The 115,343-nt window shown below is 42.3% G+C and carries 107 protein-coding genes and 1 riboswitch (1 of these 108 running past the window's edge); of the genes, 57 read left to right on the top strand and 50 right to left on the bottom strand.

The window, feature by feature from the left end:
• Nucleotides 1-205, bottom strand: partial view of a DUF7379 domain-containing protein gene (locus ISP07_RS10025; RefSeq protein WP_054552312.1) — the beginning only. 401 nt of this gene lie to the left of the window's left edge; the window shows 205 of its 606 coding nt (coding positions 1-205); it begins with the start codon at nt 203-205; its stop codon lies beyond the left edge, outside the window.
• Between the two features lie 8 nt (nt 206-213).
• Entirely contained in the window at nt 214-750 is a 537-nt protein-coding gene (locus tag ISP07_RS10020) for a YaeQ family protein (protein ID WP_054552313.1), read from the bottom strand.
• 91 nt (nt 751-841) lie between these two features.
• On the opposite strand from ISP07_RS10020, the gene ylqF reads away from it, so the two are divergent.
• Both ylqF and ISP07_RS10010 read left to right on the top strand, forming a co-directional pair.
• Complete coding sequence (gene ylqF / locus ISP07_RS10015) at nt 842-1,786, top strand: ribosome biogenesis GTPase YlqF (RefSeq protein WP_209327539.1); 945 nt, start codon at nt 842-844, stop codon at nt 1,784-1,786.
• A gap of 733 nt (nt 1,787-2,519) precedes the next feature.
• Nucleotides 2,520-5,969, top strand: a complete 3,450-nt coding sequence (locus ISP07_RS10010; protein ID WP_166341237.1) for a PAS domain-containing hybrid sensor histidine kinase/response regulator — start codon at nt 2,520-2,522, stop codon at nt 5,967-5,969.
• Here ISP07_RS10010 and ISP07_RS10005 read toward each other — a convergent pair.
• The 8 genes from ISP07_RS10005 to ISP07_RS09970 all read right to left on the bottom strand — a co-directional run bounded on the left by ISP07_RS10005 (nt 5,966) and on the right by ISP07_RS09970 (nt 19,541).
• Entirely contained in the window at nt 5,966-8,938 is a 2,973-nt protein-coding gene (locus ISP07_RS10005; RefSeq protein WP_209327538.1) for a DUF3857 domain-containing transglutaminase family protein, read from the bottom strand. The two genes, ISP07_RS10010 and ISP07_RS10005, sit on opposite strands and share 4 nt — an antisense overlap.
• 185 nt (nt 8,939-9,123) lie before the next feature.
• On the bottom strand, nt 9,124-10,404 hold the full coding sequence (locus ISP07_RS10000; protein WP_209327537.1) for a sensor histidine kinase: 1,281 nt from the start codon (nt 10,402-10,404) through the stop codon (nt 9,124-9,126).
• On the bottom strand, nt 10,405-11,781 hold the full coding sequence (locus ISP07_RS09995; RefSeq protein ID WP_209327536.1) for a sigma-54-dependent transcriptional regulator: 1,377 nt from the start codon (nt 11,779-11,781) through the stop codon (nt 10,405-10,407).
• 63 nt (nt 11,782-11,844) lie between these two features.
• Nucleotides 11,845-14,295, bottom strand: coding sequence for an ABC transporter permease (locus tag ISP07_RS09990; RefSeq protein ID WP_209327535.1), 2,451 nt, complete (start codon nt 14,293-14,295; stop codon nt 11,845-11,847).
• Entirely contained in the window at nt 14,295-15,047 is a 753-nt protein-coding gene (locus ISP07_RS09985) for an ABC transporter ATP-binding protein (protein ID WP_209327534.1), read from the bottom strand. The genes ISP07_RS09990 and ISP07_RS09985 overlap by 1 nt, the downstream gene beginning before the upstream one ends.
• Nucleotides 15,044-16,321, bottom strand: a complete 1,278-nt coding sequence (locus tag ISP07_RS09980) for an HlyD family secretion protein (protein WP_209327533.1) — start codon at nt 16,319-16,321, stop codon at nt 15,044-15,046. The genes ISP07_RS09985 and ISP07_RS09980 overlap by 4 nt, the downstream gene beginning before the upstream one ends.
• A 153-nt stretch (nt 16,322-16,474) precedes the next feature.
• Complete coding sequence (locus tag ISP07_RS09975; RefSeq protein WP_054552322.1) at nt 16,475-17,137, bottom strand: response regulator transcription factor; 663 nt, start codon at nt 17,135-17,137, stop codon at nt 16,475-16,477.
• A gap of 112 nt (nt 17,138-17,249) precedes the next feature.
• Nucleotides 17,250-19,541, bottom strand: coding sequence for a TonB-dependent receptor (locus ISP07_RS09970; RefSeq protein ID WP_209327532.1), 2,292 nt, complete (start codon nt 19,539-19,541; stop codon nt 17,250-17,252).
• Nucleotides 19,542-19,836: 295 nt separating this feature from the next.
• On the opposite strand from ISP07_RS09970, the gene ISP07_RS09965 reads away from it, so the two are divergent.
• The 13 genes from ISP07_RS09965 (at nt 19,837) to ISP07_RS09905 (ending at nt 34,378) form a co-directional block, all read left to right on the top strand.
• The gene (locus ISP07_RS09965) at nt 19,837-21,138 is read left to right on the top strand and encodes a GntP family permease (RefSeq protein WP_209327531.1); all 1,302 of its coding nucleotides are present in this window, start codon (nt 19,837-19,839) and stop codon (nt 21,136-21,138) included.
• A gap of 9 nt (nt 21,139-21,147) precedes the next feature.
• The gene (locus tag ISP07_RS09960) at nt 21,148-22,335 is read left to right on the top strand and encodes an E22 family MetX-like putative esterase (RefSeq protein ID WP_063700956.1); all 1,188 of its coding nucleotides are present in this window, start codon (nt 21,148-21,150) and stop codon (nt 22,333-22,335) included.
• Nucleotides 22,336-22,339: 4 nt separating this feature from the next.
• Nucleotides 22,340-23,101: a 3-hydroxybutyrate dehydrogenase gene (locus ISP07_RS09955; protein WP_054552326.1), complete on the top strand. Its 762-nt coding sequence runs from the start codon at nt 22,340-22,342 to the stop codon at nt 23,099-23,101.
• 9 nt (nt 23,102-23,110) lie between these two features.
• The gene (locus tag ISP07_RS09950) at nt 23,111-23,818 is read left to right on the top strand and encodes a CoA transferase subunit A (RefSeq protein ID WP_209327530.1); all 708 of its coding nucleotides are present in this window, start codon (nt 23,111-23,113) and stop codon (nt 23,816-23,818) included.
• An 11-nt stretch (nt 23,819-23,829) separates the two neighbouring features.
• Nucleotides 23,830-24,489: a 3-oxoacid CoA-transferase subunit B gene (locus ISP07_RS09945; protein ID WP_209327529.1), complete on the top strand. Its 660-nt coding sequence runs from the start codon at nt 23,830-23,832 to the stop codon at nt 24,487-24,489.
• 227 nt (nt 24,490-24,716) lie between these two features.
• Nucleotides 24,717-25,958, top strand: coding sequence for an OprO/OprP family phosphate-selective porin (locus ISP07_RS09940; protein WP_209327528.1), 1,242 nt, complete (start codon nt 24,717-24,719; stop codon nt 25,956-25,958).
• Nucleotides 25,959-25,970: 12 nt separating this feature from the next.
• Complete coding sequence (locus ISP07_RS09935) at nt 25,971-26,936, top strand: Bug family tripartite tricarboxylate transporter substrate binding protein (RefSeq protein WP_370625277.1); 966 nt, start codon at nt 25,971-25,973, stop codon at nt 26,934-26,936.
• Between the two features lie 9 nt (nt 26,937-26,945).
• Nucleotides 26,946-27,410, top strand: a complete 465-nt coding sequence (locus tag ISP07_RS09930) for a tripartite tricarboxylate transporter TctB family protein (RefSeq protein ID WP_054562934.1) — start codon at nt 26,946-26,948, stop codon at nt 27,408-27,410.
• Between the two features lie 3 nt (nt 27,411-27,413).
• Nucleotides 27,414-28,952: a tripartite tricarboxylate transporter permease gene (locus ISP07_RS09925; RefSeq protein ID WP_054552331.1), complete on the top strand. Its 1,539-nt coding sequence runs from the start codon at nt 27,414-27,416 to the stop codon at nt 28,950-28,952.
• 14 nt (nt 28,953-28,966) lie between these two features.
• Nucleotides 28,967-30,589: an ATP-binding protein gene (locus ISP07_RS09920; protein WP_166341216.1), complete on the top strand. Its 1,623-nt coding sequence runs from the start codon at nt 28,967-28,969 to the stop codon at nt 30,587-30,589.
• 37 nt (nt 30,590-30,626) lie between these two features.
• Nucleotides 30,627-31,355 (top strand): response regulator, encoded by a 729-nt coding sequence (locus tag ISP07_RS09915; RefSeq protein WP_209327527.1) that lies wholly within the window; start codon nt 30,627-30,629, stop codon nt 31,353-31,355.
• Nucleotides 31,356-31,564: 209 nt separating this feature from the next.
• Nucleotides 31,565-33,652 (top strand): elongation factor G, encoded by a 2,088-nt coding sequence (gene fusA / locus ISP07_RS09910; protein WP_062566304.1) that lies wholly within the window; start codon nt 31,565-31,567, stop codon nt 33,650-33,652.
• Nucleotides 33,653-33,961: 309 nt separating this feature from the next.
• A complete protein-coding gene (locus ISP07_RS09905) occupies nt 33,962-34,378 on the top strand; it encodes a hypothetical protein (protein ID WP_209327526.1) in 417 nt (138 codons plus the stop codon).
• Nucleotides 34,379-34,421: 43 nt separating this feature from the next.
• Here ISP07_RS09905 and ISP07_RS09900 read toward each other — a convergent pair whose 3' ends face one another.
• From ISP07_RS09900 to ISP07_RS09845, 12 genes are all read right to left on the bottom strand, one after another.
• Nucleotides 34,422-37,199, bottom strand: coding sequence for an ExeM/NucH family extracellular endonuclease (locus ISP07_RS09900; protein WP_209327525.1), 2,778 nt, complete (start codon nt 37,197-37,199; stop codon nt 34,422-34,424).
• 131 nt (nt 37,200-37,330) lie between these two features.
• Nucleotides 37,331-38,341, bottom strand: coding sequence for a porphobilinogen synthase (gene hemB / locus ISP07_RS09895; protein WP_130167372.1), 1,011 nt, complete (start codon nt 38,339-38,341; stop codon nt 37,331-37,333).
• A gap of 13 nt (nt 38,342-38,354) precedes the next feature.
• Nucleotides 38,355-40,211, bottom strand: coding sequence for a sensor domain-containing diguanylate cyclase (locus tag ISP07_RS09890; RefSeq protein WP_209327524.1), 1,857 nt, complete (start codon nt 40,209-40,211; stop codon nt 38,355-38,357).
• Nucleotide 40,212: 1 nt separating this feature from the next.
• Complete coding sequence (locus ISP07_RS09885) at nt 40,213-40,995, bottom strand: TatD family hydrolase (RefSeq protein ID WP_054552339.1); 783 nt, start codon at nt 40,993-40,995, stop codon at nt 40,213-40,215.
• Nucleotides 40,995-41,519 (bottom strand): hypothetical protein, encoded by a 525-nt coding sequence (locus ISP07_RS09880; protein ID WP_054552340.1) that lies wholly within the window; start codon nt 41,517-41,519, stop codon nt 40,995-40,997. The genes ISP07_RS09885 and ISP07_RS09880 overlap by 1 nt, the downstream gene beginning before the upstream one ends.
• A gap of 1 nt (nt 41,520) precedes the next feature.
• Nucleotides 41,521-42,261, bottom strand: coding sequence for a twin-arginine translocase subunit TatC (tatC, locus tag ISP07_RS09875; RefSeq protein WP_054552341.1), 741 nt, complete (start codon nt 42,259-42,261; stop codon nt 41,521-41,523).
• Nucleotides 42,262-42,311: 50 nt separating this feature from the next.
• On the bottom strand, nt 42,312-42,644 hold the full coding sequence (gene tatB, locus ISP07_RS09870; protein WP_209327523.1) for a Sec-independent protein translocase protein TatB: 333 nt from the start codon (nt 42,642-42,644) through the stop codon (nt 42,312-42,314).
• Between the two features lie 5 nt (nt 42,645-42,649).
• Nucleotides 42,650-42,889, bottom strand: a complete 240-nt coding sequence (gene tatA, locus ISP07_RS09865; protein WP_209327522.1) for a Sec-independent protein translocase subunit TatA — start codon at nt 42,887-42,889, stop codon at nt 42,650-42,652.
• Nucleotides 42,890-42,966: 77 nt separating this feature from the next.
• Nucleotides 42,967-44,568 carry a ubiquinone biosynthesis regulatory protein kinase UbiB gene (ubiB, locus tag ISP07_RS09860; RefSeq protein ID WP_209327521.1) on the bottom strand — a complete coding sequence of 534 codons (1,602 nt, stop codon included), beginning with the start codon at nt 44,566-44,568 and terminating at the stop codon, nt 42,967-42,969.
• A gap of 17 nt (nt 44,569-44,585) precedes the next feature.
• On the bottom strand, nt 44,586-45,191 hold the full coding sequence (locus ISP07_RS09855; protein WP_209327520.1) for a ubiquinone biosynthesis accessory factor UbiJ: 606 nt from the start codon (nt 45,189-45,191) through the stop codon (nt 44,586-44,588).
• 28 nt (nt 45,192-45,219) lie between these two features.
• Nucleotides 45,220-45,975 (bottom strand): bifunctional demethylmenaquinone methyltransferase/2-methoxy-6-polyprenyl-1,4-benzoquinol methylase UbiE, encoded by a 756-nt coding sequence (gene ubiE, locus ISP07_RS09850; RefSeq protein WP_054552346.1) that lies wholly within the window; start codon nt 45,973-45,975, stop codon nt 45,220-45,222.
• Nucleotides 45,976-46,096: 121 nt separating this feature from the next.
• Nucleotides 46,097-47,083, bottom strand: a complete 987-nt coding sequence (locus ISP07_RS09845; RefSeq protein ID WP_054552347.1) for a GGDEF domain-containing protein — start codon at nt 47,081-47,083, stop codon at nt 46,097-46,099.
• 359 nt (nt 47,084-47,442) lie between these two features.
• On the opposite strand from ISP07_RS09845, the gene ISP07_RS09840 reads away from it, so the two are divergent.
• Both ISP07_RS09840 and ISP07_RS09835 read left to right on the top strand, forming a co-directional pair.
• On the top strand, nt 47,443-49,221 hold the full coding sequence (locus ISP07_RS09840; RefSeq protein ID WP_209327519.1) for a DUF885 domain-containing protein: 1,779 nt from the start codon (nt 47,443-47,445) through the stop codon (nt 49,219-49,221).
• Nucleotides 49,222-49,349: 128 nt separating this feature from the next.
• On the top strand, nt 49,350-49,766 hold the full coding sequence (locus ISP07_RS09835; RefSeq protein WP_209327518.1) for a nuclear transport factor 2 family protein: 417 nt from the start codon (nt 49,350-49,352) through the stop codon (nt 49,764-49,766).
• Nucleotides 49,767-49,774: 8 nt separating this feature from the next.
• On the opposite strand, the gene ISP07_RS09830 is transcribed toward ISP07_RS09835, so the two are convergent.
• A complete protein-coding gene (locus ISP07_RS09830; protein ID WP_209327517.1) occupies nt 49,775-50,716 on the bottom strand; it encodes a LysR family transcriptional regulator in 942 nt (313 codons plus the stop codon).
• A 117-nt stretch (nt 50,717-50,833) separates the two neighbouring features.
• Between ISP07_RS09830 and ISP07_RS09825 the strand changes: the two genes are divergently transcribed.
• Together ISP07_RS09825 and ISP07_RS09820 are read left to right on the top strand one after the other, a co-directional pair.
• Nucleotides 50,834-51,589 carry an SDR family oxidoreductase gene (locus ISP07_RS09825; protein ID WP_209327516.1) on the top strand — a complete coding sequence of 252 codons (756 nt, stop codon included), beginning with the start codon at nt 50,834-50,836 and terminating at the stop codon, nt 51,587-51,589.
• A 182-nt stretch (nt 51,590-51,771) separates the two neighbouring features.
• The gene (locus tag ISP07_RS09820) at nt 51,772-53,256 is read left to right on the top strand and encodes an FMN-binding glutamate synthase family protein (protein ID WP_209327515.1); all 1,485 of its coding nucleotides are present in this window, start codon (nt 51,772-51,774) and stop codon (nt 53,254-53,256) included.
• A 56-nt stretch (nt 53,257-53,312) separates the two neighbouring features.
• Here ISP07_RS09820 and mtnK read toward each other — a convergent pair whose 3' ends face one another.
• Nucleotides 53,313-54,530, bottom strand: a complete 1,218-nt coding sequence (mtnK, locus tag ISP07_RS09815; protein ID WP_209327514.1) for an S-methyl-5-thioribose kinase — start codon at nt 54,528-54,530, stop codon at nt 53,313-53,315.
• 145 nt (nt 54,531-54,675) lie between these two features.
• On the opposite strand from mtnK, the gene mtnA reads away from it, so the two are divergent.
• Entirely contained in the window at nt 54,676-55,704 is a 1,029-nt protein-coding gene (mtnA, locus tag ISP07_RS09810) for an S-methyl-5-thioribose-1-phosphate isomerase (RefSeq protein WP_209327513.1), read from the top strand.
• Nucleotide 55,705: 1 nt separating this feature from the next.
• On the opposite strand, the gene ISP07_RS09805 is transcribed toward mtnA, so the two are convergent.
• The 5 genes from ISP07_RS09805 to ISP07_RS09785 all read right to left on the bottom strand — a co-directional run bounded on the left by ISP07_RS09805 (nt 55,706) and on the right by ISP07_RS09785 (nt 60,157).
• Nucleotides 55,706-57,868: a winged helix-turn-helix domain-containing protein gene (locus ISP07_RS09805; protein WP_209327512.1), complete on the bottom strand. Its 2,163-nt coding sequence runs from the start codon at nt 57,866-57,868 to the stop codon at nt 55,706-55,708.
• Between the two features lie 94 nt (nt 57,869-57,962).
• A complete protein-coding gene (locus ISP07_RS09800; protein ID WP_054552356.1) occupies nt 57,963-58,304 on the bottom strand; it encodes a gamma-glutamylcyclotransferase family protein in 342 nt (113 codons plus the stop codon).
• A gap of 1 nt (nt 58,305) precedes the next feature.
• A complete protein-coding gene (locus tag ISP07_RS09795; RefSeq protein ID WP_138618490.1) occupies nt 58,306-58,848 on the bottom strand; it encodes a 1,2-dihydroxy-3-keto-5-methylthiopentene dioxygenase in 543 nt (180 codons plus the stop codon).
• Nucleotides 58,845-59,531, bottom strand: a complete 687-nt coding sequence (gene mtnC, locus ISP07_RS09790) for an acireductone synthase (protein WP_209327511.1) — start codon at nt 59,529-59,531, stop codon at nt 58,845-58,847. The genes ISP07_RS09795 and mtnC overlap by 4 nt, the downstream gene beginning before the upstream one ends.
• A complete protein-coding gene (locus ISP07_RS09785; RefSeq protein WP_166341190.1) occupies nt 59,528-60,157 on the bottom strand; it encodes a methylthioribulose 1-phosphate dehydratase in 630 nt (209 codons plus the stop codon). The genes mtnC and ISP07_RS09785 overlap by 4 nt, the downstream gene beginning before the upstream one ends.
• A 99-nt stretch (nt 60,158-60,256) precedes the next feature.
• Here ISP07_RS09785 and ISP07_RS09780 point away from each other — a divergent pair, with 99 nt between their 5' ends.
• The 3 genes from ISP07_RS09780 to ISP07_RS09770 all read left to right on the top strand — a co-directional run bounded on the left by ISP07_RS09780 (nt 60,257) and on the right by ISP07_RS09770 (nt 63,641).
• Nucleotides 60,257-61,399 (top strand): methionine aminotransferase, encoded by a 1,143-nt coding sequence (locus ISP07_RS09780; protein ID WP_209327510.1) that lies wholly within the window; start codon nt 60,257-60,259, stop codon nt 61,397-61,399.
• Nucleotides 61,387-62,160, top strand: a complete 774-nt coding sequence (locus ISP07_RS09775; protein ID WP_209327509.1) for an amidohydrolase — start codon at nt 61,387-61,389, stop codon at nt 62,158-62,160. The genes ISP07_RS09780 and ISP07_RS09775 overlap by 13 nt, the downstream gene beginning before the upstream one ends.
• 65 nt (nt 62,161-62,225) lie before the next feature.
• Nucleotides 62,226-63,641 carry a mannose-1-phosphate guanylyltransferase/mannose-6-phosphate isomerase gene (locus ISP07_RS09770; RefSeq protein ID WP_209327508.1) on the top strand — a complete coding sequence of 472 codons (1,416 nt, stop codon included), beginning with the start codon at nt 62,226-62,228 and terminating at the stop codon, nt 63,639-63,641.
• Between the two features lie 110 nt (nt 63,642-63,751).
• On the opposite strand, the gene ISP07_RS09765 is transcribed toward ISP07_RS09770, so the two are convergent.
• Both ISP07_RS09765 and ISP07_RS09760 read right to left on the bottom strand, forming a co-directional pair.
• Nucleotides 63,752-64,783: a cytosolic protein gene (locus tag ISP07_RS09765; RefSeq protein WP_209327507.1), complete on the bottom strand. Its 1,032-nt coding sequence runs from the start codon at nt 64,781-64,783 to the stop codon at nt 63,752-63,754.
• Between the two features lie 85 nt (nt 64,784-64,868).
• Complete coding sequence (locus ISP07_RS09760) at nt 64,869-65,330, bottom strand: EVE domain-containing protein (protein ID WP_130167780.1); 462 nt, start codon at nt 65,328-65,330, stop codon at nt 64,869-64,871.
• 79 nt (nt 65,331-65,409) lie between these two features.
• Between ISP07_RS09760 and tesB the strand changes: the two genes are divergently transcribed.
• Nucleotides 65,410-66,267 carry an acyl-CoA thioesterase II gene (gene tesB / locus ISP07_RS09755; RefSeq protein ID WP_054552365.1) on the top strand — a complete coding sequence of 286 codons (858 nt, stop codon included), beginning with the start codon at nt 65,410-65,412 and terminating at the stop codon, nt 66,265-66,267.
• Here tesB and plsB read toward each other — a convergent pair.
• On the bottom strand, nt 66,264-68,714 hold the full coding sequence (gene plsB, locus ISP07_RS09750) for a glycerol-3-phosphate 1-O-acyltransferase PlsB (protein ID WP_209327506.1): 2,451 nt from the start codon (nt 68,712-68,714) through the stop codon (nt 66,264-66,266). The genes tesB and plsB overlap by 4 nt on opposite strands.
• Nucleotides 68,715-69,145: 431 nt before the next feature.
• Between plsB and rpsJ the strand changes: the two genes are divergently transcribed.
• From rpsJ to ISP07_RS09680, 14 genes are all read left to right on the top strand, one after another.
• Nucleotides 69,146-69,457 (top strand): 30S ribosomal protein S10, encoded by a 312-nt coding sequence (gene rpsJ / locus ISP07_RS09745; RefSeq protein WP_002957900.1) that lies wholly within the window; start codon nt 69,146-69,148, stop codon nt 69,455-69,457.
• A gap of 27 nt (nt 69,458-69,484) precedes the next feature.
• A complete protein-coding gene (gene rplC / locus ISP07_RS09740; protein ID WP_036974218.1) occupies nt 69,485-70,120 on the top strand; it encodes a 50S ribosomal protein L3 in 636 nt (211 codons plus the stop codon).
• A gap of 17 nt (nt 70,121-70,137) precedes the next feature.
• On the top strand, nt 70,138-70,743 hold the full coding sequence (gene rplD, locus ISP07_RS09735; protein ID WP_062568199.1) for a 50S ribosomal protein L4: 606 nt from the start codon (nt 70,138-70,140) through the stop codon (nt 70,741-70,743).
• Nucleotides 70,740-71,042, top strand: a complete 303-nt coding sequence (gene rplW, locus ISP07_RS09730) for a 50S ribosomal protein L23 (protein WP_054552368.1) — start codon at nt 70,740-70,742, stop codon at nt 71,040-71,042. Before rplD ends, rplW begins: the two co-directional genes overlap by 4 nt.
• A 17-nt stretch (nt 71,043-71,059) precedes the next feature.
• Nucleotides 71,060-71,884 carry a 50S ribosomal protein L2 gene (gene rplB, locus ISP07_RS09725; protein ID WP_054552369.1) on the top strand — a complete coding sequence of 275 codons (825 nt, stop codon included), beginning with the start codon at nt 71,060-71,062 and terminating at the stop codon, nt 71,882-71,884.
• A 16-nt stretch (nt 71,885-71,900) separates the two neighbouring features.
• Nucleotides 71,901-72,179, top strand: a complete 279-nt coding sequence (rpsS, locus tag ISP07_RS09720; protein ID WP_010376377.1) for a 30S ribosomal protein S19 — start codon at nt 71,901-71,903, stop codon at nt 72,177-72,179.
• Nucleotides 72,180-72,193: 14 nt separating this feature from the next.
• Nucleotides 72,194-72,526, top strand: a complete 333-nt coding sequence (gene rplV, locus ISP07_RS09715) for a 50S ribosomal protein L22 (protein ID WP_004588690.1) — start codon at nt 72,194-72,196, stop codon at nt 72,524-72,526.
• Nucleotides 72,527-72,537: 11 nt separating this feature from the next.
• Nucleotides 72,538-73,239, top strand: coding sequence for a 30S ribosomal protein S3 (gene rpsC / locus ISP07_RS09710; protein WP_054552370.1), 702 nt, complete (start codon nt 72,538-72,540; stop codon nt 73,237-73,239).
• Nucleotides 73,240-73,251: 12 nt separating this feature from the next.
• Nucleotides 73,252-73,665: a 50S ribosomal protein L16 gene (gene rplP, locus ISP07_RS09705; RefSeq protein ID WP_036974208.1), complete on the top strand. Its 414-nt coding sequence runs from the start codon at nt 73,252-73,254 to the stop codon at nt 73,663-73,665.
• On the top strand, nt 73,665-73,856 hold the full coding sequence (gene rpmC, locus ISP07_RS09700; protein WP_054552371.1) for a 50S ribosomal protein L29: 192 nt from the start codon (nt 73,665-73,667) through the stop codon (nt 73,854-73,856). Before rplP ends, rpmC begins: the two co-directional genes overlap by 1 nt.
• On the top strand, nt 73,856-74,113 hold the full coding sequence (gene rpsQ, locus ISP07_RS09695; RefSeq protein ID WP_054552372.1) for a 30S ribosomal protein S17: 258 nt from the start codon (nt 73,856-73,858) through the stop codon (nt 74,111-74,113). The genes rpmC and rpsQ overlap by 1 nt, the downstream gene beginning before the upstream one ends.
• Nucleotides 74,114-74,250: 137 nt before the next feature.
• Nucleotides 74,251-74,973, top strand: coding sequence for a hypothetical protein (locus ISP07_RS09690; RefSeq protein WP_209327505.1), 723 nt, complete (start codon nt 74,251-74,253; stop codon nt 74,971-74,973).
• A gap of 65 nt (nt 74,974-75,038) precedes the next feature.
• The gene (locus tag ISP07_RS09685) at nt 75,039-75,329 is read left to right on the top strand and encodes a hypothetical protein (RefSeq protein WP_054552374.1); all 291 of its coding nucleotides are present in this window, start codon (nt 75,039-75,041) and stop codon (nt 75,327-75,329) included.
• Between the two features lie 72 nt (nt 75,330-75,401).
• Nucleotides 75,402-75,992, top strand: coding sequence for a hypothetical protein (locus ISP07_RS09680; protein WP_209327504.1), 591 nt, complete (start codon nt 75,402-75,404; stop codon nt 75,990-75,992).
• 43 nt (nt 75,993-76,035) lie between these two features.
• On the opposite strand, the gene ISP07_RS09675 is transcribed toward ISP07_RS09680, so the two are convergent.
• On the bottom strand, nt 76,036-77,676 hold the full coding sequence (locus tag ISP07_RS09675; RefSeq protein ID WP_209327503.1) for an endonuclease: 1,641 nt from the start codon (nt 77,674-77,676) through the stop codon (nt 76,036-76,038).
• A 349-nt stretch (nt 77,677-78,025) separates the two neighbouring features.
• Between ISP07_RS09675 and ISP07_RS09670 the strand changes: the two genes are divergently transcribed.
• The 5 genes from ISP07_RS09670 to ISP07_RS09650 all read left to right on the top strand — a co-directional run bounded on the left by ISP07_RS09670 (nt 78,026) and on the right by ISP07_RS09650 (nt 83,749).
• Nucleotides 78,026-79,840: an assimilatory sulfite reductase (NADPH) flavoprotein subunit gene (locus ISP07_RS09670; RefSeq protein ID WP_209327502.1), complete on the top strand. Its 1,815-nt coding sequence runs from the start codon at nt 78,026-78,028 to the stop codon at nt 79,838-79,840.
• A 48-nt stretch (nt 79,841-79,888) separates the two neighbouring features.
• A complete protein-coding gene (cysI, locus tag ISP07_RS09665) occupies nt 79,889-81,586 on the top strand; it encodes an assimilatory sulfite reductase (NADPH) hemoprotein subunit (protein ID WP_209327501.1) in 1,698 nt (565 codons plus the stop codon).
• Nucleotides 81,587-81,624: 38 nt separating this feature from the next.
• The gene (locus tag ISP07_RS09660; RefSeq protein WP_062566680.1) at nt 81,625-82,365 is read left to right on the top strand and encodes a phosphoadenylyl-sulfate reductase; all 741 of its coding nucleotides are present in this window, start codon (nt 81,625-81,627) and stop codon (nt 82,363-82,365) included.
• A gap of 100 nt (nt 82,366-82,465) precedes the next feature.
• Nucleotides 82,466-83,194: a substrate-binding periplasmic protein gene (locus tag ISP07_RS09655; RefSeq protein ID WP_062566679.1), complete on the top strand. Its 729-nt coding sequence runs from the start codon at nt 82,466-82,468 to the stop codon at nt 83,192-83,194.
• 12 nt (nt 83,195-83,206) lie between these two features.
• Nucleotides 83,207-83,749: a DUF4124 domain-containing protein gene (locus ISP07_RS09650; protein WP_209327500.1), complete on the top strand. Its 543-nt coding sequence runs from the start codon at nt 83,207-83,209 to the stop codon at nt 83,747-83,749.
• 2 nt (nt 83,750-83,751) lie between these two features.
• On the opposite strand, the gene ISP07_RS09645 is transcribed toward ISP07_RS09650, so the two are convergent.
• From ISP07_RS09645 to ISP07_RS09630, 4 genes are all read right to left on the bottom strand, one after another.
• A complete protein-coding gene (locus tag ISP07_RS09645) occupies nt 83,752-83,991 on the bottom strand; it encodes a hypothetical protein (protein WP_209327499.1) in 240 nt (79 codons plus the stop codon).
• A 385-nt stretch (nt 83,992-84,376) separates the two neighbouring features.
• On the bottom strand, nt 84,377-87,127 hold the full coding sequence (gene acnA / locus ISP07_RS09640) for an aconitate hydratase AcnA (RefSeq protein ID WP_209327498.1): 2,751 nt from the start codon (nt 87,125-87,127) through the stop codon (nt 84,377-84,379).
• A gap of 220 nt (nt 87,128-87,347) precedes the next feature.
• Nucleotides 87,348-87,767 (bottom strand): hypothetical protein, encoded by a 420-nt coding sequence (locus tag ISP07_RS09635; RefSeq protein WP_209327497.1) that lies wholly within the window; start codon nt 87,765-87,767, stop codon nt 87,348-87,350.
• 70 nt (nt 87,768-87,837) lie between these two features.
• Nucleotides 87,838-88,212, bottom strand: a complete 375-nt coding sequence (locus tag ISP07_RS09630) for an RNA-binding S4 domain-containing protein (protein ID WP_138599152.1) — start codon at nt 88,210-88,212, stop codon at nt 87,838-87,840.
• A 235-nt stretch (nt 88,213-88,447) separates the two neighbouring features.
• Between ISP07_RS09630 and ISP07_RS09625 the strand changes: the two genes are divergently transcribed.
• Genes ISP07_RS09625 through ISP07_RS09610 form a run of 4 tightly spaced genes read left to right on the top strand, consistent with a single transcriptional unit; the run spans nt 88,448 to nt 90,280 of the window.
• Nucleotides 88,448-88,735: a hypothetical protein gene (locus ISP07_RS09625; RefSeq protein WP_062566674.1), complete on the top strand. Its 288-nt coding sequence runs from the start codon at nt 88,448-88,450 to the stop codon at nt 88,733-88,735.
• A gap of 57 nt (nt 88,736-88,792) precedes the next feature.
• Nucleotides 88,793-89,455, top strand: coding sequence for a hypothetical protein (locus ISP07_RS09620; protein ID WP_209327496.1), 663 nt, complete (start codon nt 88,793-88,795; stop codon nt 89,453-89,455).
• 44 nt (nt 89,456-89,499) lie between these two features.
• The gene (locus tag ISP07_RS09615; protein WP_209327495.1) at nt 89,500-89,877 is read left to right on the top strand and encodes a hypothetical protein; all 378 of its coding nucleotides are present in this window, start codon (nt 89,500-89,502) and stop codon (nt 89,875-89,877) included.
• The gene (locus ISP07_RS09610; RefSeq protein ID WP_209327494.1) at nt 89,861-90,280 is read left to right on the top strand and encodes a hypothetical protein; all 420 of its coding nucleotides are present in this window, start codon (nt 89,861-89,863) and stop codon (nt 90,278-90,280) included. Before ISP07_RS09615 ends, ISP07_RS09610 begins: the two co-directional genes overlap by 17 nt.
• Before the next feature lie 7 nt (nt 90,281-90,287).
• Here the strand turns inward: ISP07_RS09610 and ISP07_RS09605 are convergent, their stop codons facing one another.
• The 5 genes from ISP07_RS09605 to glnA form a co-directional block, all read right to left on the bottom strand.
• Complete coding sequence (locus tag ISP07_RS09605) at nt 90,288-90,746, bottom strand: Crp/Fnr family transcriptional regulator (RefSeq protein WP_209327493.1); 459 nt, start codon at nt 90,744-90,746, stop codon at nt 90,288-90,290.
• A 24-nt stretch (nt 90,747-90,770) separates the two neighbouring features.
• Nucleotides 90,771-92,156 carry a nitrogen regulation protein NR(I) gene (gene ntrC / locus ISP07_RS09600; protein WP_054552388.1) on the bottom strand — a complete coding sequence of 462 codons (1,386 nt, stop codon included), beginning with the start codon at nt 92,154-92,156 and terminating at the stop codon, nt 90,771-90,773.
• An 18-nt stretch (nt 92,157-92,174) separates the two neighbouring features.
• Complete coding sequence (gene glnL, locus ISP07_RS09595; protein ID WP_054552389.1) at nt 92,175-93,245, bottom strand: nitrogen regulation protein NR(II); 1,071 nt, start codon at nt 93,243-93,245, stop codon at nt 92,175-92,177.
• An 80-nt stretch (nt 93,246-93,325) separates the two neighbouring features.
• Entirely contained in the window at nt 93,326-93,862 is a 537-nt protein-coding gene (locus ISP07_RS09590) for a DUF4124 domain-containing protein (RefSeq protein WP_054552390.1), read from the bottom strand.
• A gap of 118 nt (nt 93,863-93,980) precedes the next feature.
• The gene (gene glnA / locus ISP07_RS09585; protein WP_054552391.1) at nt 93,981-95,387 is read right to left on the bottom strand and encodes a glutamate--ammonia ligase; all 1,407 of its coding nucleotides are present in this window, start codon (nt 95,385-95,387) and stop codon (nt 93,981-93,983) included.
• A gap of 507 nt (nt 95,388-95,894) precedes the next feature.
• On the opposite strand from glnA, the gene typA reads away from it, so the two are divergent.
• Nucleotides 95,895-97,718 (top strand): translational GTPase TypA, encoded by a 1,824-nt coding sequence (typA, locus tag ISP07_RS09580; RefSeq protein ID WP_054552393.1) that lies wholly within the window; start codon nt 95,895-95,897, stop codon nt 97,716-97,718.
• 202 nt (nt 97,719-97,920) lie between these two features.
• Nucleotides 97,921-98,346: a BLUF domain-containing protein gene (locus ISP07_RS09575; protein ID WP_209327492.1), complete on the top strand. Its 426-nt coding sequence runs from the start codon at nt 97,921-97,923 to the stop codon at nt 98,344-98,346.
• Between the two features lie 15 nt (nt 98,347-98,361).
• Here the strand turns inward: ISP07_RS09575 and ISP07_RS09570 are convergent, their stop codons facing one another.
• Together ISP07_RS09570 and ISP07_RS09565 are read right to left on the bottom strand one after the other, a co-directional pair.
• The gene (locus ISP07_RS09570; RefSeq protein WP_209327491.1) at nt 98,362-99,453 is read right to left on the bottom strand and encodes an MBL fold metallo-hydrolase; all 1,092 of its coding nucleotides are present in this window, start codon (nt 99,451-99,453) and stop codon (nt 98,362-98,364) included.
• Between the two features lie 132 nt (nt 99,454-99,585).
• Nucleotides 99,586-100,242 carry a DUF2959 domain-containing protein gene (locus ISP07_RS09565; protein WP_209327490.1) on the bottom strand — a complete coding sequence of 219 codons (657 nt, stop codon included), beginning with the start codon at nt 100,240-100,242 and terminating at the stop codon, nt 99,586-99,588.
• Between the two features lie 86 nt (nt 100,243-100,328).
• On the opposite strand from ISP07_RS09565, the gene ISP07_RS09560 reads away from it, so the two are divergent.
• The 3 genes from ISP07_RS09560 to dtd are packed head-to-tail and all read left to right on the top strand — an operon-like array spanning nt 100,329 to nt 102,605.
• Nucleotides 100,329-101,201 (top strand): virulence factor BrkB family protein, encoded by an 873-nt coding sequence (locus ISP07_RS09560; RefSeq protein WP_054552397.1) that lies wholly within the window; start codon nt 100,329-100,331, stop codon nt 101,199-101,201.
• 25 nt (nt 101,202-101,226) lie between these two features.
• Nucleotides 101,227-102,180: an alpha/beta fold hydrolase gene (locus tag ISP07_RS09555; RefSeq protein WP_209327489.1), complete on the top strand. Its 954-nt coding sequence runs from the start codon at nt 101,227-101,229 to the stop codon at nt 102,178-102,180.
• Nucleotides 102,168-102,605 carry a D-aminoacyl-tRNA deacylase gene (gene dtd, locus ISP07_RS09550; protein WP_054552399.1) on the top strand — a complete coding sequence of 146 codons (438 nt, stop codon included), beginning with the start codon at nt 102,168-102,170 and terminating at the stop codon, nt 102,603-102,605. Before ISP07_RS09555 ends, dtd begins: the two co-directional genes overlap by 13 nt.
• 7 nt (nt 102,606-102,612) lie before the next feature.
• Here the strand turns inward: dtd and ISP07_RS09545 are convergent, their stop codons facing one another.
• On the bottom strand, nt 102,613-103,302 hold the full coding sequence (locus ISP07_RS09545; protein ID WP_138618022.1) for a spermidine synthase: 690 nt from the start codon (nt 103,300-103,302) through the stop codon (nt 102,613-102,615).
• Between the two features lie 228 nt (nt 103,303-103,530).
• Here ISP07_RS09545 and ISP07_RS09540 point away from each other — a divergent pair, with 228 nt between their 5' ends.
• Nucleotides 103,531-104,424, top strand: a complete 894-nt coding sequence (locus ISP07_RS09540) for a bifunctional GNAT family N-acetyltransferase/hotdog fold thioesterase (protein ID WP_054552401.1) — start codon at nt 103,531-103,533, stop codon at nt 104,422-104,424.
• A 66-nt stretch (nt 104,425-104,490) separates the two neighbouring features.
• Here the strand turns inward: ISP07_RS09540 and ISP07_RS09535 are convergent, their stop codons facing one another.
• The 5 genes from ISP07_RS09535 to dapA all read right to left on the bottom strand — a co-directional run bounded on the left by ISP07_RS09535 (nt 104,491) and on the right by dapA (nt 109,683).
• Nucleotides 104,491-105,528 (bottom strand): phospholipase A, encoded by a 1,038-nt coding sequence (locus ISP07_RS09535; protein ID WP_138602473.1) that lies wholly within the window; start codon nt 105,526-105,528, stop codon nt 104,491-104,493.
• A 186-nt stretch (nt 105,529-105,714) separates the two neighbouring features.
• A complete protein-coding gene (locus ISP07_RS09530) occupies nt 105,715-106,833 on the bottom strand; it encodes a succinylglutamate desuccinylase/aspartoacylase family protein (protein WP_209327488.1) in 1,119 nt (372 codons plus the stop codon).
• A 5-nt stretch (nt 106,834-106,838) separates the two neighbouring features.
• On the bottom strand, nt 106,839-108,044 hold the full coding sequence (locus tag ISP07_RS09525) for a PLP-dependent decarboxylase (RefSeq protein ID WP_209327487.1): 1,206 nt from the start codon (nt 108,042-108,044) through the stop codon (nt 106,839-106,841).
• Nucleotides 108,044-108,784 (bottom strand): 2,3,4,5-tetrahydropyridine-2,6-dicarboxylate N-succinyltransferase, encoded by a 741-nt coding sequence (locus ISP07_RS09520; protein ID WP_054552405.1) that lies wholly within the window; start codon nt 108,782-108,784, stop codon nt 108,044-108,046. Before ISP07_RS09520 ends, ISP07_RS09525 begins: the two co-directional genes overlap by 1 nt.
• Nucleotides 108,785-108,798: 14 nt before the next feature.
• Nucleotides 108,799-109,683: a 4-hydroxy-tetrahydrodipicolinate synthase gene (gene dapA, locus ISP07_RS09515; RefSeq protein WP_054552406.1), complete on the bottom strand. Its 885-nt coding sequence runs from the start codon at nt 109,681-109,683 to the stop codon at nt 108,799-108,801.
• A gap of 137 nt (nt 109,684-109,820) precedes the next feature.
• Nucleotides 109,821-110,017, bottom strand: a riboswitch (Lysine riboswitch).
• Nucleotides 110,018-110,200: 183 nt separating this feature from the next.
• Here dapA and ISP07_RS09510 point away from each other — a divergent pair.
• The 4 genes from ISP07_RS09510 (at nt 110,201) to ISP07_RS09495 (ending at nt 115,228) form a co-directional block, all read left to right on the top strand.
• Nucleotides 110,201-110,896, top strand: coding sequence for a DNA-3-methyladenine glycosylase I (locus ISP07_RS09510; protein ID WP_209327486.1), 696 nt, complete (start codon nt 110,201-110,203; stop codon nt 110,894-110,896).
• A gap of 8 nt (nt 110,897-110,904) precedes the next feature.
• On the top strand, nt 110,905-112,317 hold the full coding sequence (locus ISP07_RS09505; protein WP_209327485.1) for a protein adenylyltransferase SelO: 1,413 nt from the start codon (nt 110,905-110,907) through the stop codon (nt 112,315-112,317).
• A 329-nt stretch (nt 112,318-112,646) separates the two neighbouring features.
• Nucleotides 112,647-113,708 carry an OmpA family protein gene (locus tag ISP07_RS09500; RefSeq protein ID WP_209327484.1) on the top strand — a complete coding sequence of 354 codons (1,062 nt, stop codon included), beginning with the start codon at nt 112,647-112,649 and terminating at the stop codon, nt 113,706-113,708.
• Between the two features lie 449 nt (nt 113,709-114,157).
• Complete coding sequence (locus tag ISP07_RS09495; protein WP_054552410.1) at nt 114,158-115,228, top strand: OmpA family protein; 1,071 nt, start codon at nt 114,158-114,160, stop codon at nt 115,226-115,228.
• Nucleotides 115,229-115,343: the final 115 nt, after the last annotated feature.

Below are 115,343 nucleotides of genomic sequence, written 5' to 3'. Positions count from 1 at the left end.
CCATAGAATGGCAAACTAAGGCGGTAGGTTTACCACCAATAAAGCGATCAATCTTATCGAAAATCGCCGCTCTATCGGGAGAGAGCGTGTTATAGGTCAAATTGAGTATTTTTAGTCCTGACTTTTCAAGACGCGCGCACAAAGGGCGCATCACAAAGCCTGACATATATAGTCCGTGTAATACTACAACCTGCCTAATTGCCATCGCGTTCCTTACATTAACTGTTGCGGTTTAATTTCGATATTTGCAGTGTCTGAGCTAACCCATACTTCACCATCTTGAATGGTAATAGTGAGCTTAATATTACGATCAGCTAAGTCGGCTAATGCCTGAGTCGCAGCATAATCGAGACTAAAAATACTTAAGTTTTTAAAATCATACAACTTAGGTTGATGTTTTTGCCACCAAATCGCTTGGTTATTTTCACCATAGGTATATAAAACAACTTGCTTCGACTTATTGCAGGCTTTTTTCAGGCGTTTTTCATCAGGTAAACCAAGCTCAACCCATAATTCAATTTCTTCGCTATAGTTAATGTGCCAAAGCTCAGGTTCATCATCGGCGCATAAGCCTTTAGTAAACTCTAAGCCTTCACGGGCATTTAGTGCAAAAGCCAACAAGCGGATCATCAAGCGTTGTTCGGTTTCTGATGGGTGTTGTGCCAGAGTTAAATTGAAATCTTGATAAATGTGGCGGTCCATATCGCTTAACGATAATTGCGCTTTAATAATGGTTGATTTAAGAGCCATAACTGCTTACTTGAAAAAATTTGCGTCATTATAGCGCAATTCGTTGCCGAGCCAGTTAAAATACCGTGAAATTATCTTGTAGGAGTTAAAAATGGCCATCCAGTGGTTCCCGGGTCACATGAACAAAGCCCGAAACGAAATTAAAGAAATCATGCCACAGATGGATGTGATCATTGAGGTACTTGATGCCCGTATTCCTTACAGTAGTGAAAACCCAATGGTTACTGCGCTGCGTGGCGACAAGCCAGTAATTAAAATCATGAATAAGGCGGACTTGGCTGATCCTAAGTTAACGCAAGCTTGGAAAGACTACTTTGAGCAGCAAAGTGGTGTGAAAGCGATTGATTTTGGTAATGATAAAGCGGGTGAAGTGCACCGTATTAATGAGCTTTGTAAAAAATTAGTACCGCATAAAGTAGGTGCTGATAAACAAATTAAAGCCATGATCATGGGTATTCCAAACGTTGGTAAATCAACGCTTATTAATACATTGGCCGGCCGTATCGTAGCAAAAACAGGTAATGAACCTGCGGTAACCAAAGCGCAGCAACGTATTAAGCTTGACGATGGCATTATGCTTTACGACACGCCGGGTATGTTATGGCCTAAAGTAGAGAACGAAAACTCTGGTTATCGTTTAGGGGCAACTGGCGCTATTCGTGATACCGCTATCGACTACGAAGAAGTGGCAAGTTACACCGCTGAATATTTATTGCAAGCATACCCAGAGCTTTTAAAAAGTCGTTATAAAATTGATGAGCTACCAGAGTCTGACTGGGAGTTTGTTGAAATGGCAGGTAAAAAGCGTGGTTGTATCCGCGGTGGTAATCAAATCGATACTTACAAAATGTCTGAAATTCTTATCAACGAATTACGCGATGGCATTATTGGTCGTATTACCATGGAAACACCGGCTATGCGTGAAGAAGAAGAGCAAATGGTTGCACAGCTTCGCGCTGCTGCAGAGGCGAAAAAAGCCGCTAAAGAAGAAGAGAAAAAACAACGCCGTGCACGTGCACGTAAGAACCGTCGATAAAGTTAATGCATTAATTTTTAGACATAAAAAAAGCCCTGCAAGGGCTTTTTTAGTTTCATATCTACCGTCACCGATATGAGCAATGTAGCAAGTAAAATAAGTAGGGTCGCTTATATGTCGCCAATATCAAGGGGCGTTGCCATTAGTAACATATAAGCTAAAGCTTTAACGTGGCGACACGCGTTTCTGGGGAGAAACAAATTCAATCTGAACAAGTCATCATACTTCGCTTGGCTTGTTGAGATTAATTATCAATTAGGTTTGCGGTACTGTCAATATGTTTTTGAAAATAATTCTCATTTAGTTTGGTTGCAGGTTTGATACGAATTTTAGACATAAAAAAAGCCCTGTAAGGGCTTTTTGAGTTTCATATCTACCGTCACCGATATGAGCAATGTAGCAAGTAAAATAGTAGGGCGATCACCTGTTGCCAATATCAAGGGGCGTTGCGATTAGCAACAGGCGATCTTAGCTTTATCGTGGGCCACACGTGTTTCAGGGTCGAGAAACAAATCAGTTTATTCCGAACAAGTCATAACACTTTATTGCCTTGTTGATAGTGATTATCAATTAGATTTGCATATCTGTCAATACTCAATTGAAAATAATTCTCATTTCTTTGTGTTTGTTTTTTAAACTTCCGTAATTCAATGCATTAGCACTAAAGTTAGGCTGTAAATTACGTGCAATAAAAACTATGCTGGGGCTATAACAATTAAAATAATCACATGCGATGTTCTCAATTTGGTCAATAAGCCTTCTTGCAATTGTATACCTGGCAATTTTATTTGCGGTTGCAGGCTGGGCTGATAAAAGAAAAGTATTGCCTTTTAAAGGCTTAACCTATGGATTATCACTTGGGGTGTATTGCACCTCTTGGGCGTTTTTTGGTACCACAGCACAAGCTGCATACAACGGCTGGTGGTTGGCTCCGACCTATGCTGGCACTATTTTGTTATTCATTTTTGGCTGGCAAGTCTATTGCCGCATAGCGCATATTTGTCGGCAGCAAAAAATAACCTCAATGGCAGATTTTATTGCGACCCGGTATGGTCAATCGTCGAGTTTGTCTGGGCTCATTTCATTGATTTCAGTGATTGCCATTGTGCCCTATATTTCTTTACAGCTAAGTGCAACTGCACAAAGTATCAACTTACTTACCGATCGCGCTGCCACACAAAGCCATGAAGTATGGGCCGATAGTACTTTTTATATCACGATTGTATTGGCACTGTTTGCTATTTTATTCGGCGCGAGGCGGTTAAAACCCAGCGAACATAACCCAGGATTGATTGCCAGTATTGCCTTTGAATCTGTGGTTAAATTATTGGCGTTTTTAGCGGTGGGTTTGTATGTGTGCTTTGCTCTATTCGACAGCCCAGTGGCTCTGTTTGAAAAAGCGCATGACCTAAATATTGATCAGCAAGTGGCTGCAACGCAAAGTCCAACCTATGTGTATGTTGCTCATACTTTGCTTGGTATTTTGGCAACTTTATGTTTGCCAAGACAATTCCACATGAGCTTTATCGAAAAAAATAACGATAAAGAGCTGGCCTCGGCGCGTTGGCTATTTCCGATTTACCTCTTACTTATTAACCTGTTTATTCTACCGATTGCATATGCCGGATTAATTTACTTTCAAGGTCAAGAAGTCGGCTACGACACCTTTGTATTGGCTTTACCTATGGCGGCTGATGATGCTTTTGTGGCGTTATTAGCCTTTTTAGGTGGCTTTTCAGCGGCAACCAGTATGGTGATTGTGTCTTCAATTGTGCTTTCAGTGATGATCACTAATGACTTTATTAACCAGTTTATTTTACGCCGCTCGCAGCTTACATCGAGCAGTCGCGGGCTTGATAAAAATAACCTATTACATGCGCGAAAAATCGTTATCGTATTGATTTTATTGCTTAGCTATTTTACTCACCGAGTGCTGGGCGAAAGTACAACCCTTGCCAATGTGGGGTTGATGTCGTTCACCTTAGTCGCGCAATTTTCGCCGGCCATGATCATAGGCTTATGGTGGCGACAAGCATCGTGTCGGGGTGCGCAATTGGGGATTTTAAGCGGCTTTATTATTTGGGGATACACACTTTTACTACCGAATATCGCCGGAGGTTTAGGAAGCGATAGCTTATGGCTTGTGAATGGACCGTGGGGAATAAGCTGGTTAGCACCAACCGATTTATTCTCATTAGGCATGGAAAGCATTAGCCAAGCTCTATTGCTATCGTTAGGTGCGAACTGTTTAGTGTATTTCTTAGTGCCGTTATTTAGTCGTGCAACCTTGGCTGAACGCTTACAGAGTAATAAGTTTGTTTCGCAGCTGAATGATTCGAAGGTAAGCAATCATCTACAGCCTTTGAGCTACCATGACCTAGGTGCACTATTGCAACGATTTGCCGAAAAAGAAGCGGCACAGTCTTTGGTAAATCATTACTTTCCGGATGATAAAAGTAAGTGGAAACGCCCTGCCAATGTCGAGTTAGAGCTATTAGTTGAGCGCGAGATGTCTGCGGTGATCGGCGGCGCATCGGCACGACTTATTTTAGATGTGGCGAAAAATGAGCAGCGCCAGCCTCTAGAGCAGGTTGCCGAGTTTGTTGACGAAGCAAGCCAAGTGCTTAAATTTAATCGTGATTTACTGCAATCAACAATCGAAAATATTCAACAAGGGATCAGTGTAGTTGATAGTGAGCTGCGCTTGGTAGCTTGGAACCAAGGCTACAAAAACATGTTCGCCTACCCAGATGATGCGCTTTACATAGGCCGCCCGGTTGCCGACATTATTCGTTTTAATGCCGAGCGTGGTTTATTTAGCGGCGAGAGCATGACCAGCGAAGTTGAAAAACGCTTAGCCTATTTACGCCAAGGCAGCGCTTATAAATACCAGCGCTCGCACAATGATGGTCGCGTGTTTGAAATGCAAGGTAACCCACTGCCAGGTGGCGGCTTTGTAACAACCTATACCGACATTACCGAGTTCGTAAAACAACAAAAAGCGTTAACCGAAGCCAATGTTAGCCTTGAAGAAAAAGTCGCAGCCCGCACCTTGGCATTGACTCAAGCAAACCAAGAGTTGTCGATGGCAAAGCAAGTGGCGGAGCAAGCAACGGTCAGTAAAACACGCTTTTTTGCCGCTGCTAGCCATGATTTACTGCAACCTTTCAATGCTGCGAGTTTGTTTTGTTCTTTAATGAATGAAAAAGCCCAAGATACCGAACTTAAAGAATTGGCGATGAATATTAAGAATTCATTGGGCAGCGCCGAAGAGTTGTTATCGAGTATTTTAGAGTTAACCAAGCTCGATTCGGGCTCATTTAAAGTACAAATGAGCGAGTTTGCTGCCAGTTCGTTGGTTGAGCCTCTGCGTAATGACTACGAAGCCCTTGCCCGTGAAAAAGGCTTAAAGTTTATTATTGAAACCTGTGATGTGCGCTTGCATACCGACAAAGCGCTGTTACGTCGAGTACTACGTAACCTTTTGAGTAATGCGATTCGTTATACCGAGCAAGGTGAAGTGCGCTTAAAAATGCAGTACGACGATGACCATGTATCCTTTATTGTTGAAGACACAGGGATTGGTATTGCATCGAGCGATCAACAAACTATTTTCCAAGAGTTTAAACAGCTTGGTGCAAAGCCAAGCGCCGAGGGGTTAGGCTTAGGGTTGGCAATCACTAAACGTATATGTGACTTACTTAAAATACCCTTAGTGATGGGGTCTGAACTTGGTAAAGGCACGCAATTTACCCTTACCCTGCCTTGTAGAGTGAGTACTGCGCCTGCGCAAGCGAAAGGCGCTGAAGCATCACAAGAAACAGAGCTGGGGCAATTGCGTATTTGGTTGCTTGATAACGACCGCAACGTGTTAGAGGCATTAAAGCAGCTACTCGAAAATTGGGGCTGTGAAATTTCAATAGCCACTAACTTAGCGGAGCTTGAGCAGTTAAAGGCAAGTCAAGCCCTGCCGCAATTGTTGATTATTGATTATCAGCTTGATGATGGAGTAACGGGACTTGAAGTGATTGAGCAAGCGGCACTAACACGCTTACCAGCCATCGTTAATACCGCGAATCATGATGAAGGCATACGTGAGTTAGTGCTCGATGCGGGCTATCCATTGCTTTATAAGCCTCTGAAAGCGCCCGCCTTAAAACGCATGATTAAGCGACTGACTTAATCTGCGTTTTGCTCAGTTGCTAAGGTTGACTCTTTGAGGCGTTGCTTAACCTTGGCAACAAAGCGTCTATCTAGGTCGTCTTCATTGCTTAAGAATAAAAGCATCTCATTACCGTCATGATCAATAACGGTAAGTGAAGATGTTGTTAGAGGACTTTTTGCATAGTCTGCTTTCACTTCTTTTATTTCATTAAAGTAGAGCAGATCTTTTTCAATTACACCTTGTTCATTTTTCCAGTAACTAAAAAGCGTATTTTTCGTCATGCCATTGCCATCATCTCTGAAATCAAAAAATGCATCGCTATAAAAATACTCCACATTTTCATCACTAGGCATAATCTCTTGACGCTTTAAAAAGTTAACCTGATAAGACCAAAGTTTGTCACCTGTAACTATGGTTGAATTAGGCAATAAGTATAATTCAGCAATTAGCCCATAAAGTAGTAAAGGCGTCGCGAATACAGAAATTAGCAGCTGTCTTGCACGCCATTTTGAGTTGTACTCTAACGCATCTTTAGGTTGGTTCAGGTTTTGAATGTAGTTAACAATTGGTAGCCACAATAAAGGAATGATTAAGAATAGCCACATACCATAGTCACCTAGTGAACTTGCTATTTCACATACGATAATCATTAGCCAAATTACAAAAGCAACCGCAGTTGGTAATATTTTATTTTTGTTAAAGGTTTGTTCGCTATGTTTTATAAGTTGAAGAAACAGTGCAAAAAAGAATAAAGGCGCAAAAATACCTCGGGCAATGGGCATCATATGGCTGTTTTGTTGCTGCTTAATAAACTTCCAATTGCGATAACTCCAGTAATTAATAAATATGCCCAAGCTGAATAAACTATAAAGGTAAAATTTACTGTTGCTTACAGGGTAAAACTGCGCACCTTCAAATTCTGGACGTTTTCGAACTTCAAAACGCCAAGCCGCGATGAAAAAGATGATTGCCGCTAAGTAACTTAAAATAAAAACGCTATACCAGTTGGTTTCGTCATCTACTGGTGTGGTTGTGGCGCTATTTGTGCCGTATTTAATGATGCCGTAATGGGTCGCGTTATTGAGTTTTTTACGCTCGCTTAGGTAAAGGTCTATTTGATCGGCTGGAATATGATCCTGCTTAGCACTGTAATCAAAGTATAAGGTCAACACCGAGTCTTTAAATGTCACGCGCTTTTCGAGGTGAAAAAATGGGTTATCGATTGTGGCCTGCTCATCATCAAACTGCCAATTAGAGTCCGTAAACGTAACCTTTATGGTTGTTTCGATATTATTTGGGTAACGAAACCACATTGGTGCATTGTTACGCTCTCGCTGTTCCGGCTTATAAACTGAGTTTTGAATTTCACTGGCGTAAAAGTCATTTTGAAAATCATTACCCTCAGGTCGCCAAAAGTCATCAATAGTATAGTGCTCATTGGTAATTAGCTGACCGGTGTCCTCTGGAGATTCAACCAGCATAGGTTTGGCAGTTTTTAAGCCCTTGTAGGTATCTTGATAATATTCGCGGTAATCATCTTCTATGCTTTTTAAGCTGTTTTTAGCGATTGAACTGCGGCGGCTAATTGCTTCAAAGTCACCGTATTTATATTGAGTTGAGAAACTAACTGGCTCATCAATACCTTCTGGGATCTGATAATTATCAGAAACCTGTATGCGTTTTAGGGCAGGCTCAGTGAACATATCCGTAAAGCCTGTTTCACCTTGCTTTATTATTAACGCTACATCGTAGTTCGGTTGAGCTAAATTTTCTAAATCGCCGCGCTGATACGAAATGGTCGGATCAAGCCAATAACGTTTACCTTGGTGCTCTAAGGTGACAATGACATGGTCAAATAAGCTAGGAGATACCGGTAAGCTAGCAGTACGTTTTCTGTCTTCAGTGTTAACTAAAGCAGGGTGAGCCTCTACGCCGAGTGCTTTAAGTAAAGAAATGAGCAAGACGGTTTTGTCTTTACAGTCGCCATAGCGCAGTGCCAAGGTTTCTGATGCAGGAGTTGGCTGGTGCGAGTTGGTGCCCATTTCTAGGCCCAAATAACGTACTTCGTCTTGGCTAAAGCGCAGGGCAGCCACAATTTGAGACTCTAAGTCGGCATGTTGAAACTTAATTTGACGGGCAATTGTTTCAATTGCAGGGCTTACTTCGATGGCTGATTGGTACAAAGGTAACGACCAATTGACTACCTCTTGCCAATTATTTACTTCAGAAAAATACACTTCCTTGTAAGGTGAATACCAATGCGGTACTTCGCTTGCGGAGCGAATGGTCGGCTCATTGTGTTGGCTAATTTGGTAGTCAAAACCCGTATCGAGCTTGGTTTTAGTAACTGGTGACTCGCCATTCATAAAGTTGATATATAAGGGCGAAGGCTTTTGCCACTTTACCCGCATAAATTGCTGCACTATCGGCACCGACCAGTTCAGTGTACGCTTGGTGCTGAAGTGCTGATAAACCGGATTACTCCCCGAAACCGTATAGCTGTAATCTAAAATATCCATGACCCGCATATCATCAATAATGACATTTAGGCTTAAGGTGCCATTGTATATACGACTTGCTAAGTCAGTCTCGCGTTGTAACACCTGTAGCTCGGCACTATTTAGTTTATCTATATATTGGCCGTCACGAATAATGCCTAAACTATTGAGCGTAAGAGATTGATAATTTGGGTCAAAATCAATATTCAGCTGGCTAATATAATCAACCCCAGACTGATTGACCGCTTGCATTACAGTACGATTAAAGCGTTGCTGTGGGGCTTGCTCAGATACCTGAAGCTGAGTGTCGAGCATCAGGTAGAAAGTCCCGTCTCGTATTTGGTCTCGAGGAATCTCAGGGGTGAGTAACTTATGTTGTTTTACCCAGTTAGCTGCGGGCGCAACTTGATACTCTTCTGCGGCTGCAAAGCAGCTCACAAAGAATAAAAAAACAGCCAGTAGCTTAAGTTGTAAGTGCATCCATTTCATTGTTATTTTCTAATTACGTTTAGCTTTATATGACAAATTACTGAATTTCGCGGCTTGAGCCAAATAAAATTCACTATTTAGGGCTTTTTTAATTTGGCTCATATAAATGCCTAGAAAATGGCGCTGAAGTTTTGCTTTTTATTTAGGTTTATCTAAGCGTGTGAAAGCCACATTTGTAAAATAAGTTAGCTGGGCACCGTAATTGTAGCTTCTGTGCCTTGCAGGGGTTTTGAGTTTATTGATAACTCAAAGCCTTGGTTACGCACAAGTTCTCGGGTGATCACAAGTCCTATACCTGTGCCATTTGCTTTGGTTGAGTAAAATGGCACGAACAAGTTATCGGGGTTTTGAATACCGCAACCTTGGTCGCTAATTGCAATATTTAAGTTATCACCTTGCCTTGACCAAGTGAGGGTAGGGGCTGAATTGCTGTCTGCTTCAAAAGCATTTTTTATCAGGTTTATTAATGCTTGTTCTAGTTGGCCGAAGTCGGCATTAATAAGTAACTCTTCACTGCTATTTATTACGAGTTCAGGAAAGATAGCGCTTAAACGTGTGTTTAATTGCTCGCTACTGATTGCCTGCTTTTGTGCGGGTGGTAGCTTGGCAAACGCACTGTAACTGGCTACAAAATCAAGCAAGTGTTGAGCGCGTTTTTCTATTACTTGCAGCATATCTTGGGCGAGATCATCGTGACTGCTAATTTGCCCTTGGCGCTTAAGGGTTTGCAATGACTGACTCATTGAATAAATCGGCGTGAGTGAGTTACGCACTTCATGATTTAACACGCGAATTAAACGTTGCCAAACAAGTTGTTCGTTTTCGCGAAGCTGTTGCTCAATTGAAAAGAAGGTTAGTAATTCAAAGTTTCTGCCGGTCCGCCAAAAAGTCTGCGATGAGATTTGAAAGCGTTGTTTAAACAGCGAGTCACTGTTTTGTTGCCATTCGCCATCATGCAGTGCAATGCCTAAGTCGCTGGCTGATTTACCTTCAATCTGGCGATGACTAATACTGTTTTTAAACGCTTTATTACTAAAGTAAATCAAGCCATGGGGGTCTAGTATAACGATGGGTAAGTCCAGCATGCTGGCAAACTCAAAAACAAACTCTTCTGTTTGCATATAATGGCGTTTGTTCTTGGCTATTTTATTGCTGAGCTTGGCAAAATCTTGCTTAAGCGCTGCGACTCGTCCACTTTGATAAGACGCTAAATGCCAACTATTACTTTCGTCATTTGCCAATGCATCTAGTTGCAGGCCAAAGCGTTCAACCACATCGGTGATCGCACGGTAGCTTTTAATTAAAGCAAAAGCGCTTATCCCGATAAACGGTAATAATAGGCTGATACTGGCAAACCAATCTAGTTTTAAGCTGAGCGAAAGGGCAATACCAAGTGTTAATAGCACCGCTATAAGCATATAAAAATAGCGTCGAACACGCTGCTCTAACGACAACTTGCTACTCATTTAGCGTTCTACTTCTTTTAAATCGAGCTGATGTTTATCAATGCGACGATAAATCGCCGATTTGCTTAACCCTAAAAACTCTCCTGCGGCGATAACATTGCCATTAAATTGCAGCAGCGCTTTTTGAATCATTTGTTTTTCAAGCTCTTCAAGGGGCAATAGTGGCAAAGCCTGTTCGGCATTGCTATTTGTTTGCTCGCAACTTGGTTGATCTAAAATGAGGTCATTGGCTTGAATATTGTTGTTATCGCTCATGATCACCGCGCGTTCAATACAATGGCTTAGCTCACGAATATTACCAGGCCAACTGTAATCTTTTAGCGCCTTTAGGGCGTCATCACTGAGCGCCATATTCGCTCGTTGGTATTTTTTACCATGCACCAATAATAAGTGTTCTGCTAAGGGAGCAATGTCGTCTTTTCTGTCGCGAAGCGGTGGAATGTGTAGTTCAATAGTATTGAGTCTAAATAATAAGTCACGGCGGAACTCACCCTGCTCAATGGCCGTAGCTAATTCACTATTGGTGGCAGAAATAATGCGAACATCGGCGGTTTTGGTTTGGCTTGAGCCGAGCACTTCGAATTCTTTGCTTTCTAGCACACGAAGCATTTTACTTTGTAGCTCAAGGCTTAAAGTCGCAATTTCATCTAAAAATAAAGTACCGCCTTCGGCAATTTCAAAACGCCCTAGGCGGTCTTCTTTGGCATCAGTAAAAGAGCCTTTCTTATGGCCAAATAATTCGCTTTCGAATAGTGTTGGCGCAATGGCGCCAACATTCACGCTTACATAGCGTTTATCAGCTCTGAGTGAGTGCTGGTGGATATAATGTGCCAATAAGCTTTTGCCAGTGCCATTTTCGCCGGTAATTAAAATGCTGGCATCGGTTTTAGCTGCGCGCTCAGCTTTGGCAAGCAACAGCTGCATGATTTCTGATTGAGCTATGTAATGTGCTTGTGTGTCACTGGTAAGCGCCTTTAAGCACGCGTTGTCGTGATTACTTTGCTTGAGCTTGAGTTGTTGTTGCACAACGGCAGTTAAGCGTAAGTTATTCCATGGCTTTTCAACAAAGTCGACTGCCCCTAATTGCATGGCTTTAACGGCAACATCAATGCTGGCCCATGCGGTCATGACAATGACAGGTATGGTCGAACCTAATTGATTTAGTTGCTTTAAAAAGCGTAACCCTTCTTCACCTGAGGTGGTGTCGAGCTTGTAGTTCATATCAAGCAAAATCAGGCTAATGTGCTCCGATTTTAATAATTCAAGGGCATGTTCAGGGCCTTCGGCCTCAAGGCAATGTAAGCCCAGTTGTTGTAATGCAACAGTAGCAGCCAGACGCACATCAGCTTGATCGTCTATGACTAAGATTTTGTCCATGATGTTTTCTTATTATCCTGTTGAGGTAGCTTAAGCTAAAACTTAAGCCACCATTTTGTGCTGTTAATCGTTACGTAGTGCGGCCATAGGTTTTGCTTTGAGCAGTAAAACCAAAGGTCTAAAGCAAGCGAATAGCGCAATACATAAGGTAATACTCCAAGCGAGTAATTGCAGTCTTACATCAAGTATCAGCCAAGACATTAGCTGTCCTTGTAACATGTAAAAACCCACCATTACCGCGGCGAGAGCAACCGCAAAGCCAATGAGCACAGGGATAATCGCTTCAACACTCATCAGCTTAAATAAGCGCGCTTTTTTCGCACCTAATGCCATACGAATACCAAACTCATAGCGGCGCAGACCCAGGTTGTAGCTCAGTACCCCAAAAATACCTATTGCTGCTAATAATAGAGTAAATAGCGCTAAGGTACTACACAGAACCACAGTCAGACGGCTCATATAAAGTAAATTGTCGTACTCTTGTTGCAGGTCATTAAACTGCCACATGGTTAGGTCGCTGTTCTTTTCTTTTAGCGTATTAAGTATTTGTTTATTAGTCAGCTTAACGCCTTCAGAAGCTTTGATAGTAAACATGTAGCTATACGGTGTCGCAGGCCACCAAATGTGACGACCAAACGATTCATCGTAGTATTTAGGGTGATTAAAATCTTCGGTTACACCCACCACTTCATACATCTTTTCTTCTAAGCCTTGGTAGCTCTTGCCGATGATATTTCGATAGTCTTGGCCTGGTAATAAGTTTTCAGCCACGCTGACCGATACCAGTATCTCGTTAGTTTCACCGCGTATTGCTTGTTCAGTAAAGGTGCGGCCAGCGAGAATTTTGGTGTTAACTAACGCAAAGTAATCAGGCCCTACCCACTGACTAGGGAAGAAAACTGAGCTTTTACCGTTTACATCAGTCAAGGTGTTGGCGTTTTGTCTTTGCGAAACCGGGCTATGACCCAGGGCAACATCATCAATGCCTTGGCTATCAAGCAAAACCTGCTTGTATTGCAGCATATGTTCGTAGCGCTCAGCCAATGACATCTGATTATTTGGCTGGAAAAGGTTGGCAAAATATAGGTTTTCGGTATCACTGCCGAGTGGGCGGTTAATCGTGCCCATGGCTTTACTCACTACCATCACCGAAAAACTCACAAGCAGCGCGGCAACAAACATTTGTGAACCAATTAAAATACGCACTGTACGGCCAGATACCTGTGAAACCCCGCCTTTACCACTGTTCTGCATTTGCGTATTTAGGGTTTTGTAATTCACCAAACGCGCTGTAATTACAGAGAAAATATAAGCAAGAGCAATACACAGTATGATGGCAACAATGACCAACGTGCTATCCACGGCCAAGCTATTAACCAGTGGCAGTCGGCCTTCTGCTAGTACTTTAAATAAACGTATGCCCCATACCGATAAAAACAGCGCAATGCTTACCGATAAGGTCATTAAAATCAGTGACTGTAAAAAGATACTTTTAAATAATGTGCTGCGTTTAGCGCCTAATACCGCCTGCAAAGCGAGGGTTTTATGTTGAGCAAGAGCGCGTGAGAAAAACAACGTGCTTACATTAAGTACTGCAATAATCAGTAGCCCTACTGCACCGGCTAACATCATTAAGCTTAAGTCATCGTTATTACCCAGCTCAACGTCACGATACGGGGTTACTTCAGGTTTTACATCGGTGATCCCCCCGTTGTTTAGCCACTCTGATTTAACCGTATCAATTTGCTGTTTTAAATCGACTTTAACTTGATCTATGGTGACCCCAGGCTTTAAAACTGCAATCAGTTTTAGGTTTTTGAAAGTGTTTGTCCACGGGCTTTGCCAATCGTCATTGTGAAAGAAACGGCGGTCCGCACTGGATGGAAACCACACTTCAACGTCACTTGCTTTAAACATGTAGGGTGGGCTGAATGAATCATCAATAACACCGACGATACGGTGAACATAATCGGTTTCACCCGCCATGACTGAGAGTGTTTTACCAATAATGTTCGGGTCGCTGTTGTAATGCTTGCGCCAAAAGTTAGCAGAGATAACAACCCGGTCATCAGGAGTTTCGAGCGTTTCTCCAAGGTCAAAACCCTGTCCCATTAAAAATGGCGTGTTTAATAAGTCAAAATAGTTGCCGCCAACATACAGCACAGGCTCTTTCGGTTCGCCATCTAGGTTTGCAAAGATTTGCTCACCCGCATTGATCATCATACTTTGTTCAAAGCTTTGATTATGCTTATGCCAATGCACCATCGACTGATAGCTTTGAAAGCCGGTGGCATCGTAGTCATCATAAGTAAGTGATTGCTCAACCACCACCATGCGGCTTTCATCGTACACATCAAGGGGCTTTAAAAAGTAGCTGTTAACAAGGCTAAGCACCACAAATAAGGTGGCAAGAGTTAAAGCAAGCGTTGCGATAACCGCAGTGACAAAGCCCGGTGCATTCATTAATGATGCCCACGCTAAGCTCAGTTGGGCGCGTGTTTTGGTTAATTTCATTACATCACCTCAGCGCTTTCAAGTGCATGCTCAGTATTGTCGCTGCTAGGTGCTTGGCGTGCTTCAGAGTAGGAAACAATTTCACCATCTAGCAATTTAAGTTGCGTTTTAGCACGTCCGGCATAACGTAAATCATGGGTTACCATACAAATCGTGGTGCCTTTTTTATTCAGCTCATCAAGCAAGTCCATGACGGCATCACCATTTTTTGAATCTAAGTTACCAGTTGGCTCATCCACCAATAAAATGCTTGGCTTGCCAGCCAATGCGCGGGCAATAGCAATACGCTGTTGCTGACCACCAGATAATTGATTTGGTTTGTGCTGAGCACGGTGGCCCATCTCAACTTCATCAAGGGCTTGCTTTACAGCAAGCTCAATTTCGCTTGGGCTCATGGCTGGCTCTCGATAAGTGAGCGGAAGTGCCACGTTGTCAAATACCGATAATTCATCAATTAGGTTAAACGACTGAAATATAAAACCAATGTGAAGGTTTCTAAGTTCAGCTTGCTGATCCATATCAAGGGTTTTTGTGTCGACTTCTTTAATTAAATAGTCGCCAGCAGTTGGGCTATCGAGTAAGCCTAATAATGACAGCAGCGTCGATTTACCACAGCCAGATGGGCCGCTAATGCAGATATAGTCACCTTGGTTAATATTCAGGCTGATGTCTTTTAATGCATAGGTTTCAACATTTTGGCCGCGATAAACTTTGGCGATTTTGTTTAATGAGATAAGCGTGTTGGTTTTCATAAACTGTCCTGTTCGATTTTTATTGTTGCCAAATGCTGCCATTTAGAAAGGTCTGAAATGATCAGCTGTTCGCCCACGGTGGCACCGCTCAAAAGTTGAATTTGATTGTCACTGAGTGTACCAAATTCGATATTGGTTGGCGTTGCTAACTGGGTATTTGGATTAAGTTTAAACAGCGTGGCTTCGCTGTGTGCTTGTGCTTTTTGTGGCACGTTAATGGTTAATGCATCGGGAATAATGTTGCTAACGACATAGCCTTCGATGCTTAAATCGGGGCGAGCATTAGCGGGCAGTGTGCCTTGTAAATCAAGTTCGATAATAACTCGGCCATCGGTAACAATAGGGTCAATTCGGGTGACTTTGGCATCAACTTCACCGTGGTCTGCTTGGCTAAATGTATTTACTTTCGCTGCCATATTGAGTGCCACTTTTTCGGCATCTGCTTGCTTAACGCTTAGCTCTGCTTTGAGTGCTTTATTTGAGCCAACCACCGCAAGGCGGGTACCCGGCACGAGGTTTTGGCCAAGTTCAACATTCAATTCTTGCAGCATGCCATCGATACCTGCCGTTATTTGCAGCTGATCAAAAGCCTGTTGCTCAACTTGATAATTAAGCTCAAATTGGCTTAATAGTTCTTGCTGTATTTTGCTACGTTGTAAGTGCATTTCTTTAAGCTGTGCAAGGCGTTGTTGCTCGATACTTACGCGCTCTGTAAGCTGTGCAACGTTTAGCATGCTTCGTTTGTAATCGAGGCTTGAAACAATCCCTTGCTCGATCAGTTTGCTTTCAGCATCGACTCTAAGCTCTGCACTTTGCAGCTCACTTTTTAATATGGCGAGATTTGCTTGGCGCTCAAGTAGTTCACTTTGCTGGTTAATTCTTTGCTCATTAACACTGGCTTTTTGGCGAGCAAGTTCTAGCCGAGCGACCGATAAACGCTGCGCTTGCTGTGGGTTGACGAGGCTTAAAATCACCGTGTCTTTTTTAACGATAGTGCCAGGGTATACATGGATAGCTTCGACCATTGCGGTGTCGGTATTGGTTAAATAACGTTGATACTTTGGCTTTAAACGGCCAAAGCCACGTATTTTTACCACAAAATCGGCTTGTTCTACGGTTGCTATTTGGAGTTGGCTTGAAGCAACCACAGTGGGGGTCGCCCATTGATACACCATTAAAGCGCCAAGAGCCGACACGCCCATGACTGCAACAGCCAGCCATTTTTTAGCTTTTGATTGCTGAGGTTTGCGTTTTAGTGTGCTGTCTAAATCCATGATACTGAGAAATATAAATAATCATGGAATAGCTAAGGCGAGTTTTGTGCCAAAAGTTAAGGTGTTGAAAAATAAAGGCTTGTTATTTTTTGCAACGTGAGCTTTTCCCACTACTGGGAAAGCGAGTTTTAAAATTGGGAGTGAATGCTTAAATTAGCTTTCTTCGATTTTGCCAACCTGCGAAAGCTGGTTAAACAAAATGCCAGCTTGAGTACGGTTATAAACATTGAGTTTGCGTAAAATCGCTGACACATGTTGTTTGATTGTGGTTTCTTGAATCGACATTTCAAAGGCGATTTGTTTATTCAATAAACCGTCGGCAATCATCGCTAGTACGCGGTATTGCTGGGGGGTTAGTTTTTCAAGGTTACGAGCAAATTCGCTTTGTTCGTCATTGATCACCACATCGGTTAAATCCACTTCAGGTGGTAACCAGGTGTCGCCGTTGAGTACATGGCTAATTGCTTCACTGATGACATCTAAAGAAGATGACTTTGGAATATAGCCGGCAGCGCCAAGGCTCATCGCTTGTTTGATTATGGCGGGTGTCTCATTGGCAGAGACCATAATCACTAAGATATCAGGGTAATGGTTACGCAGTTGCGAAAGGGCTTGTAGGCCATTTGCACCTGGGATCGTAAGGTCTAAAAATATTAGTTCAATCTCAGGGTGAGCGCTTAACAGTGCAAACAAACCATCAATGTCACTGGTCTCTTTAATATGTTCTTCAGGCACTGATGTCGCGGCAGCTTGACGCAGCGCACTTCTAAATAACGGGTGATCATCGGCGATTATGGTGTTCACAGCTAAAGACATTCCCTCGATTCTCCAATGCGTTATGTTATAAGTGATTTTGCGCTTTGAAACAAGGTTTGCCTGAGGGGAAGTTTCAGACAAACCTTTCTCACACAAGGATTTAGATTCTATTTTAGAAACGGTAACCAACAGTGAAGGCTACAGTGCGAGGATCGCCGTAGTAACCAATTAGCGTATTATCACCACCTAAACCTGGGGTGTATTTGCTGATATCTGTTGGGTCTGTTGGATCAGGTGCCACGAACTGGTAACCACCAATCATGTACTCTTCATCCGTTAAGTTTTTACCGTAAAGACCTGCAGTCCAGTGACCATCTGTGCTGTACCAAGTAATACCCATATTAAAGATACCGTAAGCATCTTGCGTTAATAGGCTATCTTCTTCGAATAGCGCGTAGTCGCCTCTGTGGTAGTAGTTACCATTGACAACAAAATCACCCATTTCTGTGTACATACGGTACGTTGCACCCAGATTAAAGGTTAAATCAGGAGTGTTTGATACCGTAAAGCGGTCTGATTTATCGAATGCTTCACCGGTTTCTGGGTCGTAATCAATTACGTTATCAAAGCTACTATCGATGTAACCCACTGATGCATCAAAGCTGAGTGATTCTGTTGCAACATAGTTAAGCTCAAGCTCAATACCATCTGATGTTGACTCACCAATGTTACCTAAGCGTTGGTTTAGATCTGCTGCGCTGTCGCCCGGTAATACTGAAATGTATTGACGGTCTTTATGGTCAAGGGTGAATAACGTGACGTTTGCACGTAAGTTGTTGTTCCACTCACTCTTCATACCGATTTCGAATGAATCAACGATTTCTGGTTTTGCTGCTGGCTCTGCAGTGGTTGCACGTGGGTTGAAAGTACCTGACTTAAAGCCTTGCGCATAACTTGCAAAGAACATGATGTCACGATTGTACTGGTATTCAACACCAGCACGCGGTGTGAAGCGTGACCATTCTTCTTCATCATCGAGTACTGTTGGTACAAGTTGGCCTTCTGGGCGAGTGTAACCTGGTACCCAACCTGATTCAGGGTAAACAATGTCAAAGATTAGGCCATTGTTAACCTGTGCTTCTTTTTTGTCTTTGGTGTAACGCGCGCCGAGTGTCATTGACCATTTATCTGTTAAATCAATTGAGCTTTGGATATACGCTGCTTTACTGTTTGAGTTACTACAACCGCTTACTTCACGAGTCAGACCCGGAGCACCTAAGCTTTGACCTAAGATACCTAAAATAGCCTCAAATTGACCGCAAGATTCACCATCATAGTAGTAAAGGCCCGAAACCAATTTGTAGTTATCGCCTTGATGATTTAGCTGCAACTCGTGAGTCGTTTGCTCATCATCGTAAATAGCAGGTACATCGAAAATTTGCAGTGACGTGTTATCAAAGTCGATATTGGTTGGTGAGTAGCTCTCACGGCTTGAACCAATATATTTAATACTAGTGCTGTCAGTCATATCCCAACGAGCAGTTAGGCTGTAGCCTTCGAGTTCAACTTTATTCCATGTTGGTAAGCTAGTGTAAGAGTCATACACGCTGTCTGGAACTGGTGCATCGGTTCGTAGGCTTGGTAGTAAACGGTAACCACCTTTTGCGTTTGATTTGTCTTCTGTTTTATCCCACGCGAAACGGAAGAATAAGTCATCAGTCGGAGTGTATTCGAGTGTAACACGAGCTGCGGTTACGTCTTTGTTGTAATTTTCGCGGTCTTGGTTATCAAGAGCCGATGTTAAAAACTCACCAAAGCCATCACGGTTAAGCGTTGCAAAACCAAAACCCACGTAAAGTTTTTCGTCAACAATCGGTAATTGGCCAGTGATTTTTAAATCTTTTTGGTTATAGCTACCTACAGTGCCTTGAATATTTAAGGTAGCATCCCCGCTCATTTCTTTGGTGACGTATTTAATGGCACCACCAATGGTATTTTTACCGTAAAGCGTCCCTTGTGGGCCGCGTAATACTTCGATTTGTTGCACATCAAGTAGATCAAGCACGGCACCTTGTGGGCGAGCAAGATAAACATCATCAATATAGATACCTACACCCGGCTCATAGCCCCAAAGTGGATCTTGCTGACCTACACCACGAATAAACGCAGTAATTGTAGAGTTAGTACCACGGCTTGCTTGTAAGGTGGTATTTGGCGAGAACTGCTGAACTTCGGTCATGACGACGATGCCATTTTCAGCCAGCTCTTCAGCACCAATTGAAGTGACTGCGACTGGCACTTCTTGCAGGTTTTCAACAGTTTTACGTGCTGTTACCTGAATACGTTCAAGTTCACCTTTTTTTGCTGCAGGTTCGGCTTGTTCTGCCGCTTGAGCACTGACACCTGCCAAAGCAAGTGATACAGCCAGAGTAAGTGGCGCGACTTTTGGGTTAAGCTTTATCATGTTGTATTCCTTGTTATTGTTGTCATTAGTCTTATGGCCACTCACATTGATGTTGCCGAAGACTGAATAAGATTTGCCCGTGTCACCTGTCAGTTAATGTAGAAGATAGTTGCAGAAATTGAATTAGTACCATAGTGCTATACCCGCCACAGCCCTTTATTTATCAAGCAATTAAGCTATTTTTAAAGCAGATAGTACCTTAGTGTTATGTATTTTTTGAGCGCTTAGGGTAAGACTGAAAGCATTATTCCGATGTCACCTCATCTGTGTAATAACAATAATTATAGGAATGTCTATGCTGAGCATGATAGGACTGTTAGGCGGTTTAATACTGCTGATCATTTTAACGCTGCGTGGGGTAAATTTATTTATCGCTGCGCCAATCTGTGCACTATTAGTTGCACTTAGTAGTGGCATGGCCATTTTCCCTGTATCGGCAGATACAAACTTTATTAACGCCTATATGGATGGCTTTGCAGGCTTCTTAAGTGCGTGGTTCTTTATGTTCTTACTGGGGTCGTTATTCGGTAAGTTCATGGAAGACACCGGTGCTGCTGACAGTGTTGCAAGCTACATTGTGGGTAAACTAGGTATGAAGCACGCCGTTCTTGCGGTTGTGATTGCCTGTGCCGTTTTAACCTACGGTGGCGTGAGCGTCTTTATCGTTGCGTTTTCTGTTTATCCAATGGCATTAAGTCTGTTTAAAGATGCAAACTTACCGCGCCGCTTTATTCCAGCAACGCTGGCATTTGGTTCGGTGACCTTTACCATGACTTCGGCAGGTTCGCCAGAAATTCAAAACTGGATCCCGGTTAAGCACCTTGGCACGTCGCCTTATGCGGCATGGGAAGTGAGCTTAGTGGTCGCTATTTTCATGGCGACAGCAGGTTACTTTTGGTTAAACAAGATGATCAAAAAAGCCGTTGCTAACGGCGAAACGTTTGAAGCGCGTGATGATGATCCTGTGATTATTGAGCGTCGTCGTCCGCATCCAATCACCGGTGTGATCCCACTGATTGTGGTATTAGTTCTGTCATTTGCATTGCACGATATTTTACAGCAGACGGCGCTGATTGTTGCCTTGCTTGGTGGCGTAATGAGTATTGTGATTATTAACTTCAAGCATTTTCACGATATGGGTAACGCTATTAATGTTGGTACAACTGGCGCTTTAGTGGCAATCGGTAATACCGCTGCTGTGGTTGGTTTTGGCGCTGTGGCGAAAGTGTCACCAGCATTTACCGCCGCTGTCGATGTGATGACCCATATGCCGGGGAATGAGTTGGTTGGTGCTGCCGTTGCGGTTAGTGTGATTGCCGGCTTAACAGGCTCTGCTTCTGGCGGACAAGCCATTGCATTACCGCTTGTCGCACCGGGTTATTTAGACATGGGTGTAAACCCTGAACAACTGCACCGTGTAGTGGCAATTAGTTCTGGAGCCCTCGATACCTTGCCGCATAATGGTTATGTGGTCACAACAATACGTGCTATCTGTAAAGAAACGCATCAACGAGCGTATTGGTCAATGGCAGCGCTGACTGCGGTCATTCCGCTTATCGGTGTCGCATTGGCACTCGGACTCTTTATTTTCTTTTAAGGAACAGCAATGAAAACCAAATTAATAATTTTGCTATGGCTGGTTGTATTTAGTAGCACCGCGTTTGGCGCTGCAAACAAAGCCGACACCATGCTGGTGGAAAAGCAGCATTTTACGACAAAAGATTTTACCACTGTGTCTGGTGTGACGTTAGAGCAAGTGGATATTGGCTGGGAAAGTTACGGAAAACTAAACGCCAATAAAGATAACGTGATTTTAATCACTCATTACTTCTCTGGTACTTCTCATGCCGCAGGTAAATATAAAGCGGATGATGCCCTACCGGGTTATTGGGATGCGATTATCGGCCCAGGTAAAGCTATCGATACCAATAAATATTATGTGATTAGCTCAGATACCTTAGTGAATGCCAACTGGCATGATGAAAATGTCATTACCACAGGCCCTGCGTCAACTAATCCAAAAACAGGTAAACCTTATGGTTTGGATTTCCCTGTGGTTACGATTACTGACTTTGTGAATGTGCAAAAGCGTTTACTCGAAAGCCTAGGTATCACTAAGTTACATGCTGTGATGGGCGCATCAATGGGGTCGTTTCAAGCACTTGAGTGGGCAACACGTTACCCAGATAAAGTTGAGCGCTTAATTCATGTGATTGGCGCTGCAACGATGGATGCATGGACAGTTGCTGCACTTGAAAAATGGGCGTTACCAATTCGTCTAGATAAAAACTGGCAGCAAGGTAATTACTACGGCAAAGAGCGCCCATTAGATGGTTTAGCGGCAACCATGCTTAATATTACGCAAGATGCGATGCATCCAATTATTTACAACGCGAGCTTCCCTGACTTTAACGTTTTGGATGAAGGTGCGTTAAAAGACATTCGCACCTTGCCTAAGTTAAACCAAGTACTCGCTCAGCGCGCAATGGCACGAGCGAAAACTCAAGATGCCAACCATGTACTTTATTTGGTCCGGGCATCACAATTATTTACCGCTGGTATGCAGAGCGATTTAACAACAGCACTTAAAAATGTCTCTGCCAAAACATTATTGCTACCTGCAACGAACGACTTACTGCTTCGTCCTGAAAACATGCGTACTGTGTTTGACACCATGAAAGCGGCAGGTAAAGACGTTGAGATTTCAGAAATTGAAGGGGGCTGGGGACACCTTGATGGTCTTTTCTCAATCGCCCCGAAAGCGCAGCTTATCAGTGAGTTTTTAGAGGAGTAACCCGATGAGCAAAACAGTTTTAATTACCGGTGCAGCCAGTGGTATTGGTCTCTATGTTGCCCAGCAACTGGCGATGCAAGGTCACACTATTATTGTGACTGATTTAAATCAGCAAGCAGCACAACAAGCGGCAGCAGGCATTGTTGAACAAGGCGGCAGCGCTGAAGGGTATGCACTTAATGTGGCTGATAGTGATGCAATAGAGCAGTTTTTCACTGAGCTTAATCAGCCAATTGATGTACTTATTAATAATGCGGGTATTCAGCACGTTGCGAAGCTTGAGGATTTTCCGGCTGATAAATGGCAGTTCTTACAGCAAGTTATGCTCGTTGGCCCGGCGATGATGACCAAGGCGGTACTCCCTCGCATGCGTGAGCAAGATTTTGGTCGCATCATTAATATTGGTTCAATCCATGCCATGGTGGCGTCTAAATATAAGTCGGCTTATATCGCTGCAAAACATGGCTTAATCGGCTTTGCTAAAACCATGGCACTTGAAACTGGCGATGCCAATATCACGATTAATACCGTGTGCCCAGCGTATGTAAAAACGCCGCTTGTTGAGCAACAAATTGCCTCGCAAGCCAAAGAACATGGCATTTCTGAGCAACAAGTGATCGACACAATTATGCTAGCACCGATGCCGAAAAAAGCATTTATCGGCTTAGATGAGATCCTGCATACCGTTAGCTTTTTAATGGCCGATGCAGCACGCAATATTACCGCCCAAGCAATCGCCATTGATGGCGGTTGGACTGCACAATAGGAGGAGCCAATGGCAGGTTTTGATAAAGTAGTTACAAGTTATAGCGAAGCAATGGCTGGCCTTGAAGATGGCATGACAGTGATAGCCGGTGGATTTGGCTTATGCGGTATTCCTGAAGGACTGATTGCGCAAATTAAACGTCAAGGCACCCGAGATTTAACCGTGGTATCGAATAACTGTGGCGTTGATGGTTTTGGTTTAGGAGTGCTACTTGAAGATAAGCAAATCAGTAAGATGGTTGCCTCTTACGTTGGTGAAAACGCGCTATTTGAGCAGCAACTATTAAATGGTGAACTTGAAGTTGAGCTGACACCGCAAGGCACTTTAGCTGAAAGAATGCGCGCAGGCGGTGCGGGTATTCCTGCATTTTATACCGCAACGGGTGTCGGTACACCGGTGGCTGACGGTAAAGAAACCCGCAATATTAATGGTCGCGATTATTTATTAGAGCCAAGCATTACTGGCGACTTTGCGATAGTTAAAGCGTGGAAAGCAGATCGCTACGGTAACTGCATTTATCGTCATACGGCGATGAACTTTAACCCGATGGCAGCAACCGCTGGCAAAATTACGGTTCTTGAAGTTGAAGAAATTGTTGAGCCAGGGGAGCTAGAGCCAAGCCAAATTCACACGCCGGGTATCTATATTGACCGAGTGATTAAAGGTGAATTTGAAAAGCGCATCGAGAAAGTTACCACTAAGCAAGAGAATCAATAAGGAGCACGCTGATGGCATTATCACGAGAACAAATCGCTAAACGCGTGGCGATGGAACTACAGGATGGTTACTACGTTAACTTGGGCATAGGTATTCCAACCTTGGTTGCTAATTACGTCCCTGATGGCATCGAAGTGATGCTGCAATCTGAAAATGGTTTACTCGGTATGGGACCATACCCAAGTGCAGACCAAGTTGATGCCGATATGATCAACGCAGGTAAAGAAACGGTCACCGCAGCAAACGGGGCGGCTATATTTAGTTCCGCAGAAAGCTTTGCCATGATCCGCGGTGGGCACGTTGATTTAACTGTGCTGGGTGCGTTTGAAGTAGATCAAAACGGCAACATTGCCAGTTGGATGATCCCGAAAAAGCTGGTTAAAGGGATGGGCGGTGCGATGGATTTAGTAGCCGGTGCGAAAAACATTATTTGTACTATGACCCATGCCAATAAGCATGGCGAATCAAAACTGCTGACCGAATGCAGTTTGCCGTTAACGGGTGTTGGTTGTATCAATAAAGTGATCACTGATTTGGCACTATTAGAAATTAAAGACGGTGCATTTCATTTATTAGAGCGTGCGCCAGGTGTCTCGGTTGATGAGATTATTGCTAAGACACAGGGCAAACTTATTGTCTCTGGTGACGTTCCTGAGATGACTTTTAGCTAGTTTTGCGACTTTTAAGCAGCTAATTTGCCTAGATTTTATACTAACCCCCAGTAATGTGCTTTTTGTTCATGAGTTTTATGAACAAAAAGCCATTTATCACCATCAATGCAACTTACCCCCTAAACATTTCGTTAATCTATCGTTAACACTATGCTCCAAACCAGATCGCCATTTGCAGTAGGCCGATCAACGACAACAAATAATTATAATCTGGTGTGGAGTAATTCATGAAAGCAAGTAACACACAGCTCGCTTTAGCCGTTGCAGCGGCGTTAGCAAGTACATCAGCATTCGCACAAAGCGACACTGAACAACTACAGCAACAACTCGAAGCACTTCAAAAAGAAGTGGATTCATTAAAAACATCTAGCGGCTTCAACCTAGAATTTGGTGGTCGCGTGCAACTTGATTACAACTATTTCGACGGTGCTTACAATGCCGACAATGATGGCGCTGGAGGCAGCGACTTCTTCCCACGTCGTATCCGTACTTATGTTGAAAGTGAACATGGCAACTGGGATCACAAATTACTACTCGAATTTTCTGAAGGCTCGGCTGAAATCGTGTTAGCGCGGGTACGTTATGCATTCGACAACGGCTTAAAAGTAAAAGCCGGTAAAATCCGTGAAGACATGTCGCTCAATGCGCTAACCAGTTCTAAACACATTAATACCATTGAGCGTAGCACCCTTGCTAACACCTTCTCGCCTTTCTTCCGCTGGGGTATCTCGGCTTATCAATACTTTAAAGATTCAGGCTTGCGTTACGCCGTGGGTGTTTACAAAAACGATGCGTTTGGTGCTTCAGGCCATGACGAAAATGACAAACTGACATTGGCTGTAACAGGTCGCTTAACTTGGTCAAGTGCAGCGCCGGGTGATGTGATTCATTTAGGTGCTTGGCACTCTTATCGTGATATGGGCGGCAATGACTTAAGCGCTCGTTTTGCCCGTGGTGAAGTGCGTGAAACCAATGTTCGCTTAGTCGATTACGCAGTCGGAGGTGAAACCGCAGCGCTAAATAGCATGTCGCAAAGCGGTCTTGAATTTGCCTACCAAGCGAATGCATTCACTCTAGAGGCTGAATATGCCAGCCGTTACCTCGATACGGTTGATAGTAGCAACGAACTTGATGGTGAGCGTTTTGATGGCTTTCATGTTTCGGCGAGTTATTTCTTAGGCGGTGAGCAGCGCCGTTACAAAGCAGGCTCAGCATTATTTGTACAACCAAAAGGGATTAAAGATGCATGGGAGCTGGTTGCACGTGTGTCACAAATGAACGCCAGCAGCAAACAGCAAGGTACCGATGTAACCACTTATACATTAGGCACATCATATTACCTAAGCAGCGATATCAAATTTATGGGCAACCTGATTTACAGCGATGTTGATGGTGCCGGTGCTTCTACGCTGGTAGGTGATGAAGATTCAGGTATGGGCATCAGTGCTCGTATGCAGTACTTATTTTAGGAGTCGTGCATTATGACTATGTTTAAATCATTAAAAAGATCTGTTTTAGCAGCTTCATTATTAGTAGCCAGCCCATTGGCATTGGCAAACTTACACTTTTTGGTACCAGGTGGCCCAGGCGGCGGTTGGGATACCACAGCACGTGGTGTTGGTGAAGCAATGGTAAAAGCGGGCATTGAAGATAATGCATCGTTTCAGAATATGTCGGGCGGCGGCGGTGGCCGTGCAATTGCTTACTTGATTGAGTCGGGCACTAAAAAAGGCGATATGTTGATGGTTAACTCAACGCCTATCGTTCTGCGCGCATTATCAGGCAAAATTCCTTACAGCTATCGCGATTTAACACCAGTTGCCAGCATGATTGCTGATTATGGTGCATTTGTGGTGCGTAATGACTCGCCATTTAAAACATGGCAAGACGTTATTGATGCCATGAAAAAAGACCCAGGCTCTGTAAAAGTAGCAGGTGGCTCTGCGCGCGGCAGCATGGATCACTTAGTGGCTGCACAAGCGGTTAAAGCGGCGGGTCTTGATGGTCGTCGATTACGTTACATTCCTTACGATGCCGGTGGTAAAGCGAAAGCTGGTTTATTGTCGGGTGAGGTCAACTTACTTTCAACAGGCTTAAGTGAAGCACTCGAAGTCGCTAATGGTGGTCAGGCACGTATTTTAGCTGTGACTTCTGCAGAGACATTGCCAGATTACCCAGCAATTCCAACCTTAAAGTCGCTAGGTTACGACATGGAGTTCGTAAACTGGCGCGGCTTTTTTGCAACCCCAGATTTACCAGCAGACAAACTAGCCGAGTACACAGAAAAGCTACGTAAGCTACAACAAACTCCTGAGTGGGAAGCGGTTCGTGCTCGTAATGGTTGGCTAAATCTATTTCAAGAAAAAGAAGCATTTATTAAATCGCTTGAGCAGCAAGAAGCGCAATTACGCGTTGTAATGAAAGAACTTGGTTTTATCCGAGGCTAAGGTTAGACGATGTTAAACCGTGAACTAATTGGACCAAGTTTATTCTTGGTCCTCTTTACCCTCTACGCCCTTGTGGCTTGGCAAATTCCACTTATGCCATTTGAAGAGTACGAAAGCGTTACTTCTGCAACCTTACCAAAAGTGTATGCAGTATTCGGTATCGTGGTGTGTGTACTATCGATTGGTGCCAACTTATTAAAGCAAGCGCCTGCAGAAAAAGCAGAGCTACTCAGTAAGGGTAACTTACTACGTACCTTTGCGCTGTTGGTATTAATGGTTGCTTATAGCGCCATGCTTGAACCGTTCGGCTTTTTAATTGCCACCAGTGCCTTTTTAATTACGGGCTTTTTTATCATGGGCGAACGCCGTAAGGCAGTGTTGTTGTTTGCTTCTGTGCCTGTGGCCGTGGTTTTTTGGTTTTTAATGACACAAGTACTGGGCATTTACTTAGTACCTGGCAATCTGTGGAGTTAAGTTATGCTTGATGGAATTATGTTAGGTTTGTCGACCGTACTCGACTGGAACAACTTGTTATATGTGATTGTTGGCTGCTTTGTTGGCACGTTCATTGGTATGCTACCTGGCCTTGGTCCAATTACCGCGATTGCGTTGATGATCCCGATCACTTACAGCATCGGTGCTGATTCGGGCATGATTTTAATGGCCGGTGTTTACTACGGGGCTATATTCGGTGGCTCTACTTCTTCTATTTTGATTAATGCGCCGGGTGTAGCGGGGACAGTAGCGTCATCGTTTGATGGTTACCCACTAGCAAAACAAGGTAAGGCTGGTAAAGCCCTTGCGATTGCAGCTTATTCATCCTTTATAGGTGGGACGATTGGCGCCATTTTATTGATGGTGGCTGCGCCATTATTAGCGAAAGTGTCATTAAGTTTCCAATCGCCTGATTATGTTGTACTGATGTTTTTAGGCTTAACGGCGATTGCTGCGTTCTCTAATAAAGGGCAATTTTTAAAAGCCATGATGATGACGGTATTTGGTTTAATGCTGGCAACGGTAGGTATTGATCCCTCTTCAGGTACCGAGCGCTTTACTTTTGGCCAAGCTGATTTACTAGATGGTATTAGCTTTTTATTAGTAGCAATGGCAACATTTGCGTTGGCTGAGGCACTGATTAATGTGGCGCGCCCAGAAGCTGAGCCAGATAAAAAAATTGACGATCCTGATACGCCAAAAATTGGTTCAACAAAACTGACTAAAGAAGAAGTAAAAGATATGGCTCCTGTGGTTGGCCGCTCATCTTTACTTGGCTTTATAGTCGGTGTTTTACCGGGTGCAGGGGCAACCATTGCCAGCTTTATGGCCTACGCTACTGAGCGTAACCTTGCTCCAAAGGCACTGAAAGATAAATTTGGTAAGGGTTCAATGCGTGGCTTAGCGGCACCTGAGTCGGCTAATAATGCAGCCTGTACGGGCTCATTTGTACCATTACTGACTTTAGGTATTCCAGGCTCTGGTACAACAGCGATCATGCTAGGGGCATTAATTGCTTACGGTATTCAGCCGGGCCCTATGTTAATGCAAGAAAACCCAAGCGTGTTTTGGGCAGTTATTGTCAGTATGTACTTTGGCAACATTGTACTGCTGATTTTGAATCTGCCGTTGATCCCATATTTCGCTAAAGTGTTGGCAATGCCTAAATCTGTGCTGACCGTGATGATTTTATTCTTCAGCTTAATTGGTGTGTATTTAGTGTCATTTAACACCTTTGATTTATTTATGATGGTGGGCTTTGCGCTGGTGGCCTTGGTGCTTCGATTGTTAGCTTTCCCGATGGCACCTTTATTACTTGGCTTTATCCTCGGTGATATGATTGAGCGAAACTTCCGCCGTGCAATGATGATTTCTGATGGTTCGCTGAGCTTTTTATGGGACCGCCCATTAACACTGAGTATTTTTGTGATTTCGATCTTAGTGTTGTTGTTCCCACTGAAAGACTATATTGTCCAACGTCGTAAAGAAAAAGCAGCTACGCAAGCAGAGCAACATGCGTAGAACAAGGCACTGATATGAGATACACCAATAAGCTAAACCCATTTCAGCATATGGTTAAAAAACCTAAGCGCTTAGAAACGCGACTCATTATTTGGGTTACCGGTCTATGTGTTTTACAGGCTGTGTTGTTTGGCGCATTGGTGTATCAGATCACTGCAGAAAGCTTACATAACCACATGGGTGATAAAGCGCTTGCGCTCGCAACCAGTATTGCCTCACGGGATGATGTGCAAAGCGCATTGCAAACCAAGCAAGGGCTTGATGAGTTAAATACGCAAATTGAGCATATTCGTGAACTCACCGCTGCCAGCTTTATCGTAATTGGCGATAAAAATACTCGCCGCATTGTTCACCCCGACTCTGACAAGCTCGGTAAGCCGATGGTGGGTGGTGATAGTAAAGCGGCGCTACGTGGTGAGCGGTATGTATCGATTGCAAAAGGGAGTTTGGGCGAGTCTATTCGTGGCAAAGTCCCTGTGCTTTCAGAGCAGGGCGAAGTCATCGGCTTGGTATCGGTTGGCTTTTTAGTGCAATCAATTGAACCGCTTATTCGTGCTCGTAGTGCTGAAATTATGCTTTGGGGTTTGTTGTTAGTCGGTTTAAGTATTTTGGCCGCGGTGTATATTGGTCAACGGGTTCGTAATGCTATTTTTGGTTTACAGCCTGATGAAATAGCAAGGCTGTTCTCTGAGCAAGATGCTATTTTGAACACTGTTCGTAGCGGCATTATTGCCCTCGATCCTGAGGGTAACGTGCGTAACTTAAACCAGCGTGCTTGCGAAATTCTCGGTAAACCGACTAGCTGTATTCATCAGCCACTTAAGCTTGCAGATTTGCTTCCTGAACATAGCGAGTTTTTGATGCATAACCAACAGCGTCCGATTGTAGGTTTTGAATTGTTTGCCGCCGATAAACGCATTGTGTTGTCGCGATATGCATTGCAAGTGCAAGGTCAGGCTGATGGTATTTTGTTGAGTATGCGCCCTGCGGATGAGCTTGAATATTTATCGCAGCAATTAACTAAAGTGCAAGCCTTTGCTGAGTTATTGCGGGTGCAAACGCATGATTACTCGAACAAGCTAAACTTAATTGGTGCGTTAATTCAAATGGGGCAAACGGATCAGGCAATTGAGTTAATTGGTCAAGAAAGTAAAGGCTCGCAAGCGCAGATCCATCATTTACTCGAAAGGATCCAAGATCCGGTACTAGCAGGTTTATTGGTTGGTAAATACCACAAAGCCCGCGAACTTAATGTAATTCTTGAGCTTAATCCAGATAGCTTATTAGGATCGATCACCCGTAAAGATATGCTTGAACGGGTTGTCTCGATACTTGGCAATTTGATTGATAACGCAATTGAAGCTGCTATTCGAGCTAGCGATACACGTACCCCTAAGGTTCGTGTTACGGTTGATGAAACCAGTAAAACACTATTGTTTGATGTTGAAGACAGCGGTTTTGGTTTAGGCGATGACAAGGATGTGATATTTACACCACAATACAGTTCTAAGTCAGGGGCTGAGCATGGTATCGGCCTTTATTTGGTCAAAACCAACTTAGATTCGTGTCGTGGTAGTTTAGAAATAGGTGAGTCTGATCTGATGGGGGCACGCTTAAGTGTCTACATTCCAAAATAATAAAAAATGATCAGCCTATAAATAAAAGGTAAAGAACATGACTTACTCAGTTGTCATTGTTGAAGACGAAGTTGAAGTAGCCCAATTATTGGCGCAATACTTATTACTTCCTCATGGCGTTGCTGGCCAACAAGGGGCGCGGCAAGCACTGCGTCAGGGGCAATATCAGGTTGTTGGTATTGCAGGCAATCTTGCCACTGCGAAAGCGCTATTATCAGCGATTAATGCCGATTTAATTTTGCTCGATATTCATTTACCCGATGGCAATGGCCTTGATTTACTTAATGAATTACGCCGCGAAGAAATGAAAAGCGAAGTAATGCTATTAACCGCAGCAAAAGAAGTAGAAACACTGGAAAAAGCCATGCAACTTGGCGCCTGTGATTTCTTAGTTAAACCATTAATGCTAAATCGCTTAGATCAAGCGCTGGCGCGATTCGAAGCAAGGCAACAATGTTTATCAGATGCCGATGAAGTAACCCAATCTATGGTCGATACTTTATTTGGATCGCAAGAACAGTTAAAAGCCCCGGTCAGGTTGCCAAAAGGGGTGGATCAGCTTACTTTGCAAAAGATCTTAAAAGCGTTTAAAGCGAATATTGGCACGGCTTTTACTGCTCAGCAAATGGGTGATTTAGTCGGCGTAAGCCGCTCAACAGCCCGTCGTTACCTTGAATACTTGCTTGAAGCTAAGCAAGTCAGTGCTGATCAGAGCTACGGAAGTATCGGGCGACCCGAGCGTTGTTATAAAATGACAAGTAGCTAATCGCATCATTTAATTGCCAAATCAGCGCTAAATTAGCGATTTTAGTAGCATAAACTCACTGTTCGGCACGTTAAAAAGTGCCGCTTATCCTGAGCATAGAAAAATTTTATAAAATTGATTGCATTTTAAGCGACTTCGATGGTGATGTTCGCTTTAAGTAATGCTATACTCCCGCCGAATAATTTTTCGACTTTATTAAGAGTAAAATAATGGCAGATTTATCGAAGTACAGAAATATTGGTATTTTCGCCCACGTTGACGCGGGTAAAACTACCACCACTGAGCGTATCCTTAAGCTTACGGGTAAAATTCATAAGACTGGTGAGGTACACGACGGTGAGTCTACTACTGACTTCATGGAACAAGAAGCTGAGCGCGGTATTACAATCCAATCAGCAGCTGTAACTTGTGAGTGGAAAGGCCACCGCTTAAACGTTATCGATACTCCGGGACACGTTGACTTCACAGTAGAAGTATACCGTTCACTTAAAGTACTAGACGGTGGTATCGGTGTATTCTGTGGTTCTGGTGGTGTTGAGCCGCAGTCAGAAACTAACTGGCGTTATGCGAACGAATCAGAAGTTGCACGTGTAATCTTCGTAAACAAATTAGACCGTATGGGTGCTGATTTCTACCGCGTTGTAGGTCAAGTTGAGAAAGTACTAGGTGCTAACCCACTAGTTATGACTTTACCAATCGGTATCGAAGACCAATTCACTGGTGTTGTAGACGTACTTGAGAAAAAAGCATACGTTTGGGACGAGACTGGTCTTCCTGAAAACTACGAAGTACAAGACGTTCCAGCTGACATGGTAGACAAAGTTGACGAATACCATGAGATGCTTGTTGAGTCTGCTGTTGAGCAAGACGAAGACCTAATGATGGCTTACATGGAAGGTGAAGAGCCTTCTCTAGAAGACATCAAACGTTGTATCCGTAAAGGTACTCGTGATCTTGCGTTCTTCCCAACATACTGTGGTTCTGCATTCAAAAACAAAGGTATGCAGTTAGTATTAGACGCGGTTGTAGATTACCTACCTTCGCCTACAGAAGTTGACCCACAACCTCTAACTGATCCTGAAACAGGTGAGCCTACTGGTGAAGTAGCAACTGTTTCTGCAGATGAGCCACTTAAAGCGTTAGCGTTCAAAATCATGGACGACCGTTTCGGTGCACTTACGTTCATCCGTATCTACGCTGGTCGCATGAAGAAAGGTGACACAATCCTTAACTCAGCAACTGGTAAAACAGAGCGTATCGGCCGTATGGTTGAGATGCAAGCTGACGAGCGTAACGAACTTACTGAAGCACAAGCGGGTGACATCATCGCTGTTGTTGGTATGAAGAACGTTCAAACTGGTCACACTCTTTGTGATCCTAAGCACGAATGTACACTTGAAGCGATGATCTTCCCTGATCCAGTTATCTCAATCGCTGTTGCTCCTAAAGACAAAGGCGGTAACGAGAAGATGGGTATCGCGATCGGTAAGATGGTTGCAGAAGATCCTTCATTCCAAGTTGAAACTGACGAAGATTCAGGCGAAACCATCCTTAAAGGTATGGGTGAGCTTCACTTAGATATCAAAGTAGATATCCTTAAGCGTACTTACGGCGTAGACCTAGTTGTTGGTCAACCTCAGGTTGCTTACCGTGAAACTATCACGAAAGAAATCGAAGATAGCTACACGCATAAGAAACAATCTGGTGGTTCTGGTCAATTCGGTAAGATCGATTACCGCATCAAGCCAGGCGAGCAAAACTCAGGCTTCACGTTCTCTTCATCAGTTGTTGGTGGTAACGTACCTAAAGAATTCTGGCCTGCAGTTGAGAAAGGCTTCGCATCAATGATGCAAGAAGGTGTTCTAGCTGGCTTCCCAGTATTAGACGTTGAAGTTGAACTTTTCGACGGTGCTTTCCACGCAGTTGACTCATCAGCAATCGCGTTCGAAATCGCTGCTAAAGGCGCTTTCCGTCAGTCTATCCCTAAAGCGGGTGCACAACTTCTTGAGCCAATCATGAAAGTTGACGTATTCACTCCGGAAGACAACGTAGGTGACGTAATCGGTGACCTTAACCGTCGTCGTGGTATGATCAAAGACCAAGAAGCTGGCGCAATGGGCGTTCGCATCAAGGGTGATGTACCACTTTCTGAAATGTTCGGTTACATCGGCCACTTACGTACTATCACTTCTGGTCGTGGTCAGTTCTCTATGGAGTTCTCACACTACGCACCATGTCCTGCAAACGTTGCTGAAACAGTAATCGCTGCAGAAAAAGAGAAAAAAGCTGCTAAGTAATTAGCCTTTTAACTTCTTTTAAAAAAACCCGCACTTGTTGCGGGTTTTTTATTGCCTCAAAATAGACAACTTAATTAAGCGGATTGGTATGAGTGGTATAAATTATAATATTTTAATTTAAATCTGTGATAAGTAAAAAGTAGCGGTTTTATAATGAGTTGCGGTCTAGTTTCTTTTTTCTAGTACAAAAGTATTTTTTTGTACCTTGTGTCCCTTTTTTAGACTCTGTAAAATAGCAATCGAATGATTCTTTAATCATTTTGTATTATACGTCAGCTTATTATCATTAAAATTTTAAGATTCAGCCTCATGAAAACGATAAAGTTAAGTCCTAATTGGACTCTACAGGGAACCAAGATAGCGTTTGCTATTCTTGTTTTATTAAGCGTTACTTTTCTTGGAACATCGCTACTTTTGTTTCTTTTACCTATTTTGCTCTTTATAACTATTTTAAATTTCTTACAACTGCGCTTTTTACACTGTTATAAAGCGGGAATTTGTTATTCGCGTGGAATTAAAAAGCGTTATATTAACACTGAAGATATTGCTGCAGTTGAGTTCTCTCAGCTCGCATTTCTAACTATTTTTAAAGTAGATTTAGTAAATGGAAAAAGCTGCCAATTCTTTAATTGGCAAGTTAGCGATGAGCAAAAAATTGAGATTGAAAGACTCTATAAGGCAAAAGCCAACTCTAGAGTTAAATCAGTTTTAGAGTGTGAAGTATAAAAAAGGCCGCGATAAGCGGCCTTTTTACTTAATGCGGTGTCGCTTATTTTTTCATGCGACGACGAAGTGCAAATGGTAAAGCAAGTAGACTTAACCAAGCAAATGAACCAGAATCATCATCTTTTGACTCTTCTTCAGTTTCATCTTCTTCAACTTCTTCGGTTACATCATCTGCCACATCATTGGTAATGTTGATGTATAGCAGTTGTGCTTCTGATAAGTTGCCTGCGCTATCTTCTGCACGGATCATTAATGTAAGCTTGTCTTCTTCTTCAAAATCGAGCTCTTTGGCTACTGTGATTTCACCTGTAGCACTGATTGCAATCGCGTCAGCATGCTCACCTTCAATGCTAAAGCTAACGACAGGTGTATAATCAGCGTCACCATCAGAGAAAACAAGTTGACCAATCACAGCGCCCACCTCACTGTTTTCAACGATTTCGAATGATTGCTGAACTTCGATTACTGGCGCTTGTTGTTCTGGAACAGGCTCAGCAGATTGGATATCAACAATCACTGGGTCGTGATCAGATGCACGGTATGCATCGTCAGCGTAAAGGCTAGCTTGTTGTGTCGATGATTTATACTCAAGGTTGTAGTCTAGGCTGATTGGCTCATCGGCATTGATATGCCAATCCGTAGCAGCAACAACTTTAGCAAGCATAGATTCAGAGACTAGTGCGTGGTCAAGGCTACCAATGCGGCCAGAGAAGCTATAAGAATAACCTAATGTGTCGCCGTCTAGTTCAGCAACCGCACTCTTCAGACCTTTATCTGCAAATGCACGGATAGGATCTTCCATCGCGTATGCGTTCATATCGCCCACTAAGATGATATCTTCATCTTCAACTTCTGTTGGGTAAGTGGCTAACCAATCAGCATATGCATTTGCACCCGCAACACGGATTTCATTCCAACATGCTTGACCATCGCCTAAGTCAGCATTATTACCTTCAGCGCTACCACAGCCGCCTTTAGATTTTAGGTGGGCAACGGCAACTGTGAAGATTTCTTCGCTTTCAAGAGATTGGAAGCTTTGTGCAATAGGCGGGCGATTGCTGTAATCGAAAGGTTCTACTGTAGTATGAGCAGCCTTACCAACTTCAGATACTTTATTTGAGCGATAAATCAGTGCTGTCGTGATTGCATCAGTACCAATTTGGTCAACGCCGAAATCAACGAATGCGTAGGTATTTTCTGCATCTTCATCATTAAGTGCAGATACTAGGCTAGCAATGGCGCTATTTTCACCGAAACCGTCATTTTCGATTTCCATTAAGCCAATCACATCAGCATTTATAGCCGTGATTGCGCTAACTAATTTAGCTTCTTGGCGAGTAAACTCTTCTTCGCTATCTGCACCACGGCTAGTTGGGAAGCCTGCACCTTGGCCGTCGCCATTAAAGTAGTTTAATACGTTAAAGCTTGCTACACGTAGATCTGCATCTTCGTTAAGCTCTGGTGCATCTGTACGCGGGTTAGTTGCAGTGAACTCAGGTTGTACTGTAGGGTGAATACGATAACGGTCGAAGCTATAACCCATCACACCGATAATCGTATTAACAGTATCACCTAAACGTAATGTGTTATAGGCATCAAGGCCCGTACCTGGGTAAGCAATAGGATCAAGGTTTTGCTTTGTTGAACCATCGTCGATTAAGATTTGTTTTTTCAGGTTTTCAGCTTCAACAGCATTTGCTGCATCGCCTGGAAGCGCTACTTGAGTTCCTTGGTATAAACGCTCAGTACCTAAGTCAACTTCACCATAGCGACCAAGGCCGTAGTTGTTATTAACGACTAAAGGTTGCGCGATGGTTACTAACATACCTTCGTAAGCTTCAAGGTCAGCCACGTCAGTAACTGGTAAAGTGATAGCGGTTGCATCAGTAGATAAACCTGTCGCACAGATCTCAACTTGGCTAACATCGCCTAGTTGTGTTGCGCTGTAGTATTCAGCAACGCTACCTTTTACACGCACATGGTCACCAACTGCAACGTCGGTATCTGCGAAATAAACAAATACACCTTCAGAAGTTAGTGGGTTTGTATCAACATCAGTAGCAAGTGAGCTAATGAAGAAACCTTTTAGTTGATCATCACCTTGGAAGTCAGCTGTAACAACACCTTCAACTTCTACTTCAGTGTTAATAAGCGGGCTGTCGCCGCCTTCACCTTGAATTGCGCTGATTAAGGTTTTTGCTGCACCACACTCAAGGGGAGTGACAGGTTCTGGCTCAGGCGTTGGCTCTGTGCTCTCACCATATTGACCAATATTGCTGAAATCGTCTTGGTCGAATTGCTCCCACTCATCGCTTGGGTTGAACGCAGAGGTAGCATCAGTACGGCCTGTAGTAACAGTTGCTTTACGGCGCAGTGTTTTATTTTGTGTTGAAACGCCGCCTTCATCCCATGCTGAACCTGGATCAACGCCCAGTTGACCAAAGCTATCAACAATTGCACCATCTTTAGTTAGCACTAATGCGTCATCACCGTTGAAGTAAGTGATTGTTGATTCAGTATCTGCATTGGCTTTTAACTCATCAGCAGAGCCCGCATTTACAATAACGTAGGTTGCATTTGCTGCAAGAGTACCGGTTAAAGCTAAGCTGTTATTAGGGTCTGCTAGATCGCCGTTACCATTTGAGTATAAAGAGATGGTGTAACCGTCAAGCGATAGTTCAGCACTCGATGTGTTGTATAGCTCTACCGCTTTATTGTTAGAGCTTCCTTCAACATATTCAGAGATGATTAGGTTGGCAGAAGCAGGCGCGCTCAGGCTTGCAATAACAAGCGCGAGCGGCGTTAATTTTGTATTTATCATTATTTTTCCCGTGTATGTATTATTAAAGTCCCAATATGGGACACAGTACTTTAAGAAAAATCTATGACAAATTAAATACAAAATGTTAATAAAATAGAAATAATGACCTATTTTAAGAATATTTTTTTAAGTTAGTTGTTTTTTAACCATTTTGCAGCTTGTTTTGCAAAATAAGTCAGGATGCCATCGGCGCCAGCGCGCTTAAATGCTAATAATGACTCCATGATTATTGCATCTTCTGCAAGCCAACCGTTATCAATGGCTGCTTTATGCATAGCATATTCACCACTTACTTGATAAGCAAATGTGGGCACACCAAACTCATCTTTTACGCGGCGTACTACATCTAAATATGGCATACCTGGTTTCACCATTACCATGTCTGCACCTTCTTGCAGATCAAGGGCTACTTCACGAATCGCTTCATCAGAGTTGGCAGGGTCCATTTGATAGGTCTTTTTATCGGCACCTTTTAAGTTGCCTGCAGAACCTACCGCATCACGGAATGGGCCATAGTAGCTTGAAGCGTATTTAGCTGAGTAAGCCATGATACGAGTGTGGATATGGCCTTCGGCTTCGAGAGCTTCACGAATTGCACCAATACGTCCATCCATCATGTCTGATGGCGCAACTACATCAGCCCCAGCTTCGGCATGCGATAGCGCTTGTTTAACTAAGATTTCAGTTGTTACATCATTAATCACATAACCGTCTTCATCGATGATGCCGTCTTGACCATGAACAGTGAACGGGTCAAGTGCAACATCTGTGATCACACCTAATGTAGGAAAAGCCTCTTTAAGTGCGCGTACAGTGCGTTGTGCTAATGCATCTGGGTTATAGGCTTCTTCAGCAAGAAGGGATTTTTTATCGCTCGGTGTTACCGGGAAAATAGCGACGGCAGGTACACCTAGCTCTACAAGCTCTTTTGCTTCTTCAAGTAGTAAATCGATAGAAAGACGCTCAATGCCAGGCATAGACTCAATAGCTTCGCGGCGATTTTTACCTTCTAACACAAATACAGGAAAAATAAGATCATTAACAGTTAGTTGGTTTTCAGCCATTAGGCGACGAGAGAAGTCATCACGACGCATGCGGCGCATACGTGTATAAGGGAAAAGGTCGAGTCCTGATTGGGCCATGCTTTGTATACTCCTAGTCTGGTAGAGGATAACTCACTACGCGATTTCGACCTGTTTGCTTGGCATGATATAAGGCTTTGTCGGCATAGTCAGTGAATAAACTTGGGTTATTAATGTCTTCAGCAATTGCGCTGTAAACACCTGCACTCAAAGTAAATTTAATCGTTGTTCCGGCAACTATTATATCAGTATTTTGGGCTGCTTTGCGTATTTGTTCGGCAATTTCTAATGCACCTTCTAGTGGTGTATTCGGTAATAACACTACAAATTCTTCGCCGCCATAGCGCGCCACTTCATCGAGAGGTCGTTTAAGATGTTGTTTGATGACATCTGCAGCTGCTTGAATGGTTTGATCACCGGTTAAATGACCATAGGTATCATTGATTGCTTTGAAGTGGTCAATATCTAACATGATGATAGCTAGAGGTGTTTGCTCTCGACGTGAGCGACGAATATCCATCAATAGCTTTTTATCAAAGTAGCGGCGGTTTTTGGTTTTAGTGAGGGCATCTTCCATATTGAGCTGTTCAAGCTCTCGGTTTTTCTCTTCAAGTTCGCGTAATGTCACTTGTAACTCAAAGGTACGCTCTTCAATATTAGCTTCAAGATCTTGGCGTGCTTGCTCTTGCAGTTCAAGGCGCTCACGCATTAAGGTATCTTGTGCTTTACTCTCTGCTAGTGCATTTTGTTGCGCTGCGACTTCAGCGTCGCGTTGCATCAAAAACAATTTTATTACCGCATAACTCAAGCTCAAGCTACAAACTAAAAAGCAAACGAAGGTGAGCGAAAGCATTCCGATATTTAAATCAAATGGATTAAATACACCGAGTGCACTGTAAACAATGGCACAGAAGAAAGCGAACAAAGCAACAAAAAAGCCAATGCACGGCTGCTTATATTCATGATTAAACTGCTTTAGAGCAATACCTGCAAAAATGATAAGCACCACAGGTAAACTCAATAAGCAGAGTGTGATAGCAATATGAATAGGCAAAAACCACATTGTTACAGTGGCAAGCACAACTGCCCATGCTAGCCAATACTGAAAACGGTTTAAGCGAGATTTGGTAAAGCCGAATATATAGCCTTGCAATGGTACAAATAACGCACCACAGATAAAAAATAGAGTTGGGATTGTCAGTTGTTGAAACGATGAGCCACTAGGTTGTAAATAACGATAACCAAAGCCATAAAGGTAAGCCAAAGAAAGCCACAGCAAGGTAAGTAATAATCCTGTATAGGCGAAATAGCGGCGTCTAGAAAAGCCATAAAGCACTAAATTAGTGAGTGCGAGTGATAATATAAAACCGACTAATAAACCGTACAATAAATTAAATTTACTTTTATGCTTTAGGTATTCTGAGGGTTTCCAAAGGCTTAGAGGTACTCTTAAACCCCCATTGTTTTTAACTTTAAGATAAACAACTGAATGGCTGGCTTTTGGAATGGTTAATGAGACTAACAGAGACTCATTTTTGATTTGCCGATTAGATAATGGGACTGCATCCCCAATCTTTGTGTTAAATAATAATTGGCTACCTTGAAGATGAAACACGCTCACTTCATCGAGTAAAGGGTTATCTATCGATAATATCAGTGGAATAATATCTAATGAGGTGTTTCTTATCGATAGCTTGAGCCACATTGGTTTTAGAGTCATACCTAGATTTAGGGTTTCGCCTTGGCTTGAATGCCAAGTTACATTGTTACTGCTAAAGGCTTGCTGTTGAGTGATAGGATCAAGGGTGTACTCAACATTAAGCGTATGTTGAGATTTGAATTGTGAACTAACAACAATGGAGTTAGCCTGCAAGTAAGGAGTAAATAAAACAACGAAGATTACGCCACAAAGTGACCATAGGCGCTTCATCTTAACCCTTTATGGAAAATAATTGCTGAAAGTTTAGTGTAGTTTGTTTTGCCACTTCAGTAAATTCTGAGCCTTTTAAATCAGCAATTTGCTGACATACATAAGGAAGGTTCTGAGGCTCATTACGGCGAGTTTTAGGTCTAGGCCTAATATTTCTCGGCATTAAAAAGGGCGCATCAGTCTCAATTAACAAGCGATTTAAAGGGATAGTTGGTACTAAGGCTTGTAGTTGTTCACCACGGCGTTCATCGCAGACCCAGCCCGTAACACCGATATAAAGCCCCATTGCTAGGTAACTTTGCAGCGCGTTTTCGTCACCCGTGAAGCAGTGTAGTACGCCTCGTACCTTGTAATCACTCAAGATTGCGAGCATATCTTCGCTGGCATCTCGCTCATGCAAATACACAGGCATATTTAGTTGCTCAGCAAGCTGTAACTGGCGTCTAAAAACGCTGCGCTGAACATCGCGAGGAGAAAAGTCACGATTGTAATCGAGGCCACACTCGCCAATTGCAACCACTTCAGGGTGTTGGCTGAGAGTTGTTAAGTGTGCTTCAAGGTGATCATCTGCAGTTTTTGCATCATGAGGGTGGACCCCAGCTGTGCAAAATTGCTTAAACTGTTTGGCGAGTTTAAGAGAGGCTTGGCTACTTTGCAGATCGCAGCCAATAAGAAGCATCTGTGTTACATTTGCCTCTGCGGCACGTTGTAACACAGCTTGATGAATATCATCAAATTGATGATTGCTTAAATTGACGCCAGCATCAACTAGCGAATAGTTCATTAGTCAGTACGCTTAACACGAATTGAACGGTTTTGCCCTTCGATTCTTAACAAGAATGAATTGAAAACGCCTCGTTCAATTATGACTTTGTCGCTCACCTCTAGCTTCATTCTATCTGAGCCTACTTGGCGCCACTGTTGACCGTTTTCTAGCTCTATAATCAGCTCCCCGTAAGGCGCTTTTCTAACGCTCTTAACCACTGCGGTTATTTCGTCATCATTTTTTTTTGCAACTTCTTTGTGCTCTAAACCAAAGTCTTCATTTTTTGTTTTTAGAGCTTGTTCACTTGTTGCGGCTGCTGCGGCAACAGGAGCTGCTGAGCTAGTTACAGGTTGCTCAATTTGTTTTTTTGTAGCCGGTTTTGAAAGTGATTTACCTGCCATTACGTTGTCGTAACAAAGTAAGCGGTTAAAATCATTTTCAACAAAAGTACAGGCTTGCAATGCTTGTAAGTTAACTTCGTCTGCCTGTGCAGTACCAGCAATAGTTAAAAGAGCAACGAAGGGAATGAGTTGTTTTTTCATTTTATTCCTCGGATTCCTGTTGAGGTTTGGCGGTATAGAATGCAGCCAAAATTAAACCTAATTCAAATAATAACAGCATGGGTAATGCTAGCAATGTTTGTGACAGTACATCAGGAGGTGTTAAGAACATGGCAACCACGAATACACCTACCACGATATAAGGTCGTTTTTCTTTTAAACTTTTCGTTGTTGTTGCGCCACTCCAGCATAACAGCATGATGGCAACAGGTATTTCAAACGCAATACCAAAAGCAAAAAACAGTTTTAAAGCAAAACTTAAATAACTACTAATATCAGGTGCTAATGTCATCATATCAGGGCCAGTATTAGTAAAAAACCCTAAAATAATAGGTAGCACCACAAAGTAGCAAAATGCGATACCACTATAAAATAGCAAGATACTTGAGGCCAAAATTGGCATTAGCATGCGCTTTTCATGTTGATACAAACCTGGTGCTATAAAGCTCCAAACTTGATGCAGTATCATGGGAATAGCAGCAAATAACGCCACAAATAAGGTGAGTTTAAACGGTGCAAAAAAAGGTGCTGTTACATCCGTTGCGATCATGGTGGCAGTGCTTGGCAAGTTTGCAATCAGTGGAGCTGCAACAAAGCTATAAATATCGTTGGCAAAGTACACCAAGGCGATAAATATTAGCAAAATGCTTAACAAAGCTTTCATGAGTCGGTTTCGTAACTCAATCAAGTGGCCAACAAAGCCTGTGTGAGCTTGCTCGGTCATAATTTACTATTCATCATCATTGTTATTGACCACAAAAGCAGAGATTAATTTCACTTTTTTTCGTCATTATTGTTAGTTTCTGCTTTTTCTGGTGTGTCTTTTTTATAACTGTGGGTAACTGACTGAGCAGCCTTTTGAAGTTCGTTTACAGAATCTTGCAGATCTGGTGTGAGCTCTTGCAAATTTTGCTGTTCTGCTTTTTTTAAGTTCTCGTGAAGCTCATGGATACGGAGTTCTTCGTTCACTTCAGCTTTCACTGAATTGGCGACTGACTTTAATGTTTTTACCCAGCGGCTAACTGTACGAATTGTCACAGGCAAGCGCTCAGGGCCTAACACAATCAGACCTACGATAAGTACGACAACAAGTTCCCACATCCCCATGTCGATTAAGCCTTATGGTCGTCTTTGCTTTTCTCTACGGTTTCTTTGCTTTGCGTGTTAGAAGCTTGCTCTATTTGCTCGCTTTTGGAATTAGTTTTGTCATCATCAGACACGGCTTTTTTAAAGCCTTTTACTGCGCTACCTAAATCACCGCCAATGCCACGAAGTTTCTTTGTGCCAAATAACAACACGATGATTGCTAAAATAATGATTAATTGCCAAATACTGATACCACCAAAACCCATGGGTTACTCCGTTTTTATCAAATTTATTGAATAGACTTGCCTTGATTATACCCACCAAAACATAAATAGCACTTAGTTTATGCGCTTCGCCATGCTGCAATAAAGCCTGCTATAGCAAAGCCTGCGGTAATTGCACTGGCGACTAAGTCATGCTGTAAATAACATAAGCCTGAAACTATTAAACAGCTACCAGCAAAGATACTAAGTAACAAAGGTTTAGCAGATTGCGGCGCTGGCAATTGTACAGGTTGTTGTTGACGTTTTAAGTTTTGATAAATTAAATCAGGTAATTCAGGCATTTTTTCTGCCCAAAATGGCAAGTTCGCATACATTTTTTTCATTACTGCAAGCGGACCAACTTGTTCTTTGACCCAATCTTCTAGAAAAGGTTTAGCGGTTTTCCATAAATCAAGCTGCGGATACAGTTGTCTGCCAAGGCCTTCAACATACAACAGCGTCTTTTGTAGTAACACTAATTGCGGTTGAACTTGCATATTAAAGCGACGAGCCGTATTAAACAGGTTAACTAGCACGTGGCCAAAAGAGATTTCGGCCAGTGGTTTGTTGAAAATTGGTTCACACACAGTACGAATCGCAAATTCAAACTCTTCAATGCTGGTATCGGCGGGTACCCAGCCAGAATCAACATGCAGTTGCGCTACTTGGCGGTAATCACGGTTGAAAAAGGCAATAAAGTTCTCTGCTAAATAGCGTTTATCTTCACGATTAAGGGTGCCCACAATGCCGCAATCAATGCCGATATATTTTGGGTTATGAGGGTTTTCACGTGAAACGAAAATATTACCCGGATGCATATCAGCGTGGAAGAAACTGTCGCGGAATACTTGTGTGAAAAATACTTCGACTCCACGCTCAGCGAGTAGCTGCATATTGGTATTTTGTGCCAGTAATGCGTCGGTATCTGATACCGGAATACCATAAATGCGCTCCATTACTAATACGTTACTGCGGCTGTAGTCACTGTAAACAAAGGGAATGTAGAGCGAATCTGAGTCTTCGAAGTTACGGCGTAGCTGAATCGCATTCGCCCCTTCACGCATTAAGTCGAGCTCATCGAGTAAAGTTTTTTTGTACTCGTTTACTACTTCAATAGGGCGTAAACGTTTTGCTTCTTTTAATAACTTAGCAACCAAGCGAGCGACTTTTTGCATTAGCATTAAGTCAGCATCAATTTGCTCTTTAATGTTAGGGCGAATGACTTTAATCACCACATCTTGTGGCGCGCCATGCTCATCAATCAAGGTTGCCGTGTGAACTTGTGCAATCGAGGCTGATGCCAAAGGTGTTTGCGAAAAATCACTAAATAATTCACTAATATCATTAATACCGAGCGCCTTTTCGATCAGTTGCTGGGCAAGCTCACCTTCAAAAGGTTCAACCTGATCTTGTAGCAGTGCAAGCTCTAATGCGACATCATGCGGCAGTAAATCACGGCGTGTAGAAAGCATTTGACCAAACTTGATCCACACCGGGCCGAGCTCTTGTAATGCAAGTCTTAAGCGCATACCTGCAGGTTTATCTTTATGTTGGTTACGTAACCAAAATAAGCTGCCACGAGCGAGCTTGGCAAACCAAGGCACTCGTTTACGCGGAATTAATTCGTCTAAGCCATAGCTCAGTAGGGTTTTAGTAATGTAATAAAGACGAGCAGACGACACACAAGTTCCTTAGCGCATTAGCGTGACTGTAACAGCGCGTTAATTCGCATCTCTAATTGAGATACTTGGCTTTTTAATTGGCGATTTTGCTGTTTAAATTCAGCAAGTTCAAGAGGGTGTATGGTCACTGCTAACTCATCTTGGCAAAGCGTTATTAAGGTATTTTCTAACTTGCTTTTCGTTTGTGAACCACGATGTTTTAAAGCTTGAATAGAGAGCCACAACTGTTGTGCTGGGGCATCGCCAATGTATCGAGAAAAATGTTCTGGCCAATCAATATCAAGCTCAGCAAACGCATTGCTAAAGCCTTGCGCAAGATTTAAATCGCCTTGTAAGTCGAGCTTGTCTTGGCGAATGAGTTGCGTGAGCATTGATGGATCTTTAAGCGCCAATAAGGTGTTGATATCGGCGCTGATCATGCAGTCAAAACTGCGTTCTTGCGTACTGTATAAGTGAATTTGCTCGTCGCTGTAAACGCACAAAATTGACTGTTGCCAATCACGTATCTCAATCAACAGCTGTTTATCAGCAATTACTGCAAGCTTACCCTTTAACTGAGGGTCTAACTGCAGCAGTTGATTAATGATTCGTTCGACGAGTGATAACAGAGCGTTTGCTAACATCGCGTTACCTACTTAATTTACAGAGTTTTTAGTATTTAAAACCACGGTGAAGGGCAACAATACCGCCAGTAAGGTTTTGATAACTGGTTTGTTCAAAACCCGCATCTTCCATCATGCCTTTTAATGTTTCTTGATCAGGATGCATACGGATAGACTCAGCAAGGTATTGATAAGACTCGCTGTCATTCGCAACCAGCTCACCCATCTTAGGTAAGATATTAAATGAGTAGAAATCGTAGGCTTTGCTCAGTATTTCTTGCTCTGGTTTTGAGAACTCAAGCACAAGTAAACGACCGCCAGGCTTAAGAATACGATACATTGAGCGTAGAGCTTTATCTTTATCGGTCACGTTACGAAGACCAAAGGCAATCGTAATTAAGTCGAAGCTGTTATCAGGAAATGGCAATGCTTCTGCATTCATTTGAACATATTCGATATTGCCAACACGACCAAGGTTTCGAAGTTTCTCACGGCCAACTTTCAGCATTGAAGAGTTAATATCGCCTAAGATTACCTGACCCGTTTCACCCACTAGCTGACTAAATTTAGCGGTTAAATCACCTGTACCGCCTGCAAGGTCTAATACATAGTGACCTTTACGAACACCTGAACTTGCAATAGTTTGGCGTTTCCATAAACGATGAATACCGAACGACATCAGATCATTCATTACGTCATACTTTGCAGCGACTGAGTGGAATACATCTGCAACCATTGATGCTTTGTCGTTTTCAGCAACGGTTTTATAGCCAAAATGCGTGGTCTTTTCTTGATTCTCGTTCATGATTAATCTCTATCGTGGCAATAAAGACTAGTGTACTTGATTGTAGCTGTGGGGTGCAATTTGATTATAACTAAATCATCAGATTAGCATTGCTTTTCATGATTTAGCACAGGTTTAAACTTTACTGGCCGGCAATAAAACTACTTTGCCCAAGCGACTTGGCTTTCGCAGCTGCTAAAGAGGCTTTACGGGCTAAGCTGTTAAAGTCGCCATCGCCTTCATGTTTAGCGATACCTAGGGCTAAGGTAATAGCGGGGAGTTTGGTGCCATTTTTTGAGCTGACAAAGCGCAGCTTTTCGACACCATTTCGTACTTTTTCGGCTATTAAGTTGGCAGTTTCAGGCTCAATATCAGCAAGTAAGATGGTAAATTCATCTTTACTTGTGCGCCCAGGTAAGCCGCTTTCTTGTACGTATTTTTGCACCTGTTTGGCGACTTTATTTAAAATTACTTCACCAATCACATCACCATAGTTTTCAATAAAATGGTTTAAGTTTTCAATGTGAATAGAGATAGCACAAACCGCTTTATTTTGGCCGACCCAAAGTTGAGTTTGTTGATTTAAATAATGGCGTTTGTATAAGCCAGTTTGTTGGTCGGTAATGTGTTGTTTGCGTAATTGAGTGAGTTGTTTTTGGGTTTTTTCTTGTAGTGATTTGGCTTTTGCTATTTCTTGCTTAAATTGACGGTGCTGATTGAGCAGGACTTCAGATTGCTTACTGAGCATTTTTAATGCATGACGCGTTTGCTCAATATTGTTTTCATCAATTGAATGAACACATTCTGTGACTTGATCGGCAAAGCGCACAATATTTTGCTCGTTATTGTTAGCATTTCGCGAAAGGGTGTTTATTACTGAGTCAACGTTGCGAACAATGGCGGTTTTCATTTTATGCCCTTGCTCTATAAAATCGAAATAAAGCTGTTCTACATAGACACAATCGATGGTTTTTCTTTGTGCGATGGCACGGTCAATAGCGGCGTTAAGTTTAGGGTTAGACTGGCTGACGTAGGTGTAAACAACTTGGTAGTTAAGTGGTGACGGCGGTAATGCATGATGTTCTAAAAAGATACATACCTTTGTCATTTTTTCTTGAGCAATAGCCATGGGATCATGGAACATCATTTTTCAATACCACTAAATACGCATATCAACCAATTAATCATCTCTTCCGTAAGGTATAGCTGCTTCCAAGCATAAATACTGAGTCTACAGTAATCTGTAATCAGCCTATTTAAAAGCAAAATCGCTTACTTTGGAACTTAAATTTGTTTCGTTTGTGTCTATTAGCTGATTTTCTCAACAACTTTAACAAGTGTAATTAAAAATTGCTTAAACCTTGCTCATTCTTATTTATACACCGTTGTTAATTTGAGCGTATTTAACCTGAGCTTGGTCGCATTTGTTTGGGTTTTAGCCAGTGCTGCGCTACTTTAGCGATACTGATTAAAACTAAAAAGAATGCTATGAAACAAACACTGTCGCGAACTTTAAATCGTTCTGTTATTGCGGTTGCTTTAGCGTGTACTTTAAGCGCTTGCCAAGTAACAAATATTGATGCTGATCAGCAATTTACTCAAGTAGCCGAAAATATTGTTAATTACCGCCAAAGCATCAGCCCGTATGGTAAAGATAATGGCGTTGATGGTTATTTATTAGAAAATCTATCGGCTGAATTTTTAGAACAAAAATACCAAAAGAATACAGAGTTACTTGCCGAGCTAGACGCTATCGACCGTGATAAGTTATCGGAAGAAAATCGCATTAACCTGACTATTTTACGCGGCCAAGTGCAAAATAGTGTCGATGAATATGTGTTTAATGCGCACTATATGCCGCTGACATCTGAATATGGGTTCCATTCTAGCTTGTCATTTATGATCTCCAGCTCAGATTACACAAAACCACAAGATTACCAGCTATATCTTGCTAAATTACAGCAAATTCCTCGCTATTTTTCGCAAAATATCGGCTGGATGCGAAAGGGGCTTGAAGTGGGCCTAACCCAGCCAAAGGCTGTTTTAGAAGGTTATCAAGACTCAATCACGGCTTATATTGTTGATGATGCTACTAAGTCTGAATTCTACAAACCATTTTTAAATAATACGGCAGGCCTAAGTGATAGCGAGTTTGCAGCGCTACAAAAGCAAGCGCAAACCATTATCACAGAACAAGTTATTCCGGCATATCAAGGTTACTTAACCTTCTTTAACAATGAATATCAACCGGGTGCACGTACAGATATTGGTATTTCAAGTACGCCGAATGGCAAAGCGTTTTACGAAAATCGCGCTAAGTACTACACCACCACAGATATGACGCCAAAAGAAATCCATGAGCTGGGTTTACAAGAAGTCGCGCGTATTCGCGCAGAAATGGAAAAAATTATCGAGAAAGTAGGCTTTGAAGGCTCGTTTGCTGATTTTGTGCACTTTTTACGTACTGATCCGCAATTTTACGCAAAAACACCAAAAGATTTGCTAAAAGAAGCGTCTTACATTGCCAAGAAAATGGATGCGCAGTTACCTAAGTTATTCCACACCTTGCCAAGAATGCCGTACGGTGTTGCGCCAGTGCCAGAGAGCATTGCACCTAAATATACAACGGGTCGTTACTCAGGCTCTCGCCGTGATGATCAAGCAGGTTATTACTGGGTTAATACCTATGCGTTAGATAAGCGCCCGTTGTATGTACTTGAAGCATTAACTTTGCACGAAGCTGTACCAGGACATCATTTACAAATCTCGCTTAATGCTGAACTTGAGTCATTACCAAGTTATCGCCGTAATGCATATTTGTCGGCATTTGGTGAAGGTTGGGGCTTATATTCAGAGTTTTTAGGTATCGAAGCGGGCTTTTATCAAGACCCATACAGTGACTTTGGTCGTTTGACTTACGAAATGTGGCGTGCCGCGCGTTTAGTGGTTGATACAGGTATGCATATGTATGGCTGGAGCCGCGAACGCGCAATGAAGTTTATGAGCGAAAACACCGCGCTTTCATTACATAACGTGAAGACTGAAACTGACCGTTATATTTCATGGCCTGCACAAGCGTTGTCATACAAAATTGGTGAGCTAACTATTAAACGTCTACGCCACGAAGCTGAGCGAGCACTTGGTGAAGATTTCGATATTCGCGAATTCCACCATCAAATATTACGTCATGGCTCAGTGCCAATGTCAGTGCTTGAAGAGCAAATTCAACTTTATATTAAAGCTGAATTAGCCAAACGAGCAGCATAGCTGTATAAAGGAAGAGGCGTGATTTACATCACGCCTTTTTTAATTAATAAAATGCGAATTCTCCTAGCGCGTTTGTTATTTATTTTTGGGTAATATTGTTTTAATCACATTTGCTAGGAGTAGATTAAATGGACATTATCCCAAAAGCTCGCCTTTTCTTTTTAAGTGTATTGGTTGTATTTACTTTTCAAAATTCAGTTTTTGCAAAAGAGGAACCTACACCCAAAGAGGTTGTTACAGCATTGCTTAATGCAATGAAAAATAATAATGCGGAACAAATTCGAGCTGTTTTTGCCGACAATGCAAGCCAAGAGTATGAACGTTGGTATAAGCGCAAAAATAGTGGCGATCGATTTAAAAGCTGGCTTGAATCAGACATTATTAATGTTCATGGCCAAGTAATTGAACCCGTATTAAAAGTGACGGGGAATCAAGTCGTTGTCACTGGCACTTATAAAAACAATGATGGCTACTCTAGCCCAGCAAATTTTTTATTGGTGGTGGAACAAGGTAAAATTGTCAGTTGGACAATGCGGTACGAGTAATCATGTAATTAGCTAAAATTGAGTCTTGAATTAGTTAAATTGCTTACAACTGCTTTCATTCTCTCTACAAAAACACTAATTTTTTGCGGTGTGTTCTGATGCTTCTTATACACCGCATGTGATGTATAGCTTTTTAGCTGATAGTCAGTTAGCAGAGGGACTACAAGCTTCTTGTGAATGGCTTCTGAGAAAAACCAGTATGGTCCAAGGTGAATACCAGCTCCTTTTATTACTAGTTCCCTCACTGCCGAGACACTATTAACTGTGAAGTTACTGTTCATTTTTACATGCGGAAAACGAGTAAAGTTATGGTATTCAATATCACTTTTTGCTTGCCTAGCTGAATAAAAAATGAAGTTATGATGTTCAAGGTCTTTGGGGGTTTGAGGTATACCAAATTGTGCCAAATACTCTGGACTGGCTACCAGTACTCTTGGAATTTCACCTAGCTTTCTGGCGATAAGTTGAGAGTCAGTCAAAGTGCCAATTCTAATAGCAACATCAATTTTATTGCTATACAAATTTTCGTAGTCACTGCCAAGAAATAACTCAAAATTTAACTCAGGATATTCTTCTTGCATTGCCCTGCAAATTGGGACGACAAATTGCGCACCAAAATCTATAGGAGCACCGACTTTTAAAGTGCCACTTACTTTTTTAATGCTACTCGAAATTTCTTCATCTAACGCATGCTGAGCTTCTAAAAGTTCTTTTAGACGCTTGTAATAGGTTTGCCCTTGTTCTGTAGGCGTTGTGCGAACAGTTGAACGGTTTAGTAGTTTTACACCTAAATGGTTTTCTAATGCGGCAATTTTTCGACTAATAGAAGAAGGCTCTATCCCCAGTTGTGTCGCTGCTTTTTTTATGCTGCCGGCTTCGACAACCCGAATAAATAATGTCTTTGCGTCGTGCATGGAGTTAATTGCGTTTTTGACAATCAGTAATTGCATATTCACCCAATTCCAGTGTTGTATGCAATTAGATAAAGTGATGGTTCTAATTACAGTAAACCTAATCTTTTTAAGTTTATTCGTGCTTAATTTCAATCATTTTATTGGAGAGAGAAAATGATAAAACATAACGTAAATAACAAAGTAGCTGTTGTTGCTGGCGGTGGCAAAAACCTAGGTGGCTTAATCAGCCAAGAGTTTGCCAAAGAGGGTGCAAAAATTGTTGCACACTATCATAGTGACTCTTCTAAAGCGGAGGCTGAAGCTACTGTTGCAGCTATTGTTGCTGCAGGTGGTGAGGCGGTGACGTTTCAAGGTGATCTGTCTAAACCTGATACCGTAACGGCACTTTTTGACTTTGCTAAGTCTACGTATGGTGGTATCGATATTGCGGTAAATACCGTTGGCAAGGTACTAAGAAAGCCAATAGTTGAAACATCAGAAGCGGATTATGATTCGATGTTTGATGTTAATTCAAAAACAGCGTATTTCTTTATGAAAGAAGCGGGTAAGCAGTTAAATAACAACGGCAAAATCATCACAATCGTAACCTCTTTACTCGCCGCATTTACAGATGGGTATTCAACATATGCTGGCGGTAAGGCACCTGTTGAGCACTTTACTCGAGCTGCAGCAAAAGAGTTCTCTGGTCGTGGGATTTCGGTTACAGGTATTGGCCCTGGTCCAATGGATACGCCTTTCTTTTATGGTGAAGAAACGCCAGAACGTGTGGCATTTCACAAATCACAAGCAATGGGAAATCAATTAACACAAATTGAAGATATCGTACCGATCGTTAAATTTTTGGCAACTGATGGTTGGTGGATAACTGGACAAACTATTTTTGCTAACGGCGGCTATACAACACGCTAATTGATTAGGTATGCCGTAAACCTCGGCATACCTACTTTTTTGAATTCAATACTCATATCACATCTATTTTGTTAATACTTGTCCTGCGAACTAATGAAACCTTAAATATATGAAGAGCTTATTGCACGTAATATAAACACCTTATATGCTTTGAAGGATGTCATTTCACAAAGGGGCCTTGGATGAGTGATTTTATAATTTTTAGTATCGATGTTTTTGCCAGCTTGTTTATTTTTGCTCTCGGCATAGGTTTGCTGGTGATTGTGTGCTTTTACATTAGTGATGTAACGCAATCTAAGCAGGCGATTCGCCGTAATTACCCGGTGATCGGTCGCTTTCGTTATTTTTTTGAACGCCAAGGTGAATTCTTCCGACAATACTTTTTTGCCATGGATAGGGAAGAGCTACCATTTAATCGTGCTGAGCGAAGCTGGGTTTACCGCGCTGCGAAAAATGTTGACCGCACTACGGCCTTTGGTTCAACCCAAAGCCTTGAAGCAACGGGCACTGTGATGTTTATGAACTGTGCGTTTCCGACCTTAGATGAAGATGCACTCGACCCGAGCGAAGTTACGTTAGGGCCTTATTGCAACGCTCCTTATACAACAAACTCGTTATTTAATATTTCAGGTATGAGCTTTGGCGCATTATCTAAGCCCGCTGTTCGCGCATTATCGCGAGGGGCAAAATTAGCCGGCTGTTGGATGAATACCGGCGAAGGAGGGCTCAGCCCTTACCACCTTGAAGGTGGCGCTGATATTGTGTTTCAGATTGGCACGGCAAAATATGGTGTACGAGATGAGCACGGTAAATTAAGCACCGAAAAACTCAAAGCGATTGCTGAGCACGAACAAGTTAAAATGTTCGAAATTAAAATGAGTCAAGGTGCTAAACCCGGTAAAGGGGGTATGTTACCAGGGCGCAAAGTGACTGCTGAAATTGCAAAAATTCGGGGTATTCCCGAAGGGCATGACTCGATTAGTCCAAATGGTCATCCAGAGATTAAATGCCCAGCAGATTTACTCGATATGATTGAAACGGTACGCAGTACCACAGGTAAACCCACCGGTTTTAAAGCGGTGATTGGTGAATACACTTGGCTCGAAACCTTGTTTAGTGAAATTAATAACCGTGGTATTGAATCTGCCCCTGACTTTATCACTATTGATAGTGCCGACGGTGGAACGGGCGCTGCCCCTCAACCCTTGATGGATTCAGTTGGTTTACCGCTACGAGAGAGCCTGCCTTTGGTTGTTGATCTGCTAAAAAAACATGGTCTTAGAGAGCGAGTGAAAGTGATTGCATCGGGTAAGCTAATCGTACCGTCAAAAGTGGCTTGGGCGCTCGCACTGGGTGCTGATTTTATTGTGTCGGCGCGTGGTCATATGTTTTCGCTTGGTTGTATTCAGGCTCTACAATGTAATAAAGATACCTGCCCGACCGGTATTACGACTCATAATGAACGCTTACAGCGGGGCCTAGATGTGACCGATAAGGCACAACGTGTCGCCAATTATAATAAGTTTATTCATTATGGTGCAGGGCTGATTGCTCATTCATGTGGTGTATCAAGTGCCCGCGAGTTAGCTCGCCAGCATGTGCGAGTGGTACAAGAAAATGGTTTATCAGAGCCGCTCGATAAAATGTATGAGCACTACAATAAATAATCTAGTTGAGTTGAATAATTAAAAGGCGCATTGAGCGCCTTTTTACTTTTTGACTATCAGTTTAATAAACTGATTAACAACGAAAAAAACTCATCTTTATTGTTACAGCTTGTGGCATTGAGCATCAGTTGCTCGCCGAGTACGAGCGTTTGCTGTTGTACTGCTAAACGAGCTTGTGCATCTTCAATACCGTCTATATCTGCAACATGGGCTAAACCAATAGTACGGCGAATAAGTTCAGCGCCACAGTAGCCAATCGCATCACGCAATACGTGTTGTAAGTAATCTTCGCTAAAGGCGCGGTTTGCAAAGCTAATATCAGTTGCTTCCCTGCTTGCTAGGTTTAACCAATGTTGCTCAAATTGGCTATAACAGTCTTGTAAGCAGGTTAATAGATGGGTTTGATACTGTCGGCGTTTTGCTTGTTCTGTAATACGGGCGTTTTGGGCGCAGTAATTTAGTAGCAAGTTACCCATAAATGAGCCGATATCGAAACCAACAGGGCCAAAAAAGCCGAACTCTGGGTCGATCATTTTAGTGGTTTTGCTATCAACAAAAATGCTGCCACTGTGCATATCGCCATGCAATAAAGTTTGCGGGCACGATAAGAATTTCGCTTTTAATTTAGCTGCGGCTAGTTTTAAAGCATCATTATTACGAATACTTTCGACGTGCTCATTAAGCTCTTCAGGGAAATTATTGCGCTCATGCTCAATGTACGGATCAGTGAAAAATAAGTCTTCTGTGATCTTACATAAATCAGGGTTAATAAATTGACTGACTTTGGCTTTTTTATCTTCAGCAGATAAGTAAAAATCTGAGTTATAAAAGCCTATACGGCTTAAGTAGAGCGCAACATGACTTGCCAATAAGGGAAATTGCTCTGCGTTGATTTGTGCGCCACGTAAAATTTGTAACTCACCTAAATCTTCTAACACGGTTAATGCCAGCTCGACATTGTGATGCAATATCGCCACGGTATGCTCTGGACATAACTTACCATGATTAATCAATACTTCGGCTTCGATTCTGGCGCGGTCTAACGATAATGGCCATGACTCACCTACGCAGCGGGCATAAGGGAGTGCTTGCTTTAGAATTACACTGTTGCTGTATTGATCAGCAACCCGAAAAACTAAGTTTAAGTTTCCATCTCCAAACTCGTATGCAGTCAGTGTTGCATCAGCAGGGAAGACTGAAATTAGTTCACTTTTAACAAGTTCTTTAATGTAATCAACAGCATGCTCTGCATTAAAGGCAGTGTATTTAGCCATGGCTCTATCTCGTAATACAATTAACTTTAAGCATTCTATACCTGTAACCGTTTAGATGTCCATACATCTATCTTGTTAGTTGTCAAAACTGATGTAAAATAACTATTCACTTAAATTAGTTTTTCATTAGTAATTCGGATTCAGTATGCAAGATCTCATCGCCAGCAGTATTAAATATCAGCAAGCTACGTTAACCGTGCTTGACCAGTATTTGTTGCCACATCAACAGCATTGGCATGTGTGCAATGATGTTGAAACGATGAAAGACCTGATCTTGACCTTGAAAATTAGAGGCGCACCTTTAATTGGCTTAGGAGCGAGTTTATTGGTTGCACATTTAGCAGAGCAGGGCATGAGTCAGTCAGCACTTGCGGTTGCTATAGATGAACTAGAAGCAACCCGCCCAACCGCCGTTAACCTAATGCACTGTATGGCCAAGTTACGTACAGCACTGACAGAGACTGATTATGTTGCTGCTGTTGTCGCGACTGCTGAGCAGTTATTTAAAGAAGATATTGCCCTTTGCGATAGCATGGCAGAACATGGTGCTGCCTTGGTTGATAAAGGCGATAACATTTTAACGCACTGTAATACTGGTGCGTTGGCAACGGCTGGTGTAGGCACTGCATTAGGTGTGATTTATAAAGCGCAGCAACGCCATGGTGGTATTCATGTTTGGGTTGATGAGACACGACCGTTACTGCAAGGCGGCCGCTTAACAGCTTTTGAGCTTGAGCGTTGGCAAATCCCTTATACTTTGATTTGCGATAACATGGCAGCCAGTTTAATGGCTGCGGGCAAAGTAGATAAAATCTTTGTAGGTGCAGACCGTATTGCTGCAAACGGTGACTTTGCAAATAAAGTCGGCACTTATAACCTCGCTGTGTTAGCGCATTTCCATAACATTCCATTTTATGTCGTTGCGCCACTTACGACGCTTGATACACAAGCGGTGTGTGGTGCCGATATCGAAATTGAGCAACGCAGTCCCAACGAAGTGCGCGGTGTTAGTGGTAGTTTTGGTGAAGCGATGTGGGCACCGACTAACGCAAAGGTTTATAACCCGGCATTTGATGTTACACCGGCGAGCCTAGTCACAGGCTGGGTGCTCGATAGCGGCGTTTATAACCAATCTGATATCGAGCAAGGTATTCTAAAACAGTTAAAATCGTAAATTACTCTGCGCTTTTTTTAGTGTAGAGCTCAATGCTATTTTGACTATTTGCGGTTAGTAACGAAATCGCCAGCTTGTCATTACTCGCATTGATGTGCGTTATATAGTGTAAGGGCCGCATTTTCATTGCTAGATCAACATCTTGTATGTTTGCCAAGTTAATACTATAAATTTCATTATTTGTGGCAATATATAAGCTGTGATGGTTGCTTGTCATAGTGATAATTGAAGGCTTTAGCTCGATTAGTTTGTCAGGAGTTATCAGCTCACTATAAGTATTGCTGTCACTATCTAAAAGCAAATATTTTCCGTATTTAGAATGGACGATTAGCTGATTATCATCATACCAAGCAATTGCCAATGGGGTGTCGATGGTGCTTTTGACAACCTGATCGCTGTTGGTGTGCAAAATCATTAGTTGGTTTTGCTGGTTACTAAGCTCGGTAAAGATTACTGCAATTTTATTACCTCTGACTGCTGCTAGTTTGCTGTTTCCTGGTAGTGTCCAGTGTTTAACTTCTGAAAAGTCATTGGCATTTAATAAGCTTAGTTTTTGATTGCTTTTATTAAAACTCACCAGCTGACTGCTGTCGTTATTTGCAGAAATAATGGAGGTATCTTCACCAATTTTGTCGGTTATATCTATATATTGGTTGTTTTTTCTGAGCCAGTGCTGTCGTTTATAGTATTCAAGCTCAGCGAAGTAGACATCATTATTAGTTAGGGCGACCAAATCACCTTCATGCTTATTAGCTGTGGCAATATAGCTCATTTGTTTTGATTTTATGTCAAATATAGCCGCATCACTGTCGTGTAAATCAGTGCTGATCAGTACACTTTGTTTATTAAGAGGGTAAGCGTAATTTGCTCGTTTTACTGGGGCTTTTATGGCTTGTCCCCGACTCATGGTATCAAATGAAAATGATTCAATTGTTAATTTACCGCGGTTATACCAAACAAGCGAGTTAGTTTGTTTATCATAAGTTGCAGCCCAAGCTCGGTATTCGTTGGTGGTTAAAAGTTTGAGTGAGCTACCGTCCAAATTCGCTATATAAATTTCTGCTTGGCCAACATTGTGGCGTTCAAAAATAACACGGTTGGGGTTTTTAAGTGTTGTTAGAATATAATCGCCGGTGCCAGTAATATTAGGTGATGTAATACGAATTTCTTCACCGGTCTTTAAGTCTTGCGCATACAGAGCAGATAGGTGAGTTAAGCCACGGTAATTATTACGTCTTGTAATTGCCGTATTACCAATTTCAATGTACTGATCTGGTGTGATATTTAATATAGATTGATTTGTAACTGGCTTTAGTAATACTTCATTTGATAGCAAATTGCTTGCTTGCCAAGCACTACAGTCATTGAAGTCACTGTTTTCACATGAACTATAAAATAGCCGCTCGCCATCTTCAGACCAGCCCTGTAAAAAGACAGCGCCAGATGTAATTGAGTACTCTTTTTTTGTCGTTAAGTCGACAACATAAATATGCTGATTGTCATTTTGCAGCACATAGGCAAGCTGCGTTTTGTCGTGATTTAGCAATAATTGATAGTGAGTGCCCTTATGCCATGAAATCGTTTCGGCTTGCAGGTCTAAAAATGGCGCTTCGTTTTGTGCTTCATCATTTACTTTAGGTTGCTGTAAGAACAACCAAATAGCCGCAATCAATAAACCAAGCGCTAAGGCCGCAAAAGACCATGGCCAGCGTGAAGAATGCGCTTTTTGCACGTTAAGGGGAGTTGTATTAACTGGAGTTTCAGCTTCTTTATGTTCTGTGTTTTTATCTTCTGTTATTTGTGGGTCTGAAATGGAGGTGGGCTCAAGAGGCTTAACTTTAATAAATAGGCTATAACCTTTGCGGTAATGGGTTTTAATAGTTTGCCCGGGCTGCTTTTCTGATTTGAGAGTTTTTCTTAGTTCAGAGATGGCACGGTTAATAGCATTGTCATCAACAAAACTTTGTTGCCAAATATTCTCAACCAGCTCTTGGCGAGTGATAATGCGATCATTATGCTCAATAAAGAAACACAGCAATTTAAACAATAAAGGTTCTAGTTCACGCTTATGAGTGCCATCGCTGATGGTTTGCTGCTGAGTGTTAAATTGCCACTCACCCACATAAATAACGGTATCGCGTAAGGGTGAAAATGCCGACCCCATGTTTAGTCCTTTAACTAAAAAATATTAATTTTGATAGGGAAGATAATAACAGCTTTTGTTCTTGATTTGGGTCTTTTTGTTTTATATTTGTAAATTAAAGGCTGTTTTTTGCAACATATAGCCAAGCTTGGTTGTTACATTGGAATGTTTCTGCGATTCGTTGATAATCATCTACTTCGTAAGCATCAGCCTGATTGAGCTCACGTTTAGTGATTAAATAAATAGTGCCATTAACAATATCACTTTGTTTGCCTGTTTTGATTAACGCCGGGTGAAAACGTTGACCACTACTTTTTAGCACGGCTTCGTCGGTGATCTCGACTTCACCAATGACATACCCAGTTAGCGTAGCAGGTTGACCTTCGAGCAAACGCCCAAAGGTATCAAGCTGAACCTGCGGGTACTGTAATGTACCGTAAGAAAATAGCTTTTCCATGTTAGTCCAGCAGCGGGAAGTTGGTAGCAATAGTTGACTCAGTGCTTTTAGCGACCCAACCTTCGGTATTATTGAATAAGCGAATTGCTGTGAACTCAGGGTCGCTGCCCATATCAAACCAATGTGGTGTGAGTTCTGGTACTGAAATTAGGTCGCCTTGTTGACACAGCACTTGATACACTTTATCGCCTAGGTGTAAGCAGAATAAGCCTTGGCCTTTCACAAAAAAACGAACTTCATCTTCGCTATGTGTATGCTCAAACAAGAACTTACCGCGTAGTTCGCTGGCATTTGGATTACCCTTAGCAAGCGAAATAACATCCACTGTTTGATAGCCCCCTTCAGCTTTTAAGCGCTCTATATCTTTAGCATAAGCAGTTAAAATTGCGTCATGACTGGTCTCTTGGTCAATCTGTGCTGTTGCTTGCCACTGCTCAAAGCGAACGCCAACGGTATTTAGTTCATTGGCAATCGCGCTTAAGTCTTCACTATGAAACAGTATGTTGTTTGCGTTGTTATCATTAAAAATAGTTAATTGGCTCATGCTAAAAGCTCCGCACTAAATGCTGTGAAATCGTTAATGTATGGGTGAGCGTCGCTTACTGCTTGTCCATCGCGAACAAGGTGTAAAGTGCCAAGGCCTGCAGCTTTGGCAGCATCAAGCTCTGCCACCACATCGCTTAAAAACAATACTTCGGCAGCGTCAAATGGCAGCTCGGCAATAATATTTTCATAAGAGCTCTGCTGTTGTTTTGCGCCAACTTTAGTGTCGAAGTAATCACTAAATAAAGGTCTAACATCACCATAATCAGAAAACTCAAAAATCAGGTGCTGGGCTTTTACTGAGCCTGATGAGTAGACATATAAACTTTTACCAGCATGTTTTTGGGCTTGTAAAAAGTCATAAGCGTCAGGGTAAAGGTGGCCAGTAAAATCACCACTTTCGTAGCCCGTTTGCCAAATTAAGCCTTGCAACTGCTTGAGTGGGGTAATTTTTTGATCAGTTTCAATCCAATGAATTAAATGCTTAATGACCGTGTCGATATCGGCTTCGGGTTGTTCAATGTGTGCTTTAACGGCCTCAATTTGGGCTGCAACTTCTGGGTCTGTTTGATGTGATTTTACAAACTCAGGTAATTGCCCTGCCGCGTAAGGAAATAATACGTCTTTAACAAATGAGATGCGGGTAATAGTGCCTTCAATATCAGTTAAAATTGCTTTGATCATGGCTGAACTCCAGCTTGAATACCTTCTAGTTTTAGGCGCTCAAGCTCACAGCTAAATAGAAACTCTAATCCTTCTAAATGGCGAAGTACTTCTTTGATATCTCGACCAACGACATATAAACCATGGCCACGAATTAATACGGCATGCTCAATAGGGGTGTGAAGGTGATGATCACTGACTAGTAAGCTTAAACGGTCAATGTCTTGGTCATTATCAAAAATGGGAATAGTTAAGGTATCTAAGTGCGACTTGATACCGCTTAAAGATTTTTGCATTTCGTAGCCATGCAAATTGATAGCGTGGCCTTTGATCACACGAGATAACACGGTTGCCGCAACAGAATGAGTGTGCAAAACAAATTTAGCTGACGGGATAAGCTTATACATATTCAAATGTAGCTCAGTTTCAGCTGATGGATTGCCAGAGCCTTTAGTACGATTGCCTTCATGATCAAATTCAATAAATGCATGAGTGCCGAGTTGACCTTTATCGAAACCACTTGCTGTGACGACATAACCGCTTGCAGTGCGGGCTGAAAAGTTACCACCAGTAGCAGGGACCCAGCCACGTTGGCTTACCCATTTACCAGCTTCAATTAGTTCTGAAATAGCGGTATTGTTATGCATATATTCCTCGACATTCTAAAAGTTATTTAGACGGCTATACATCTGTTTTAAGCAATGATAGCATCGCTTCGGGCGCAAAACCATCTTTAAGGAACCTCTGTGTTTGAAAGTAAATTGCCGAATTTAGGCACCAGTATTTTTAGTCAAATGACCGCTCTAGCAAATAAGCACCAAGCGCTTAATTTATCTCAGGGTTTTCCTGAATTTGATGCACCAGAATTACTAAAAAAACAGCTCAACCATTATGTACTTGAGGGAGCAAATCAATATGCGCCTTCAAGTGGGGTTGCAAAGCTACAACAGCAAATAGCAGCTTTGATTGCTAGAAAATACCATAACAACATAAATTACGAGCAACAAGTTACTGTTACGTCAGGGGCAACAGAGGCATTATTCGTAGCAATTCAAGCGCTTGTTAAAGAGGGTGATGAAGTTGTGGTATTTGACCCCTCGTATGACTCGTACCAACCGGCAATTGAACTTGCTGGCGGTCGCTCAGTTCACGTTGCCTTACATGCGCCAGACTACAAAATCGATTGGCAAGCCGTAGCTGATGTTATTACAGAAAAAACACGTGTCATCATCATCAACACGCCACATAACCCAAGCGGTAAAATCTTTAAAACAGAAGATATAAATGCCCTTAAAGCGCTTGTTACTAAGCATAATTTATATGTAATTAGTGATGAAGTGTATGAGCACATTACCTTTGATGGCGCTTTGCATTTAAGTGCGCTGACTGACCCTGAGTTATTTGCTCGTAGTTTTGTGATTTCAAGTTTTGGTAAAACCTTTCACAGCACTGGCTGGAAGATGGGTTATTGTGTTGCACCCACTCAGCTGATGGTGGAGTTTCGTAAAATTCACCAATATGTGACTTTTTCAAGTTTTACGCCTGCCCAGCATGCATTAGCCGATATGCTTGAGTTAGAGCCTGAGCATGTTGATGAGCTAAGTTGTTTTTATCAACAAAAACGCGACTTGCTCAGCGAAGCACTAGCGCAAAGCCGTTTTAAAATATTACCAAGTGAAGGCACCTATTTTTTGCTACTCGATTACAGTGATGTGTCTGATCTTGATGATGTTGAGTTTTGCCAATGGTTGGTTGAGCAAGCGGGTGTTGCAGCTGTACCACTCAGTGTGTTTTATAACAGTGCAAGCAGCGACAAAGTGATTCGTTTATGTTTTGCTAAAAATGATGACACATTAAAATGTGCCGCGGAGATTTTATGCCAACTTTAACCTTAGCTTTAGTGCAGTCATCACTGCATTGGCTTGATAAAAGCGCTAACCTTGCGCACTTTACTAAGCAGCTTAACAGTTTAAACGAGCAAGTTGATTTAATTGTCTTGCCAGAAACATTTGCCACGGGTTTTGCGATTAATCTAGATTGCAGCGAACCGGAACAAGGCGAGGTACTTAGCTGGTTAAAAGCCACAGCTAAGCAAAAAAATGCTGTGGTTGCAGGCTCTGTTTTAGTTGCAAAAGGCGACAAAAAGGCTAATCGCTTTTATTGGGTTTGGCCAAATGGCGAAGTGAAGTATTACGACAAACGCCATTTATTCTGTTTAGGTAACGAAGGCAATTTCGTCGCAGCAGGCGAGCATCGCGAGATATTCGCTATCAATGATTTTCGCATTTTGCCGCAAGTGTGTTACGACTTACGCTTTCCTGTATTTCAGCGTAATTGCAACGACTACGATGTGATGATCAACGTAGCTAATTGGCCAGCAGCTCGTCGCCATGTCTGGGATACCCTGCTAAAAGCACGCGCAATGGAAAACCTGTGTTATGTCGTGGGTGTCAATCGCATTGGTGCTGATGGTAATAATGTTGCCCACAGTGGTGGAACTGCCGTTTATGATTTTAAAGGTGACACCTTGGCTAAGCTCGAAGATGGCCAATCGGGTATCATTATTCAGCGCTTAGAAAAATCACCGCTTGATGACTTTCGAAGGGCGTTTCCTGCTCACTTAGATGCTGATCAATTTCAGTTACTGTAATTGCTCGAAGCCGCATACTCAAAAATTTGTTAAACTCATGGTTGGATTATTTACTTTAAGCAATCATGAGTCGCAAAATCACCCCCGTTATTCTTGCTGGTGGCATAGGTTCTCGTTTATGGCCTTTGTCGCGTAAAGCGATGCCTAAGCAGTTTTTGTCTTTGCTTAGCGAAAAATCACTGTTACAGAGCGCGCTTTTACGAGTGGCTGACTCACGATTTAATGCGCCAATTCTAGTGTGCAATGAAGAGCATCGCTTTATCGCTAAAGCGCAAATTGCAGAAATCACAGATAGCTATACTTTATTGCTTGAACCTGAAGGTAAAAATACCGCCCCCGCGATTGCCCTAGCCGCTGAATTTGCATTGCAAAATGGTCTAACCGATCCCTTACTAGTCATGCCTGCTGATCACCATATCAGTGATTTTGATAAACTTATTGCCTGCTTAGATAATGCGATAGCGCTTTGTCAGCAACAACAATTAGTAACCTTTGCCATTACTCCCACTGAGCCACATACCGGCTATGGTTATATTCGCCAAGGTGAGCCGTTAGCTCATAAAGGCTGTTTTAAGGTGGCTGAGTTCAAAGAAAAACCAGCTCTGCAATTAGCCGAAAAATACCTTGCCAGTGGTGAGTATGGCTGGAATAGCGGCATGTTTTTATTTTTGCCAGATGTGTACTTGAGTGAGCTTAATCGTTTTGCGCCAAAGATTGCTGACAGTGTCGCAAAAGCGGCTAGCTTCACCGCAGATTTAGGGTTTCAACGGCCTGTTGCGGGTGCGCTCACAGCATGCCCAAGTGATTCTATTGATTATGCTATTTTGGAGCGTAGCGCTAACGTTGCTGTTATACCTGTTGACTTAAATTGGAGCGATGTTGGCAGCTTTTCTGCATTATCGAAAATCGCAGAAAAAGACCATCATGGCAACTATTTAGCCTCACAAGGAGTGAGTTTAGATAGCGAAAATAATCTACTGATCAGCGAGGCTGACCACACTATTGCGGCGCTCGGCGTAAGTAATCAAGCAATTATACATACTCATGATGCCACCTTAGTGGCAGGCAAAAGTGCGCTCGATAAGCTCCCAGATTTACTTAAACAGCTTGCTGTTGTTGATAGCGATAAACTAACCCACCATCAAGCCGTATTCAGACCTTGGGGCAACTATCGAACTTTAATTGAAAGCACTGGCTTTAAAGTAAAGAAAATAATCGTAAACAGCGGCGCAAAGCTTTCAACTCAACGCCATCAGCACCGTGCAGAACATTGGGTCGTCGTATCTGGAGTGGCAAGCGTGCGAGTAGGTGATGATGAATTTGAATTATCCGCCGACCAATCTTGTTACATCGCGGCTAAGCAGCTACACAGCCTTGCTAATCAACAATACACGCCACTAATCGTTATCGAAGTACAAACCGGAGCGATACTTGATGAAACTGACATCGAGCGATTTGATGATAGGTATGGGAGGGGATAGCTGGAAGCTTTAAGCTTATCGAAAAGGAGGCTTTTTAACAGAGCTTATTTGAATCATAAGTTGGATTTTTGCCGCTTACTGCTAATGCTTCTAAACTTACAGCTGCTGTATCACTTTAACTGTTTTAGTTTATGGTCTATCACAGGATCATCCGGTGAGAGTTGCTGCGCCACTTCTAAGACCTTAATTGCATCGTTTGGGTGCTCATCTTGATGCTTGATTGCAACATCAATCAGCGGCTGCACATCAATCGCATCTTTTTGCTCTTGCATGTGCTCGGCTTTTTCTTCAGCTAAAATTGTATGCGCGGTGCTTAGTAAGGCTAAACGATGTGGCGAACTCTTATTTGCCTTATTTAGGCGACGATAATAGTCTTCTTTAAAGCGCAGCGTTTTGGTTTGCTGGCGGAATTGGGCTATATCAACTTGCTGGTGGCTAATAAAATCAACAGCAACATCTTTATAAAAGCCAAACTTATTTAAATATGTTGCATGAACACTATGGCCCATACCAAACACGCGTAAGTGGGTGAGTTGTGGGTAACGTTTAGCATGAGCTCGGTCGATACGATTAGTTGGGTCGTAAATAATATAACCCTTTGCATGGCCTAAATCTAAATCGTGGTAGTCACCGTTCCAATCGAATTTTTGCGCGATGTCAGTGCTTGAACGGTCATCCCATGGTGCTTTTTCTTTGTTTTTTGTGCTAACAGGGTGAAAGAGTAAAACTTTATCAAGCTTTAATAGATTGGCAAAGGCGCCAACGGCAAAGCCTCCTCGGCTCAAACCATAACCTAACCGCTCTTTGAATCCGCCAATCAGTGGTGCTAGCTGCTCAATGAAAAACAACAGATTACGGTGCCTAAACCAGTTGCTAATGCCTAAATGTTGAAAGGCGATAATATTCACATCTTGCTTTTTCGCGAGCTTATAAGCCCAAGGCGAAAAATCATCATTGATATCATATTCTTGATAATTTGTTCCAGCAGGAGAGAAGGTAATTAGCAGGGGCTTATTGGCATCAATGATATGGTATTTTACATAAACATCGCCGAGCAAATCACCGCCAGTCATAGGAACACGGCTTTGTTGCTCATCGCGTGGGAGGTTGGTCCATTCATCTAACCAATACAGTAATTTCATACATCCCCCTTAGTACCTCTAAAATAAAGGGGCGAAATTATAGCAAAAATAGCAGCTCATTAAAAATGGCCGCTACTTTATACGCTTAGCCCTCGCTCATTGCGATGATCTGTTGCCAGTCATGTTCGGTGACAGGCATTACTGACAATCGGCCGCCTTTTTTAAGGGCGATTTCGGTGATTGCATCATTGGCTTTAATCGCCTGCAGGCTCACTAGCTTTTTAAGGTGTGCTTGATATTGCACATCGACCACAAACCAGCGCGGGTTGTCAGCGGTTGCTTTGGCGTCGTAGTAGTCGCTATTTAAATCAAACTGTGTTGGGTCGGCATAAGCTTCGCGAGTTACCGTAGCAATACCAGCAACACCCACCTGTTTACAACTTGAATGATAAATCATTACCAAGTCACCGTGCTTGATACCATCGCGAAGAAAGTTGCGGGCTTGATAATTACGCACGCCATCCCACATAGAGGTTTGCTCAGGTGCGTTTTTTAGATCATCAATTGAAAATGCATCGGGTTCGGTTTTAAAAAGCCAATAAGCCATAATGAGGTGCTCTTACAAAGATTTACTTCCAATTAGTCTATAGTATCATTAAACGCTTGTCGGGATTGAGGATAAATAAATGAGCCAAGTATTAGATGACCTACTGTCATTAATGTCGTTAGAAGAGATTGAGCAAGGCTTGTATCGCGGGCAAAGCCAAGATTTAGGATTTAGGGCGGTTTTCGGTGGCCAAGTAATGGGCCAAGCCCTATCTGCCGCAAAAGAAACATTACCACAAGGGCGTATTGTTCACTCTTTACACTCTTACTTCTTGCGTCCAGGTGATGCTGCAAAGCCGATTGTCTATGATGTAGAGAATATCCGTGATGGTAAAAGTTTTAGTACTCGCCGTGTAAAAGCAATTCAATATGGTAAGCCAATTTTTTACATGACCGCTTCTTTCCAAGGTGAAGAAGAAGGCTTATCACATCAAGCGCAGATGCCTGATGTCCCTCAGCCTGAAGAATTAAAGTCATCGCTTGAATTTTACCAAGCAAATGCAGAGCTTATTCCTGAACCAATTCGGAATAAGTTCATTCGTGAAGTGCCTATTGAAATGCGCCCTGTGACTTTTCATAACCCATTCAAACCACAAGTGATGGAGCCAGTTAAGCATATTTGGTTTAAAGCTAATGGTGAGATGCCTGACGATCAGCGCATTCATAATTACTTACTTGCGTATGCATCTGACTTTGAATTTTTACCGACTGCATTACAGCCGCACGGCGTATCGTTTATGCAGCCGAATATGCAGGTCGCGACGATTGACCATGCGATGTGGTTTCACCGCCCGTTTAGACTAGACGATTGGATTTTATATTCGATTGATAGCCCAAGTGCGAGCTCTGGTCGTGGTTTGGTGCGAGGTCAGTTCTTTGACCGTCAAGGCAATTTGGTTGCCTCAACGATCCAAGAAGGGGTTATGCGTCAGCGTTAATCTTTTGTGTGCTGAGCTTGGCTTTGCACTATATCGTCAATTGACTGCCAGACCCGTGCTGGCAGCAATGCTTTAAGATATAAATACACTTCACACAGTTCATTGCTACCCGTTAAGCCTTGCTCTGTTTCGGTAATTAGCTTTTGCTCTCGCAAGCTTGAAATAAAACCAATAAGTACTTTTTTATCGAAGAACTCTGGGGTTTTAATGCCGTGCAAGGTGCCTAAGCGCTCTGCTAACACTTGGCTTTCATGTTCAAGTTCTTCACGCTCAATACCACTGCTAGTTTGAATAAAGCCAACCACGATAGCGTAGCGTTGCAGTGTTAAACTTAGGGCACGACCGAGCATTTCGAGTTTCGCTAAGCAGTCGTTGCTGTTAGTGATCTTGATATTATCGCCATCAATTTCAATCAGGTCTTGATCAACGAAGCTTGCAAGTACGCGAGTAATGTAGTTTTCATCTAGCTCGTGTAAGAACCACTCTTTGGCAAACAGTGGGTAAAAACGTGCAATTAAGGCTTGGCAATCAGCCATGGTAGTTTGATGTGCTTTGAATAAATGCAGCGCCAATAAGCTCGGTACTGCAAATAAGTGCAACACGTTATTACGGTAGTAGTTGAACAGTGTTTTTTCTTTATCGTTAATAGCGATAATTTCGCCAAACTCGTCACTGATCACATCAAACTTATTAAGTTTAAGGGCATGCTCTAGTAGCTGCTCGGCGCTTTCGTCTGGTGTGGTCACCTTTTCACTGTAGCTGGCGCTACGCTGTAAATGTAGATAAAACTCAAGCTGAGTAATCAGCTTTGGTTTACTTAATGCGTGTTTATCATTAACCAGTAATATCATCGCAAGTAGATTCACCGCATTGAGTGCAGCGGCGCTATTAATATTAACCATGACTTTATCAGCGAGGTTAGCGACTTGTGGTCCAAGCCATTGTGGTTTCTGAACATCAGTTGGGTGAATCGACTCTCGCCAATCAGGTTGTTGATCATTGAGATATTGGTTTATCGATATAGGGTCGCCAAAGTTTAAATAACCACGACCATAGTTTTTAAGGTTTTTAATTGCCTTAAAGATACCTAATACCGACTCACCTTTTTTATCGTTACCGGCAAGCTCTTTTAAGTAGGTATTAATTTCCATTACGTGCTCATAGCCAATGTATACAGGCACAATTGAAATAGGGCGATCAATGCCACGTAACATGGCTTGTAATGTCATGGCGAGCATACCTGTTTTTGGCGGTAGCAAGCGACCAGTTCGGCTACGACCACCTTCAGTGTAAAACTTTACTGAATAGCCTTTGATAAATAACTGGCTCAGGTACTCTTTAAATACAGCTGAATATAACTTATTGCCCGCGAATGAGCGGCGAATAAAGAAAGCACCACTGCGACGGAAAATCCCTCCTGCTGGAAAGAAGTTTAAGTTGATACCCGCAGCGATATGCGGCGGAACTAAGCCTAAATGGTAAATAGAATAGGTCAGCAATAAGTAATCCATATGCGAGCGGTGGCATGGCATATAGATAATCTCGTGGCCTTTATCTGTAAGCTCATGTACCTGTTCAGAAAACTTAATATCAATCCCGTTATAAAGCTTATTCCACAGCCAAGTTAAAATACGGTCTGCAACACGAATGGTGGCATCGCTATAATTGGCGGCAATCTCATCAAGTAGCTTTAGCGCATTTTGGCGAGCTTGCTCTTGGCTGATGTTTTTTTCTTTCGCTTCTATTTGAATTGCTTTTTTTATTGTTGGTGAGGCAAGTAGCGAATTAAATAGCTGCTCACGTGATGGCATTTTCGGGCCTGTCGCTGCCAATTTTTGGCGACGAAAGTGCACGCGGGCTACTCGTAAAAGCTTATGTGGTAGTTCATCAACCTCTGCTTTTTCATTGACCAATAAAGATAAATCTAGTGGCTGACTAAAGCGAATAAAGTTATCGCGCCCAGAAAATAGCAACACAAAGAACTTACGAAACCAGCTGGGTGTTAATGAATGAGACACCAAAGTACCTAAACCTGGCTTTTCTTTACCCGGATTTCGGCCCCATAAAATCGTCACCGGGATCACTTGGACGTTTTTCTCACCTGATTGCATCAGGTGGTCAATAATTTGTTTGCCTTGCTGCAGGGCATTGCTTGGTTTGCTTTTATTACCAAATAGCGGTGGTGGGTTTTGAATACCGATAAAGCGATCAAGTTCTGCATTACCTAATAACTGCTCTTCGGTCGGATTAGGTAAGCCGTATTTTTTACATACCCGCGCCAGTGCTGCTAAATCAGAGCGTGCATTTAGCCTAACAATGTAGAAAGTAGGGTTGGCTGGGTTTAGATTGTATTGTTCAATCGGATTTTCTGGCAGCACCTTACTTTTTACAAACAAGCGGTTCATACCGGCAGAAATGAAATTTAAACAACGATTAATGATACGCATCAACTCACCAAAGTTATTAGTAGATATTAAATAGACCGAGTGTGGTCAAAAATAAGCGGCATAGAATAACAATTATTAACTGGACTGACCATTTAAAAGCGATTTTCTAGCCTCTTTACTCGCACAAGTATAATTTAAAGACGCTAATGTTATTGATAAAGTTCGAAAATTAAACAAAATTTAATTTAGACCTTTGAGATTTTCAAAATAGTTGTTGCATTTATCACCAATCTATCTATAATACGCAGGCTTTCAAAATTCCCTCGGGAACTTGGAAGGAAAGATTAAGCTTGGATTTCAAGCTAATAAACAGGAATTCCGATTTGGAATTCAACGTAGATATAAGAAAGCAGCCGACATCTTAGTTATTAAGATTGTTTCGGTCGTTTTTTTATGCTCTTTTTAAATGCTCTTTATATTGAGGTTTAAGAATGTCAAATCAACGCATTCGTATTCGCCTAAAAGCTTTTGACCACCGTTTGATTGACCAATCAACGGCGGAAATCGTGGAAACTGCGAAACGCACTGGCGCACAAGTACGTGGTCCAATCCCACTACCTACACGCTTTGAACGTTTTACTGTACTAACTTCACCGCACGTTAACAAAGACGCGCGTGATCAGTACGAAATCCGCACCCATAAACGTCTGATCGACATCGTAGAACCAACTGACAAGACTGTTGACGCTCTTATGCGTTTAGATCTTGCTGCTGGTGTTGATGTTCAAATCAGCCTGGGTTAATCGGAAGATTAGAGAGGTTTTAGGAAAATGGCATTAGGTCTAGTCGGTCGTAAAGTGGGTATGACACGTATCTTCACTGAAGATGGTGTATCTATCCCTGTGACAGTTATCGAAGCGACACCTAACCGCATTGCTCAGATCAAATCTGAAGCAACTGACGGTTATAACGCGCTTCAAGTAACCGCAGGCACTAAAAAAGCAAGCCGTGTAAACAAAGCAGCAGCGGGTCACTTCGCTAAAGCTGGTGTTGAAGCGGGTCGCGGTCTGTGGGAATTCCGCCTAAATGGTGGTGAAGGCGATTTTGAAGTAGGCGCTGAGCTTACTGTTGAATTATTCAACGAAATCAACAAAGTTGACGTAACCGGTACTTCTAAAGGTAAAGGTTTCCAAGGTGGTGTTAAGCGCTGGAACTTCAGCATGCAAGACGCTACTCACGGTAACTCTCTATCTCACCGTGCTCCTGGTTCAATCGGTCAAAACCAATCACCTGGTAAGGTGTTTAAAGGTAAGAAAATGGCCGGTCACATGGGTGCTGAGCGTGTAACGACTCAAAACTTAGAACTAGTTCGCGTTGACGCTGAGCGTAACTTGCTTTTAGTTAAAGGTGCAGTACCTGGCGCTATCGGCGGTGACGTTATCGTTAAACCAGCTGTTAAAGCATAAGTCCTGGAGATTTAGTGATGGAATTAGCAATTAAAGACGCTTCTGGCGCTCTTGAAGTTTCTGAAGCTACTTTTGGACGTGAGTTTAACGAAGCATTAGTACACCAAGTAGTTGTTGCTTACGCAGCAGGTGCTCGTCAAGGTACTCGTGCTCAGAAGACACGTTCTGAAGTTAGCGGTGGTGGTAAAAAACCATGGTCTCAAAAAGGTACTGGCCGTGCACGTGCTGGTACAATTCGTAGCCCAATTTGGCGTTCAGGTGGCGTTAGCTTCGCAGCTAAACCACAAGATCACAGCCAAAAAGTAAACCGTAAAATGTACCGCGGTGCGATCAAAAGCATCTTATCTGAATTAGTTCGTCAAGAGCGTTTAATCGTTGTTGAGCAGTTTGGTCTTGAAGCACCAAAAACTAAAGAACTAGTTGCTAAGCTTAAAGAACTTGAGCTTAAAGATGTTCTAATCGTGACTGAAGAAGTAGATGAGAATCTTTTCTTATCGGCACGTAACCTATACAAGGTTGACACGCGTGATGTAGCTGGTATCGATCCTGTAAGCCTAATCGCTTTCGATAAGGTACTTATTACAGCTGCTGCTGTTAAGCAACTTGAGGAGGCGCTAGCATGATCCGTGAAGAACGTCTTTTAAAAGTGATCCTTGCTCCACACATCTCTGAGAAAAGCACTATCGCTGCTGAAGAGAACAACACGATTGTTTTCAAAGTAGCTTCTGATGCAACTAAAGCTGAAATCAAAGCTGCAGCAGAAAAGCTTTTTGAAGTAGAAGTAACTGGTGTTCGCACACTAAACGTTAAGGGTAAAACAAAACGTACTGGCATGCGTTTCGGTCGTCGTTCAGACTGGAAGAAAGCTTACGTTACTCTTAAAGAAGGTAGCGAGCTAGACTTTGTCGGCGGCGCCGAGTAATAAGGGGAGTTAGAATTATGGCACTTCAAAAGTGTAAACCAACTTCTGCGGGTCGTCGTCACCTGGTTAAAGTGGTTAACCCAGATCTACATAAGGGTAAACCTTACGCACCACTACTAGAGAAAAACTCTAAGTCTGGTGGTCGTAATAACAAAGGTCGTATCACGGTTCGTCACATCGGTGGTGGTCATAAGCATCATTACCGTGTAATCGACTTTAAACGCACTAAAGATGGCATTCCAGCTGTTGTTGAGCGTCTAGAGTATGATCCAAACCGTAGCGCAAACATCGCTCTTGTATTATATGCAGACGGTGAGCGTCGTTACATTATTGCACCTAAAGGCTTAAAAGCTGGTGATTCAATCCAATCTGGTATTGATGCACCAATCAAAGCTGGTAACACGTTACCAATGCGTAACATGCCTGTAGGTTCGACTGTTCACAACGTAGAATTAAAACCAGGTAAAGGCGCGCAAATCGCACGTTCTGCTGGTGCATACGTTCAAATCCTTGCTCGTGAAGGTCAATACGTAACTCTACGTCTTCGTTCTGGCGAAGTTCGTAAAGTTCCAGCTGACTGTCGCGCAACACTTGGTGAAGTAGGCAATGCTGAGCATATGCTTCGTTCACTAGGTAAAGCTGGTGCAAATCGCTGGCGTGGTATCCGTCCGACAGTTCGTGGTGTTGCCATGAACCCGGTAGATCACCCGCACGGTGGTGGTGAAGGTCGTACATCTGGTGGTCGTCATCCTGTGTCTCCATGGGGTAAACCGACTAAAGGTGCTAAGACACGTAAGAACAAGCGTACTGATAAATTTATCGTACGTCGTCGTACTAAATAATAGTTGAGGAATAGCCATGCCACGTTCTCTCAAGAAAGGTCCTTTTATTGACCTACACTTGCTGAAGAAGGTAGAGAAAGCGTTGGAAAGCGGTGACAAGAAGCCAATTAAAACTTGGAGCCGTCGTTCAATGATCATACCTAACATGATCGGATTGACCATCGCTGTCCATAATGGTCGTCAGCACGTTCCTGTGTTCATCACAGACGAAATGATCGGTCACAAACTAGGTGAATTTGCACCAACTCGTACTTACCGCGGTCACGCTGCGGATAAGAAAGCGAAGAAACGTTAAGAGGGGAATGATAAATGCAAGCATTAGCTAAACATAAATTCGCCTCTGGTTCGGCGCAAAAAGCACGTCTAGTTGCAGATCAGATCCGCGGACTTCCGGTTGATCGCGCTCTAGAAATCCTGGCGTACAGCCCTAAAAAAGCGGCTGTATTAGTTAAAAAAGTACTTGAGTCTGCTATTGCTAACGCAGAGCATAACGAAGGTGCTGACATTGATGAGCTTCGTGTAACTACGATCTTTGTGGACGATGGTCCAACAATGAAGCGTATTATGCCACGTGCTAAAGGACGCGCAGACCGCATCCTTAAGCGTACAAGCCACATCACTGTTGTGGTTTCAGATAGCTAGGAGTATAAGTAATGGGACAAAAAGTTCATCCTACTGGTATTCGCCTAGGTATCTCTAAACCTTGGGTTTCTACCTGGTACGCGAATTCAAAAGATTTCTCTGATCAGCTTTTTGGCGATCACAAAGTACGTACTTTCCTTACTAAGGAATTAAAAGCGGCTTCTGTGTCTAAAATCGTTATCGAGCGTCCAGCTAAATCTATCCGTGTAACAATTCACACAGCTCGTCCTGGTGTTGTTATCGGTAAAAAAGGCGAAGACGTTGAAAAACTACGTCAAGCAGTAACTAAGATTGCAGGTGTTCCGGCTCAGATTAATATCGCTGAAGTTCGTAAGCCTGAACTTGATGCACAACTAGTAGCTGACGGTATTGCGTCACAGCTAGAGCGTCGTGTTATGTTCCGTCGCGCTATGAAGCGTTCGGTACAAAATGCAATGCGCATTGGTGCAAAGGGTATCAAAGTTGAAGTTAGCGGTCGTCTTGGCGGTGCTGAGATCGCACGTTCAGAATGGTATCGTGAAGGTCGTGTACCTCTACATACTCTTCGTGCTGATATCGACTACGCAACTTCTGAAGCCTTAACCACTTATGGTATCATTGGTGTTAAAGTTTGGATCTTCAAAGGCGAAGTTATTGGTGGTTTACCACTAGTACAAGAGCAAGAGAAGCCAGCTAAACGCGCGCCAAAGAAAGCCAAAAAAAGTGCTAAGTAGAGGTAGCGAGTAATGTTACAGCCAAAACGTACAAAATTCCGTAAAATGCACAAAGGCCGCAACCGCGGTTTAGCGCAAAACGGTAACAAAGTAAGCTTCGGTACTTTCGGTTTGAAAGCTACTGGCCGTGGCCGTATGACTGCTCGTCAAATCGAAGCAGCTCGTCGTGCTATGACACGTCACGTAAAGCGTCAAGGTAAAATCTGGATTCGTGTATTCCCAGATAAGCCAATTACGAACAAACCATTAGAAGTTCGTATGGGTAAAGGTAAAGGTTCTGTTGAATATTGGGTTGCTGAAATTCAACCTGGTAAAGTACTTTACGAAATGGAAGGTGTTTCTGAAGAGCTTGCTCGTGAAGCATTTAACCTTGCAGCGCGTAAATTACCATTCACAACAACTTTCGTAACTCGGACGGTGATGTAATGAAAGCTAGCGAACTAAAAGACAAAAGCGTAGAAGAGCTAAATGCTGAACTTCTAGGACTTCTTCGTGAGCAGTTCAACCTGCGCATGCAAGCAAGCACTGGTCAGTTAGCTCAGACACACACGCTAAGAACAGTACGTCGCGATATCGCGCGTGTAAAAACAGTTATTAACCAGAAGGCAGGTCAATAATGAGCGATAAAATCCGTACTCTTCAAGGCCGTGTAATCAGCGACAAGATGGATAAATCTTTCACTGTTGCTATCGCACGTTACGTGAAGCATCCAGTATATGGAAAATTCATCAAACGTACGACTAAACTACACGTACATGACGAAAACAACACAGCTCAAACTGGTGACGTAGTTACTATTTCTGAGTGCGCTCCTATTTCTAAGACTAAGTCTTGGACTTTAGTAGACGTTGTTGAGCGTCCAAAGAAAGCTTAATTTTTAATTAAGTTTCCTTACTAAAAAGCCCCGGCATCTGCTGGGGCTTTTTGTTTTTAAAATAACGCTTACCGCCATTTTCTGATGAACTATTTCACTCATCTGACACTCTTAAAAATAAAAAGCGAGGCGCTTGGGTGTTAAAAGGGAATTACAAAGCATGGATCATCTCGATATCGCTACATACTGTGCTTTTGTTGTTACTAGCTCGATATGGCAAGTTTGTGAAGCTACACGCCGTCGCAGAACCGCCCAAGGTAATCAACGCGTATGTGAGTGTCGATTTAACAAAGCTACCAAGTTTGCAGAAGACTCAAGACAAACCTTTATCGGATCAGCCGCCAGAAACAGTTGATGAAGCGAAGGCTTTGCCGCTAAGAGAGGAAACCCCTCATAGCAGTCCTAAGCAGAAAAGCGATGATAGGGTTGTTGAATACTCAGTTAGTGAATCCCAAGAAGTGACAACTGAGGTCGCAAAGCCTGATCAGGCACCTGAACACTCAAAAACAACCGAAGTACCCTTTAAAAAGCTCAACCCGTATGCGCCAATTCCAGAGCTTAAGTTTGAAAATGACTCTTCTAATGCATCGCTATTTGGTCAGGTGAACGCCGCAAATAATAATTCGTCTGTAGGCAGGATATCTGTACCTGTGCAATTAACAGTATCAGATAAGGCAAAAGTCGTTTGGCAGAGTGGTGATGGTAGCAAGCGCATCGAGGTGCTAAATGGTATGTGTTATGGCATCGATTTTAATTCGGTGTTTGGTAAATCTGGAGTGCCAAGTGGTTCGCCCAGACCTTGTGAAGACAAGGATGCTAAATTATTTAAAGAAATAATGAATAAGTGGAGTAAAAACTAATAAAAAAACACTTTACCTCAACTTAACTTGAACTTTTAAAGTGGCGTTTTTAAAAGGGCGCTACAATGAATCCATTAGAAAACTATCTATTAAGTTTGCAGATTAATACTTATAAAACTTCAATTTATCAAGTTATTGAAATACAAACGCGTATTTGGCAATCACTCCAATCAGGCTCTAGCTATGCACTGGCCATGCTGGAGGTATTAGAAGTAGTAAACCATTCAAAACAACAGCAGCATCAAGCACTGTTAAAGCAGGTGTTACAGCTTCTTGGCTATAGTGCCCAATCTCAAGTCGGTAATAATTTACTTGTTGCGCATAAGCGCTTTTCACATTCGTTAGAATTATTATGAGCTGTCATTATTAGGTCACAAAGGTTGGGTGAAATAATACTGTTTTAAGGATTGAAACGGAGTTTCTGCATCATGAATGAGCAGCCAGAGATAATTATTATAGGTAATGGCCCAATAAATACCGAGCTTGCTGAGCTGATTGATTGTTGCCCTCGTGTCGTTCGTTTTAACCGCTGTGCAGCAATGCCTACGCACCTAGGTAGGCGATGCACTGATCTATGGCTACTGGGCCGAGGAAGGCAGGCGCAAAGCTTACTTACTGATCCGCTTGTGATGCCGCTTGAAGGGATAAGTAAAGTTGTCGTCACTGATCCTGCGCCAAATTTACTTATGCAGCACATATTCAAACTGATCCGCCGTCAAAGCCGGCTTGACCATGGTGACGCTTTGTTTAATAAATATGGCAAAGGATTACAGCAAGAAAGGTTAACCCAGCAATTTCGCCAATCAGTCCTTGAGTATCTATTAACGTTAGGGCCAACAATACATAAGCCATATTGCCCAAGTTCAGGAACTTTAGCGATTGTTCACTACCTTAAATTGTTTTCAAAAGTGCATATAGCAGGTTTTGGTTTTCAGGGCTGGAAGCGTCATCCGTGGCATTTAGAAAAACGCTATGTATCAGAGTTAATTCACGAAAACAAAGTCATTATGCTTGACTGAAAAAAGGCACTTAGCCGAAACTAAGCGCCTTGGCTTAACGAAGTTACCAAATCATTTCTACAAATTCTGGGTGATCCACAAATGGGTTGCGGTTACCTTGATGTTCATAAGCGGCTTGGTTTCGGTCAAGCTCTAATTGGCTAACGGGATCCTCGTTATGCCACTTTAATAACATAGTAACGACCCAGCTCTCAAAGACCTGATTAGATGAACCATTCAGTACAGCGTTACTGTAGGTTGTGTTGTTTTGCCATGAGCCAATCACGTTTTCATAGCGTGTTGCCATATAGAAGTACGCTCTTGCAAAGTCACCTTTAAATTCATCAATTGGTTCAAAAACCGTTCCTGAGTAATTTAATGAGCTGGCTGCACTACCTACTTTGCTGCCGTTACTAGAGGTATAGCTTGCACTAGCTACTTCACCAAATGGGTAGTTACTGCGTTTTGAATTGACATAACCGTCAGTGGCAAAAATATGATGTACGTCTGAATTCATTGGCTCAACTGTTCCACCAAACCAACTTTTCGGGAAAGAATGCTCACGGTTGTAGCAGTCTGCTTCGCTGTTGTATGTCCCACATTGGTCGCTTACAGCAACATAGTTGTAGCTGTCTTGGCCTGCCGGGTTTTCTGAATAACGATCTAAAATAGAGTTGTCGTTTTCAAAATACTTATCGCGTGAAGCAACATCGTAAAAACTCCAAATCGCTGAATAGCCCTGCGAGTTGTGACCTTTGATAATGTTGTATAGCTCTGTTTTCAGTGCATAACCACTAAGGCCTTGGGTTGTAACATAGTACCCCGTTGGCTCTGTTGGGGTTGTACCACCGCCGTCACCGCCACCTGAGCTATCGCCTAGGCTAAACGGCGTTGCTTCTGAGTTTTGGAAGCTTGCACCACTGGCAAGTACTGTTTGACCTAATGAAAGGCTGTAACTGCCATTGCCGAATGAGCAGCATATGCCATCACCATAACTATCAAAAATAGTAAAGCTATAGTCACCATCCGTTAAACATGCTTGCTCACTGTACTGAGTATTTGCTGCATAGCTGCCACCTGATGCTACTGCACTACCTTGGCTATTGGTGATTTGCCAGCTGGTTTCTTCTCCATAGTTATCGGTAGTGAGGGTTAAAGACACTTGGTTATAGGCGCAGCTGCCCGAAGGTGGTGGGGTTGCGCCAGTGCTTGGTGCAAAGTTATCTACATAAACTACTTCGCTGCCATCAAAACCAGTTACGTCGTAAAAGCGCAGGCCAACATTAATTGATGTGGTAGCAGAGGCTGTGTACTGATAACTGATTTGTTGCCATTGATTAGTTAATGCTGAATTAGAATAGCCTTGATAGCCATCAACCACTAAGCGAGCTTTTACGCCGCCTTCTGTATGGTAAACCCAAGCTGAAAACTCATAAGTTTCACCCGCCACTACATCAACTAGCTGCTGTAAATCGGTATTACTTTGCGTGCCAGTATTAACCACGACTTGCGCTGAGTAATTACCTGAGTAAACCACATTACTATTAGCGCTAAGGCTAATACCGCTATCTATGGTGCTCCAGCTTGCAGGGGTGTTTGCTGACCAGCTTTCGAAGCTGGCGTTATTAACATTTGCCAATGCTGAACTCGCTAGGCACAGCAAGCCACTGGCTAGCATATATTTTTTACATGTCCCGTGTGACATTGTATTTTCCTTTTCATATTTTTTAATAGTTATTGCTGTTCTTAAAATGAACACAGCGAGTATAGGCTAATTGTCTTATGTTGCAATAATGTTAATTAATAAAAGTTTCTTATTTGGGAATTTTTGCTTTTAACATGTTTTTTTTGGATAAATACTAAATTAATAACTAAATGGAATATCAAAGCAGATTCTATTCTTTTTTAATCGCCTCAGACCTCGTTATTCTTCACGCTCAGATAAACCTTTAAAGCGTTTTTATTAGGTCTTTAAAGTCGAAAAAATTGTTCGCGAAATGACAGTAGCAAGTTCGTTTCGCAGTTAACTTTTCAGGGTTACGAGGAATAAATTCATGTTGTTAAGTCAACTAAATGCAGCGGCGAGCCCGCTATCGCAAGAGCAAGTACAAAAGCTGCAAGGCTTAGTGGCTGAACTTAATCCAATTCAGCAAGCGTGGGTAAGTGGTTACTTAGCTGCAAATGCCAACGCAGGTGCATTAACCGGTGGTGTTGCAGCCGCTCCAGCTGCAGGTGATGCACAGCCGCTAACTATTTTATACGGCTCGCAAACGGGTAACGCAAAAGGCGTGGCAAGTAAGTTAAAAGAGCAAGCAGAGTCGCGCGGTCTAACGGTTAAGTTAGTAAACATGGCTGACTACAAACCAACTGCCCTGAAAAAAGAAAAGTTCATCACGGTTGTTGTTTCAACTTATGGTGAGGGTGAACCACCAGAAGACGCTGAAAGTCTGCATGAATTCTTAACGACTAAAAAAGCACCAAAACTAGATGGTGTTAAAGTGGCTGTGATCGGCTTAGGTGATTCAAGCTACGAGTTCTTCTGCCAAACAGCAAAAGATTTTGAAGAGCGTTTTAACAAGCTTGGCGCAGAAACTATTTTCCAGCGTGCTGACTTAGATGTTGATTACGATGATGAAGCTGCTAAGTGGATTGACGGTGCACTTGATGCGTTTGAACCTGATCTTAAAGCGCAGCAGCAAGCAAGTGGTGGTCAAGTTGTGGCGGTGCCATTTGGTGCCGCGGCACCAGCAGCAAGCCAATACACCAAGCAAAACCCATTTGCTGCAGAACTAAGTGTTGTACAAAAAATTACTGGTCGTGACTCAACCAAAGATGTGCGTCATGTTGAAATTTCATTAGAAGGTTCAGACATCACCTATACACCGGGTGATTCGCTAGGCGTTTACTTCTTAAATGACGAAGCGCTTGTTGATGAAGTACTTGCGCTTACACAAATCGATGCATCTAGTACGGTTAAACTCGGCGACGAAGAACTAAGTATTCGTGATGCATTAATCGAAAAATTAGAATTAACTCAGTCATACCCAGGCTTTGTTGAAAAATATGCAACAGCAACGGGCAACCCTGATTTATTAAAGTTAGTTGAAGATAAAGCGGCAATGCGTGAGTACATTGAGCCTCGCCAAATCTTCGATATTATTCGTCAAAACCCAGCTCAGCTTGAAGCACAAACCTTAGTAGATTGCTTACGTAAACTACAAGCACGTTTATATTCGATTGCATCTAGCCAAGCAGAAGTTGAAGAAGAAGTTCACTTAACGGTGGGCCTGGTTGAGTTTGATGCATTCGGTAGCGAGCACTTAGGTGGGTGTTCTGGCTATTTAGCACGTCGTGCTGAGGAAGGCTGCAAAGTAAAAGTATTTAGCGAGCATAACGATAATTTCCGTTTACCGGCTAATGATGAAACGCCAATTATCATGGTAGGTCCGGGTACGGGTATTGCACCATTCCGTGCGTTTTTACAAGAGCGTGATGCTCGTGAAGCAAGTGGTAAAAACTGGTTATTCTTTGGTAACCCACACTTTACTCAAGACTTCTTATATCAAGTTGAAATTCAAGGTTACTTGAAGTCAGGTTTACTGACTAAAGTGGATGTGGCGTTTAGCCGTGACCAAGCGGAAAAAGTATATGTTCAAGACAAACTTCGCAAAAACAGCCAAGAAGTATTTGCTTGGTTAGAAGCGGGTGCTCATTTCTATATCTGTGGTGATGCAAACCGTATGGCGAAAGATGTTCATCAGGCGCTTGTAGACATTATCAAAGAAAATAGCGGCAAAGATGATGAACAAGCTGAGCAATATTTAAAAGATTTACGTAGCGCAAATCGCTATCAGAAAGACGTGTACTAATCACGTTTAAAGCTAACAGCCGTCACTGTAACAAATTTAGGAAATACCATGAGCGAACAAGACAAAAACGTAAAGCTTTCTGATAACGAGCGTTTGAAAAGAGAAAGTAACTTTTTACGTGGCACCATTGAGCAAGATTTAAAAGACGAGATCACCGGTGGTTTCACTGCTGATAACTTCCAACTGATCCGTTTCCACGGCATGTACCAGCAAGATGACCGTGATATTCGCCCTGAGCGTGCTAAACAAAAATTAGAGCCGTTACATAATGTTATGTTACGTGCTCGTATGCCTGGCGGTATCATCAAGCCAGAGCAATGGTTAGCGATTGATAAGTTTGCTGAAGAGAAAACCAGCTATGGCAGTATTCGTTTAACCACGCGTCAAACGTTCCAGTTCCATGGTGTGCTTAAGCCAAATATTAAAGGTATGCACCAAATGCTTAATAGCGTGGGCATTGACTCAATTGCAACAGCGGGCGATGTAAACCGAAACGTATTATGTACGACTAACCCTGTTGAGTCTGAGCTTCACCAAGAAGCTTACGAGTGGGCTGCGAAGATCTCAGAGCACCTATTACCAAAAACCAAAGCATACGCTGAAATTTGGTTAGATGGTGAAAAGAGTGAAACCACTGAAGAGCCAATTTTAGGTTCAACTTATTTACCGCGTAAGTTTAAAACCACAGTAACAATTCCACCGAATAATGAAGTGGATGTGCATGCGAACGACTTAAACTTCGTGGCAATTGCAGAAAACGGCAAGTTAGTTGGTTTTAACGTGTTAGTGGGTGGTGGTCTTGCGATGACTCACGGTGATACAGCAACGTATCCTCGTAAAGCGGATGACTTTGGTTTTATTCCACTTGAGCACACCTTGAAAATTGCTGAGCACGTGGTGTCTGTACAGCGTGATTGGGGTAACCGCTCAAATCGTAAAAATGCGAAAACTAAGTACACACTAGACCGTGTAGGTACGGATGTATTTAAAGCTGAAGTTGAAAAACGTGCTGGTGTTAAATTTCAGCAGAGCCGCCCGTATGAGTTCACTCACCGTGGTGACCGTATCGGTTGGGTTGAAGGTATTGATGGTAAGCACCACTTAACGCTGTTTATTCAAAGTGGCCGTATTTTAGATTACCCAGATAAACCGCTAAAAACAGGCTGTCGTAAAATTGCTGAAATTCACCAAGGTGATTTCCGCATGACGGCAAACCAAAACTTGATTATCGCAGGTGTTCCGGCTGATCAAAAAGCGGTAATCGAAGAGATCGCTCGTAACCATGGCCTGATTGATGACAGCCATACAGAGCAGCGTAAAAACTCAATGGCGTGTGTGGCATTACCAACGTGTCCGTTAGCGATGGCAGAAGCTGAGCGTTATTTACCAAGCTTAATTGAGAAAACAGAAGCGCTATTAGCGAAACATGGTATTGGCGATGACAACATCATTATGCGTGTTGTGGGTTGTCCGAATGGCTGTGGCCGCGCAATGTTGGCAGAAGCGGGTCTGGTTGGTAAAGGTCCAGGAAAATACAACGTGTACTTAGGTGGTAACCGTGAAGGCACGCGTATTCCAAAACTGTATTTAGAAAATGTTGGCGAAGACGTATACCTAGACGCATTCGATAAGCTAATTGGCCAATGGGCAACTGAGCGTAATGAAGGCGAGTGTTTTGGTGATTTTGTAATTCGCAAAGGCATTGTTGCTGAAGTTAAAGTTTCAGTAACTGATTTTCACGCATAATTTTATAAGCGACACCGCTTTAAGGTTTGGAATTAACCATGAGTGAATTTAAAAACATCTTAACGATGAGCAAAGAAGACCAAACAGCCATGCTGGCTGATATAAATGGTCTTCTGGCTGATAAAAGCGCAGAAGAGCGTGTTGCATGGGCACTTGAAAACTTACCAAGCACACACTTTTTGTCGTCGAGCTTTGGTATTCAAGCGGCGGTGATGTTGCACTTAGTAACATCGCAGCAGCCAGATATTCCTGTGGTACTGACTGACACTGGTTATTTGTTCCCTGAAACCTATCAGTTCATCGAGCAAATGACGGAGCGACTATCGCTTAATCTTAAAGTTTATAAAGCTGAGCTTAGCCCTGCGTGGCAAGAAGCGAAGTTTGGTAAGCTTTGGGAGCAAGGTGAAGAAGGCATTAAGCAGTACAATCAACTGAATAAAGTTGAGCCAATGACTCGTGCCTTAAACGAGCTGGGTGCAGGTACTTGGTTTAGTGGCTTGCGTCGCGATCAGTCATCTAGCCGAGCTGATAAGCAAATTGTTGAAATCAGCCGAGGGACTGTGAAAGTGTATCCGCTTATTGAGTGGAACAACCGTGACATCTATCAGTATCTAACTAAACATGATTTACCTTATCACCCACTTTGGGAGCAAGGTTATGTGTCGATGGGCGATGTTCATACAACCCGTAAACTTGAACCGGGCATGACAGAAGAAGAGACACGTTTCTTTGGTTTAAACCGTGAATGTGGCTTACATATCGATGGTGATGGTATCTAATCCTAAATTCCTATCAGAATTTTCGTAAAGCGCAACCTAGGTTGCGCTTTTTTTGTGCTATTTATATACAATCCCTGGCTCAATTTTATGAGAGAAAATTATGAGTCGTGCTGTTGTTTTTTTATTGTTGTTTTTAATTGTGCCTTTAGTGCGAGCAGAAACTTTGAGGGTTGCGCTTTATGACACGGATTACCCGCCATATCATTTTGCTGACAGTAGTCATAAAGGGCTTGTTGATGAGTTATTAATTCGTTTTGCTGAGAAATATAATCATGATATTCAATACATGCTGGTACCTGAGGTGCGTTCACAGCATTTACTTGATGAAGGCAAGGTTGATGTACGCTTAGAGTCTGAGCAATGGTATCGCGGAAATAAGCAATACTATTGGAGTGATAGTATCGCTGTTGTAGAAGATATTTTAGTGATGCCGAGTGGTTGTCATATTCCAGCTATTGATGAGCTAGGTGGTTATGTGTTGATGGCCCGCTTTGGCTACACCTATCCGCAATTTGAAGCGTTGTTTGCATCTGGCAAGTTGCACCGTGAGGACTTTTACTCAGAACTAGATATGCTGAAGGCTTTAGTCGACATGCAGCAAAATCAACGTGTTGCTGTGATCGCAAAAAACACACTACAGTGGTATGCCTCAAAAAATAATGCTTTTAAAAAATTCACGGTGAGTGATTACAGTGTTGGTAAGGCTCCGATGCAATTACAGTTTACTTACAATGAAAAAGGGAAGCGCATGAGCGAGCAATTTAACGAATTTATGAAAAATCTTAAATCATCCGGTGAATTTGCTAAGATTGAGAGTAACTACCAATAATCGGTAAATCGAATGATTAAGCGTTTTTGTTATCTTGCCGTTATGCTGCTACTAACCAGTGTTGCGCTGCTGTTTTACATTAAAAAGCCAGACGGTAAACCTTACCTAGAGCTGAGCATGTTCGAGCGTTACTCAGACAAAGTAAGTGGCGATGTGAGTGATTTTGCTTCGCAAAGTGCCGATACACTTACCAGCCAAGCAAAAAAGCTCACTGAGAAGTTGAGCTTGAGCAAAGACGCAAATTCATCTGTCGTCGTGTATAAATGGCAAGATGAACATGGTCAGTGGCACTATGCTGATACCCCTCATCCTAATTACGTTAATACTGAGGTAAGTTTAGATCCGAACGAGATAACTGTGCTACCGGCAGAGACTTTTCAGGCTGATGAGAACCAATCAGCAACAGTTAAAGCTGACGAAGCACCTTCAGCGCTTGGGGTATACGACCCTAAAAATGTACAAAAGATGATGCAAGACGCTGAGCAAGTAAAACAGCTTATGGATCAGCGTACCAAGCAACTTGAACAGCAGCTCAAGGAGCGAGGTGGTAATTAACTTTATTTGTTTTGCGCTGCGAGGTCGCTTTCCATTTTCATCAGTAAAATAGTGAGATAAATTTTGGTAGGCAAAGAGAATAGCACACCAACGGCAATACACGCTGCGCTGATCATAATGCCATGTATACCCATACTATCACTTAAGTAATTACCAGCTAATAAAGAATGCCCCAATATAATTAGGCAAATACCTAAAATAATAAAGGTTTTTAAGATTCGAATGATAGTTTGTTCGGTCATACAAGCACCTCACTTTAGCCTTAATTAAAGTGTAGGTGCTGTTGTCATTAATAGGATTGTTCTAAATCAAGCAATTGTCGGTTATTTGTTTAATTTTAACGCGCTGGTTTTTGTGCTTTTCATTTTTTGTAAATAAGTGTGTTGGTCTAAACTGCAATTTATACCAATTCGCTTAATTAAGTGGTCTATTTTGAGGCAATAAAACCTCGTTGATAACAAGGCAAAAATTTCGTTATTTAGTTTGTTCTAAATCAGAAATTTTTAACGCAGGTAGCGACAGGTTTAATCCCTCAAAATGATTAAGTATTATTGCGGATTGGTATTACTGGTGTTTTAAACAAAAAAAGGGGCTGAAAATTCAGCCCCTTAGTTAACTTAAAAGCAATTACTGCTCAGCCAGCATATTACGCAATACATACTGTAAAATACCGCCATGTTTGTAGTAATCCCACTCTTTAGGGGTATCTATACGCACATCAACACTAAAGCTAATTTGTTTGCCTTCACTGCTAGTGGCAATCACACTGACTTCATTGGTTTTATCGTATAAGCCTTCAAAGTCGAATGACTCTTGGCCGGTTAGACCCAGTGACTCATAGCTTTCACCTTCTTTAAATTGTAGGGGTAAAACACCCATACCAATCAGGTTTGAACGGTGAATACGCTCATAGCTTTGTGCAATAACGGCTTTAACACCAAGTAAAAGTGAACCTTTAGCAGCCCAGTCGCGTGATGAGCCTGTGCCATATTCGGCGCCCGCTAAAATAATCAGAGGCGTGCCATCTTGCTGGTATTGCATCGCTGCATCATAAATACTGGCGAGCTCATCGCTTGGTTGCATGCGGGTCACACCACCTTCGGTCCCCGGTGCTAATAGATTACGTAAACGCACATTCGCAAAGGTACCGCGCATCATTACTTCGTGGTTACCACGACGCGAACCATACGAGTTAAATTGTGCTTTTTGCACGCCGTGTTCTTGCAAGTAAAGACCTGCTGGGGCATCCGCTTTAATCGCACCTGCTGGCGAGATGTGGTCAGTGGTAACTGAGTCACCTAATTTTGCTAAACAGCGCGCACCACTAATGCTCGGAATACCAGGAGGCTCAATCTCCATGCCATCAAAGAAAGGTGCTTTTTTGATGTAGGTTGACGCATCATCCCAATCATAAAGTTTGCCATCAGGAATTTGAATTTTCTGCCAACGATTATCACCTTGATACACATTGCCATAACTTGATGCGAACATTTCTTTGGTGACAGTTTCGCGGACGAGCTCGTTTACTTCACTAACACTTGGCCAGATATTTTTTAGATAAATGTCATTACCATTAGGGTCTTGCGCAAGCGGCTCATTGTAAACGTCGATATCTGTACGACCCGCAATTGCGTATGCAACCACAAGGGGTGGTGACGCTAAGAAGTTCATTTTCACATCTTGGTGAATACGCCCTTCAAAGTTACGGTTACCCGATAAGATAGAGCTTACAACCAGTTTATGCTTTTGAATTGCATCGGTGATTTCATCAGCTAGTGGGCCTGAGTTACCGATACAGGTTGTACAACCATAACCGACAAGGTTAAAGCCTAACGCATCTAAGTCATCCATTAAGTCGGCTTTTTTCAAGTAATCAGTCACCACTTGTGAGCCTGGAGCAAGTGAGGTTTTAACCCATGGCTTAACCTTTAATCCTAATTGTTTGGCTTTTTTAGCCACTAGGCCAGCAGCTAAAATAACACTTGGGTTTGACGTGTTTGTACAACTTGTAATTGCAGCAATGACACAAGCGCCATCATTAAGCTCAAACTCTTCGCCTTTAAAGTTAACCTTAGCTGCGCCCATAAACTGTGCTTCGTTTACTGGCTCATCAGGGTTGGTGGTTGGGCCTTCATCTTCAATGCGCGCCTCTTGAACATCGCTTTTATCGCGATGTTGCATACGTTCTTCTTGAAAGCCTTTTAAGTGCTCACCAATAATGCTACCTGCTTTATCAAGGGCAATTCTATCTTGCGGACGTTTAGGTCCGGCAAGGCTTGGCACGACATCATCAAGTGATAATTCAAGCGTATCTGTGTAGTGAGCTTCATCGCCAGGGTTACGCCATAAGCCTTGGTGCTTAGCATAGTCCTCGATGAGTTTAAGTTGCTTGTCATCGCGGTTTGTTAAACGTAGGTAGTTAATGGTTTCATCATCAATTGGGAAAATACCGCAGGTTGCACCATACTCAGGCGCCATGTTTGCGATAGTTGCACGGTCTGCAAGCGCTAAATCAGCAAGACCATCACCATAAAACTCAACAAATTTACCCACTACGCCATGGTTACGCAGCATTTCTGTTACGGTTAGTACCAAGTCTGTTGCAGTTGTGCCTTCTGGCAGGCGACCATTGAGCTTAAAGCCAACGACCTGTGGAATAAGTAAGCTGATTGGTTGACCAAGCATTGCGGCTTCGGCTTCAATACCACCCACACCCCAGCCTAATACCCCAAGACCATTTATCATGGTAGTGTGCGAATCGGTTCCGACTAGGGTATCTGGGTAGGCGAGTGATTTACCATTTTTACTATCGTTAAATACCACGCGGGCTAAATATTCTAAATTTACTTGGTGTACGATGCCGGTTGCTGGTGGCACGACTTTCAAGTTATCGAAGGCAGTTTGCCCCCAGCGTAAAAATTCGTAACGCTCTTTGTTACGCTCATATTCAAGTTTTGCATTTAAGTCGAATGAACCATCTTCACCGTAGCCGTCAACTTGCACAGAGTGGTCAATAACAAGCTCGGCAGGCGACAGTGGATTAATTTTCGCAGGGTCGCCGCCAAGTTTTTCCATGGCATCACGCATCGCGGCTAAATCGACTATGGCGGGTACGCCGGTAAAATCTTGCATTACAACGCGAGCAGGCGTAAATGCGACTTCTGCTGATGGTTTCGCTTGAGGGTCCCAGTTTAATAAGGCATCGATATCTTGCTTTTTAATATTAACGCCATCTTCATTGCGCAACAGGTTTTCAAGTAAGATTTTTAGAGAGAATGGTAGACGTTTTGCTTTGTCGCCTAAACCTTGTAAAGAGTGAATATGATATTGCTCACCATTAATCGTAAGCTGCTTTTGGGTATCAAAACTGTTATTCATTATTTGCCCCTGTGGTTTGAGCAAGCAATTTGGCTTGCTTTGTTGTTTCCTTTTCGAAATAGACACAGTGTTATTGCAAACTTAATACCAGCTAAAAAATTCATCTAGCTGATGAAAAAATATGCTACCTAATATAGTTGCTGCTGATGTGATTTATTTCAAGGGAAGGAGGCAGATAAAAAGGGTAGTTACTTTAAACTACCCTCAGAAATAAGTGTTTTTAGTTAAGCCAGTTTTGTTGTTTACCTTTATGGCTAATAAACAGTAATAGTAAACCAATAACGATAACACACAATGGCATTGCTAATGCGCTAGTACCAAACATAGCAAGGCTATCTATCACCACAAAATTATAATATTGCTGGACTAATACGGCGATAAACGAGATTAAAAATAACTCGCGCGCAAGGGCTTTTTTTACCAGTAATAAGATGCTCGCGAAGCTTGCTGCAAACACGGCTATCGCAAAGGCAGCCGTTGACCAGAGCGGTATGTCGCGGTATGCGGCTTGTTGTGATTCGGGGAGTTGGTTAATCATTTCGGGTGTGATCAACAGTTGCATTATAAACGCAATGACACCTAAAAGATTCCAAACAAGGGCTGCCCAAGCAAGTGGCTTGAGCCAAGCTGGAGGATTCATAAATCACCTTTTATTGTTGTTATTATCAGGTTCAATTAAAGGTGATTTATGCTAACTAAGCAAGCTCTAGTTAACCAAAAGAGATAGGGCGGCGACCGGTTTTTTCGTCTACTTTTGGTTTTTTAGTACGTTTACGCTTCGATTTTTTTGGCGCTTCTTCAGTGCTTTGTGGTTGTGCTTTTTGTACAGGTTCCGGTGGACGAGGATTCGGTGTTGCATCTTCGCTTAAAGTAAGTTGGAACAACTCACCATCGAAAGCCAACACGTCACCACTGTATAATTTTTTCCGTTTTATTGTACAAATTTCATAGTTAACCCCAACATAACCTTCACCAATTAAGGCTTTTGCTTGGCCACCAGTTTCGACTAGGTCGAGCACTTTTAACAAGTTGCATAACTCTATTGGCTCTTCTTCTAGTTCAATTTCGATGAAATCTTCGTTCATGTTGGTCTCTCTTAATTCAATCGCAGCCATTATAAAGCCTAGCACTCAATTGAACCAAGATTAAATTTTTAAGCTCTTCAGGCGGTTAAAATTTACAGCAATAAAAAATCTGACATTTTTATAAACAGTAAAAAAACTGCAGTATTTACTGGGTACACTGCGCGCGTTCGGAATTGGTGTACAAATTGCTAAATGCATGTCCGTTTCATTTTTTATTCGTTCAGGAGAAGTTGTAATGGGCGTAAGATCAGCGCTAAGAAAAGAGTTAATGGGTTTGCAAGATTCGTCATTGCTTGCTGCAGATGATGTGCGAGCTTTGTTAACGCAAACAATTAAATCTCAGCCTGAAAAGTCAGAACAAGGTTTTGCGTTAATTTCGCGTTTTAATGATAACCATAGCCAGTTAAGTTCAGGTGAAACAAATAAAGAAAAACTGCTTCAGCATCAAACTCACCGTTTATTTAAAGATATTTTATATACCCGTCAAAGTGTTAATAGTTGGCTAAAAAAACATCTTAATTAATTGATTTATTGTTTTTCTCACTTTAGACTACATTTGTAATCTAAAGTGAGAAAGAATATGAAAAGGATAATTTCGGCAGCCATATTTTTAATTTTGGCTGGTTGTCAGCAAGCTACAGTCTACGTATACACAGAAAATCTTGATCAGTCGCAGTTGCAATCATTAGAGCAAGCATTAAATAAGCAAAGCTTACCCTATGAATACACTCAGCTCCCAGTGCCAAGAGAGTTTGCGGATGCAACCTTAATGTTATCGAGTGATAAAATCCTCACTTATGAAACTGAGCAACTTGCTGAAATTATGCAAGGATTGGGTTATGAAGTTGAAATCAAATACACCACAGATGCCAACCACTTTTACAATCATGGCAATATTGGCTTTTATTTAAAAGCTAAAAATACTACCACTAATTTTACTATGCCGGCTCGTGTACTCACCACAGGATGTGTTGAAGACAAGTATAATGATCTTGTTGTTACATTCAGTGATAAGCAAGCTCACTTTACTCTTGCTGGCGGTAGTAAAGTTACTCTTGATTGGGAATACTTATACGGCCACCTAGTCATTTATTATAAAAACTATTCGCAAAGTTACAGCCATTTAACGCCAGAAGTGAGTACCCCTTTTGGTATGAAACCATCAGACACCTACCGTTACACGGCTCGCGTTAATAGCCCAAGTTGGTTAAATTGCTCATTTCAAATTGTGTATATGGACTAGGTTAAAGTACTTTAACCCTTATAAATAAAAGGATTATTTCATTATTGAAGCATGATATTTTTCTTGTTAGGGTACAAACGGGATTAAACGACAGGAAAGTCAAAATAATGAAGGGTTCTTTAAGGAATGCAGGACTAATAGGGAAAATCTATTCAGCAGGAGATTTTATTTATAAAGAGTTTTTTAAGAAGAAGGAGGATGCAGAAGAGCAATATAAGAATCTTCAACCTTTATTGAAGATTACGTTTGGTCAATCAGGTAGAGATTCAAAAGAATTCAAAGGCCTATTGCAAGCTTTGCTCTCATTGACTCCAATTGGTGCAAAACGGAGAAACTTCAAACGCCGTTATATTGATGATAAAGATGGATGGCGAAAGTTACCTTTGGAACCAGCTGAAATTCCTTATGGACATTGGTGGTGAAATGAAAGAGCGTAGGCTAAAGTGGCAAGTACTTTTCGTAGTAATGTGTGTTTTTGTGTCTTTTTCTATCTATGATGCATTTACAATTGATGAATCAATTGCCCCTACTCACCCTTTACTTGTTAGCATTCTACTTCTATGCGCTGATGTATTAATTCTTGTTGGGGCTTATAACTATGCTTTTCGAAAGGAGCTTATAAAATCGAAGGCGTTTTGGATTTTTACTATCACGTTTTATGTAATTATTTATATAGTTGCACTAGGGTATGAGTTTATAAATAACCGTGATGGCTATGAAATTTACGATATGTTCCAAATTTCTATTATTTATTTATTATTTGCTGTTTTTGTTTTAACTCCTACCGTGAGGTATGTTTCTGATTTAACTCTCAGAAAAAATTAAATGGAAGTCAGCTGCGCGATTCGAGGTAATTACTAAGTTTGGTAATTCGTTCACTCATACCTTCGATTATGCGATCTTTAATTTTCTCGCGGATCACATTGGGCAAACGAGTCAGTGCTTCAGGGGTGATAGCTAACAAAATGGTATCAACTTTTGCGCGCGCACTCGTACTGTGCTCGCGGTTATTGATAAAAGCACCTTCACCGATAAATTCGCCAGGCTCAATCGTGCCAAGTTCAAGAAGGTGGCTTTGTTTGAATACCATCAGTGAGCCGCTTAGCACAATATAAAGCCGCTTATCAGTATCGTATTGTTTGAAAACAGCGCGGCCTTGCTTGACCAAATATAAATGGCTAAATGACTCTAATAACACTTGTCGTTCGCTTAATGTGAACTCTCTAAAAAATGGTAATCTGTTAATAATTTCCATTTGTTTAATTAGTGGAATGTGCTCGATTAAATTCATTGACTCACATTGGGTTGCGCGAAATTAGCTAATATTGCGCTCTTTTAGCTTGCGGGTCAATGTATTACGACCCCAGCCAATCTTCACTGCGGCTTCTTGCTTGTGCCCAGCACAGTTGGCAAGAGCAGTTTTAATCAAGCGAGTCTCGAGTTGTGCTTGAATGGCAGGCCAAATATTTTCTTTACCTTGCTTAAGTTCAAGGTTAAGCCATTGTTGAAATGCATCTAGCCAGTCGCCTTCTTGCTCGATTGGTGTAACTGCGACGATTTCAGGTGGTAAATCTTGTTCACTAATAAGTTCACCCGGAGCCATAACGGTTAACCAACGGCAGGTGTTTTCTAATTGGCGCACGTTACCTGGCCAGTTAAATAGGCGTAGTTGCTCAGTGGCTTTTGGGCTTAAAATTTTGCTGTCAACTTGCAGCTCTTTGGCACTTTTATGTAGAAAGTGTTGTGCTAGTCGTTCAATATCTTCCGTACGCTCACGCAGCGCGGGTAAGCGTAAACGCACTACGTTTAAGCGGTGGAATAAGTCGTCACGAAACTTACCTTGTTTTACCAAGTCTTCGAGGTTTTGGTGCGTTGCAGCAATAATACGTACATCAACTTTAATACTTTGATGGCCGCCCACGCGGTAAAACTCACCATCGGCTAACACGCGTAATAAACGTGTTTGAACGTCGAGTGGCATATCACCAATTTCATCTAAAAATAAGGTGCCGCCATTCGCTTGTTCAAAACGGCCTTTACGAATGCTGTCGGCTCCAGTAAATGCGCCTTTTTCGTGGCCAAATAACTCTGACTCAACTAATTCTTTAGGAATGGCAGCCATATTCAGAGCTATAAATTGGTTTTCTTTGCGTGGGCTGTGGTTATGCAGGGCGCTTGCAACTAGCTCTTTACCTGTCCCTGACTCACCATTAATCAGCACGCTCATACTTGATGCTGATAATTTACCGATCGCGCGAAACACCTCTTGCATTGCAGGTGCTTCACCGATGATATGCGCATTTGTTTGTGGTGCTTGTTTGCGTTTAGTTTTCTTTGTTGAGTTAGCGCGACAGGCGCTTTCTACCAGTGCCACGGCTTCGTCTAAGTCAAACGGTTTGGCGAGGTACTCAAACGCCCCTTTTTGGAAGGCATTTACTGCGGAGTCTAAGTCCGAGTGAGCTGTCATGATAATAACAGGTAAGCCAGGGTTTTGCTCGGCAATTGTTTCGAGTAACGCCATGCCGTCCATGCCAGGCATACGCACATCAGATACCAATACCGTGGGCTGGCTAAACTTTAATGCGTTAAGCACATCTTGTGCGTTTGCATAGCTTTCAGTGTCAAATCCTGCACGTGCCAACGCTTTTTCCAATACAAAGCGAATTGAGGCATCATCATCAACTAACCAGACTGTTTTCATGACTACTCCAAAAAACCATTAATCCGTAAAAGGCAAATAGATATTAAATTCTGTATGGCCAGGCCAACTGTCACAATCAATGTGGCCGTCATGTTGGTCAACCAAGGTTTGCGCTATCGATAAACCAAGCCCTGATCCATTTTCTTTGTTGGTGATCATTGGGTAGAACAAGGTTTCACGTAAGCTCTTGTCTATACCTGGGCCGTTATCCGAAATTTGGATCAGCAAGGTTTTTTTCGGTGCCTTACCCGGGCGCCTGTGTTGATGATTGATGCGAGTTTTTATTCTTATCTCGCCACCATCAACAAGTGCCTGTTGTGCATTACGAATAATGTTCAGTACCACTTGCTGAATTTTACTCTGATCTATGTATACACTCGGTATACTTGGATCATAGTCTTTCACTAAAGTGATATTGGCATTGTTGTCTAACATGCTCAGTTTAATCACCGACTCTAACGCTTGGTGAATATTGCCATGGGATTTGTGTGGCAGTTGATTCGGACCAAGTAAACGGTCGACAAGCTCGCGTAAACGGTCTGCTTGTTCAATGATTAATTCGGCACATTGATCACGTTCTTGCTGATCAACCTCATACTGCAATAATTGCGCCGCTCCGCGAATTCCACCTAAAGGATTTTTAATTTCATGTGCTAAACCACGAATAAGGTTACGGGCAGCTTGATATTGATGCATTTGATTCGAAGCTTGGTCATGGCGAATTTCATCATCCATTTGGCGGCATTCGAACAGGATATAATTTTCATCGTTGCTACTTATTCGGCGTGTGCTAATAGTTAACTTGGCATGGCGAGAATCGACGAACACCACGTCAGCTCTATGTTGGTGGCAATCGACACCGTCAAACAACGAATACTGAGCAATACGTTTTAAATCTATCGAGTGGTAGTTAAATAGGTTGTCGAACGGTTGGTTGATGATACGTTTTGGGCCTAAACCTAAAAGCTCACTGGCGCTATCGTTTGCGTAAACCAGTTTAAAATCATGATCGAGTAAAATAACGGCAGTACTTAAATTTTTCCAAATACTGTCGAGTAATTGAGAATTAAAATGTAGATCTCTGAGCATGGTTGCACCATTTTAGTGCGTTTCAATTTAGTGCAGCTTAGCATACTCTTTTTGCTTTGCGAGACATCATGTCGAAAATTCTAATTTCCGTTATTAATTGAAGTTCTGTGCATGAAAAAAGTGCTGACTGGGCTAACTGAAACGAGTTTATTATTTGCATCAAAAAGTTTCGCTTGTAATGTGTGTTCGCCTCGAAAGACCTCTCTTAGAGCAAAGGTCGTGCTATTACTTGGTGCGCCATGAGGTGAACCATCAACGAGTAATTGAACTTTGAAACCAGTTTCAAAACGGGGGCTGATTCGTGTAGTAACATAAACAGAACCTGTATTTTCTCTCACAGTTTCTTCATTTGCGGGGGCTGCAATTGACACTTTAAAGTTAACAGGGACTGCACTTGGAGCAGTATCAAGAATACTGGTATCAGCTGCAGGCATTGTAAGGTTTTGGGTATTTAACTTGACCTCAGTAGCACCGGGGCGAGGAGTATCAGAAAATACTAATACACCATTCTCATCTTTCCAAGAATAGACTTTTTGTGCTGCTGTATAACCAAAAAAGCTTGCAAATAATAACGATAATACCAATAAGGTTGTGCTTTTCACCCTGCGACCCTGCATTTTTTCACTTAACTAAAACTGTAGAGTAGAACCCGCTCAATTACCATTAAAAAAGCCCGCAGAGCGGGCTTGAGAACACACATTTATTATCTTTTAGATAATTCTGATATAGCGTGTATTACACGCTGTAGTACATTTCGAACTCAACTGGGTGAGTTGTCATGTTAAGTTTTTCAACTTCTTGGCTCTTAAGCGCGATGTATGCATCGATTAGGTCATCAGTGAATACGCCACCTTGAGTTAAGAACTCACGGTCTGCGTCTAATGATGCAAGTGCTTCTTGTAAAGAAGATGCAACTTGTGGGATCTCAGCTGCTTCTTCAGCAGGTAGATCATATAAATCTTTGTCCATTGCATCGCCAGGGTGGATCTTGTTCTTGATACCGTCTAGGCCAGCCATAAGCATTGCAGAGAATGCTAAGTATGGGTTAGCTGTTGGATCAGGGAAACGTACTTCGATACGACGTGCTTTTGCAGACGGTACCACTGGGATACGGATTGAAGCAGAACGGTTACGTGCAGAGTATGCAAGCATTACAGGAGCTTCGAAGCCTGGTACTAAACGCTTGTATGAGTTCGTTGACGCGTTAGCGAATGCGTTGATTGCTTTAGCGTGCTTGATGATACCACCGATGTAGTAAAGTGCTTCTTCAGAAAGACCTGCGTATTTGTCACCAGCGAAGATGTTTACGCCATCTTTACCTAGAGATTGGTGACAGTGCATACCAGAACCGTTATCACCTACGATTGGTTTAGGCATGAATGTCGCTGTTTTTCCGTATAAGTGAGCCATGTTATGGATAACATATTTCATCTCTTGGATTTCGTCAGCTTTTAATACCATTGTATTGAAGCGAGTTGCGATCTCATTTTGACCTGCAGTTGCTACTTCGTGGTGGTGAGCTTCTACTACTTGACCTAGTTCTTCAAGAACTAAACAAGTTGCTGAACGCCAGTCATGTGATGAATCAACAGGTGAACACGGGAAGTAACCGCCTTTAACACCTGGACGGTGACCCATGTTGCCACCTTCGTAATCTTTATCTGAATTCCAAGCTGCTTCTACAGAATCGATTTTGTACATAGAACCAGACATGTCTGATTTGTATTTAACGTCATCAAAAAGGAAGAATTCTGGCTCTGGACCGAATAATACAGTGTCAGCAATACCAGTAGAGCGCATGTACTCTTCAGCGCGTTTTGCAACAGAACGTGGATCACGCTCGTAACCTTGAAGTGTTGAAGGCTCAACTACGTCACAACGTACGATTAGTGTAGCTTCTTCAGAAAACGGGTCCATTTTCGCAGACTCAGGAACAGGCATAAGTACCATGTCTGATTCGTTGATACCTTTCCAGCCAGCAATTGAAGAGCCGTCAAACATTTTGCCGTCTTCGAAGAAATCTTCATCAATTTGATGATGAGGAATAGAAACATGCTGTTCTTTACCTTTGGTATCAGTAAAGCGTAAATCAATGAACTTAACGTCATTTTCTTTGATAAAATCTAAAACCGATTGTGACATGTGTCCTCCAATTGTTGGGTTTTATTTTTGCTGCATTATTGCTTTTCGCTTATATAAGCTGGTTTCGTGCCATGTTTTTAACACCTTGTTTAGGCTTGTAAAAAGTGAACAGGGCTTCGTTTTGTTAACTTTTATTGCACTAAGTTGGTGCGTAAAAAGATCATTCTGGTGCGTAAAAAGTGCGACCTTGTTTTGCACAATTATTGAGCGTGCCAATTTTTCGGTTATGAACACGATTTAGTGCCAAAATATGGTTCAAAAACTAAAATTTCGCCAGTTTTGAGCTCAGATTCACTTTAATTTTCATAAATTTGTCATTTATAAAACAGATACTTATAAAAAGCCTGAAGAAAGTTTATAAATTTATATTGGATAAACTTTCATCCATGCCATTATTAAGGGATAATATGCGCCCTTTTAAATCCTATGCTGGGACATCTGGTGAAAACGCAGGTGACTGCGTAGATCTTGCAGGATCAATGAGATTCAATTTCTCTGAGAAAAAATATGAGCATCGAAAAGTTAAGAAATATAGCGATTATCGCCCACGTTGACCACGGTAAAACAACTTTGGTTGATAAACTGCTTGAGCAATCAGGCACATTAGAAACGCGCGGCGGTAACGAAGAGCGCGTAATGGACTCAAACGACATTGAGAAAGAACGTGGTATTACCATTTTAGCTAAGAACACAGCTATCTCTTGGAACGACTACCATATCAATATCGTAGACACCCCAGGACACGCCGACTTCGGTGGTGAAGTAGAACGCGTACTTTCGATGGCTGACTCAGTATTACTACTTGTTGATGCTCAAGAAGGTCCAATGCCGCAAACGCGTTTCGTAACGCAAAAAGCATTCGCACAAGGTTTAACGCCGATTGTTGTTATCAACAAAATCGACAAACCAGGCGCACGTCCTGACTGGGTTATGGACCAAGTTTTCGATTTATTCGATAACCTAGGTGCAACTGACGAACAGTTAGACTTTAAAGTAATCTATGCATCAGCTATCAACGGCTGGGCAACAATGGATTTAGACGAGCCATCAGATAACATGGAACCAATGTTCCAGATGATCGTTGACGAAGTATCTCCACCGGATGCAGATCCTGAAGGTGCTTTCCAAATGCAAATTTCTCAGCTTGACTACAACTCATACATCGGTGTTATCGGTGTAGGTCGTATCAAGCGTGGTACTGTTCGTCCTAACCAACAGGTTACTGTTGTAAGCGCAGACGGTACTAAGCGTAACGGTAAAGTTGGCCAAGTAATGAGCTACTTAGGTCTTGAGCGTCATGAAGCAGAATCTGCAGGCGCAGGTGACATCATTGCAATCACTGGTCTTGGTGAGCTGAAAATCTCAGACACTATCTGTGATGTAAATACCGTTGAAGCATTACCACCACTAAGCGTTGATGAGCCTACAGTAACAATGACGTTCTCTGTAAACACATCACCATTTGCTGGTAAAGAAGGTAAATTCGTAACGTCACGTAACATTCTTGAGCGTTTACAAGCTGAGCTTGTTCACAACGTTGCATTACGTGTTGAAGAAACTGACAACCCAGATAGCTTCCGTGTTTCTGGTCGTGGTGAGTTACACTTAGGTATCTTAATCGAGAACATGCGTCGTGAAGGTTACGAGCTTGCGGTATCTCGTCCACAAGTAATCCTTCGTGAAGTTGATGGTCAAAAAGAAGAGCCATACGAAACACTTACAATCGACTGTCAAGAAGAGCACCAAGGTTCTATCATGGAACAAATTGGTCTTCGTAAGGGTGAACTAACAGACATGTCTCCAGATGGTAAAGGCCGTGTACGTATGGACTTTATGATCCCAAGCCGTGGCTTAATTGGTTTCCAAACTGAATTCATGACATTAACGTCTGGTTCTGGTCTTCTTTACCACACATTCGATCACTACGGTCCACATAAAGGCGGTACTATCGGTGCTCGTAAGAATGGTGTAATGATTGCAAACGCAACTGGTAAAGCACTTACTAACGCATTATTCAACTTACAAGACCGTGGTAAGTTATTCATCGGTCACGGTGTTGAAGTTTACGAAGGTATGGTTATCGGTATCCACAGCCGTGACAACGACCTAACAGTAAACGCGCTTAAAGGTAAGCAACTTACAAACGTTCGTGCATCGGGTACAGATGAAGCACAAACGCTTGTTCCACCACTAAACTACACGCTTGAACAAGCGATTGAGTTCATCGATGATGACGAGTTAGTGGAAGTAACACCTGAGAACATTCGTATTCGTAAGCGTCACTTAACTGAAAGTGAGCGTAAGCGTGCGAGCCGTGCAGCTAAAGACTAAAAACGTCTTTTAGTTTTGCAAAATAGAAGCCGCCGTATTGAAAAATACGGCGGTTTTTTTGTTTTAGTGTAAGCCAGGTAGGTTGGGTAGAGCGAAGCGAAACCCAACTTAATTTATATAGATTTCTAAACGCAACTCGCAACTTTTTACTAACTCCCCCATTTGTACTATCTTTTCTAAATCCAACTTGCAGGAGAGTAAGATGTATTTAGTTAGACTGATTTACACAAGTGAAATTAGCGATGGGTTTGGGCCTAATGATATTGAGGATATTCTCGAAAATGCGAAAAAGAAAAATGCTGAATGTAATGTAACAGGGCTACTTTGTTTTAATAGTACTCATTTTATGCAGTGTCTTGAAGGATCGCGAAAAGCAGTGAATGCAACGTATCATCGTATTTTGAATGATAAAAGGCATCGCAACATTATCATGCTGAACTATTGCGAAATTGCAGAGCGGGAATTCGAAAAATGGTCGATGGGGTACATACCATATTCAAAACTAACAACGCCATTAAATATTAAATACTCAGGTACTAGCGATTTTAACCCATTAGCCATGTCAGCAGGAAGTGCTCACAAATTGATGCTTGCTTTGCGAGACTCCATGCTGGATAAAGTTATTTAATATTAGCCCGTACCTTTAAAGCGAGATTTGCTCTCCTTCGTTCATTATATAAACCGGAACTTGGCTGTTCATCTGCTTTTGCATATTTAACAACCTAAGTAATGCCGAATGACTTGAATGGTCACCCATTTGCCAGCTTGAGTTGCCGTAACCCCATGGGATCATCACTTTACAGCTTAACTCTTCTGCCGCGTTTAAGCTGTCTTCAGGTGTAGTATGAACATAACGATACCACTTACCATCTTCTTCATGGTAGTAGGAAGCAATTGGCATTAAGCACACATCAATCTCGCCGTATTTTTGCTTAATATCTTGAAAGTGTTTTGAGTAACCGGTATCACCAGCAAAAAACAAGGTCTTACCATTTTGCTCAAGTAACCAACCATTCCATAAGTCTTTATTGTGATCGTCGTAAATAAAGGGAACCATAATACGACTACTAAAGTGATGGGCCGGCACCGAATAAATCGTTAGGTCATTAATTTGTGTACTTGCATACCACGCCATCTCTGAAATATTAAAGCCACCAGTCGGAAAATTATCTGCAAAGCCTAGTGGCACTAAATAGCGGGGAGCATTACCAATTTCTTCGATATCTGCTTTATTAAAATGGTCATAGTGAATGTGTGAGTACATTACCGCATTTAAACCTTCGAGCTCTGACTTAGTAGGCCAAAATCCGGGCTTACGATAACTGCCACCAGCAAGTTTAAAGGCCAAGTCTACGGGTGAGTCAAACTGATCTTTAACAGGGTCAAACAACAGTTGTTCACCATTTGGTGATTGAATATAAAAGCCGGCATGACCTAACCAACGGACTATAAACCCTGTATTTGTTGCTGGAACTATTTGTTCTGCTTGATATTGGCACTGAGAATTGCTGTCATCACATATAAGTAGCTCTGATGGTTCATAGCAATTGTCTGTACAGGTTGTTGGGTATTCTTTATCACCCGGATAAAGGTTATGGTAGCGACCTTCGAAGTCACCTTCAGTTTTTAATGGGGTTATAGTGCCTTCACCGGCAATAACATTCACTGTATTTGAGTTGCTACATGCGCTTATAAGTGCTGCTGCAATAAGTGTTGAGAGTGTTTTTAAATGCATACTATGCTTACTTTTTATTCTTTGCAGTGAGTTTAGCAAAATAAAAATTAAGATAAATCATTAAAAAGTAACAAGAGGTTACACAAAAAAGCCTACGTTTAAGTAGGCTTTGATATTAATAGCTTGAGCTGATTAGCCCGTTTTATTCATTTGCTCAATGAACTTATTCGAGTCTTCAATTGATTTGTTCATATCGTCCATTAACACTTTAATATCGCGTTTAAGATTTGTGAACTCACCTTTGATAGCTGTAACAGCCTGTGCGTTTAGGTTATGTTTTAAGTACAAAACGTTGTCATGTAAAGATGATAATACCGGCTCCATTTTGCTCTCTGCACTGCGCATTGAGCGAAGCAGTTGATCAAATTGGCGCTTAGTTGCGTTGAGCTTTTTGCTGCTTTCACGTTTTAGTGAGGCGCTTTTGTATTGTTCTAGCTCGTCGGCCCATTCATCAAACAGTGCCTCAGCTACATCTTCTACTTTATTGATATTGTTTGTAACGTCGTTCGCTGCAGCTAAGCTCGACTCGTAATCATCATTCAGTTGATTGTAGGCATCTTGTAGCTCACCACCATCAAAGTTGATCAGCGTGGTTAATCTGTCTAGTGCTGATTGAAACTCTTCTTGTGACTCTTGCTGTGCTTCTTTTGTTTCTTCTACGCGGTCCACTAAAATGTCGCGTTTATGCACACCGACAGACTCCATGGCTGAGTAATAAGCTGACTGGCAGCCCGATAATGCCATTGTAACTGCAAATAGTGGTGCACTTAAAAGTGTCAGTTTTTTCATTGAGAATCCTTTTTAGGTACCTGTCATTTCAAATTATGTGGTGGATTGCTATGATTATCAAAACATTTTAGCAGAAATTAGATTCTATGGACGAGAAGCTCAGTCGGTATAAGCTGCAAATAAGCATTTTCTTAAAACAACAACCTGCTTGGTGGATGCAGTATCTCAATCGTTGTATTGACGATCAAATCACAGTCAATGCGGGTTATTTGGCTTATGTAACCTTATTATCAATCGTGCCTTTAGTGGCGGTTGGTGTGGCTATTTTTTCTGCTTTCCCAGGATTTGAAAGCACGTTAGTGACTATAGAAAACTTCTTGTTTACTAATCTTGTGCCGACCTCTACAGATGTAATTAAAGAGCATATCAGCGCCTTTGCCGGTAATGCGAATAAAATGACTGCCGTTGGTGTGGGCTTTTTAGCGGCGGTATCCTTGTTACTTATTCGCAATGTCGATGCTACATTAAATCGAATTTGGCGTATTAAGAAAAAGCGCCCAATGATGATTTCGTTTGCCGTTTATTGGATGGTGCTTAGTCTGGGCCCTGTGTTATTAGGGGCTAGTATTGGTGTTACTTCATACATCGTGTCGTTAGTGTCGTTTGCCGATCAAGGCATTCCCGGCTTTAGCGGCTTTTTATTGAAATTATTACCTTACATAATTTCAATGATTGGCTTCATTATGCTCTATACTTTAGTTCCTAACACACGAGTTCCATTTAGAGCGGCAATTCCGGGCGCTTTGTTTGCAGCTATGTTGTTTGAGCTGACAAAAAAAGGCTTTGCTTTGTACATAAGCCACTTCCCATCATACGAAGTTATTTATGGGGCGTTGGCGACAATCCCTATTTTATTTGTATGGGTGTATTTGTCGTGGATTGTCGTATTACTCGGTGCAGAATTTACTGTATGTATCAGCCCTGAGAATATCGAGGACACGCCTGATATAGAGGTTTAAATTCACTGCACCTAAGGAGAGCGAGGTGCAGTTACATCCACAATATGTTGCCAACCGCGATTACCATTTGAGTGTTGGCGATGGTCATCAAATCCATGTGCAAGAATATGGTGCGTCTACAGGGATTGCTGTGGTGTTATGCCATGGCGGTCCTGGTGCGGGTCTATGCCCTGAAAATTGCCGCTTTTTCGACTTAGAACGTTTTCGAGTGATCATGTTCAGTCAGCGCGGTTGCGGTCACTCAACACCCCATGATAGTTCAAGCAATACCACTTCAGAATTAGTCGCCGATCTCGAGTATTTACGCCAGCAACTGGGTATTGAAAAATGGCTGGTGTGTGGTGAGTCATGGGGGGCCACTTTGGCACTTGTCTATGCTATTTATCACCAAGAGCATGTTGCAGGGCTTATTTTACGGGCTAGCTTTTTAGCATGTAACAGTGACTTCGAGTGGCTTTACACAACAAAAGGAGCCGGCGCGCATTTTTACCCTGAGTGCTTTAATGAATTTGCACATAATTACACTGATTGGCACGCCTTACTCGACTTTTATCAGCATCAACTAAACAGTGACGATCAAATTAAAGCTAGTAAATTTGCCAAGTTATGGTGTCATTGGGAGCAGGTATTATGTCATGGTGAGCCGTTAACAAACTGGAGTTTACAGGAGCCCCATGTCGGGTTAAACCAAGCAAGGTTAATGGTGCATTACTTTCGTCATCACTGTTTCATTGAAGAAGGCTTTATCGCAGAAAATGCACATTTACTGACTCATTTACCGATTTGGTTTATTCATGGCCGCGCTGATTTGATTTGTCGATATAGTGCCGTACAGCAGCTTGCTGAGCAGTTAAATGCACAATTATTGATTTTAGATGGCATTGGGCACAGCAGCGATAATCAGGTATATTTGGCGGCAATGCGACGTGCCGCAGATTTAATGTATATCAAGTTATCGAGGGATCAATGCAAGGCTTAATTCAAAGAGTAAAACAAGCAAAAGTAGAAGTGGCAGGCGAAGTAGTTGGTGAAATTTCAAACGGTATTTTGCTGCTATTAGGTGTTGAAAAACAGGACACCGAGCAAAGCGCCCAGAAGCTTTTACACAAAGTCAGCAATTACCGCATTTTTACAGATGAACAAGGAAAGATGAACTTAAGTTTGAACGATATCAAAGGTGAGCTTTTAGTGGTTTCGCAGTTTACCTTAGCAGCCGACACTAAAAAGGGTATGCGTCCGAGCTTTTCAAGTGCTGGCACGCCAGAACAAGCCAATACACTCTATGAGTATTTTATTGCAGAGGCTAAAAAAGCAGGCTTAACAGTAGCTACAGGGCAGTTTGGTGCTGATATGCAAGTAAGCCTATGTAACGATGGTCCCGTTACTTTTAATTTATCTATTTAACAGACAACTACTTTTTGATCATCACGATATGATTCACGTAGTCGGGGATTTTTACAATGCTTGGGCGCTTGCCAAACTCGGTGATTAGCAGGTGCTCAAGTTGTTTTAGTTGCGATGGGTGATTGGATAAAAAATTAATGAACAACAAGCCATCTTTTGCCATCGCTGCTCTTAGTTTGGTGTAAAACAAGTGCTTGTATAAAAATAATGGTGCATCTACCTCACTGAATAAATCTAAGATAATCCAATTGTATTCGTTGTTTTGCTCTAATACTTGCTGCGCATCAAAACAGTGCAGGTTACTGGCATGGTCGCCACCAAAGTAACGTTTATAGCAGTGAATTATGTCGGGGTTTTTATCAACCGATGTAAGTTGGCTATCAGGGTAGGTGTGCTGTAAGTAGTTACGAATAGCACCACCGCCTAGGCCTAATTCTAAAATCTTTTTCGGTTCCTCTAAGTCTTGCCAAAGCTTTGCAAGGTATTGTAAATGAGGGAAAAGTAATCTGGCAGGTCGGCGTTTTTCAATGACCGATTGCAGGGTTTCGTTGATCAGTAACCAGCGTAATTGGTTAAGTTGCCTAACTTGAATACTGTAATTGCCTTGTTTATGCCAATAAATGAGCTGCCCTAATCGGTGACAGTCCTCAATAAAACTATGTTTTACTGCGCCACTGGGTTCAAGAAAATGTTCCATATTTCGGGCCTTTAGCGTGTTATTATAATAATTAGACAATTATTTCAGCATAGACCAGTAAGCATAAAGTGCAATTGTGCATTAGTTTTTACAGTCATGAATAATAATTTAGGCTGGGTCACCAAAGTATTATTCCAACTTGATAGAAGATCGCGTATCGTAATTCGCATTGCAAAGGCCACGACAGAAAAACAACAGACCCGTGGCTGAATTATCACAGGAGTTTTTATGTTTAAAGTGACCACCCCGCAAAGCAGCGAAGATTGGCAAGCGTACTATTCATTACGTTGGCAGGTTTTAAGAGCACCCTGGGGCGAGCCGCGCGGTTCTGAACAAGATGACTTAGAGCAAGACGCAGAGCACCGCTTTATCAAAAATAATGATGGCGAAGTATTAGGCGTAGCTCGCCTGCATTTTAATAATCATCAGCAAGCGCAAGTTCGTTATATGGCGGTTGCTGAAGGTAATCGTAACCAGCATATTGGTAGCCGTTTATTACATGAATTAGAAAAAATCGCATGGACTCAAGATGCAGATGAACTGGTATTGTTTGCTCGTGAGCGAGCCCTTGATTTCTATAAGCGTCATGGCTACGAATTAAAAGAAAAAGCACACCTTGCCTATGACGATGTACAGCATTGGAAAATGGTAAAACAAAAACCCTCTGAGCCAGGTTGGTTCCGTCATCCAAACTGGACACAAGTACTACAAAATACGTGGCGTGAGTCGATCCCTATTAGTGATGCAATGGGAATTAAAGTAGAAAGCTATACCGATTGGCAGTTTACTACGCGCGCTGATCTAGATGCGAACTTAAATCTTCATAACACTATGTTTGCAGGCTCGATTTATAGTTTAGCGACCTTAACAGGCTGGGGCGCAACTTACCTAGCGCTTAAAGAAGCTGGCCTTGAAGGGAATATCGTGTTAGCGGATGCCAACATTAAATACCTTAAACCACTGAATAACGATCCTCGCGGGAGTGTTGAGTTGGCTGGCTGTAAAGGCAAGTTGGCGGAGCTAGAGGACAATGGCAAAGCAAGCTACCATGTGCCAGTAAATGTATACGATGGTGATGTGCTAGTAGCAGAATTTGAAGGTCACTTCATCGTTAAAAAATAACGAATATTCAGAGCGAGCTAACTAAAGCTCGCTCTTTAAGTTAAAGCAAGTCAGTTAACATAACAATTAAAGCAAGTCGGTTAACAGAATACCCACACCAAAACGTTCAATATCGGCGTTGTAATCAATTAAGCTCTCACCATAACCATTAAAGTATTGTGCATAACCACGTAATCTGCCCCAAAGAGGGAAAGACCAGTCTAGTTGGATTGCGCCGCGGTTATCTGAATTTAAGTTATTACGGGTCATAAAGCTAAACTCATGCTCGTTGTAACGGTATGCACCCGAGAACTCAAAGTAACCCATGTATTTGTAGATATCAGGGTTGTCATCACCTTTAGCTTCTAGTTCATCATCTTTTTTATCTTCAGGAATGCGGTACCAAGGCTTAAAGCTAAATACAAAGCCATCTTTTTCCCATAAGAAGTCAGCATAAATACGGTTCCACGAACGTGAATTAGGCTGGCTGCGGCCATTAGATTGATGTGAAGCACCAATTGCAATCGCCATTTCATCGCCCCAAAGCACATGTTCAGGATCAAGATAGTTCACCCAGAAGATCTCTGGTTCGTAGTTTGTTTCACGAAACGGCGATGAAATATCTTTGTTATAAAACTGCCAAAACGATTGCATGGTAAATGCAAAAAATACGCCTTGGTCTTTATCTGAGAAGCCTTCGAAGATAGGCACTTTGATTGATAATTGATATTTTACTTCAAGATTATCAAGTGGCTCGCCATCGACTTCTTCAGCGAGGTCTTTTAGGCCATCAAAAGGGCGCTCATTCGGATTAGATACGTAAGAAAGCGGTAAAATATAGTTACGCTTATGTGGAGTGATCACATTACGGTTTTTCTTACTTACTTCTTCACGCGCTTTACGTTTGTCTAAAGCGGTGAGCTTTTTGCTTTCATCTAAATCAGAGCACTTTTTACGAAGTTCTTCGAGTGTTTGCTTGCCGTCACCGCCAATAGCTTCGTTCAAAATACACTGCTTTACGAGTTCTAGTGCATCATCTTGTTCGTTAGTTTGTGGTTGTTCAGTTTGAGCAAATACAGGTACAGAAAATAAGCCAGCGGCTGCCAGCCAAATGCGCCATCCCATTGCAGTTCCCTTTCAGTAGACTTGTAAGTAGGTATAATTATAACGATTTTTACATAAGTAACCGTGAACTTGTACTGAATTGTTGAAATTTTAGGTAAATAGAGAGCCCCAAGCTAAGCTTGGAGCCCTGCTGTAACGGCCTAAGAGCATAAGCCGTTGACTCTCACGCAATGAGAAGGGATGAGCTTATAGCTCAAATACATTGGTAAAAAACTTATAAAGTTCGGTACCTTGATTCACGCTTGCTGAAGCAAAATGCAAAATAGCAATGGCGTCTTTATCAAAACTTAATGTTTGTAGCGGCTGCTCAGAAAGGTAGCGCTCCATTCTTAAAATATGGGCGATAGGCTCACCAGCTTTAATATGGCCGCCCAGTGGGGCAAGGTATTCAACCATGCCACCCATAGGTGCATAGTAAGCTACATAATCTTCAAGCATGCAGGCATAGCGTGTCATCGCTTTTGGATGATAAGCAGCATCAACTAATACCTCTTTGTGATTGAGGTAACTTAAAATGCTATTTGCATCTTCATGAGCCGCACTTAAATCGATTTTTTCTTGGCTACCTAGCTCAACGGTGAATGCTTCTACTTGAACAGCAAATTCTCGGCCTTGTTTGCCAAGCTCTTCAGACAGTGACCACCATGGACAGAAACTCGCTTCATCCATCGCGCCATCAAAATCACTTGGGATCAATAACACATGTTCGATGTTGAAGTAGCTCGCGCTGTCTTTGGCGTATTCAGGGCAATATAAGTGCTTACTGGAGATAGGCCCAGTGTGAAGGTCTAAAACAATATCAGCCTGATGGGCGAGCTTTTGCAAGTTAAGCGCAATACGCTTACCCGTTGGTAGGCTGTAATCTGGGCCCGTTAATTGACTGTCGATGTCAGCAACGAGTGCCTGTTTAAACGCCGCTTTAAGGGTCGCATCATCACAGTCTTTGTGCTGTTCAGCAATCTGTGACGGTAACGCTTTATTAAAGCGGTACATGCGGTTCCAGTTGGTGCCCGTAATTGGATCGAAGCGACCTAAAGTAAACTCACCTGATTTTTGATTGCAACCAATAGGGTTGGCATAAGGCACTAGGGTAATATCGCCACGCAGCTTGAGTGATTTTAGCTGCTCAAGCAATTGATAAATTACTGCATTACCTTGTACTTCAGCGCCGTGCATATTGGCTTGTATATACACGTTTGGGCCTGTGCCATCGCCTTTTAAGCGATACACTGGGATTGTCAGAGGTAGGCCGTTGGCAATCTCGCCAACCACAATATTCTCTTGGCTGATTAATTCTTTACTCATGGCGATTACCTTAAATAATAGCTGGCATCTTCAGCGCTACGAATGCACTCAATATTGCCTTGTTCAAGGATGTATTCAGCCGCTAATTCGTGGCATAAAAAGTACGGCATACTTTCGGTAAAGCCATACGCGCCACATTGGCTGAATACCAACCAGTCTTGCTCATTTAAATCGCTCGCTAATTGGTGTTCACCTAAGCAATCAAGGGCGGTGCAAAGCGGGCCGTATAAAGTCATTGCCGCAGGCTCAGCCGTCGATTCGCGAAGTAAGGCCGCAGGGAAATCTTGGCTTGTCACAGCTGGGCGAAGTAAATGGTTAATACCGCCTGATAAAATCACCTGCTGTTGATTGTAGTTCTCTTTGCGCTCAACAACCGGCGTTGCGTAATGGCCGCATTCGCCTACCGCATAGCGGCCAAGTTCCATCCAAAGCTCTTTGACACCAGCATCCGCTTTAATAGCCGCCAGAGTCTCGATAAGTGCAGACCAATCAAGTCGGTTAGCATCTTGCGTATAAGGAATACCTAAGCCACCCCCTAAATCGAGAATATTAAGGTTAATATTTATTGAGCTTGATAGCTGTTGTAATGGTGCAATCATCGCACGCCATAGCTCGGCGAGCTTGTCAGTACTCAGCATATTGCCCCATTGGAAAATATGCAGGCCATCAAAGTTAAGAGCTGGGTAATCACTAACAGTGAGTGCTTGCCACTCATCACAGCCCAAACCAAAAGGAGTAAGGCTATCGCCACCAAGAGGGTTCTTTTCGCCGTCTGGCCAACGAAGTTGTACGCGCAATAGAACTTGCAGCTGACAATTTGCTTTTGTTGCTTGTTCGTTTAACCAGCGAACTTGGTTAATGCTCTCGGCCACAAAAGTACGTACGCCGCGAGCAATAAAATGTGAAATTTGTTTAGGGCTCTTTGCAGGCCCTGTGTTGAGCACGCGCTCGCTATCGATGCCTTGAGCAAGTACTTGCTCAAGTTCACCTTTACTTGCAACATCAAAGTTAAACCCTGCGTTGTCTAAACATTGAATAATGCGAGACAGTGGGTTGGCCTTTACGGCATACCAAAGCTTCACATCGGTTTGCGCAGTCAGTTGATTTAAATGTGCAGTTAATTTATCTAAATCATAGATAAAAAATGGCGTATCAAGATGCGCTGAAACTTGTTCAACCGCTTGCTTGATGGGCGTGCTCAAAAAGCTCATTAACGTAAAACCTCTTCTAACAGTAATGATGCATCGCTTTGTTCATCACGGTATTTCACGATCAATGCACAAGACATGCTTAGACCTTGCTCGCGAGCCCATGCATTTGAAGCAGGGCGAGAGCCTGGGATCACAATCGCGTTTTCTGGGATGGCTTCACCTTTGTCTAGCTGGCGTTCGTTAACGCAATCGTAGACAGGAATAGTTGCAGATAAGCGTACACCTGGCGCAAGTACAGCACCTTTTTTCACAACCACACCTTCAACAATAACGCAGCCTGCGCCGATGAATGCGTCATCTTCAATCACTACAGGGCTAGCACCAATTGGCTCAAGCACACCACCTAATTGTACTGCAGCACTTAGGTGAACATTTTTACCCACTTGTGCGCATGAACCCACTAATGCGTGGCTGTCGACCATAGTGCCTTCGTCGATGAACGCGCCAATATTCACATATGCTGGTGGCATGATAATGGTGCCTTTGGCAACGTGTGCGCCACGGCGAACACTGCTACCACCTGGTACCATTCGCACGCCAGCATCGGCTGCAAAGCCTTGTGGTGCTAAGTTATGCTTATCAACAAATCCACCTGGGAACTCGGTATTTGTGCCATTTTTAAAGGCTTCTAAAATGCCTTGTTTAACTTCAACATTGGCGTGCCAGTTGCCGTTCTCGTCTTGTGTTGCTGCGCGAACTGCGCCTGATTCTAAGTTGTTTAATAATTCTAACCAGCTCATGATAAAACCTGTTTTTAGTTCCAAGATAAAATTGTGTTGTTTGCGTGGGTGATGCTGTCTGTTTGCTCAAGCTCTAAATGCGTAAGCGGCGGACGTAAATGCGGGGTATTTATTTTACCTTGCAGGTGCATCAGTACTTTTACGGGGATTGGATTTGCCACAGCGAATAAACTTTGAATAGCTTGCGACCAATCGGTGAATAGATTTGGGTATTGACCACTTAAACTGCGTTTAACAAACTCATGGGTTTGACTCGGCCACGCATTCGCGGCAACCGAAACTAAACCTTTTGCTCCAGCTTGAGCAAAATACGGCATAAGTGCATCGTCGCCACTAAATATGGCCAGTGTTGGCGATGCCGTTCTAAAGCCTTCAAATTTGCTAATGTCGCCACTGGCTTCTTTTAAGGCCCAAAGATTTTTGTGATCAGCAAGGTTTTTAATCACCTGCGGTGAAATCTCAACTGCACTGCGTCCAGGTACGTTATACAGCATACAAGGGTGGTTACTTGCGTTTAGTAGGCTTTCAAACCAATGTGTTTGGCCAACAACCCCAGGTTTTGCATACAGAGGTGAGCCCAATAGATAGCCATGAATAGGTAGTTGGTTGCAGTATTCAACCCAAGCAACTTGTTGTTTGAGGTTCATGCCGCCCACAGCAACCATGAGTGGTACACTCGGTGCTAATTGGCAAACATGTTCAACAATGGCTTGTTGCTCTTTGAGTGAAAGCGCCAGTCCTTCACCGGTACTGCCAAGCAATAAAATGCCGTTATTTGCATCTTGCTGCTCAGCTACCAGTTGTTCAAGGGCCGTGTAATCGACCTCGCCAGATTCAGAAAATGGCGTGACAAGCGCTGTCCATAATGGATAGTCGTTTAAATCAAAATTGTTGATCATCTCTCACGAACTTATAAGGTATTCGAAGAGTTTATGCGGGAACATTTGAATGGAGCCGCATGTCGTCGTTCGAACAAGGTATAATTCGAAGAGCGAATGGGCTTAAAATAATAAAGACGTGACGGCCTTATTATACTAAGACCAGAAGCTCTCCACCAAACTAATCAATAGCGCTTTGCTATTGTTGGTGACAGTCGCTGGGATTCAGCCCAGTCGCCCGAAATAAGCACCTCACAAACGGTGTTACTTCTCGGCGTTAATTCCCCTCACGTATGATCAACAGAGTCTGTGCTCTTCCCATACGCTACCTGAATAACGCACCTCTTCCAGCCCTTTATGCTCGCTTTAAAGGTTAAAGCCAACATAGTTAAATAGGGTATTTGCAGCGATTAAAGCATTTTAGCCGTCTAGGTGTCAAGGCGAGGAATTTGTTTTTTAGTGACCGAATTTGCAACATGGTTACGTATAAACGTGTTTTTACGTACACTTAGCGCTAACCAAATCAATTGGAAAAATGATGGAAAAATTTAACGATATTTATCAACGAGCCGTATCTCGAAAGGGCAGTGAAGAAATGCTGCATGCACTGTTATCAAACCCGCTCGACGATGCTGATATTGCTAAAATGCATGACGATTTATGGTTAGAAGAGTTCACGCGTAAAGTCTTTCAAAGTGGTTTTTATTGGTCTGTTATCAACAATAAATGGGCTGGTTTTCGTGATGTGTTTTGGGATTTCAGTGTAGAAAAATTGTTGATGATGCCGCCAGATATGCTCGAGCAAAAAGCCAGTGATGAGCGAATTGTTCGTAATTTTAAAAAAGTACAAACGATCCCAGAAAATGCGTACATGATCCACGAAGTTGCTGAGAAGCATGGCAGCTTTAGCCAATTTATTGCAGATTGGCCTACTGACAATATTATTGGTTTGTGGGCTTATCTTAAAAAGCATGGTGCGCGTTTAGGAGGAAATACTGGCCCATACGCTTTACGAGCGCTTGGTAAAGATACTTTTTTACTTTCTCGGGATGTAGAAGCCTATTTGCGTGCCCATGAGTTGATAGATGGCGGCTTACAAACTAAAAAGTCACTGCAAGCAGCGCAAGATTTTTTCAACGAATTACAACAGCAAAGCGGTTACAGCCTGCAGGCACTAAGCCAACTAGTGGCCTATGGTGTAGGCGATAATCGTGTGGGTGTCGCAACACGTTAAGGACAGTTATGAAACTGCAAACTCGATACACAGATATTAGTGAACTACTTGCTATTAAGGATATGCCGAGCGCCGTTGCCGAGCCGCAATTACTGCTATTTAATGACAAGCTAGCTGATAATTTCGCAATTAAACACGACAGCGAATTTTTAGCTAAATTGCTATCTGGTTCAACGATAGATAACGACGTTGCGCCGGTTGCTCTTGGTTACTCAGGTCATCAATTTGGTCATTTTTCACCGCGTCTTGGTGATGGTAGAGCGCATTTACTTGGGGCTATTGCAGATAAAGATGGCACATTGTGGGACTTGCAGCTAAAAGGCGCTGGAGCAACAGTGTTCTCGCGCGGTGGTGATGGTCGCTGTGCCATTGGTCCAGCTGTTCGAGAGTACATTATGAGTGAGGCACTTCATGCGCTTGGCATCGCAACTACGCGCTGTTTAGCTGTGGTTACAACTGGCGAAACGGTATATCGTCAGCCACCACGCCCGGGGGCAGTTGTTACTCGCCTAGCTAAAAGTCACATCCGTGTTGGTTCATTTCAATACTTAGCTACACAAGGTGATATAGAAGGGCTAGAGAAGCTCGTTGATTACGCAATTAGCTGCCACTACCCAGGCATTAGCAGTACGGGTGAGCAGCGTTATATTGAGTTTTTAACTGCTGTACTCGATAAGCAAATAGAGCTGGTTATCAGTTGGATGCGAATTGGCTTTATACACGGTGTGATGAACACAGATAATACCTTGATTAGTGGTGAAACCATTGACTATGGCCCTTGTGCGATGATGAATCAGTTTGACCTAGACACGGTATTTAGTTCGATTGACCATCAAGGGCGTTATGCATTTGGAAATCAACCGAATATTGCTAATTGGAATATTGCACGCTTGGCTGAAAGCTTAATTCCGTTATTTGCTGATCAAGAGAGTGCCGTCGAACAACTCTCACCGGTTGTAAATGGCTTTGCAGCTAAATTTAATGATGCATTTAATACTATGTGGCAGCAGAAATTAGGATTAGCTGGTCAGCACGAAGGCGATCATGCTTTAGTTTCAGAGTTGCTAGGTTTAATGAAGCAACATCAGCTCGATTATACTAATACTTTCAATGCTCTGACTGAATCTTTACTTGCGGATTTCGCAATTCCAACTAGTTTAAAAGAGTGGCATAAAAAGTGGAACGTGAGGATTTCGTCTAAAAGTTATGAAACTATGCGCGCTGTTAATCCTGCAGTCATTCCACGTAATCATACTATTGAAATGATCCTAGCGGAATACGAAGCATCGGGAGAAAGTTCATTAAAAGACGCCTTTTTAGAAGCATTTAACGATCCATATGTTTACGATGAGCGTCAATTTGAATGGCTTCAGGCCCCAAAAGATTATGATAAAAATTATCAAACTTTTTGTGGGACCTAGTCATTTAAATTAACTAGGAAAATTCCTATTTATTGAATTTAACTGTATGCTGATTGAGCGCTCTAATAGGCGGTGGTATTATAGATTTTAGGCTAATCTATTGCTTTAAAAGATGATCTCATACGGTATTCGAAGCTGGTTTGGTCATACATTTAATCGCTTATCTACGAAATTAGGCTAGGCTATTATTAGTACCTTAATAGTTATGAATTAATTAATAAGTTGAATGTCAATGCAAAGTAACTAATCGTTTTTTGTATTGTTAAAGTTTTGATTACTCAAAAAATACGAGCTCTTACGAGCTTTATTATGAAAATGGGAAGGAAACAATGAAACTGAAATCACTGACTATAGCTTTGGCACTTGCTGCAACTAGTGCTTCAACATTTGCTGCTGAGAAACAAGGTTTTTATATCGGCGCATTTGGCGATTATTATGATAATTCATGGGAAAATGTTCGCGATTACGCACCAGGCGGCCTTGATGTTGATGATTCAACAGGCTGGGGTTTAGAGCTGGGTTATCGCTTTAGCGATTACTGGAGTGCTCGCTTAGAATATGCTGATATGGATTTTGACTGGACCGCTGAACTAAACGATGGCACATCGATGAGCGGTTCTGAAAGTGGTAAGCGTTACGGTATTGATGGTTTATATCACTTCGGTGGTGGCCCATTTTACGGTATTTTTGGTTTGAAAAACCTTGATGCTGTTGATGAGGATTTAATGTTTGCAAACGTTGGTGCTGGCTACCAACACTACTTCACAGATAACTTTGCTTTCAATGCCGAAACTTCTTTGTACCAAGGCCTTGATCGTGGTTACACCGATGTGGGTGCTAAGTTAGGTTTAAGCTATATCTTTGGTAATCAAAGCAGCTCTGCGGCTCCTGTTGAGCCAGCTCCTGTAGTAAGTGGACCTACAGATAGCGATAACGATGGCGTAATGGACGCTGATGACCAATGCGCAAATACACCAATGACTGATGCGGTAGATAGCAAGGGCTGTACTCTTTATGAAGAAAAAGAGGCAACAATCACTTTACTAGTTACTTTCCCGCATGATGTTGCAGAAGTACCAAATAAATACTTCAGCGATATTGCTGATGTTGCAGCATTTATGAAAGAAAACGAAGGCACATCAGTTGTTCTTGAAGGTCATGCATCAGCAGTTGGTGATGCGGATTACAACATGAAGCTTTCTGAAAAACGTGCTAAAGATGTAGCTGAAGAGTTAGTTAAAGACGGTATCTCATCAGATAGAATCTCTACGGTTGGTTATGGTGAAGAACGCATGAAGAACAAAGCATATACGCTTGAAGCGCATGCAGAAAATCGTCGTGTTGAAGCACAAATTAGTACGGTTGAACGTGTAAAGGTTATGCGTAAGTAATAGATTACTATTAGCTTATTGTAATTTATTAATAATCTTGAGATTAAAGCTGAACTATTTTTATGGTTCAGCTTTTTTTATACCTTAAAAACGCATTTACTTTTTTAATAAACGCGATACTCTTAAAGGTATACGGCATGGTATAAAAATAAGGTACACTTATATTGATTTGAATCATCGCAGCAAATGGGTGATTATTGTACTATGTTCTTATTGTTATCTCGTGTAATTATCACTAGGTAAATTAGAGTTTTTTTGAGCACTGTTAATTTGGTATGCCATTCTATGGCATTTCGACGGTGCTAAACGTCACTTTTTTAGGTGGTGTTTTGAAATTAACAAATTTATTGTAGTTTTAGTTTATTAAGTTTGGATTAATTACTCATCATCTATCTTGACAGAGTTTAGGCTACACAGCCTTTAGTTACTTAAATGGAAGGGAAGGAAACATGAAACTAAAATCACTAACTATAGCTTTAGCTCTTGCTGCAACAAGTGCTTCTAGCTTCGCTGCTGAAAAGCAAGGTTTTTATATTGGTGCGTTTGGCGATTACTATGATAATTCATGGGAAAATGTTCGTGACTACGCACCAGGCGGTCTTGATGTTGATGATTCAACAGGCTGGGGTCTAGAGTTAGGTTACCGCTTCAGTGATTACTGGAGTGCGCGTCTAGAATACGCTGATATGGATTTTGACTGGAAAGCTGAATTAAACGACGGTACGTCGATGAGTGGTTCAGAAAGTGGTAAGCGTTACGGTATTGATGGTCTTTACCACTTTGGTGGTGGTCCTTTCTACGGTATTTTTGGTTTAAAAAATCTTGATGCGGTTGATGAAGATTTAATGTTTGCTAATGTGGGTGCAGGTTATCAACACTACTTTACAGAGCATTTCGCATTTAATGCAGAAACGTCTTTATACCAAGGTCTAGACCGTGGTTATACAGATGTGGGTGCTAAATTAGGTCTTAGCTACATCTTCGGTGCTCAAAGCGCGCCAGCTGAGCCTGTAGAGCCTGCTCCTACGGTTGTTCCTGTTGCTGTAGAACCAGTAGATAGCGATGGCGATAATATCCCTGATGCAGACGATCAATGTGCAAATACACCAATGACTGACGCTGTTGATGGCACTGGTTGTACGCTATATGAAGATCGTGAAGTAACTAAGAGCTTACTAATCACGTTCCCTAACAACACATCTAAAGTATCTCAACAATACCTAGATGATATTGATGCTGCAGCAGCATTCTTAAAAGAGCACCCAGGTACTGACGTAGTGCTTGAAGGTCATTCTTCATCAGTAGGTAAAGCTGACTACAATAAGTGGTTATCTAAGAAACGTGCTGATGCGGTTGCTAAGAAACTAATCGAAGATGGCATTGATCCAATGCGTCTAACTACTGTTGGTATGGGTGAAGAGCGTCTTAAAAACCCAGCAAACACACCAGAAGCTCACGCCGAAAACCGTCGTGTTGAAGCGAAAGTAACTGTCATTGAACGTGTTAAAGTAGAGCGTTAATCTAACTCTTTACGCAAATTTTAAAAACCCAGCCTAGTGCTTAATGCCTGTCAGTTAAGAGCTGACAGGCATTTTTTTGGGCTTTCGTTCAGGGTACCGACTGGGCCTCTTTTTC

The sequence above is a fragment of the Pseudoalteromonas sp. PA2MD11 genome (genome assembly GCF_017808125.1).
In the GTDB taxonomy this organism is placed as follows: Bacteria; Pseudomonadota; Gammaproteobacteria; order Enterobacterales; family Alteromonadaceae; genus Pseudoalteromonas; species Pseudoalteromonas simplex.
The sequence above is the reverse complement of the archived record's forward strand: the minus strand, read 5'-3'. Positions and strand labels throughout refer to the sequence as shown.

What these genes read in the sequence shown, in the direction of transcription:
- ISP07_RS10020 (WP_054552313.1), bottom strand. Translation starts at nt 750, where the DNA reads ATGGCTCTTAAATCAACCATTATTAAAGCGCAATTATCGTTAAGCGAT.
- ylqF (WP_209327539.1), top strand. Translation starts at nt 842, where the DNA reads ATGGCCATCCAGTGGTTCCCGGGTCACATGAACAAAGCCCGAAACGAA.
- ISP07_RS10010 (WP_166341237.1), top strand. Translation starts at nt 2,520, where the DNA reads ATGTTCTCAATTTGGTCAATAAGCCTTCTTGCAATTGTATACCTGGCA.
- ISP07_RS10005 (WP_209327538.1), bottom strand. Translation starts at nt 8,938, where the DNA reads ATGAAATGGATGCACTTACAACTTAAGCTACTGGCTGTTTTTTTATTC.
- ISP07_RS10000 (WP_209327537.1), bottom strand. Translation starts at nt 10,404, where the DNA reads ATGAGTAGCAAGTTGTCGTTAGAGCAGCGTGTTCGACGCTATTTTTAT.
- ISP07_RS09995 (WP_209327536.1), bottom strand. Translation starts at nt 11,781, where the DNA reads ATGGACAAAATCTTAGTCATAGACGATCAAGCTGATGTGCGTCTGGCT.
- ISP07_RS09990 (WP_209327535.1), bottom strand. Translation starts at nt 14,295, where the DNA reads ATGAAATTAACCAAAACACGCGCCCAACTGAGCTTAGCGTGGGCATCA.
- ISP07_RS09985 (WP_209327534.1), bottom strand. Translation starts at nt 15,047, where the DNA reads ATGAAAACCAACACGCTTATCTCATTAAACAAAATCGCCAAAGTTTAT.
- ISP07_RS09980 (WP_209327533.1), bottom strand. Translation starts at nt 16,321, where the DNA reads ATGGATTTAGACAGCACACTAAAACGCAAACCTCAGCAATCAAAAGCT.
- ISP07_RS09975 (WP_054552322.1), bottom strand. Translation starts at nt 17,137, where the DNA reads ATGTCTTTAGCTGTGAACACCATAATCGCCGATGATCACCCGTTATTT.
- ISP07_RS09970 (WP_209327532.1), bottom strand. Translation starts at nt 19,541, where the DNA reads ATGATAAAGCTTAACCCAAAAGTCGCGCCACTTACTCTGGCTGTATCA.
- ISP07_RS09965 (WP_209327531.1), top strand. Translation starts at nt 19,837, where the DNA reads ATGCTGAGCATGATAGGACTGTTAGGCGGTTTAATACTGCTGATCATT.
- ISP07_RS09960 (WP_063700956.1), top strand. Translation starts at nt 21,148, where the DNA reads ATGAAAACCAAATTAATAATTTTGCTATGGCTGGTTGTATTTAGTAGC.
- ISP07_RS09955 (WP_054552326.1), top strand. Translation starts at nt 22,340, where the DNA reads ATGAGCAAAACAGTTTTAATTACCGGTGCAGCCAGTGGTATTGGTCTC.
- ISP07_RS09950 (WP_209327530.1), top strand. Translation starts at nt 23,111, where the DNA reads ATGGCAGGTTTTGATAAAGTAGTTACAAGTTATAGCGAAGCAATGGCT.
- ISP07_RS09945 (WP_209327529.1), top strand. Translation starts at nt 23,830, where the DNA reads ATGGCATTATCACGAGAACAAATCGCTAAACGCGTGGCGATGGAACTA.
- ISP07_RS09940 (WP_209327528.1), top strand. Translation starts at nt 24,717, where the DNA reads ATGAAAGCAAGTAACACACAGCTCGCTTTAGCCGTTGCAGCGGCGTTA.
- ISP07_RS09935 (WP_370625277.1), top strand. Translation starts at nt 25,971, where the DNA reads ATGACTATGTTTAAATCATTAAAAAGATCTGTTTTAGCAGCTTCATTA.
- ISP07_RS09930 (WP_054562934.1), top strand. Translation starts at nt 26,946, where the DNA reads ATGTTAAACCGTGAACTAATTGGACCAAGTTTATTCTTGGTCCTCTTT.
- ISP07_RS09925 (WP_054552331.1), top strand. Translation starts at nt 27,414, where the DNA reads ATGCTTGATGGAATTATGTTAGGTTTGTCGACCGTACTCGACTGGAAC.
- ISP07_RS09920 (WP_166341216.1), top strand. Translation starts at nt 28,967, where the DNA reads ATGAGATACACCAATAAGCTAAACCCATTTCAGCATATGGTTAAAAAA.
- ISP07_RS09915 (WP_209327527.1), top strand. Translation starts at nt 30,627, where the DNA reads ATGACTTACTCAGTTGTCATTGTTGAAGACGAAGTTGAAGTAGCCCAA.
- fusA (WP_062566304.1), top strand. Translation starts at nt 31,565, where the DNA reads ATGGCAGATTTATCGAAGTACAGAAATATTGGTATTTTCGCCCACGTT.
- ISP07_RS09905 (WP_209327526.1), top strand. Translation starts at nt 33,962, where the DNA reads ATGAAAACGATAAAGTTAAGTCCTAATTGGACTCTACAGGGAACCAAG.
- ISP07_RS09900 (WP_209327525.1), bottom strand. Translation starts at nt 37,199, where the DNA reads ATGATAAATACAAAATTAACGCCGCTCGCGCTTGTTATTGCAAGCCTG.
- hemB (WP_130167372.1), bottom strand. Translation starts at nt 38,341, where the DNA reads ATGGCCCAATCAGGACTCGACCTTTTCCCTTATACACGTATGCGCCGC.
- ISP07_RS09890 (WP_209327524.1), bottom strand. Translation starts at nt 40,211, where the DNA reads ATGAAGCGCCTATGGTCACTTTGTGGCGTAATCTTCGTTGTTTTATTT.
- ISP07_RS09885 (WP_054552339.1), bottom strand. Translation starts at nt 40,995, where the DNA reads ATGAACTATTCGCTAGTTGATGCTGGCGTCAATTTAAGCAATCATCAA.
- ISP07_RS09880 (WP_054552340.1), bottom strand. Translation starts at nt 41,519, where the DNA reads ATGAAAAAACAACTCATTCCCTTCGTTGCTCTTTTAACTATTGCTGGT.
- tatC (WP_054552341.1), bottom strand. Translation starts at nt 42,261, where the DNA reads ATGACCGAGCAAGCTCACACAGGCTTTGTTGGCCACTTGATTGAGTTA.
- tatB (WP_209327523.1), bottom strand. Translation starts at nt 42,644, where the DNA reads ATGGGGATGTGGGAACTTGTTGTCGTACTTATCGTAGGTCTGATTGTG.
- tatA (WP_209327522.1), bottom strand. Translation starts at nt 42,889, where the DNA reads ATGGGTTTTGGTGGTATCAGTATTTGGCAATTAATCATTATTTTAGCA.
- ISP07_RS09855 (WP_209327520.1), bottom strand. Translation starts at nt 45,191, where the DNA reads ATGTTAGCAAACGCTCTGTTATCACTCGTCGAACGAATCATTAATCAA.
- ubiE (WP_054552346.1), bottom strand. Translation starts at nt 45,975, where the DNA reads ATGAACGAGAATCAAGAAAAGACCACGCATTTTGGCTATAAAACCGTT.
- ISP07_RS09845 (WP_054552347.1), bottom strand. Translation starts at nt 47,083, where the DNA reads ATGGCTATTGCTCAAGAAAAAATGACAAAGGTATGTATCTTTTTAGAA.
- ISP07_RS09840 (WP_209327519.1), top strand. Translation starts at nt 47,443, where the DNA reads ATGAAACAAACACTGTCGCGAACTTTAAATCGTTCTGTTATTGCGGTT.
- ISP07_RS09835 (WP_209327518.1), top strand. Translation starts at nt 49,350, where the DNA reads ATGGACATTATCCCAAAAGCTCGCCTTTTCTTTTTAAGTGTATTGGTT.
- ISP07_RS09830 (WP_209327517.1), bottom strand. Translation starts at nt 50,716, where the DNA reads ATGCAATTACTGATTGTCAAAAACGCAATTAACTCCATGCACGACGCA.
- ISP07_RS09825 (WP_209327516.1), top strand. Translation starts at nt 50,834, where the DNA reads ATGATAAAACATAACGTAAATAACAAAGTAGCTGTTGTTGCTGGCGGT.
- ISP07_RS09820 (WP_209327515.1), top strand. Translation starts at nt 51,772, where the DNA reads ATGAGTGATTTTATAATTTTTAGTATCGATGTTTTTGCCAGCTTGTTT.
- mtnK (WP_209327514.1), bottom strand. Translation starts at nt 54,530, where the DNA reads ATGGCTAAATACACTGCCTTTAATGCAGAGCATGCTGTTGATTACATT.
- mtnA (WP_209327513.1), top strand. Translation starts at nt 54,676, where the DNA reads ATGCAAGATCTCATCGCCAGCAGTATTAAATATCAGCAAGCTACGTTA.
- ISP07_RS09805 (WP_209327512.1), bottom strand. Translation starts at nt 57,868, where the DNA reads ATGGGGTCGGCATTTTCACCCTTACGCGATACCGTTATTTATGTGGGT.
- ISP07_RS09800 (WP_054552356.1), bottom strand. Translation starts at nt 58,304, where the DNA reads ATGGAAAAGCTATTTTCTTACGGTACATTACAGTACCCGCAGGTTCAG.
- ISP07_RS09795 (WP_138618490.1), bottom strand. Translation starts at nt 58,848, where the DNA reads ATGAGCCAATTAACTATTTTTAATGATAACAACGCAAACAACATACTG.
- mtnC (WP_209327511.1), bottom strand. Translation starts at nt 59,531, where the DNA reads ATGATCAAAGCAATTTTAACTGATATTGAAGGCACTATTACCCGCATC.
- ISP07_RS09785 (WP_166341190.1), bottom strand. Translation starts at nt 60,157, where the DNA reads ATGCATAACAATACCGCTATTTCAGAACTAATTGAAGCTGGTAAATGG.
- ISP07_RS09775 (WP_209327509.1), top strand. Translation starts at nt 61,387, where the DNA reads ATGCCAACTTTAACCTTAGCTTTAGTGCAGTCATCACTGCATTGGCTT.
- ISP07_RS09770 (WP_209327508.1), top strand. Translation starts at nt 62,226, where the DNA reads ATGAGTCGCAAAATCACCCCCGTTATTCTTGCTGGTGGCATAGGTTCT.
- ISP07_RS09765 (WP_209327507.1), bottom strand. Translation starts at nt 64,783, where the DNA reads ATGAAATTACTGTATTGGTTAGATGAATGGACCAACCTCCCACGCGAT.
- ISP07_RS09760 (WP_130167780.1), bottom strand. Translation starts at nt 65,330, where the DNA reads ATGGCTTATTGGCTTTTTAAAACCGAACCCGATGCATTTTCAATTGAT.
- tesB (WP_054552365.1), top strand. Translation starts at nt 65,410, where the DNA reads ATGAGCCAAGTATTAGATGACCTACTGTCATTAATGTCGTTAGAAGAG.
- plsB (WP_209327506.1), bottom strand. Translation starts at nt 68,714, where the DNA reads ATGCGTATCATTAATCGTTGTTTAAATTTCATTTCTGCCGGTATGAAC.
- rpsJ (WP_002957900.1), top strand. Translation starts at nt 69,146, where the DNA reads ATGTCAAATCAACGCATTCGTATTCGCCTAAAAGCTTTTGACCACCGT.
- rplC (WP_036974218.1), top strand. Translation starts at nt 69,485, where the DNA reads ATGGCATTAGGTCTAGTCGGTCGTAAAGTGGGTATGACACGTATCTTC.
- rplD (WP_062568199.1), top strand. Translation starts at nt 70,138, where the DNA reads ATGGAATTAGCAATTAAAGACGCTTCTGGCGCTCTTGAAGTTTCTGAA.
- rplW (WP_054552368.1), top strand. Translation starts at nt 70,740, where the DNA reads ATGATCCGTGAAGAACGTCTTTTAAAAGTGATCCTTGCTCCACACATC.
- rplB (WP_054552369.1), top strand. Translation starts at nt 71,060, where the DNA reads ATGGCACTTCAAAAGTGTAAACCAACTTCTGCGGGTCGTCGTCACCTG.
- rpsS (WP_010376377.1), top strand. Translation starts at nt 71,901, where the DNA reads ATGCCACGTTCTCTCAAGAAAGGTCCTTTTATTGACCTACACTTGCTG.
- rplV (WP_004588690.1), top strand. Translation starts at nt 72,194, where the DNA reads ATGCAAGCATTAGCTAAACATAAATTCGCCTCTGGTTCGGCGCAAAAA.
- rpsC (WP_054552370.1), top strand. Translation starts at nt 72,538, where the DNA reads ATGGGACAAAAAGTTCATCCTACTGGTATTCGCCTAGGTATCTCTAAA.
- rplP (WP_036974208.1), top strand. Translation starts at nt 73,252, where the DNA reads ATGTTACAGCCAAAACGTACAAAATTCCGTAAAATGCACAAAGGCCGC.
- rpmC (WP_054552371.1), top strand. Translation starts at nt 73,665, where the DNA reads ATGAAAGCTAGCGAACTAAAAGACAAAAGCGTAGAAGAGCTAAATGCT.
- rpsQ (WP_054552372.1), top strand. Translation starts at nt 73,856, where the DNA reads ATGAGCGATAAAATCCGTACTCTTCAAGGCCGTGTAATCAGCGACAAG.
- ISP07_RS09685 (WP_054552374.1), top strand. Translation starts at nt 75,039, where the DNA reads ATGAATCCATTAGAAAACTATCTATTAAGTTTGCAGATTAATACTTAT.
- ISP07_RS09680 (WP_209327504.1), top strand. Translation starts at nt 75,402, where the DNA reads ATGAATGAGCAGCCAGAGATAATTATTATAGGTAATGGCCCAATAAAT.
- ISP07_RS09675 (WP_209327503.1), bottom strand. Translation starts at nt 77,676, where the DNA reads ATGTCACACGGGACATGTAAAAAATATATGCTAGCCAGTGGCTTGCTG.
- ISP07_RS09670 (WP_209327502.1), top strand. Translation starts at nt 78,026, where the DNA reads ATGTTGTTAAGTCAACTAAATGCAGCGGCGAGCCCGCTATCGCAAGAG.
- cysI (WP_209327501.1), top strand. Translation starts at nt 79,889, where the DNA reads ATGAGCGAACAAGACAAAAACGTAAAGCTTTCTGATAACGAGCGTTTG.
- ISP07_RS09660 (WP_062566680.1), top strand. Translation starts at nt 81,625, where the DNA reads ATGAGTGAATTTAAAAACATCTTAACGATGAGCAAAGAAGACCAAACA.
- ISP07_RS09655 (WP_062566679.1), top strand. Translation starts at nt 82,466, where the DNA reads ATGAGTCGTGCTGTTGTTTTTTTATTGTTGTTTTTAATTGTGCCTTTA.
- ISP07_RS09650 (WP_209327500.1), top strand. Translation starts at nt 83,207, where the DNA reads ATGATTAAGCGTTTTTGTTATCTTGCCGTTATGCTGCTACTAACCAGT.
- ISP07_RS09645 (WP_209327499.1), bottom strand. Translation starts at nt 83,991, where the DNA reads ATGACCGAACAAACTATCATTCGAATCTTAAAAACCTTTATTATTTTA.
- acnA (WP_209327498.1), bottom strand. Translation starts at nt 87,127, where the DNA reads ATGAATAACAGTTTTGATACCCAAAAGCAGCTTACGATTAATGGTGAG.
- ISP07_RS09635 (WP_209327497.1), bottom strand. Translation starts at nt 87,767, where the DNA reads ATGAATCCTCCAGCTTGGCTCAAGCCACTTGCTTGGGCAGCCCTTGTT.
- ISP07_RS09630 (WP_138599152.1), bottom strand. Translation starts at nt 88,212, where the DNA reads ATGAACGAAGATTTCATCGAAATTGAACTAGAAGAAGAGCCAATAGAG.
- ISP07_RS09625 (WP_062566674.1), top strand. Translation starts at nt 88,448, where the DNA reads ATGGGCGTAAGATCAGCGCTAAGAAAAGAGTTAATGGGTTTGCAAGAT.
- ISP07_RS09620 (WP_209327496.1), top strand. Translation starts at nt 88,793, where the DNA reads ATGAAAAGGATAATTTCGGCAGCCATATTTTTAATTTTGGCTGGTTGT.
- ISP07_RS09610 (WP_209327494.1), top strand. Translation starts at nt 89,861, where the DNA reads ATGGACATTGGTGGTGAAATGAAAGAGCGTAGGCTAAAGTGGCAAGTA.
- ISP07_RS09605 (WP_209327493.1), bottom strand. Translation starts at nt 90,746, where the DNA reads ATGAATTTAATCGAGCACATTCCACTAATTAAACAAATGGAAATTATT.
- ntrC (WP_054552388.1), bottom strand. Translation starts at nt 92,156, where the DNA reads ATGAAAACAGTCTGGTTAGTTGATGATGATGCCTCAATTCGCTTTGTA.
- glnL (WP_054552389.1), bottom strand. Translation starts at nt 93,245, where the DNA reads ATGCTCAGAGATCTACATTTTAATTCTCAATTACTCGACAGTATTTGG.
- ISP07_RS09590 (WP_054552390.1), bottom strand. Translation starts at nt 93,862, where the DNA reads ATGCAGGGTCGCAGGGTGAAAAGCACAACCTTATTGGTATTATCGTTA.
- glnA (WP_054552391.1), bottom strand. Translation starts at nt 95,387, where the DNA reads ATGTCACAATCGGTTTTAGATTTTATCAAAGAAAATGACGTTAAGTTC.
- typA (WP_054552393.1), top strand. Translation starts at nt 95,895, where the DNA reads ATGAGCATCGAAAAGTTAAGAAATATAGCGATTATCGCCCACGTTGAC.
- ISP07_RS09575 (WP_209327492.1), top strand. Translation starts at nt 97,921, where the DNA reads ATGTATTTAGTTAGACTGATTTACACAAGTGAAATTAGCGATGGGTTT.
- ISP07_RS09570 (WP_209327491.1), bottom strand. Translation starts at nt 99,453, where the DNA reads ATGCATTTAAAAACACTCTCAACACTTATTGCAGCAGCACTTATAAGC.
- ISP07_RS09565 (WP_209327490.1), bottom strand. Translation starts at nt 100,242, where the DNA reads ATGAAAAAACTGACACTTTTAAGTGCACCACTATTTGCAGTTACAATG.
- ISP07_RS09560 (WP_054552397.1), top strand. Translation starts at nt 100,329, where the DNA reads ATGGACGAGAAGCTCAGTCGGTATAAGCTGCAAATAAGCATTTTCTTA.
- dtd (WP_054552399.1), top strand. Translation starts at nt 102,168, where the DNA reads ATGCAAGGCTTAATTCAAAGAGTAAAACAAGCAAAAGTAGAAGTGGCA.
- ISP07_RS09545 (WP_138618022.1), bottom strand. Translation starts at nt 103,302, where the DNA reads ATGGAACATTTTCTTGAACCCAGTGGCGCAGTAAAACATAGTTTTATT.
- ISP07_RS09540 (WP_054552401.1), top strand. Translation starts at nt 103,531, where the DNA reads ATGTTTAAAGTGACCACCCCGCAAAGCAGCGAAGATTGGCAAGCGTAC.
- ISP07_RS09535 (WP_138602473.1), bottom strand. Translation starts at nt 105,528, where the DNA reads ATGGGATGGCGCATTTGGCTGGCAGCCGCTGGCTTATTTTCTGTACCT.
- ISP07_RS09530 (WP_209327488.1), bottom strand. Translation starts at nt 106,833, where the DNA reads ATGAGTAAAGAATTAATCAGCCAAGAGAATATTGTGGTTGGCGAGATT.
- ISP07_RS09525 (WP_209327487.1), bottom strand. Translation starts at nt 108,044, where the DNA reads ATGAGCTTTTTGAGCACGCCCATCAAGCAAGCGGTTGAACAAGTTTCA.
- ISP07_RS09520 (WP_054552405.1), bottom strand. Translation starts at nt 108,784, where the DNA reads ATGAGCTGGTTAGAATTATTAAACAACTTAGAATCAGGCGCAGTTCGC.
- dapA (WP_054552406.1), bottom strand. Translation starts at nt 109,683, where the DNA reads ATGATCAACAATTTTGATTTAAACGACTATCCATTATGGACAGCGCTT.
- ISP07_RS09510 (WP_209327486.1), top strand. Translation starts at nt 110,201, where the DNA reads ATGGAAAAATTTAACGATATTTATCAACGAGCCGTATCTCGAAAGGGC.
- ISP07_RS09505 (WP_209327485.1), top strand. Translation starts at nt 110,905, where the DNA reads ATGAAACTGCAAACTCGATACACAGATATTAGTGAACTACTTGCTATT.
- ISP07_RS09500 (WP_209327484.1), top strand. Translation starts at nt 112,647, where the DNA reads ATGAAACTGAAATCACTGACTATAGCTTTGGCACTTGCTGCAACTAGT.
- ISP07_RS09495 (WP_054552410.1), top strand. Translation starts at nt 114,158, where the DNA reads ATGAAACTAAAATCACTAACTATAGCTTTAGCTCTTGCTGCAACAAGT.